At 70.1% G+C, this 111,725-nt stretch carries 109 protein-coding genes (2 of these 109 running past the window's edge); 38 read left to right on the top strand and 71 right to left on the bottom strand.

Features of this window, described 5'->3' with window-relative positions:
* The 3 genes in view from E5671_RS02380 to E5671_RS02370 are tightly spaced (at most 48 nt apart) and all read left to right on the top strand, a layout consistent with a single transcriptional unit that may run on beyond the window.
* Positions 1-516, top strand: the 3' portion of a protein-coding gene (locus E5671_RS02380; RefSeq protein ID WP_237330000.1) for an IS701 family transposase. It extends 690 nt beyond the left edge of the window; the window shows 516 of its 1,206 coding nt (coding positions 691-1,206); its start codon lies off the left edge, out of view; the stop codon is at positions 514-516.
* Between the two features lie 48 nt (positions 517-564).
* Positions 565-1,218, top strand: coding sequence for a sigma-70 family RNA polymerase sigma factor (locus tag E5671_RS02375; protein WP_160502169.1), 654 nt, complete (start codon positions 565-567; stop codon positions 1,216-1,218).
* A gap of 21 nt (positions 1,219-1,239) precedes the next feature.
* Complete coding sequence (locus E5671_RS02370) at positions 1,240-2,112, top strand: polysaccharide deacetylase family protein (protein ID WP_160502168.1); 873 nt, start codon at positions 1,240-1,242, stop codon at positions 2,110-2,112.
* A 148-nt stretch (positions 2,113-2,260) separates the two neighbouring features.
* Here the strand turns inward: E5671_RS02370 and E5671_RS02365 are convergent, their stop codons facing one another.
* Together E5671_RS02365 and E5671_RS02360 are read right to left on the bottom strand one after the other, a co-directional pair.
* A complete protein-coding gene (locus E5671_RS02365) occupies positions 2,261-2,617 on the bottom strand; it encodes a MerR family transcriptional regulator (RefSeq protein ID WP_160502167.1) in 357 nt (118 codons plus the stop codon).
* 131 nt (positions 2,618-2,748) lie between these two features.
* On the bottom strand, positions 2,749-3,978 hold the full coding sequence (locus E5671_RS02360; RefSeq protein WP_160502166.1) for an MFS transporter: 1,230 nt from the start codon (positions 3,976-3,978) through the stop codon (positions 2,749-2,751).
* Positions 3,979-4,043: 65 nt separating this feature from the next.
* Here E5671_RS02360 and E5671_RS02355 point away from each other — a divergent pair, with 65 nt between their 5' ends.
* Complete coding sequence (locus tag E5671_RS02355) at positions 4,044-4,448, top strand: MerR family transcriptional regulator (protein ID WP_160502165.1); 405 nt, start codon at positions 4,044-4,046, stop codon at positions 4,446-4,448.
* A 47-nt stretch (positions 4,449-4,495) separates the two neighbouring features.
* Here E5671_RS02355 and E5671_RS02350 read toward each other — a convergent pair whose 3' ends face one another.
* The 3 genes from E5671_RS02350 to E5671_RS02340 all read right to left on the bottom strand — a co-directional run bounded on the left by E5671_RS02350 (position 4,496) and on the right by E5671_RS02340 (position 6,955).
* A complete protein-coding gene (locus tag E5671_RS02350; RefSeq protein WP_202120939.1) occupies positions 4,496-5,266 on the bottom strand; it encodes an SDR family NAD(P)-dependent oxidoreductase in 771 nt (256 codons plus the stop codon).
* 127 nt (positions 5,267-5,393) lie between these two features.
* On the bottom strand, positions 5,394-6,335 hold the full coding sequence (locus E5671_RS02345; RefSeq protein WP_160502164.1) for an NAD(P)H-binding protein: 942 nt from the start codon (positions 6,333-6,335) through the stop codon (positions 5,394-5,396).
* The gene (locus E5671_RS02340) at positions 6,332-6,955 is read right to left on the bottom strand and encodes a ScbR family autoregulator-binding transcription factor (protein WP_160502163.1); all 624 of its coding nucleotides are present in this window, start codon (positions 6,953-6,955) and stop codon (positions 6,332-6,334) included. The genes E5671_RS02345 and E5671_RS02340 overlap by 4 nt, the downstream gene beginning before the upstream one ends.
* 327 nt (positions 6,956-7,282) lie before the next feature.
* On the opposite strand from E5671_RS02340, the gene E5671_RS02335 reads away from it, so the two are divergent.
* The 4 genes from E5671_RS02335 to E5671_RS02320 all read left to right on the top strand — a co-directional run bounded on the left by E5671_RS02335 (position 7,283) and on the right by E5671_RS02320 (position 11,885).
* Positions 7,283-8,215 carry a ScbA/BarX family gamma-butyrolactone biosynthesis protein gene (locus tag E5671_RS02335; protein WP_160502162.1) on the top strand — a complete coding sequence of 311 codons (933 nt, stop codon included), beginning with the start codon at positions 7,283-7,285 and terminating at the stop codon, positions 8,213-8,215.
* A 225-nt stretch (positions 8,216-8,440) separates the two neighbouring features.
* On the top strand, positions 8,441-9,853 hold the full coding sequence (locus E5671_RS02330; protein WP_336605630.1) for a DNA primase family protein: 1,413 nt from the start codon (positions 8,441-8,443) through the stop codon (positions 9,851-9,853).
* Positions 9,850-10,254 (top strand): DUF6009 family protein, encoded by a 405-nt coding sequence (locus E5671_RS02325; RefSeq protein WP_160502161.1) that lies wholly within the window; start codon positions 9,850-9,852, stop codon positions 10,252-10,254. The genes E5671_RS02330 and E5671_RS02325 overlap by 4 nt, the downstream gene beginning before the upstream one ends.
* A gap of 149 nt (positions 10,255-10,403) precedes the next feature.
* Entirely contained in the window at positions 10,404-11,885 is a 1,482-nt protein-coding gene (locus E5671_RS02320) for an MFS transporter (RefSeq protein WP_160502160.1), read from the top strand.
* Here E5671_RS02320 and E5671_RS02315 read toward each other — a convergent pair.
* The 15 genes from E5671_RS02315 to E5671_RS02245 form a co-directional block, all read right to left on the bottom strand.
* Positions 11,871-12,743: an alpha/beta hydrolase gene (locus tag E5671_RS02315; RefSeq protein ID WP_443032546.1), complete on the bottom strand. Its 873-nt coding sequence runs from the start codon at positions 12,741-12,743 to the stop codon at positions 11,871-11,873. The genes E5671_RS02320 and E5671_RS02315 overlap by 15 nt on opposite strands.
* 8 nt (positions 12,744-12,751) lie before the next feature.
* On the bottom strand, positions 12,752-13,717 hold the full coding sequence (locus E5671_RS02310; protein WP_160502158.1) for a Gfo/Idh/MocA family protein: 966 nt from the start codon (positions 13,715-13,717) through the stop codon (positions 12,752-12,754).
* Positions 13,714-15,120, bottom strand: a complete 1,407-nt coding sequence (locus E5671_RS02305; RefSeq protein ID WP_160502157.1) for an NDP-hexose 2,3-dehydratase family protein — start codon at positions 15,118-15,120, stop codon at positions 13,714-13,716. The genes E5671_RS02310 and E5671_RS02305 overlap by 4 nt, the downstream gene beginning before the upstream one ends.
* On the bottom strand, positions 15,117-16,421 hold the full coding sequence (gene rfbH, locus E5671_RS02300) for a lipopolysaccharide biosynthesis protein RfbH (RefSeq protein WP_160502156.1): 1,305 nt from the start codon (positions 16,419-16,421) through the stop codon (positions 15,117-15,119). Before rfbH ends, E5671_RS02305 begins: the two co-directional genes overlap by 4 nt.
* Positions 16,418-17,428 (bottom strand): dTDP-glucose 4,6-dehydratase, encoded by a 1,011-nt coding sequence (rfbB, locus tag E5671_RS02295; RefSeq protein WP_160502155.1) that lies wholly within the window; start codon positions 17,426-17,428, stop codon positions 16,418-16,420. The genes rfbH and rfbB overlap by 4 nt, the downstream gene beginning before the upstream one ends.
* The gene (locus tag E5671_RS02290; protein WP_160502154.1) at positions 17,425-18,300 is read right to left on the bottom strand and encodes a 4'-phosphopantetheinyl transferase family protein; all 876 of its coding nucleotides are present in this window, start codon (positions 18,298-18,300) and stop codon (positions 17,425-17,427) included. Before E5671_RS02290 ends, rfbB begins: the two co-directional genes overlap by 4 nt.
* Positions 18,297-18,671 (bottom strand): acyl carrier protein, encoded by a 375-nt coding sequence (locus E5671_RS02285; RefSeq protein WP_160502153.1) that lies wholly within the window; start codon positions 18,669-18,671, stop codon positions 18,297-18,299. Before E5671_RS02285 ends, E5671_RS02290 begins: the two co-directional genes overlap by 4 nt.
* Positions 18,672-18,751: 80 nt before the next feature.
* On the bottom strand, positions 18,752-19,021 hold the full coding sequence (locus E5671_RS02280) for an acyl carrier protein (RefSeq protein WP_160502152.1): 270 nt from the start codon (positions 19,019-19,021) through the stop codon (positions 18,752-18,754).
* Between the two features lie 107 nt (positions 19,022-19,128).
* Positions 19,129-20,346: a ketosynthase chain-length factor gene (locus E5671_RS02275; RefSeq protein WP_160502151.1), complete on the bottom strand. Its 1,218-nt coding sequence runs from the start codon at positions 20,344-20,346 to the stop codon at positions 19,129-19,131.
* A complete protein-coding gene (locus E5671_RS02270) occupies positions 20,343-21,611 on the bottom strand; it encodes a beta-ketoacyl-ACP synthase II (RefSeq protein ID WP_160502150.1) in 1,269 nt (422 codons plus the stop codon). The genes E5671_RS02275 and E5671_RS02270 overlap by 4 nt, the downstream gene beginning before the upstream one ends.
* Positions 21,612-21,881: 270 nt before the next feature.
* Positions 21,882-22,799, bottom strand: a complete 918-nt coding sequence (locus E5671_RS02265) for an MBL fold metallo-hydrolase (RefSeq protein ID WP_336605629.1) — start codon at positions 22,797-22,799, stop codon at positions 21,882-21,884.
* A 43-nt stretch (positions 22,800-22,842) separates the two neighbouring features.
* The gene (locus tag E5671_RS02260) at positions 22,843-23,343 is read right to left on the bottom strand and encodes a flavin reductase family protein (protein WP_237329999.1); all 501 of its coding nucleotides are present in this window, start codon (positions 23,341-23,343) and stop codon (positions 22,843-22,845) included.
* A 121-nt stretch (positions 23,344-23,464) separates the two neighbouring features.
* The gene (locus E5671_RS02255) at positions 23,465-24,727 is read right to left on the bottom strand and encodes a ketosynthase chain-length factor (protein ID WP_160502149.1); all 1,263 of its coding nucleotides are present in this window, start codon (positions 24,725-24,727) and stop codon (positions 23,465-23,467) included.
* Positions 24,724-25,995: a beta-ketoacyl-[acyl-carrier-protein] synthase family protein gene (locus E5671_RS02250; protein ID WP_160502148.1), complete on the bottom strand. Its 1,272-nt coding sequence runs from the start codon at positions 25,993-25,995 to the stop codon at positions 24,724-24,726. The genes E5671_RS02255 and E5671_RS02250 overlap by 4 nt, the downstream gene beginning before the upstream one ends.
* A 26-nt stretch (positions 25,996-26,021) precedes the next feature.
* On the bottom strand, positions 26,022-27,188 hold the full coding sequence (locus E5671_RS02245; protein WP_160502147.1) for a DegT/DnrJ/EryC1/StrS family aminotransferase: 1,167 nt from the start codon (positions 27,186-27,188) through the stop codon (positions 26,022-26,024).
* A 218-nt stretch (positions 27,189-27,406) separates the two neighbouring features.
* Here E5671_RS02245 and fabG point away from each other — a divergent pair, with 218 nt between their 5' ends.
* Genes fabG through E5671_RS02230 form a run of 3 tightly spaced genes read left to right on the top strand, consistent with a single transcriptional unit; the run spans position 27,407 to position 30,018 of the window.
* The gene (gene fabG, locus E5671_RS02240) at positions 27,407-28,192 is read left to right on the top strand and encodes a 3-oxoacyl-ACP reductase FabG (protein WP_160502146.1); all 786 of its coding nucleotides are present in this window, start codon (positions 27,407-27,409) and stop codon (positions 28,190-28,192) included.
* A 30-nt stretch (positions 28,193-28,222) separates the two neighbouring features.
* Positions 28,223-29,164, top strand: coding sequence for an aromatase/cyclase (locus tag E5671_RS02235; RefSeq protein WP_160502145.1), 942 nt, complete (start codon positions 28,223-28,225; stop codon positions 29,162-29,164).
* The gene (locus tag E5671_RS02230; RefSeq protein WP_160502144.1) at positions 29,161-30,018 is read left to right on the top strand and encodes an oxidoreductase; all 858 of its coding nucleotides are present in this window, start codon (positions 29,161-29,163) and stop codon (positions 30,016-30,018) included. The genes E5671_RS02235 and E5671_RS02230 overlap by 4 nt, the downstream gene beginning before the upstream one ends.
* An 83-nt stretch (positions 30,019-30,101) precedes the next feature.
* Here E5671_RS02230 and ahcY read toward each other — a convergent pair whose 3' ends face one another.
* The 6 genes from ahcY to rfbA all read right to left on the bottom strand — a co-directional run bounded on the left by ahcY (position 30,102) and on the right by rfbA (position 39,254).
* Positions 30,102-31,511, bottom strand: a complete 1,410-nt coding sequence (gene ahcY / locus E5671_RS02225) for an adenosylhomocysteinase (RefSeq protein ID WP_160502143.1) — start codon at positions 31,509-31,511, stop codon at positions 30,102-30,104.
* Entirely contained in the window at positions 31,489-32,361 is an 873-nt protein-coding gene (gene metF / locus E5671_RS02220; RefSeq protein ID WP_160502142.1) for a methylenetetrahydrofolate reductase [NAD(P)H], read from the bottom strand. Before metF ends, ahcY begins: the two co-directional genes overlap by 23 nt.
* Positions 32,361-35,825, bottom strand: a complete 3,465-nt coding sequence (gene metH / locus E5671_RS02215; RefSeq protein WP_160502141.1) for a methionine synthase — start codon at positions 35,823-35,825, stop codon at positions 32,361-32,363. The genes metF and metH overlap by 1 nt, the downstream gene beginning before the upstream one ends.
* A complete protein-coding gene (locus tag E5671_RS02210) occupies positions 35,822-36,805 on the bottom strand; it encodes a PfkB family carbohydrate kinase (RefSeq protein ID WP_160502140.1) in 984 nt (327 codons plus the stop codon). Before E5671_RS02210 ends, metH begins: the two co-directional genes overlap by 4 nt.
* Positions 36,806-36,952: 147 nt before the next feature.
* The gene (gene metK / locus E5671_RS02205; protein WP_160502139.1) at positions 36,953-38,191 is read right to left on the bottom strand and encodes a methionine adenosyltransferase; all 1,239 of its coding nucleotides are present in this window, start codon (positions 38,189-38,191) and stop codon (positions 36,953-36,955) included.
* Positions 38,192-38,306: 115 nt separating this feature from the next.
* Positions 38,307-39,254 carry a glucose-1-phosphate thymidylyltransferase RfbA gene (gene rfbA / locus E5671_RS02200; RefSeq protein ID WP_160502138.1) on the bottom strand — a complete coding sequence of 316 codons (948 nt, stop codon included), beginning with the start codon at positions 39,252-39,254 and terminating at the stop codon, positions 38,307-38,309.
* Positions 39,255-39,473: 219 nt separating this feature from the next.
* Between rfbA and E5671_RS02195 the strand changes: the two genes are divergently transcribed.
* The 5 genes from E5671_RS02195 to E5671_RS02175 all read left to right on the top strand — a co-directional run bounded on the left by E5671_RS02195 (position 39,474) and on the right by E5671_RS02175 (position 44,204).
* Positions 39,474-40,592 (top strand): acyl-CoA dehydrogenase family protein, encoded by a 1,119-nt coding sequence (locus E5671_RS02195; RefSeq protein ID WP_160502137.1) that lies wholly within the window; start codon positions 39,474-39,476, stop codon positions 40,590-40,592.
* A 64-nt stretch (positions 40,593-40,656) separates the two neighbouring features.
* Positions 40,657-41,127 (top strand): nuclear transport factor 2 family protein, encoded by a 471-nt coding sequence (locus E5671_RS02190; RefSeq protein WP_336605628.1) that lies wholly within the window; start codon positions 40,657-40,659, stop codon positions 41,125-41,127.
* 18 nt (positions 41,128-41,145) lie between these two features.
* Entirely contained in the window at positions 41,146-42,213 is a 1,068-nt protein-coding gene (locus E5671_RS02185) for an LLM class flavin-dependent oxidoreductase (RefSeq protein WP_160502136.1), read from the top strand.
* The gene (locus E5671_RS02180; RefSeq protein ID WP_160502135.1) at positions 42,213-43,157 is read left to right on the top strand and encodes a 3-hydroxyacyl-CoA dehydrogenase NAD-binding domain-containing protein; all 945 of its coding nucleotides are present in this window, start codon (positions 42,213-42,215) and stop codon (positions 43,155-43,157) included. Before E5671_RS02185 ends, E5671_RS02180 begins: the two co-directional genes overlap by 1 nt.
* A gap of 129 nt (positions 43,158-43,286) precedes the next feature.
* Positions 43,287-44,204, top strand: coding sequence for an NADP-dependent oxidoreductase (locus tag E5671_RS02175; RefSeq protein WP_160502134.1), 918 nt, complete (start codon positions 43,287-43,289; stop codon positions 44,202-44,204).
* A 62-nt stretch (positions 44,205-44,266) separates the two neighbouring features.
* Here the strand turns inward: E5671_RS02175 and E5671_RS02170 are convergent, their stop codons facing one another.
* The 11 genes from E5671_RS02170 to E5671_RS02120 form a co-directional block, all read right to left on the bottom strand.
* On the bottom strand, positions 44,267-45,211 hold the full coding sequence (locus E5671_RS02170) for an aromatase/cyclase (protein ID WP_160502133.1): 945 nt from the start codon (positions 45,209-45,211) through the stop codon (positions 44,267-44,269).
* A 195-nt stretch (positions 45,212-45,406) separates the two neighbouring features.
* The gene (locus tag E5671_RS02165) at positions 45,407-46,246 is read right to left on the bottom strand and encodes an NmrA/HSCARG family protein (RefSeq protein ID WP_160502132.1); all 840 of its coding nucleotides are present in this window, start codon (positions 46,244-46,246) and stop codon (positions 45,407-45,409) included.
* A gap of 85 nt (positions 46,247-46,331) precedes the next feature.
* The gene (locus tag E5671_RS47270; RefSeq protein WP_202120937.1) at positions 46,332-47,513 is read right to left on the bottom strand and encodes a nucleotide disphospho-sugar-binding domain-containing protein; all 1,182 of its coding nucleotides are present in this window, start codon (positions 47,511-47,513) and stop codon (positions 46,332-46,334) included.
* A gap of 75 nt (positions 47,514-47,588) precedes the next feature.
* The gene (locus tag E5671_RS02155) at positions 47,589-49,061 is read right to left on the bottom strand and encodes an MDR family MFS transporter (protein WP_160502131.1); all 1,473 of its coding nucleotides are present in this window, start codon (positions 49,059-49,061) and stop codon (positions 47,589-47,591) included.
* A gap of 10 nt (positions 49,062-49,071) precedes the next feature.
* On the bottom strand, positions 49,072-50,142 hold the full coding sequence (locus E5671_RS02150) for a hypothetical protein (RefSeq protein ID WP_160502130.1): 1,071 nt from the start codon (positions 50,140-50,142) through the stop codon (positions 49,072-49,074).
* A gap of 22 nt (positions 50,143-50,164) precedes the next feature.
* Entirely contained in the window at positions 50,165-51,196 is a 1,032-nt protein-coding gene (locus E5671_RS02145; protein ID WP_160502129.1) for a hypothetical protein, read from the bottom strand.
* Between the two features lie 78 nt (positions 51,197-51,274).
* The gene (locus E5671_RS02140) at positions 51,275-52,321 is read right to left on the bottom strand and encodes an LLM class flavin-dependent oxidoreductase (RefSeq protein ID WP_160502128.1); all 1,047 of its coding nucleotides are present in this window, start codon (positions 52,319-52,321) and stop codon (positions 51,275-51,277) included.
* A 13-nt stretch (positions 52,322-52,334) separates the two neighbouring features.
* Positions 52,335-52,778: a PPOX class F420-dependent oxidoreductase gene (locus E5671_RS02135; protein ID WP_160502127.1), complete on the bottom strand. Its 444-nt coding sequence runs from the start codon at positions 52,776-52,778 to the stop codon at positions 52,335-52,337.
* A gap of 22 nt (positions 52,779-52,800) precedes the next feature.
* On the bottom strand, positions 52,801-53,511 hold the full coding sequence (locus tag E5671_RS02130) for a class I SAM-dependent DNA methyltransferase (RefSeq protein WP_160502126.1): 711 nt from the start codon (positions 53,509-53,511) through the stop codon (positions 52,801-52,803).
* 170 nt (positions 53,512-53,681) lie between these two features.
* The gene (locus tag E5671_RS02125) at positions 53,682-54,137 is read right to left on the bottom strand and encodes a nuclear transport factor 2 family protein (protein ID WP_160502125.1); all 456 of its coding nucleotides are present in this window, start codon (positions 54,135-54,137) and stop codon (positions 53,682-53,684) included.
* Positions 54,138-54,209: 72 nt separating this feature from the next.
* Positions 54,210-55,061, bottom strand: coding sequence for an AfsR/SARP family transcriptional regulator (locus E5671_RS02120; protein ID WP_202120936.1), 852 nt, complete (start codon positions 55,059-55,061; stop codon positions 54,210-54,212).
* A 510-nt stretch (positions 55,062-55,571) separates the two neighbouring features.
* On the opposite strand from E5671_RS02120, the gene E5671_RS02115 reads away from it, so the two are divergent.
* Entirely contained in the window at positions 55,572-56,357 is a 786-nt protein-coding gene (locus tag E5671_RS02115) for a response regulator transcription factor (RefSeq protein WP_237329998.1), read from the top strand.
* A gap of 100 nt (positions 56,358-56,457) precedes the next feature.
* Here E5671_RS02115 and E5671_RS02110 read toward each other — a convergent pair whose 3' ends face one another.
* Positions 56,458-57,393: an aromatase/cyclase gene (locus E5671_RS02110; RefSeq protein WP_160502123.1), complete on the bottom strand. Its 936-nt coding sequence runs from the start codon at positions 57,391-57,393 to the stop codon at positions 56,458-56,460.
* Between the two features lie 263 nt (positions 57,394-57,656).
* On the opposite strand from E5671_RS02110, the gene E5671_RS02105 reads away from it, so the two are divergent.
* Both E5671_RS02105 and E5671_RS02100 read left to right on the top strand, forming a co-directional pair.
* Positions 57,657-57,797, top strand: coding sequence for a TetR family transcriptional regulator (locus E5671_RS02105; protein ID WP_160502122.1), 141 nt, complete (start codon positions 57,657-57,659; stop codon positions 57,795-57,797).
* Entirely contained in the window at positions 57,775-58,308 is a 534-nt protein-coding gene (locus tag E5671_RS02100) for a TetR/AcrR family transcriptional regulator (protein ID WP_160502121.1), read from the top strand. The genes E5671_RS02105 and E5671_RS02100 overlap by 23 nt, the downstream gene beginning before the upstream one ends.
* Here the strand turns inward: E5671_RS02100 and E5671_RS02095 are convergent.
* The 3 genes from E5671_RS02095 to E5671_RS02085 all read right to left on the bottom strand — a co-directional run bounded on the left by E5671_RS02095 (position 58,296) and on the right by E5671_RS02085 (position 60,452).
* Positions 58,296-59,117 carry a BTAD domain-containing putative transcriptional regulator gene (locus tag E5671_RS02095; protein WP_160502120.1) on the bottom strand — a complete coding sequence of 274 codons (822 nt, stop codon included), beginning with the start codon at positions 59,115-59,117 and terminating at the stop codon, positions 58,296-58,298. The genes E5671_RS02100 and E5671_RS02095 overlap by 13 nt on opposite strands.
* A 180-nt stretch (positions 59,118-59,297) precedes the next feature.
* The gene (locus E5671_RS02090) at positions 59,298-59,948 is read right to left on the bottom strand and encodes an HAD family hydrolase (RefSeq protein ID WP_336605627.1); all 651 of its coding nucleotides are present in this window, start codon (positions 59,946-59,948) and stop codon (positions 59,298-59,300) included.
* Positions 59,949-60,044: 96 nt separating this feature from the next.
* Positions 60,045-60,452: a nuclear transport factor 2 family protein gene (locus E5671_RS02085; protein ID WP_160502119.1), complete on the bottom strand. Its 408-nt coding sequence runs from the start codon at positions 60,450-60,452 to the stop codon at positions 60,045-60,047.
* Between the two features lie 203 nt (positions 60,453-60,655).
* On the opposite strand from E5671_RS02085, the gene E5671_RS02080 reads away from it, so the two are divergent.
* Entirely contained in the window at positions 60,656-62,119 is a 1,464-nt protein-coding gene (locus E5671_RS02080; RefSeq protein ID WP_160502118.1) for a multicopper oxidase family protein, read from the top strand.
* A 163-nt stretch (positions 62,120-62,282) separates the two neighbouring features.
* Positions 62,283-62,990 (top strand): ScbR family autoregulator-binding transcription factor, encoded by a 708-nt coding sequence (locus tag E5671_RS02075; RefSeq protein WP_237329997.1) that lies wholly within the window; start codon positions 62,283-62,285, stop codon positions 62,988-62,990.
* Between the two features lie 58 nt (positions 62,991-63,048).
* Here the strand turns inward: E5671_RS02075 and E5671_RS02070 are convergent, their stop codons facing one another.
* Both E5671_RS02070 and E5671_RS02065 read right to left on the bottom strand, forming a co-directional pair.
* The gene (locus tag E5671_RS02070; RefSeq protein WP_160502116.1) at positions 63,049-63,822 is read right to left on the bottom strand and encodes an SDR family NAD(P)-dependent oxidoreductase; all 774 of its coding nucleotides are present in this window, start codon (positions 63,820-63,822) and stop codon (positions 63,049-63,051) included.
* Positions 63,823-63,973: 151 nt separating this feature from the next.
* Positions 63,974-64,651, bottom strand: coding sequence for a ScbR family autoregulator-binding transcription factor (locus tag E5671_RS02065; protein WP_160502115.1), 678 nt, complete (start codon positions 64,649-64,651; stop codon positions 63,974-63,976).
* A gap of 805 nt (positions 64,652-65,456) precedes the next feature.
* Here E5671_RS02065 and E5671_RS02060 point away from each other — a divergent pair.
* The 9 genes from E5671_RS02060 to E5671_RS02020 all read left to right on the top strand — a co-directional run bounded on the left by E5671_RS02060 (position 65,457) and on the right by E5671_RS02020 (position 74,907).
* Positions 65,457-66,515, top strand: coding sequence for a ParB/RepB/Spo0J family partition protein (locus E5671_RS02060; RefSeq protein WP_160502114.1), 1,059 nt, complete (start codon positions 65,457-65,459; stop codon positions 66,513-66,515).
* Positions 66,516-66,572: 57 nt separating this feature from the next.
* A complete protein-coding gene (locus E5671_RS02055; RefSeq protein ID WP_160502113.1) occupies positions 66,573-67,727 on the top strand; it encodes an inositol-3-phosphate synthase in 1,155 nt (384 codons plus the stop codon).
* The gene (locus tag E5671_RS02050) at positions 67,724-68,629 is read left to right on the top strand and encodes an SCO3242 family prenyltransferase (protein WP_160502112.1); all 906 of its coding nucleotides are present in this window, start codon (positions 67,724-67,726) and stop codon (positions 68,627-68,629) included. The genes E5671_RS02055 and E5671_RS02050 overlap by 4 nt, the downstream gene beginning before the upstream one ends.
* Positions 68,626-69,522 carry a sugar phosphate isomerase/epimerase family protein gene (locus E5671_RS02045; RefSeq protein WP_160502111.1) on the top strand — a complete coding sequence of 299 codons (897 nt, stop codon included), beginning with the start codon at positions 68,626-68,628 and terminating at the stop codon, positions 69,520-69,522. The genes E5671_RS02050 and E5671_RS02045 overlap by 4 nt, the downstream gene beginning before the upstream one ends.
* Positions 69,523-69,532: 10 nt before the next feature.
* A complete protein-coding gene (locus E5671_RS02040; RefSeq protein ID WP_160502110.1) occupies positions 69,533-70,150 on the top strand; it encodes an EboA domain-containing protein in 618 nt (205 codons plus the stop codon).
* The gene (locus E5671_RS02035) at positions 70,150-70,998 is read left to right on the top strand and encodes a TatD family hydrolase (RefSeq protein WP_160502109.1); all 849 of its coding nucleotides are present in this window, start codon (positions 70,150-70,152) and stop codon (positions 70,996-70,998) included. Before E5671_RS02040 ends, E5671_RS02035 begins: the two co-directional genes overlap by 1 nt.
* A gap of 3 nt (positions 70,999-71,001) precedes the next feature.
* On the top strand, positions 71,002-72,171 hold the full coding sequence (gene eboE, locus E5671_RS02030; protein ID WP_160502108.1) for a metabolite traffic protein EboE: 1,170 nt from the start codon (positions 71,002-71,004) through the stop codon (positions 72,169-72,171).
* Positions 72,168-73,550, top strand: a complete 1,383-nt coding sequence (locus tag E5671_RS02025) for an alkaline phosphatase family protein (protein WP_160502107.1) — start codon at positions 72,168-72,170, stop codon at positions 73,548-73,550. Before eboE ends, E5671_RS02025 begins: the two co-directional genes overlap by 4 nt.
* A 280-nt stretch (positions 73,551-73,830) precedes the next feature.
* The gene (locus E5671_RS02020) at positions 73,831-74,907 is read left to right on the top strand and encodes a ScyD/ScyE family protein (RefSeq protein WP_160502106.1); all 1,077 of its coding nucleotides are present in this window, start codon (positions 73,831-73,833) and stop codon (positions 74,905-74,907) included.
* Positions 74,908-74,977: 70 nt separating this feature from the next.
* On the opposite strand, the gene E5671_RS02015 is transcribed toward E5671_RS02020, so the two are convergent.
* Complete coding sequence (locus E5671_RS02015) at positions 74,978-75,553, bottom strand: carboxymuconolactone decarboxylase family protein (protein ID WP_160502105.1); 576 nt, start codon at positions 75,551-75,553, stop codon at positions 74,978-74,980.
* A 420-nt stretch (positions 75,554-75,973) separates the two neighbouring features.
* On the opposite strand from E5671_RS02015, the gene E5671_RS02010 reads away from it, so the two are divergent.
* The 5 genes from E5671_RS02010 (at position 75,974) to E5671_RS01990 (ending at position 80,852) form a co-directional block, all read left to right on the top strand.
* A complete protein-coding gene (locus E5671_RS02010) occupies positions 75,974-76,888 on the top strand; it encodes an aromatic prenyltransferase (protein ID WP_160502104.1) in 915 nt (304 codons plus the stop codon).
* Positions 76,889-77,004: 116 nt separating this feature from the next.
* The gene (locus E5671_RS02005) at positions 77,005-77,481 is read left to right on the top strand and encodes a carboxymuconolactone decarboxylase family protein (protein WP_160502066.1); all 477 of its coding nucleotides are present in this window, start codon (positions 77,005-77,007) and stop codon (positions 77,479-77,481) included.
* Between the two features lie 142 nt (positions 77,482-77,623).
* Positions 77,624-79,102: an FAD-dependent monooxygenase gene (locus E5671_RS02000; protein WP_160502103.1), complete on the top strand. Its 1,479-nt coding sequence runs from the start codon at positions 77,624-77,626 to the stop codon at positions 79,100-79,102.
* 197 nt (positions 79,103-79,299) lie between these two features.
* Positions 79,300-80,370, top strand: a complete 1,071-nt coding sequence (locus E5671_RS01995; protein WP_237329996.1) for an acetylserotonin O-methyltransferase — start codon at positions 79,300-79,302, stop codon at positions 80,368-80,370.
* A 17-nt stretch (positions 80,371-80,387) separates the two neighbouring features.
* Entirely contained in the window at positions 80,388-80,852 is a 465-nt protein-coding gene (locus E5671_RS01990; RefSeq protein WP_160502102.1) for a TetR/AcrR family transcriptional regulator, read from the top strand.
* A gap of 68 nt (positions 80,853-80,920) precedes the next feature.
* Here E5671_RS01990 and E5671_RS01985 read toward each other — a convergent pair whose 3' ends face one another.
* Positions 80,921-81,409 carry a PhzA/PhzB family protein gene (locus tag E5671_RS01985; RefSeq protein WP_160502101.1) on the bottom strand — a complete coding sequence of 163 codons (489 nt, stop codon included), beginning with the start codon at positions 81,407-81,409 and terminating at the stop codon, positions 80,921-80,923.
* Between the two features lie 241 nt (positions 81,410-81,650).
* On the opposite strand from E5671_RS01985, the gene E5671_RS01980 reads away from it, so the two are divergent.
* Positions 81,651-82,730, top strand: a complete 1,080-nt coding sequence (locus E5671_RS01980) for a methyltransferase (RefSeq protein ID WP_160502100.1) — start codon at positions 81,651-81,653, stop codon at positions 82,728-82,730.
* An 83-nt stretch (positions 82,731-82,813) separates the two neighbouring features.
* Here E5671_RS01980 and phzG read toward each other — a convergent pair whose 3' ends face one another.
* The 7 genes from phzG to E5671_RS01945 form a co-directional block, all read right to left on the bottom strand.
* On the bottom strand, positions 82,814-83,470 hold the full coding sequence (phzG, locus tag E5671_RS01975; RefSeq protein ID WP_160502099.1) for a phenazine biosynthesis FMN-dependent oxidase PhzG: 657 nt from the start codon (positions 83,468-83,470) through the stop codon (positions 82,814-82,816).
* A complete protein-coding gene (locus tag E5671_RS01970) occupies positions 83,463-84,302 on the bottom strand; it encodes a PhzF family phenazine biosynthesis protein (protein WP_160502098.1) in 840 nt (279 codons plus the stop codon). The genes phzG and E5671_RS01970 overlap by 8 nt, the downstream gene beginning before the upstream one ends.
* Before the next feature lie 65 nt (positions 84,303-84,367).
* Complete coding sequence (locus tag E5671_RS01965) at positions 84,368-86,290, bottom strand: chorismate-binding protein (protein ID WP_160502097.1); 1,923 nt, start codon at positions 86,288-86,290, stop codon at positions 84,368-84,370.
* A complete protein-coding gene (locus tag E5671_RS01960) occupies positions 86,287-86,910 on the bottom strand; it encodes an isochorismatase family protein (protein WP_160502096.1) in 624 nt (207 codons plus the stop codon). The genes E5671_RS01965 and E5671_RS01960 overlap by 4 nt, the downstream gene beginning before the upstream one ends.
* Positions 86,911-86,930: 20 nt before the next feature.
* On the bottom strand, positions 86,931-88,094 hold the full coding sequence (locus E5671_RS01955) for a 3-deoxy-7-phosphoheptulonate synthase (RefSeq protein WP_160502095.1): 1,164 nt from the start codon (positions 88,092-88,094) through the stop codon (positions 86,931-86,933).
* Positions 88,095-88,298: 204 nt separating this feature from the next.
* Positions 88,299-88,931 (bottom strand): sigma factor-like helix-turn-helix DNA-binding protein, encoded by a 633-nt coding sequence (locus E5671_RS01950; RefSeq protein WP_160502094.1) that lies wholly within the window; start codon positions 88,929-88,931, stop codon positions 88,299-88,301.
* 23 nt (positions 88,932-88,954) lie between these two features.
* A complete protein-coding gene (locus E5671_RS01945) occupies positions 88,955-89,245 on the bottom strand; it encodes a hypothetical protein (protein WP_160502093.1) in 291 nt (96 codons plus the stop codon).
* Positions 89,246-89,690: 445 nt separating this feature from the next.
* Between E5671_RS01945 and E5671_RS01940 the strand changes: the two genes are divergently transcribed.
* Complete coding sequence (locus tag E5671_RS01940) at positions 89,691-90,281, top strand: hypothetical protein (protein ID WP_202120932.1); 591 nt, start codon at positions 89,691-89,693, stop codon at positions 90,279-90,281.
* Positions 90,278-90,463, top strand: a complete 186-nt coding sequence (locus E5671_RS01935) for a hypothetical protein (RefSeq protein WP_160502091.1) — start codon at positions 90,278-90,280, stop codon at positions 90,461-90,463. Before E5671_RS01940 ends, E5671_RS01935 begins: the two co-directional genes overlap by 4 nt.
* A gap of 8 nt (positions 90,464-90,471) precedes the next feature.
* Here the strand turns inward: E5671_RS01935 and pcaB are convergent, their stop codons facing one another.
* From pcaB to E5671_RS01840, 19 genes are all read right to left on the bottom strand, one after another.
* Positions 90,472-91,908 carry a 3-carboxy-cis,cis-muconate cycloisomerase gene (gene pcaB, locus E5671_RS01930; protein WP_160502090.1) on the bottom strand — a complete coding sequence of 479 codons (1,437 nt, stop codon included), beginning with the start codon at positions 91,906-91,908 and terminating at the stop codon, positions 90,472-90,474.
* Entirely contained in the window at positions 91,898-93,856 is a 1,959-nt protein-coding gene (locus tag E5671_RS01925; protein ID WP_160502089.1) for an FAD/NAD(P)-binding protein, read from the bottom strand. The genes pcaB and E5671_RS01925 overlap by 11 nt, the downstream gene beginning before the upstream one ends.
* A 107-nt stretch (positions 93,857-93,963) precedes the next feature.
* Positions 93,964-94,941 carry a 3-oxoacyl-ACP synthase III family protein gene (locus tag E5671_RS01920; protein ID WP_160502088.1) on the bottom strand — a complete coding sequence of 326 codons (978 nt, stop codon included), beginning with the start codon at positions 94,939-94,941 and terminating at the stop codon, positions 93,964-93,966.
* 55 nt (positions 94,942-94,996) lie between these two features.
* Positions 94,997-96,172, bottom strand: coding sequence for a hydroxymethylglutaryl-CoA synthase (locus E5671_RS01915; protein ID WP_160502087.1), 1,176 nt, complete (start codon positions 96,170-96,172; stop codon positions 94,997-94,999).
* Positions 96,162-97,232: a hydroxymethylglutaryl-CoA reductase gene (locus tag E5671_RS01910; protein WP_160502086.1), complete on the bottom strand. Its 1,071-nt coding sequence runs from the start codon at positions 97,230-97,232 to the stop codon at positions 96,162-96,164. Before E5671_RS01910 ends, E5671_RS01915 begins: the two co-directional genes overlap by 11 nt.
* Positions 97,229-98,320 (bottom strand): type 2 isopentenyl-diphosphate Delta-isomerase, encoded by a 1,092-nt coding sequence (gene fni / locus E5671_RS01905; RefSeq protein ID WP_160502085.1) that lies wholly within the window; start codon positions 98,318-98,320, stop codon positions 97,229-97,231. The genes E5671_RS01910 and fni overlap by 4 nt, the downstream gene beginning before the upstream one ends.
* A complete protein-coding gene (locus E5671_RS01900) occupies positions 98,317-99,447 on the bottom strand; it encodes a phosphomevalonate kinase (RefSeq protein ID WP_160502084.1) in 1,131 nt (376 codons plus the stop codon). Before E5671_RS01900 ends, fni begins: the two co-directional genes overlap by 4 nt.
* Positions 99,444-100,499: a diphosphomevalonate decarboxylase gene (mvaD, locus tag E5671_RS01895; protein WP_160502083.1), complete on the bottom strand. Its 1,056-nt coding sequence runs from the start codon at positions 100,497-100,499 to the stop codon at positions 99,444-99,446. The genes E5671_RS01900 and mvaD overlap by 4 nt, the downstream gene beginning before the upstream one ends.
* The gene (gene mvk / locus E5671_RS01890) at positions 100,489-101,496 is read right to left on the bottom strand and encodes a mevalonate kinase (protein WP_160502082.1); all 1,008 of its coding nucleotides are present in this window, start codon (positions 101,494-101,496) and stop codon (positions 100,489-100,491) included. Before mvk ends, mvaD begins: the two co-directional genes overlap by 11 nt.
* Positions 101,497-101,575: 79 nt before the next feature.
* Positions 101,576-102,802 (bottom strand): acyltransferase family protein, encoded by a 1,227-nt coding sequence (locus E5671_RS01885; protein WP_160502081.1) that lies wholly within the window; start codon positions 102,800-102,802, stop codon positions 101,576-101,578.
* Positions 102,803-103,294: 492 nt separating this feature from the next.
* Positions 103,295-104,506, bottom strand: a complete 1,212-nt coding sequence (metK, locus tag E5671_RS01880; RefSeq protein WP_160502080.1) for a methionine adenosyltransferase — start codon at positions 104,504-104,506, stop codon at positions 103,295-103,297.
* A gap of 3 nt (positions 104,507-104,509) precedes the next feature.
* The gene (locus tag E5671_RS01875; RefSeq protein WP_237329995.1) at positions 104,510-105,580 is read right to left on the bottom strand and encodes an acetylserotonin O-methyltransferase; all 1,071 of its coding nucleotides are present in this window, start codon (positions 105,578-105,580) and stop codon (positions 104,510-104,512) included.
* A gap of 83 nt (positions 105,581-105,663) precedes the next feature.
* On the bottom strand, positions 105,664-107,250 hold the full coding sequence (locus E5671_RS01870; protein WP_160502079.1) for a class I adenylate-forming enzyme family protein: 1,587 nt from the start codon (positions 107,248-107,250) through the stop codon (positions 105,664-105,666).
* A 72-nt stretch (positions 107,251-107,322) separates the two neighbouring features.
* Positions 107,323-107,697, bottom strand: a complete 375-nt coding sequence (locus E5671_RS01865) for a DoxX family protein (protein WP_160502078.1) — start codon at positions 107,695-107,697, stop codon at positions 107,323-107,325.
* A 42-nt stretch (positions 107,698-107,739) separates the two neighbouring features.
* Complete coding sequence (wrbA, locus tag E5671_RS01860; protein ID WP_202120931.1) at positions 107,740-108,363, bottom strand: NAD(P)H:quinone oxidoreductase; 624 nt, start codon at positions 108,361-108,363, stop codon at positions 107,740-107,742.
* Positions 108,364-108,471: 108 nt separating this feature from the next.
* On the bottom strand, positions 108,472-109,467 hold the full coding sequence (locus tag E5671_RS01855) for a methyltransferase (RefSeq protein WP_160502076.1): 996 nt from the start codon (positions 109,465-109,467) through the stop codon (positions 108,472-108,474).
* Positions 109,464-110,630: an aminotransferase class I/II-fold pyridoxal phosphate-dependent enzyme gene (locus tag E5671_RS01850; RefSeq protein ID WP_160502075.1), complete on the bottom strand. Its 1,167-nt coding sequence runs from the start codon at positions 110,628-110,630 to the stop codon at positions 109,464-109,466. The genes E5671_RS01855 and E5671_RS01850 overlap by 4 nt, the downstream gene beginning before the upstream one ends.
* Complete coding sequence (locus E5671_RS01845; protein WP_160502074.1) at positions 110,627-111,187, bottom strand: cupin domain-containing protein; 561 nt, start codon at positions 111,185-111,187, stop codon at positions 110,627-110,629. Before E5671_RS01845 ends, E5671_RS01850 begins: the two co-directional genes overlap by 4 nt.
* Before the next feature lie 63 nt (positions 111,188-111,250).
* Positions 111,251-111,725, bottom strand: the final stretch of a protein-coding gene (locus E5671_RS01840) for a type III polyketide synthase (RefSeq protein ID WP_160502233.1). It continues 596 nt past the right edge of the window; 475 of the gene's 1,071 nt are visible here — the last part of the coding sequence; its start codon lies off the right edge, out of view — the gene reads right to left on this strand; its stop codon occupies positions 111,251-111,253.

Below are 111,725 nucleotides of genomic sequence, written 5' to 3'. Positions count from 1 at the left end.
TTCCTCATCGAGGTCCAGCCCGGACAGCCCGTCCTTCCGGCGCAGCACACCCGCCCGTCGACGGCGGCGCGGCCCCTCCTCCAGCCCGTCAGCGCCCAGCAGTTCATGCGCGAGGGCGGATCCCGCCGTCCCTATGTGGTCGGCGTCGAGCAGAACGGCCGGACGCGCCACCTCCATGTGTACTCGTCACTGGTACGCCTCCCCGGCCTGCGCCCGGCCTCGCCCGGCGCCCAGCGGGTCCACCGGCTCCTGGCCGAGCGATCCGCCACCCCCCAGCGACCGCCCCGTTTCTGGATCACCAACCTCACCGACCGGCGCATGGACGACGTACTCGCCCTGATGCGCCGGCCCGCCCTCACCCACGCCACCGTGCAACAGCTCCAGGACGACTTCGGCCTCCTGGACTTCGAAGGACGCTCGTTCCCCGGCTGGCACCACCACATGACGATGTCATCCGCCGCGTACGTCTACAGCCGGCTGCCGCACGGTGCGCCGCGACGGCCCGCAGCCGTCTGATCCCGGACGAGACGACCACACGCCGCCCCCACGGCAAGAGGACGAGGAATGACCGCACCCCCCGACACACCATCCATGCTCCCGCAGGCCCCGACGGACACAGAGACCGTCGAGGAGCGCACCCAGCGGTTCGAACGCGACGCCCTGGCCTACCGCCGTCGGATGCACTCGGCGGCTCTGCGCCTGACGCGCAACCCCGAGGACGCGGAGGACCTGGTGCAGGAGACGTACGCCAAGGCCTACAAGGCCTTCCACCAGTTCCAGCGCGGAACCAACCTCTGGGGCTGGCTCCACCGCATCATGACCAACGCCTACATCACCTCCTACCGCAAGAGACAGACGGAACTCCCGCACGTCGGCGCCGTCGAGATCGAGGACTGGCAGCTGGCCCGGGCCGCAGGCCACACCTCGAGCGGCCTCACCTCCGCCGAGACCCAGGTGCTCCATCACATCCCCGAGCCCGAACTGCTCGACGCCCTGCGGGACACCCCCAAGGACTTCGTCAAAGTGGTCTACCTCGCCGACGTCGAGGGCCTGCACTACCGCGAGATATCCCAACTGCTCGGCATCCCCCGCGGCACGGTCACCTCCCGCCTGCACCGGGGACGCCGACGGCTGCGCACCCTGCTTGCGGACTACGGCCGCCGCCACGGCCTGGCGCCCGCGCACCACGGCACGCACCCTGATCCTCCGTGTCTGTGACCAACCATGAGGCAGGACACCATGGACAATCAGCTCTTCGACTACAGCCCGATCGTCGACCGCGAGCCGATCCACTGGCCCGGCGGGGCCCGTGTCGCCTGCTACATCGGGCTGAACGTCGAGCACTACCAGGTCGATCGGCCCTCGACGAGCATCTTCGCGGGGACCGCCGGGCTCTGCCCCGATCCGCTGAACTACGGCTGGCGCGACTACGGGCCCCGGGTGGGCATCTGGCGGCTGATCGAGAGCCTCGACCGGCACCGGATGCGCCCGAGCGTGATGCTCAACTCGGCCGTCTGCGACCGCTATCCGCAGATCATCGAAGCAGGCAGGGCCCGTGACTGGGCGTGGATCGCCCACGGCAGGGACAACTCCACCTTCCAGACCGGCATGTCCGCCGAGGAGGAACGGGCCTACCTGGCGGACGTCGTGGAGACCATCGAGAGGGCCACCGGGCGCCGTCCTCGCGGCTGGCTGGGGCCTGCGCTCACCGAGACCTTCGCCACGCCGGAGCTGTTGGCCGAGCTCGGTCTGAGCTACGTCCTCGACTGGTCGAACGACGACCAGCCCTACCGGCTGAACGTGCCGGGGATGCTGAGCGTGCCGTACTCGATCGAGGTGAACGACGTCAGCCTGTTCGTCGGCCGGCACCTCAGCGGGCCGGACTTCGTGACGATCGTCAAGGACCAACTGGCCCAGCTCTACGCCGACTCGGCGGACAGCGGCCGGGTGATGGCGCTGGTCCTGCATCCGTTCATCATCAACCAGCCTTTCCGGCACAAGTACTTGGACCAGGCGCTCGCCCACCTCGCGCATCATCCCGGGGTGTGGCTGACGACCAGCGACGAGATCGCCGAGCACTACGCCCGTGAGACCGGGCCGCGGAAAGCGTAAGCCGGGCCGCGGAAGGCGTAGGAGAAACCTCGAAGGCGGGCTCGTATCCAGTGCCGTTCTGGCACCTCGGGTACGAGCCCGCCGTCCCTGCGCCCGGGGGATTAGCGCAGAGAACTGAACCGCTGCGCGATGTACGTCCGACGCGCCGTCATGGCGGGCCCGCGGCCCCGATGACGGCGTCCAGTGCGTCGCGCGCGGCCAAGAGAGAGGCTGCGGTGTCGCTGATGCGCCGGCGTTCCCGGTGCAGGCTGGGAAGCATGCTGGGGCAGACCGGCGAGCGCCTGTGGCCTGCGGCGAACATGCAGGGCATCAGTTCGGCGATCGTGTGGGTGCTGAGACCGGCGGCCAGCAGCATCCGGATGTGCTGAACCGTGCGGACGTCCTCGTCGCCGTACTCGCGGAACCCGCTGGGCCGCCGCCGGGGTTTGAGCAGGCCCTGTTCCTCGTAGTAGCGCAACAGGCGTTCGCTGACCCCGGTTCGGCGGGACATCGCTCCGATGAGCACGTGCGATCACCGTCCCGGTCCGCGGTGGGTCCCCCGCCTGTCGCACTCAGCGAGGCGGGGACGGGGGCAGGGGGGCGTCCGGCGGGAGCCGGTGCGGCTCCCTGCCGGAGCGCCGTGCCCTGCGGGGGTGTTCATGCGTCGACGCTGGCGCGTTTGGCGGGGAAGCCGTGGGAGCGGGCGGCCAGGACCACGACGAGGACCGGGACCAGGAGCACGAGGATGGTCCAGGGGAAGGAGGTGGAGCCGACGGCGTCCAGGAGGATGCCGCCGAGGATTCCGCCGCCTGCCATGGCCACGTTCCACAGGGTGACGAGCATGGCCTGGGCGGCGTCGGCCTGTTCGCCGCCCGCGTCTCCCGCAGCGGTCTGCAGGAGGGTGGGCGCGCCACCCCAGCCAAGGCCCCACAGCACCACGGCGAGGTAGACCATGGCGGTGCTGTCGGAAAGGACCGCGAGCAGGGCGGCGGCCACCGCGATCAGCAGGGTGGCGCCGATCATCAGGCCCCGCAGCCGCTGGTTGATCTGCGAGCCCACGACCCAGATGCTCACCAGGGAGGCGGCGCCGAAGACGAGCAGCACCACGTCGATGGAGTCGCCCATGCCCAGTTCGTCGAGGAACGTGGCGATGAAGGTGTAGAGGATGGTGTGGGCGAGGACGAACACCAGCGTGACGAACAGGACCGGCGTCACGCCCGGCACCTTCAGGGTGCGCAGCATGGGCGTACGGGCCTCGGCCTTCTGGCCGGGGTAGTCGGGGACGATCGCCGCGATCCAGACGAGCAGCAGCACGGTCAGGCCGGTCATGGTCAGGAAGGCTGCCTGCCAGCTGATCACCTTGCCCAGGAAGGTGCCCGCGGGGACGCCGAGGGAGAGGGCCACCGGGATACCTGCCATCGCGATCGCGATGGCCTTGCCCTGCAGGTGCGGCGGCGCCATGCGCCGGGCGTAGCCCGCGAGGAGCGCCCAGGCCAGGCCGGCCGCGACGCCGGCCACGAAGCGGGCCACCATCGTCACCGAGTAGTTCTCCGAGACGGCCGTGACCGTGTTGGCCACCGCGAATCCCGCCATCGCCACAAGGAGCAGCTGCTTGCGCCGCCAGCCGGCCGTCGCCGCGGTCAGTGGGATCGCCGTCAGCGCGGTGCCGATCGCGTAGATCGTCACCGTCTGCCCGGTGGCGGACTCGCTCACGTTGAGATCGCTGCTCATCGCGGGCAGCAGGCCGGCGGGCAGTGTCTCCGTCAGGCTCGTGATGAAGACGGCTGTGGCCAGGGCCAGCAGCGCCAGCATCGGCAACTTCTGTTCTTTTTGATCCTGGATCCGTGAACCGGGATCAACTGATGGCTTCTTCTCGCTAATTGACATGGTGTGAATGCTCGAACCATCACACATGTGTGAAGGTCAACATGACGAGACATGAGGTAGGTCACATGCGTATCGGAGAGCTGTCGGAGCGCACCGGCACGCCCCGCCGGCTGCTGCGCTACTACGAGGAACAGCGGCTGATCACCGTCGGCCGCTCCGCCAACGGCTACCGTGAGTACGACGAGTGCCTCGTGGACCGGGTCATGCAGATCAGAGGCCTGCTGGACGCCGGTCTTCCGACCCGGATCATCAAGGAGATCCTCCCCTGCCTGGACCAGCCGCGGGCCATCCATGTCTCGGGGGCGACACCCGAGATGATCGCCACCCTGGAATCCGAGCGGGATCAGATGACCGCGCGCATCCAGGGCCTGGTCCGCAACCGGGACGCGGTGGCCGACTACCTCGCCACCGTGCGGGTCAACCACCGCTCACACGCCGCCTCGGCCGCCCCCAGTGCGGAACTCGTCTAGGGAGCGGGCCGGGCGGAGTGGGCGCCGGGCTTCCCCCGGCCGGAGCGCTACGCGGCGGTCCAGCCTCCGTCCACCGGCATCGCCGTGCCGGTGACGAAGGTGGCGCGGTCGCTGCACAGCCAGGCCGCGGCCTGGGCGACCTCGACCGGGTCCGCCATGCGCTTCTGGACGGAGCGGGAGACGAAGCTCTCCTCCAACGCCGGGGTCTGGGCCAGGACTTCTTCCATCAACTCGCTGCGCGTGCTGCCGACCACCAGGGCGTTGACCCTGATCCCCCGCCGGCCGTACTCGGCCGCTGCCGAGCGCGTCAGCCCGAGTACGGCGTGCTTGGCGGCCACGTAGGCAGCACAGGCCCCGGTGGCCTGGACGCCCGCGACGCTGGATGTGTTGACCACGGAGCCGCCGCCCGCCGCGAGCATCGCGGGGATCTGGTGGCGCAGGCAGTTCCACACTCCGCGCAGGTTCACGTCGATCGTGCGGTCGAAGACCGCCGTGTCCGTCTCGTGGATGTCCGTGCCCGCCGAGGCCCAACCCGCGTTGTTGAAGGCACCGTCGAGGGAGCCGAACCGTTCCACCGCGGCGGCGACGGCGCGCTCCACATCGGTTTCGCTGACCACGTCGCCCGGTACCGCGTGCGCTGTCCCCCCGGTGTCGGATATCTCCTGGACGAGCTGGTGCAGGCGGTCCGCGCGGCGGGCCATCAGCACGACGGCCGCCCCCTCGTCCGCGAACAGCCGGGCCGCCGCCTCACCGATGCCGCTGGAAGCTCCCGTGATCAGAACGGTCTTGCCGTCCAGCATGCCCTGCGCGTCGGTCATGTCTTTCCTCCCCCACCGGCCTTCGGCCGGCTCGTGGTGCCGTGGTTCTCCCGGGCGTGCGGCTCAGCCGCCGGGCCATCGGCCTGGCGGCTGAGCTGCGAAGGTCCCGGGACGTTGCCGGGGCAAGTTACACGGCCACCGGCCGCGGTCCGTGGGTGGGGGCGGGGGCGGGCTGTGGGGCGAAGTCCGCCGCGTGACGTGCGGCCCAGGCCGCAAAGGTGCCTGGTTCCCTGCCGGTTGTGCGCCGGACGCCGTTGGCGACCTCGGTCTTGGCGCCGTCGGACTGCCGCCGGGCGCGGATCAGCATCGCCTGAGCCACCGGCTCGGGGAATCGCTTGCGCCAGCGCTGGAGGGCTTGCTCCTCGGTCAGTTCCTCGTAGCGCAGGGGCTGTCGCAGCGTCTGTGCCAGTTGGCGGGTCTGGTCAAGGGCGGAGAGCGCCTGCGGTCCGGTCAGGGTGTGGGCGCGGCCGCTGTGCTCGGGGTGGATGAGGGCCCGGGCGGCCGCTCGGGCCACATCTCGCTGGTCGACGCAGGCGTTGCGCGAGGTGCCGTAGAGGGCGCGCACCACACCGTCCTCGCGGATCGAGGGGGCCCAGCCCAGGCAGTTGGACATGAAGGCACGCGAGCGCAGCAGGGTGTAGGACAGGCCGGTGGCCTCGAGCTGTTGCTCGCACTGCCGCTGCCAGGTGGTGATGAGGTCCTGGGAGCCGGGGTCGTCCACCGCGGACGCGGAGAGCTTGACGATGTGCCGCACCCCGCCCGCCCGGGCCGCGGCCAGGGCGTTGGTGTCATGGGTGCGCCCCACCGGGTCGAAGGTGACAAGCAGCAGGGCGTCCGCTCCCGCCATGGCCTGCTCAAGACCGTGCCGGTCGGCGAGGTCCGCGCCGACGAGCCGGCCGGCCACCCCGGCGCGGGCGGCGCGGGCCGGGTCGCGGGTCAGTGAACGCACGTGGTGGGCGGGGTCGAGCAGGCGCGCCACCCGGCTGCCGATCGTCCCGCTGGCTCCGGTGACGACGACGCGCAGGCCCCGCGGCTTCTCCGCGCGGGCCGGCCAGGCGGGTGCCGTCATCCGTTGACCGCCCTCTTCGGGTCCAGCGAGATACTGCGGGCGACGGTGGGAACGGCGAGACCCGGCAGCAGCAGCTCCCACATCCGCACCGTGCGCTGCTGCAAGTCGGCCCGTCCGTTGACCAGTTGGGCATACAGCTGTACGCCGGTACACGCGCCCACGACGAACTCGGCGACGCTCTCCGGGTCGACTCCGGGCATGAGTTCCCTGTCCTCCTCCGCGTCGCGCAGGCACTCGAGCATGGAGGCCTGCCAGTTGAGGAAGGTCGAGGCGTCACGCATGCCGAAGCTGCCCTGTTCCACGGCGAGCCGCACACCCGCGCGCAGCATGGGGTCGATGGGGAGCTGGTGGGCCCAGACCAGGGTGATGTCGACAAGACGCTGCAGCCCCCGGGAGGTCAGGCGCGGCTCGATCGCCTGGTGCTGTTCGTTCATGACCGCGACGGCGAGGGCTTCCTTGTTCTTGAAGTGGAAGTACATCGCTCCCGCGGTGAGTTCAGCGCGCGTCAGGATGCTGGTGACCAGGGCGCCGGTGTAGCCCTTCTCGTCGAATTCCACTGCTGCCGCACGGAGAAGCACCTCGCGGGTGCGGACCGCCCGGTCCTGCTTGAGTCGCGGCATCGCCACCATCCCTGCCGTGGTACATCGTTCGACAAAAAAAAGAACACCCTTTATGTTATCCGTGATCGGTGCCGTGGTCCAACCAACGGGCGCATGCACCGGCCGTCATATGAAGCCTGGGGGGAGGCCGCATGACACACCTGTCTGCTGATGCCATTTTTGTGCCGCTCGGCGGCCACTCCTCCTGTGCTGACCTGCCTCTGCCTGTCGCTGCCTCAGGCGCCGTCCCGCCGCGCTCGACAGTTGTGGATCTTCCCGACACTGTTTCTGGAGTACGCCATGCTGCTCATGCCTGCTTCTACAGTCCCAGCTCCTCGCACGGCCTGTGTGCCGAGCGAACTCGTCCACAAGAGACGCACCGGTGAGGTGCTCCTGACCCAGTGGCGCCGTACCGCACCCGATGCCTTCACCGTCACGGCCCGCTGGCCCACCGACCACCCCTTCTACGCCGTGCGCCGCACGCTGCACGACCCGCTGCTGCTCAGTGAGACGATCCGGCAGATCTTCCCTCTGCTCTCCCACGCCGAGTACGACGTACCGCTCGGGCACCACCTTCTGTGGGACTACTACGACTACTCGTTGACCCGTGACGCCCTGGATGCCGAGCAGCTGCCGCCTCTTCTCGACCTGCACGTCACCTGCCTGGAAGCCGTCCGCCGCGGCGGGCGTGTCACCGCCCTCACCCTGCGGATCGACGCGGTGCGCGGCGGACTGCCGCTGGCAACGGCCCATACCCGGTTCACAGTTCAGAGCCCCGCGATCTACCGGCGGCTGCGCGGCGACCACGGCACGACCCACGTGGTGCCCGTCCTGCCCGTGCCCTCGCCCGTGCCGCCGTCCCGCATCGGGCGCACCTCCTGCAGCGACGTCGTCCTGTCGCCGTCCGGTGACCCGGACCGCTGGCAGCTGAGGGTCGACAACCGCCACCCCATACTCTTCGACCACCCTTTGGACCACGTCCCGGGCATGCTGCTGCTGGAAGCCGCACGTCAAGCCGCCCAGGACACGCACCACCAGCAGGCCATGGTGGCCGTCGCGATGAACAACCGCTTCTCGCGCTACGTCGAGTTCGACGCCCCCTGCTGGGTCGAGGCGAAGCCGCTGCCCGACGACACGCTGGGGCGCACCCGCATGGACATCGTGATGCGGCAGAACGGCTCGGAGCATTACTCCGCCACCGTCACCCTCGAGCCGGCGCCCACCGCACCCGCCACTCCCCCGCGCCGGGGAAGCCACTCCCGGCGGAGCTCCGACCGCTAGCGACAAGGCGGACGGGCGCCCCGCAGCCCGGGGAGCCCGTCCGCCGCGCGGCGGCCCCGACGGCGACGCCGAGGGGCACATGCCCCGTGCATGTGCGGGCGTCGGTCGCTTCGGTCGCTGAAAGGAACCATCAATGCTCACTGACCTGCGGTTTTCTGGCAGCGTCGCCTTGTGGTGCGCCGCGCGGGGCGGCGGCCGACGGCCCCTCGATCCGGGAGTCCGTACGTGAGCCGTCCCCAGGCCCCCCAGGCCTCCGAGCACGGCCTGGTGCCGGACAGCCTGAGCGACCGCGGCAACGCCAAGATGTTCGTCGCCCTGTACGGACGGGACTTCCGGCATGTGCCGGGTCTCGGCTGGTACCGGTGGTGCGGCTACCGGTGGGTGACCGACGAGGACGACACGGTGCTGTGGGCCGCGGGCGAGATGGCCGAGTCCCTCGCCGAGACCGACCCCCGCGGGCGGCACACCGGCTCCGCACTGCGCCGCCACCGCCGCCGCGCCCTGTCCACGTCGGGCATGAAGGCCATGCTGATCCAGGCCAGGGCCGCCCCCGGCATGGTCCTCAACGCCGCGCTCCTGGACGCCGACCCGTACGCCCTGTGCACCCCGGAAGGGATCGTCGACCTGCACAACGGGACGGTCGCCGCCCCGGATCCCGAGAAGCACCTGCACTCGCGGGCCACCAGCGTGCCCGCCCTGCCCATGGCCACCCCGCGCTGGCACCGCTTCCTCAGCGACACCTTCGGCGACGACACCGAGGGCCGCCAACTCATCGACTTCCTGCACGAGTTGCTCGGCTACTCGATCACGGGTGACGTCGGCGCACAGATCATGCCGTTCCTCTACGGGCAGGGAAAGAACGGCAAGAGCGTCCTGCTGGACGTGATGGTCAAACTGCTCGGGGACTACGCGGACGCGGCCCCGCCCGGCTTCCTCATGGCCCGCCCCTTCGAAGGACACCCCACCGACCTGGCCGAGCTGCACGGACGGCGCATCATCGTCTGCTCCGAACTCAAGCCCGGCGACCGGTTCGACGAGGCCCGCTTCAAGCACCTGACCGGCGGCGACCGGATCAAGGCCCGCCGGATGCGGCAGGACTTCTTCTCCTTCGGCCCCACCCACAAGCTGTGGCTGCTCGGCAACCACCGCCCCGAGGTCGGCACCGGCGGCTACGCCTTCTGGCGCCGGATGAAACTCATTCCCTTCGAGCGGACCGTCGCCGACGACCGAAAGGTCGACAACCTCGCCGACATCCTGGTCAGGGAGGAAGGCCCGGGCATTCTCCACTGGCTCGTCACCGGCGCCCGCCGCTACCTCAACGGCCCCCGCGACCTCACGGGGCCGCAGCGGGTCCAGACGGCCACCACCGCCTACGCCGAGACCGAGGACCACACCGGGCGCTTCCTGAGCGAATGCTGCGTCCTCGGCCCCGCCCTGCGCGCCGAACAGGCCCAGCTCTACAGCGAGTACAAGGACTGGTGCCAGCTCGAGGGCGCCGGCCCCGTCTCCTCCCGCACCTTCGCCGCACGGGTCAGGGACGCCGTCGGCATCGCCACACCCAAAGCGATGATCCTGTCGAACCAGCGCAGGTTCTACCCCGGGATCGGACTGCGGGAGGAAGAGGAAGAGACCTCATGAGCGCCCTCATCGAGCCCCAGCAGCTCAGCGACGAGACCGAGACCGTCTGGCTCGAGGACATCGAACCCCTCGACTACGTCCGCCAGAGTCTCGACCGCCTCGCCACCCGCCGGGGGAAGCCGGCCTACCACCGCGACGGCCGCATGGTCGGCTATGCCGTGCTCGGCCCCGGAGCACGCGCCTCCCCCGCCTCGGGAACCTTCCTCCGCCGGGTGTTCTGGCTCCTCCCGCACGACCGCGACGGCCGGCCCGACGGCCTGTACTCCTGCGGAGCCCCCTCCGAAGCGGTCGACCCCCGCACCATCGCGCCCCGCACCAAGGGCTACAAGACCCAGCGCTCCGAGGGCGGCCCCGAGTCCGACGCCATGCGCGAACTCGGGATCACGCTGCCCAGGACCTGACCACGTCATGGAGCTCTCCAGCCAACCTTGAGCCGGTCCCAAGACGCTCCCCATACGTTGCTCGGCGCGGTCGGCGTGAAAGGTGCTACAGGACTGTCCGGAGCCGCAGGACACAGGGCCGTCCTGACAGAACTCCGGAGGAACCAGCCATGACCGATGCCAAGACTTCCCACGCCGCTCCGGTGGCGGGCACCCCGGCGGTACCTGCCGGAGTCGCGGCCCCCTTCACCGCGCTGCTGGTGGCGGTGCTGTCGTTCTCGCTGATGCAGACGATGGTCGTACCCGTACTCCCGGACCTGCAGCGGGAGTTCGGCGCCAGCACTACGGGCGTCTCCTGGGTGCTCAGCTCGTTCCTGATCACCGCTTCCGTGGCCACCGCCCTGCTCGGCCGGGTCGGTGACATGTTCGGCAAGCGCCGTGTCCTCATCGGCTGCCTCAGCGTGTTCGCCGGCGGCACCCTGCTCTGCGCCGTGTCGAACTCCCTGGGACTGCTGATCGCGGCCCGCGCCGTACAGGGCGTCGGCTCCGCCGCCTTCCCGCTCGCCTTCGGCATCATCCGCGATCAGTTCCCCTCCGAGCGGGTGCCCGTCGCCATCGGCCTGATCAGCTCCACGTTCGGCATCGGCTTCGGCATCGGCCTTGTCCTGCCCGGCCCGATCGTGGACGCGCTGAGCTGGCACTGGGTCTTCTGGCTCGGTCTCGCCGTGATCGCGCTCGGCATCCTCGCGGTCGTCGTGTTCGTCAAGGAGTCCGCCAACCGCTCACCCGGCCGCATCGACTGGGCCGGCGGAGTACTGCTGAGCGGCGCCGTCGTCGCCCTGCTGCTCCCCATCAGCCAGGGCGCGTCCTGGGGCTGGGGCTCGCCGGCTGTCATCGGCCTGTTCGTGGCAGCCGTGGTGCTCGGCGCGGTGTTCGTGGCCGTGGAGCGCCGGGTCCACGAGCCGTTGATCGACATCGAACTGCTGCGCCGCCCCGCCGTCGCGACCTCCCATGTGGCCGCGCTCATCATCGGTTTCGGCATGTACGGGGCGTTCACGCTGGTGCCGCTGCTCGCCCAGACGCCCCCCGAGGTGGGCTTCGGATTCGGTTCCTCGGTCACCGGAGCCGGGCTCTTCATGGTGCCGATGGCCGTCACCATGCTCATCGCCAGCCCGTTGTCCGGCCGGATCGGCGCAGCGGTCGGCTTCAAGCTGCCGCTGGTCCTCTCCTGTCTGATCGGCGTGGTGGGCTTCGCGATCTACGCGGCCGGACACGACCGGGAGTGGGCGATGTACGTCGGCTCCGGCGTGCTCGGCATCGGCGTGGGCCTGGCCTACGCCGCCCTCGCCAACCTCGTGGTGGCAGCCGTCGACCCGCGCCAGACCGGCGAGGCCACCGGCATCAACACCATCATGCGGACCATCGGCAGCTCCCTCGGCGCGCAGATCGCCGCGTCGATCGTGGCCTCCGAAACAGTGCCGGGCACCAAGATCCCGGCCGAGTCCGGGTACACGACGACGTTCGTCATGTCGGCGATCGCCCTCGGTGTCGCCGCTCTCGCGGCGCTCGCCGGGCCCGGGTCCCTGCGCGGGACCGCCGCGTCCCATGCGAGTGCCGCGGCGCCGGAGCCCAGCGGTTCACCCGCCCGCTGAGTTGCTCCGCAGCGGCGGGCGGGTCTCGGCGGCCGCGCGGCATTCCTCCAGGAACGCCAGGGCCCGCAGGTGATAGGTGCGGGCCGCCCAGCCGAGACTGATGTTGTGGCCCGCGTCGGGCTGACGCTCGACCCGCGCCCGGGTTGCCGCCAAGGGCTTCAACAGGGCCTGGATCGCGTCGTCGTCATGGCGCCACCATTGTTCCTGCTCGGCGAAGGTGAAGCGCGTGGGCACGTGTACCCGGCCGGCGAGGCGCGGGTACAGCTCCGGCCACGACAGTGCCTCCCGGGCCTCGATCGCCGGCACGGGAGTGATCAGGGACCGCCCGAGCCCGAAGGCGCCCGGCGGGTACAGACGCAAAGAGCCCCAGTGGCGGCGCCACGCGCCGCGCCCCAGTTCATGGGGAAGGTGCTGCGGATCGACCGCGAGCCTGCTGCCGAGTCCCGAGATGTCGACGCCGAGCAGGGGCAGACCCTGCGGGTCGGCGGCCGTGGCCAGCGCCAGTTTGCCGCCGTTGGAGTGCGCCACGACGAAGAAACCCGCACCGGTGTCGTGCTCCCGTGCGAAGTCCGTGAGCGCCCTGCGCAGGGTCGCGGCCTGCTCGGCGAGGTGCTGGCCGAGCGGCAGATCACGGGCCGATGCCCCGTACCCGGGGCGGTCCACCGCCAGGACGGTGTAGCCGAGTCCGGCGCCGAGCTCCAGCAGGGAGAGTCCGGGCCTGGCCTGGCTGTGGAAGTAACCGGCGCTCATGCCCGCGCCGTGCAGGGCCACCACGACGGCGGACGGGCCGGCTCCCGGTGCCTTGGCGAGCATGCCGGACAGGGTGGTCCTGCCTGCGGTGAGCGTGATGTCGTGCACGGTGCGCCTCACATCCGTACGGCCTGGTGGCGTATGGAGTCCAGCAGGGCCGCCTGGTGCAGTGAGGCGGGGTTCACGGCGCTGTTGGCACGGACGGCGTGCGCGAACGCGGAGAGGGTGCGCGCCACCTGGTCGTCGGCGGCCAGGGCGAGGTTCTCGGTGCCGGTGGACCGTTCCAGACGCACCTGGGGCGGCTGACCGGCCGGTGGGGTGAAGGCCCGGTCGACCGTGATGCGCCCTTCGCTGCCCCACAGTTCGTACGTGCAGCGGTAGGCGTGGTCGAGACCGAAGGCGAGCTGCGCCGTGACGCCCTGCGAGGTGTGCAACAACGCGGTGCCGGCGATGTCCACCCCGTGGTCGGGGTCGAAGGTGAGGGTGGCGCCGGTGACCCGGAGGTCCTCGCCGAGGAAGTGCAGGGCGGCCCGGACGGGGTAGACGCCGGTGTCCCACAGGGCCCCGCCGCCGAGTTCGGTGCGCAGCCGGATGTTGTCGGGGCCAAGGCGCGGGATGGCGAACGCCGCCTGGAACGAGCGCAGTTCACCGATCGCGCCGCTGTCCACCAGTGCGCGGACCTCCCGGTGCTGCGAGTGGTGGACGAACATGACGTTCTCCATCAGCACCAGGCCCTTCTCGTCGGCGAGCCGGGCAAGGGCCCTGGTGCTTTCGGCGTCGGTGGTGAGGGGCTTCTCGGCGAGGACGTGTTTGCCGGCGTGCAGGGCGCGTTCGGCCCATTCGGCGTGCAGGGCCGCGGGCAGCGGGGCGTAGACGGCGTCGATGTCGTCGCGCCTGATGAGGGCGGAGTAGCCGTGGACGGGGCGGCAGCCGAAGCGTTCGGCGGTCTCGCGGGCCATGGCGGGGCTGCGGCTCGCGACCGCGACCGGCCGCACGTCCGGGGCGGCCGCCATCGCCGGCAGCATGCGCCGCCGGGCGATGTCGGCGCAGCCCAGGACACCGATGCGCAGGGGCCGCGTCACAGCCGCGCCGCGTTCGATGTCAGGCAGGAGAGCAGCGTGCGGGCCTGGACGTTGAGGTAGTGGTTGTGCCGCAGGAGCGCGGTGAGCTGACCCGGGGTCGCCCACAGGTAGCCCTCGGGCGCGTAGTCGTCGGCGGCGTCCACGAACAGGTAGCGGCTTTCGGCGTTGAGGAAGCGGCCTCCCTCTTCCGAGTGGATGGCTTCGTACCGGATGCGGGAGGGGTCTGCGGTCAGGATGTCGTCGAGGAAGGGGGGCCGGTCCTCGGCCGGCAGGTGCGCGTAATTGCCGGGTGTGTACTGCACGGTGGGGCCGAGCTCCAGGGTGTCGGCGAAGCCCGCTTCGACCCGGGCGTGTACGAGCAGGTGTGGAACGCCCTCGAACCTCCGGGTCAGGAACGCGGTGACGCCGAGCCCCTGCGGTTCGAACAACGGCTGTGTCCAGTGGGCGACTTCGCGGCTTCCGGCGCGGACGCCGACAGCCACGACGCTGAAGTAGCGGCCGCTCTCATGGACGATGGAGTCGTCCCGGTGCACCCATCCCGGTATCCCGGCCAGCGGGACGCGCTCGGCCCGCAGGTCGAGCCGGGCACGCTCGGCGGTGATCCAGGAGAGCAGTCCGGTGTCGGTGTGCAGGGCGGTGGACGCGGTGTCGGGGGTGGGGGCGCAGGCCAGGACCGTACGCGCGTCCATGTTGACGGCGTTGTCCTGGCGCAGGAGTTCGCCGATCTGGCCGAGGGTGAGCCAGCAGAAGTCGTCGTGCGGCGGCACGTCGCCGATGGCTTCGACGAGCATGTTGCGGTTGCTCTTGCGGTAGAACCACGAGCCGTGCTCGGACTGCAGCGCGTCGGCGAGGATCCGGCCACGGGTGGGGTCGGTGAAGTACTCGAGGTAGCGCACCGGCGCACCGCGGTGCGCCTGGGTGTAGTTGCTGCGTGTGGCCTGCACCGTGGGAGAGAGCTGCAGCAGGTTGCGGTTCCCCGGCTCCATCTTCGCCTGCATCAGGAAGTGCGGGACTCCGTCGAACTCCTTGACGAGGATGCCGAGTATCCCGACTTCCGGCTGCTTGATGATCGGCTGGTACCACTCGCGGAACGGGCCGTGGGACGTGGTGACCCGCAGTCCCTCGACGCTGAAGAAGCGGCCGCTGCGGTGGACGAGATTGCCGGTGCCGTCCTGGAAGCACCAGTTGTCCAGGGCGGCGAAGGGGATCCGGTCGACCTGGAAGGCGTGGGCCCGGCGGCGCGCTTCGAGCCATCCGGGGACGTCGCCGGTGCGCAGTCCCGAGCCGGTGGTGGTGGCCGCCGAACGGGCGATGCGGTGTGCGGTGCCCGCGTCGCCGCGGGGCCCGGGCCGGGCCCGCTCCGTCGTGCCGTACGGCGTGCGGGGGGCCAGGGGCGTCGTCATGCGTGGGCCCCCACGAACTCCTTCACCGACTGGACGACGTAGTCGAGCATCTCGTCGGTCAGCGCCGGGTACACGCCGATCCAGAAGGTCTGTTCGGTGACGATGTCGCTGTTGGCGAGGCCGCCGACCACGCGGTGCGGCCGGCCGATGTAGGCGGGGTGCCGGGTCAGGTTCCCGGCGAACAGGCGCCGGGTGCCGATCTTGCGGTTCTCCAGGAAGTCGACGAGCGCGGCCCGTGAGAAGGGCGCGTCGGGGTCGACGGTCAGGGCGAACCCGAACCAGCTCGGGTCGCTGCGCTCGGTGGCGCGGGGCAGGATCAGGTGCGGCACGCCTTCAAGGCCCTCGCGCAGCCGGCGCCAGTTGTGCCGGCGTGCGGCGCAGAAGTCGTCGAGCTTGTCGAGCTGGGTCAGGCCGAGGGCGGCCTGGATGTCGGTCGCCTTCATGTTGTAACCGACGTGGGAGAAGATGTACTTGTGGTCGTAGCCCTCCGGCAGGGTGCCCATCTGGTACTTGAACCGCTTGAGGCACTTGTTGGTCTCGCCGGGCTCGCACCAGCAGTCGCGGCCCCAGTCGCGCAGTGACTCCACGATCCGGGCGAGCGCGAGGTTCGAGGTCAGGACGCAGCCGCCCTCGCCCATGGTCAGATGGTGGGCGGGGTAGAAGCTGACGGTCGTCAGGTCACCGAAGGTCCCGGTCAGCCGGCCGTCGTACGTCGAGCCGACCGCGTCGCAGTTGTCCTCGATGAGGAACAGGTCGTTGTCCTCGGCGAGTTGGGCGATCTCGGCGACCTCGTACGGGTTGCCGAGTGCGTGCGCGATGATGATGGCGCGGGTGCGGGGGCCGATGGCCTGGGCGACCCGGTCGGCAGTCGTGTTGTACGTCCCCAGCTCGACGTCGACGAAGACCGGGACGAGACCGTTCTGGATGATCGGGTTGACGGTGGTCGGGAAGCCGGCGGCGACGGTGATCACCTCGTCGCCCGGACGCAGCGCGCGGTCCTCCAGCAGGTGCGAGGTGAACGCCGTCATCGCCAGCAGGTTCGCGGACGAGCCGGAGTTGACCAGATGCGCCTTGCGGTGCCCCAGCTTGCGGGCGAACCGCGACTCGAATTTACGTGAGCTGGTGCCGGCGGCGATCCGCATCTCCAGGGCGGCCTCCACCAGGGCCGTCCTGTCGTGTTCGTCCAGAACGGCACCGGCGGGCCATATCTCGGTGGTGCCGGGGACGAAGGGGCGATCGTCCTGGGCCTCCAGGTGGAACTTCAACGTCGCGTCGAGCACGAGGTCCTTGTGGGCGTTCATGAGGTGCTTCCTTCCCAGCGCTGGGCGCCGCCGTCGTCGCTCGGGTGCTTCATGGGCTTCCACCAGGACGGATTGGCCCGGTACCAGTCGACGGTGTCGGCAAGACCTCGGTCGAAGGGGATCCTCGGGGCGTAGCCGAGTTCCTCGCGGATCTTGGTCTCGTCGAGCGAGTAGCGCCGGTCGTGGCCCTTGCGGTCGGCGACGCGGCGGATCAGGGAGCGGCCGGCGCCGCACAGGTCGATGAGGCGCTCGGTGATGTGCGCGTTGGTCCGCTCGTCGCCGCCGCCGACGTTGTAGATCTCGCCCGCGCGACCGCGGGACAGGACCAGTTCGATCGCCCGGCAGTGGTCGTCCACATGCAGCCACTCGCGGATGTTGCTCCCGTCGCCGTACAGCGGAACGGGCACGCCCTCCAGGAGGTTGGTCGTGAACAGCGGGATGAGCTTCTCGGGATGCTGGTAGGGGCCGTAGTTGTTCGAGCAGCGGGTGATCGACAGGTCGAGCCCGTGGGTGCGCCAGTAGGCCCGCGCCATCAGGTCGGAGGACGCCTTCGAGGCCGCGTAGGGGGAGTTGGGCAGCAGCGGCCACTCCTCGGTCCAGGAGCCTTCCTCGATGGAGCCGTACACCTCGTCGGTGGAGACGTGCACGAACCGCTCGACGCCGGCGGCCAGGCAGGCGTCGAGCAGCGTCTGGGTGCCGCCCACGTTCGTCCGGACGAACTCGGCCGCGGAGTCCAGCGACCGGTCGACGTGGGACTCGGCGGCGAAATGGACCACGGCGTCGTGACCGGGCAGCACGTCGTCGAGCAGCGCACGGTCGCAGATGTCGCCGACGACGAAGTGCAGCCGGGGGTGGTGCGCCGGGAGGCTGTCGCGGTTGCCGGCGTAGGTGAGTTTGTCGAGGACGGTGACGTCGGTGTGCTCGTGGCCCGCGTAACCGCCGTCGAGCAGGGTGCGTACGAAGTGGGAGCCGATGAATCCGGCGCCGCCGGTGACCAGCAGTCTCATCGCGTCCCCCGGGGCCTTGTCCGGGCCGGGGCCCCGTGTGACAACAGCAGATCCTGCATGGAGATCTCCTCGTGGTGGTTCGGCGGGGTGTCCGGCCGGGGTCGGCCGCTGTCGGGCGGGCGCAGCCATGCCTCGGGGAACCGGTGGACGTCGATCGTGGCGGGGGCGGGGCCCCACACCGCGGCCGCGGCGGCGTGCCCCGGCCCGCAGGGGATGTCGATCACGGACCAGCCCTGCGGGTGGCGGTCGGTGTCGGCGCCGAGGTAGTCGGCTCCCGGGGAGCGGCTCAGACCGGTTCCCAGCCCTTTGAGGTAGGCCTCCTTGCGGGTCCAGATGCGGCCGAACACGACGCTGCGTGCCGGGCCTTCCTCGCTCGCCGCCAGTTCCCGCTGCTCGTCCTGGTGCAGGGCGCGTGAGCACACCTCGACGGTCTCCGCCCCGGGGAGCTGTTCCACGTCGACACCCAGCGGTACGGCCGCGATCCCGACCAGGGCCACCTCACCGCTGTGCGACAGGGAGAAGTGCAGGGCCGGGGGCAGGGCCGACAGGCTGGGGCGGCCGTGGGGCTCACCGCAGCCGGGGCACGGTTCGCGCCTAAACCGGATGTCCCGGGCGGGAATGCCGGTGTACCGGCTGAGCAGACGGCGCAGGGCGACGTGAGCGGTCGTGTACAGGAGGGCGTCGGGGGGCCTGACGAACGCGGTGGCGCGTTCGCGCTCGTGCTCGTCGAGCTCGGAACCGTCGAGCAGTTCGGCGCCCGGACCGTCCGGCGTGGCCACCAGCCACAGGTCGACCCGGTCCGGCGACACGGTGAATCCGGAGAGGCCGGGCCCGGGCGGTCCCGTCCGGGCCGGCAGTTCGCGCCGATTCATACCGACTCGCCGAACCCACACGGAGAGTTCACCGTATCCGGACCGAGCTGGCGCGTGAGGCAGTCGATCAGTTCAGCGGCGCTGTTGGCGAGCAGCACCCGTTGCAGGTTCAGCTGGACGTGCAGTGCGCTCTCGATCCGGTATTGGAGTTCCATGCCGGCGATGGAGCCGACACCGAGGCTGTTCATGGTCTTGGCCTGCGTGTCGACCTGGTGCGGGTCGATGCCCAGCAACCGCCCCAACTCCTGGCGTACGTACGTGTCCAGGGCCCGGCGGCGCTCGTCGTATCCGAGCGTGGCCAGTGCGGCGCGGTCGGGGACGGTCACGAGCGTGCGCGGGCTTTCGGTGTCCGGCGTCCGTTGGGCTGTCATCAGGGCTTCCCAGATCGAGGAGGGTCCAGGGGCGGTGACGGCCGGCGCGCCGCAGGGGGCGCGGCGGCCGTCGGGAGGAGCTAGGCGCTGGCCAGGCGGGCCAGCTGGGCGTTGACCGCGGCAACGAGTGCGCGAGGGGTGGTGTTGTCCGTGAACACCTCGTCATCGAGCTCGATGCCGAATTCGCGTTCGATGCGGCCGCCGGTCTCGAGGAGCGCGAGGGATTCGTAGCCCAGCACCTCGAAGTCGGTGTCCAGGATGTTGCCGTCGAGATCCACGCTCTCGTCGGCTCCCGCCCCGTCCAGAAGGATGCGGGTGAGGTCCTGGAGGGTGAATTCCTGCTCTGACATGTGGGTCCCTTCATCGGTCTGCCGCATCCGGGGTACGCGGACACGGGGCGCGTGGGGGGCGTCCGCTGCCGGCCGGGGGAAGACGGCAGCGGACGCCGGCAGGTGGCTCAGTCGACGGCTCGCAGGACCATCGCGGAGTTGAATCCGCCGTGCCCGCGGGCGAGGACGAGCGCCGTGCGCACCGAGGCGGTGCGCGGGTGAGTGGTGACCAGGTCGATGTCGTATTCGGGCGATGGCTCCACGTGGGCGGTCGGAGGGATCAGGCCCTCCCGGATGGTCAGGGCGGCGCAGACCACGTCGAGGGGCGCGGCCCCTGCGCAGAGCCGGCCGATGGTGGTCTTCGGCGCGGTCACCGGGACGCCGAACACGCCGAACACCGCGGTCAGCGCGTCGGCCTCCTCGCGGTCGAGTCGCAGGGTGCCCGCGGCGTCGGCGAAGACGACATCGATCTCCGAGGCGGGCAGGGCGGCGTCGGTGAGCGCGAGGTCGATGGCCCGGCGCAGGCCGGGTGCCCGCCCGCTGCCGGGCCGGGGGTCGAAGGTCGATGCGTGGCCCGCGATCTCGCAGTAGACGTTGCCGGCGCCACGCTCGATCGAGTTCCGCTCGGCCTCCAGGATCAGCAGCGCTCCGCCCTCGCCCGGGACGTGGCCGTCGGCGGCACGGTCGAAGGGCAGGTAGGCGCGCTCCGGGCGGTCGCTGCCGCAGACGTGGCCGCCTGCCAGGTGGGTGACCCACCCCCAGGGGCACAGGGACGCGTCGATGCCGCCGCTGACCATCAGCTTGCTGCCGCGGCGGATGTGGCGGCGGGCCTGGGCGAGGGCGTCGAGGCCGCCCGCCTGGTCGCCGACGAGCACTCCGGCGTGACCGCGCAGTTCGTTGTGGACCGATATCTGCCCGCTGTTGGCGGCGTGGAACGAGGCGAAGGACTGGTACGCGCTGACGTATCTGTTGCCCTGGGACCACAGTTTCCTGAGCTCCTGCTGGCCGAACTCGACGCCGCCGAATCCCGCGGCGGTGACGACGCCGACGTCGTACTCGGGAAGCGCGCCGGGGTCCACGCCTGCGTCCTGGAAGGCGTGGGAGGCAGCCGTCAGGGCGAGCTGGGTCGACCGGTCGGTCTGCCGGACGAGCCGGCCGGGCAGATGGTCCTGCGGGGTGAAGTCGGGTATCTCACCGGCGAGTTGGGCCGGGTAGGGCGAGGGATCGAAGCGGGTGATCCGGCCGATGGCGTTCTTGCCCACACGTGTGGCGGCCCAGTAGTCCGCCACACCCATTCCGTGGGGGGTGGCGACGCCGATGCCGGTGACCAGGGTCCGGATCTTCATGCCGCGCTCCTGTCCGGCCGGGCCAGCACCATCGCGCTCTGGAATCCGCCGAATCCGCTGGCGACGGTGAGCACGGTGTCGGTGCGGTGCTCACGCGCGGTCAGGGGGACGTAGTCGAGGTCGCACTGTGGGTCGGCGGTATGGAGGTTCGCGGTCGGCGGCACCACGTGGTGGCGCATCGCCAGTACCGACGCGGCGATCTCCAGGGAGCCGACCGAGCCCAGCGAGTGGCCCACCATGGATTTGATGGAGCTCACCGGTGTGCGGTGGGCGTGTGCGCCGAGCCCGCGTTTGAACGCCGCGGTCTCGTGGCGGTCGTTCTGCTTCGTGCCCGAGCCGTGGGCGTTGACGTAGTCGATGTCCTCGGGGTTGGTCCGCGCCTCGTCGAGCGCGACGGTGATGGCCTCGGCCAGCTCCCGTCCGTCGGGGCGCAGTCCGGTCATGTGGAAGCCGTTGCTGCGCGTGGCGTAGCCGGCGATCTCGGCGTAGATCCGGGCGCCTCTGGCGCGCGCCGCGGTCAGCTCCTCCAGGACGAAGACCGCGGCCCCCTCACCGAGCACGAAACCGTCGCGGTCGGCGTCGAAGGGGCGGGAAGCGGCCTGCGGCTCGTCGTTGTGGGTGCTTGTGGCCTTGATCGCGTCGAAGGAGGCCAGCGTGATCGGCGTGATCGGCGCGTCCGTCGCACCGGTGATCATCACGTCCGCCGAGCCTTCCCTGATGAGATCGGCCGCGTGGGCGACGGCGTCGAGTCCCGATGTGCAGCCGGTGGACACGACGGTGGCGGGTCCCTCGGCGCCGGCGGTCCAGGCCACCTCGGCCGCGAACGAGCTCGGCACGGCGTGCCGGTACAGGTGCCCCGAGGCGTAGCGGACATCGACGAGGTCGAGTCGTCCGTCGTCGCTGACCACGCGGTACTCGGCGTCGAGTCCCCCCGCCGCGCCGACTCCGCTGCCGATGCTGACGCCGGTGCGGTGCGGTGCGGACCCGGCGCCTTCGAGCCCACTGTCGGCGAGGGCCTCGCGGGTGCTGACCACGGCGAACTGGGCGGCGCGGTCCATGCGTCGTATCTCCTGCGGGGTCAGCCCGTGTCGCGCCGGGTCGAAGTCGATCTCGGCCGCCACCCGGGAGCGGAAGGGGCTCGGATCGAAGAGGGTGATGCCCCGGGTCGCGGTGCGGCCGGAGCTCAGCAGGTCCCAGAAACCTTCGATGCCGGTGCCGCCCGGCGCGAGCACGCCCACGCCCGTGATCACTACCCGTCGGTTCACTGGTGGCCTCTCCTCGTGTCGGGGGTTTCACACGGCGGCTCAGGACAGAGCGGCGGATGTTGACTACGAGCTTGTTCGCCCGGCGCATGTGCTTCAAGGCACCGCCGGTCAGGTCCGGGTGATGTTTCTTCAGGCCTTCGCACGAGGCATCACGGCAGGTGAGAGAAACTACAGAGAAGTGCAAGGACGGCTGATACGACCGTTCCGGTGCCGCTCGAACACGAAAGGTCCCCCGGCCCTGTCGGGCCGGGGGACTCAGGTGGTGGCGTGTCAGGCGCAGCAGACCGGCAGCCCGCCGTGGAAGGTGATCATCTCGGAGAAGAGTTCACCGATGTCCAGCTGGTGCCCCGGCAGCGCGCCGGCCGCTTCGGCGTAGGCGCGGTGCAGGTTGGGCACGAGGCGTTCACTGTCCAGGAGCGCCGCGAACTCGCCCAGGTCCGCCTCGTGCGCCGCCTGCAGCGGAGTGAGCCCCGCGGCGATGCCGTCGGATGCCAGGCGTTGGACGTAGCGCAGATAGTTCTCGGTGGCGTCCAGGAGCTCGGGCCCGCCGACCGGGCCGTGCCCGGCGACGACGGTGCCCGGCGCGAGGGCGCGCAGTTTCCCGATCACGGCGAGCGAACCGGCGACCGATCCGGTGAGACAGAACGGGGTGGCGCCGGACATCACGACGTCCCCGGTGAACAGGACCCGCTGCTCGGGCAGCCACACGACGGTGTCGTTGGTGGTGTGGGCGGTCCCCAGATGCATGAGTTCGGCGCGGACATCGCCCAGATGCAGCGTGAGGGGTTCCCGGAAGGTGAGGCTCGGGAGTTCCACCGTGATGTCGCCCCAGCGGACGTCGGGCCACAGGCCGGTCAGATGGAGACCGGCGAGCTCCATCTCGGCCCTGGTGCCCTCGTGCGCGATGATCACCGCGTCGTCGGCGAAGACACTGTTGCCGAAGGTGTGGTCACCGTGCGGATGTGTGTTGACGACGTAACCCGGGCCCCGTGGCGAGACCTTGGCGACCGCGTCCCTGAGGGCAAGCGCGCGGTCCAGGGTCGCGGCGGTGTCGATGAGTGCCGCTCGGCCGCCGGCCGTGATCAGACCGGCGTTGTTCAGGCACCAGCCGCCGTCCGGCTGGACGTACGCGTACACATGCTCGGCGACCTCGTGCAGATGCGCGGCGAGGCGGGGCTCGTGGATCACTGCTGTCTCCAGGCTGCAGGGCTTCCCGGCACGTCGACCGCGGTCAACCGGCCGCGGTGAGGGCGAGGTTCTCGGGCCGGGTGAAGTCACGGTTGTAGTAGACGAGCGGCTCCGAACCGCCGATGAACACCGCGTCGACCCGGCCGACCAGGATGCTGTGATCACCGCCGTCCAGGACCTCGTGCAGGGTGCAGGCGACGCGGGCCGCGGCGGTGCTCAGTCCGGGCAGGCCGTATTCGCAGGGTTCCATGTCGCCGTCGGCGAACTTGTCGTGGCCCGAGCGGGCGAAGTGCCGGGCGACGGCGGACTGGTCCACGGACAGGACGTTGACCAGGAACCGGTCCGCCGCGACGAACGCGCCGTGGCAGGAGGCCGTTCTGGCGGGGCAGACGAGGACGAGTGGCGGGTCGAGGGACAGCGAGCTGAACGAGCTCGCCGTGAATCCCCAGCGACGCCCGGTCCTGTCCAAGGTGGTCACCACGGTGACCGGAGTGGGGACATGCGCCATGGCGCGTGCGAACTCCGAGGGGTCGATGACGGACAACGGTCCTCCCTGGCTCTCAATACTGCGATGTGGCTCCCCTGGTTCACGAACCGTGGCGGGCGCGGACGCGCGGCCACGCGCGGGGAATGCGAGGGGTCTTTGCCCCGCTCCTTGGTGAGGGTCACGGCGACGCACGGACCACCATGGCCGAGTTGAATCCGCCACGGCCCCGGGCGAGGACCAGGGCGGTGCGCAGCCCCGGTGCGGGGCGGGTGCGGGTCACCAGGTCGATCGGGCAGTCAGCGGCCGTGTCCTGGACGTTGATGGTGGGTGGGATCACCTGGTCGCGCAGGGCGAGCAGCGCCGCGGCCAGGTCGAGCGACGCGGCGCCCGCGGCGAGGCGGCCCGTCATGGTCTTGGGTGCGGTGACGGGAACGCCTCGCTCGCCGAACAGGCCGGTGAGGGCCTCGGCCTCCTCGCGGTCCGCGCCGCGCCGCCCGGCGGCGTCGGCGAAGACGACGTCGACGTCCGCGGGGCTCACCCCGGCGTCCCGCAGGGCGAGTTCGGCGGCCGCACCCAGTCGTGCGCCGCCCGCGCCGCCGGGGGCCGCGTCGAAGGTGGCCGCGTATCCGGCGACTGAGCCGTAGCTGCGGGCGCCGCGTTCGGCGGCCCACGCCGCGTCCTCCAGGACGAGCAGGGCGCCGCCCTCGCCGACGACATGGCCGTCGGCGTCGGCGGAGAACGGAAGGTAGGCGCGGGCCGGGTCCGCACTGGTGCTCAGTTCCCCGCCGGCCAGGTGCGCGGCCCAGCCCCAGGGGCAGATCGAGGAGTCGACGCCACCGGTGACCAGGAGCTTCACGCCCTTGCGCAGCTGCCGTCGGGCCTGGGCGACGGCATCGAGTCCGCCTGCCTGGTCGGTGACGAGCACTCCGCTCGGCCCCCGCAGCCCGTTCCTGATGGAGATCTGGCCGGTGTTGACGGCGTAGAACCAGGCGAAGGACTGGTAGGCGCTGACGTACTGGCCGCCCTGGCTCCACAGCGCCTGGAGTTCCCGTTGGCCGAACTCGAAGCCGCCCGCGGAACTGGCGGTGACGACGCCCGCGGCGTAGTCGGGGAGCCGGTCGGTGTCCACTCCGGCATTGACGAGGGCCTCGTCGGCGGCGACCAGTGCGAGCCGTGTCATGGGGTCGGTCTGCGGCAGCAGTCGGCCCGGCAGGTGTTGTGCGGCGTCGAAGTCCGGTACTTCTCCGGCGAGTCGGGCCGGATACGGATCGGCGTCGAAGCGCGTCAGCGGGCGGATGCCGCTCTCACCGCGCAGCACGGCTGCCCACCAGGCCTCGGTGCCCAGGCCGTTCGGCGCGGTGACGCCGATGCCGGTGACGACCGGTGAGGCCGTCGCCGGCGCGGTACCGGTGGAGGGCATGTCCAGGGTCTCGGTGCTCATGCTGCCGCTCCCAGCTGTGGGCGGGTGAGGATCATGGCGCTCTGGAAGCCGCCGAACCCGCTGCCCACGCTGAGCACGGTGTCGGTGGGCTGTTCGCGCGCGGTGAGCGGCGTGTAGTCCAGATCGCAGGCGGGGTCGGGCTGGTGCAGGTTCGCGGTGGGCGGCACCGTGTTGTACTCGATCGCGAGGGCGCAGGCCGCCACTTCCAGGGCGCCGATGGCCCCGAGCGAGTGGCCGATCATCGACTTGATCGAGCTGATGGGGACGTTGCGGGCGTGCTCGCCGAGGCTGCGCTTGAAGGCCGCGGTCTCGTGCCGGTCGTTCTGTTTGGTCCCCGAGCCGTGTGCGTTGATGTAGTCGACGGCGCTCGCGTCGAGCCGGGCCTCGTCGAGGGCGACCCTGATGGCCTCGGCCATCTCGACACCGTCGGGGCGCAGACCTGTCATGTGGTACGCGTTGCAGCGGCTGGCGAAGCCGGATATCTCCGCGTAGACGTGGGCGCCCCGGCGGCGTGCGTGCTCCAGGTCCTCCAGGATGAGGACGGCCGATCCCTCGCCGAGCACGAATCCGTTGCGGGTGGCGTCGAAGGGCCTGGAGGCCGATTCGGGCTCGTCGTTGCGCGGTGACGTGGCCTTGATGGCGTCGAAGCAGGCGACGGTGATGGGCGAGATGGGGGCTTCGGTGGCGCCCGCGATCATCACGTCGGCGCTGCCTTCGCGGATGAGTTCCACGGCGTGGCCGACGGCGTCGAGGCCGGAAGTGCACCCGGTGGAAACCATGGACACCGGGCCTTGCGCGCCTTGGCGCCGGGCGACCTCCGCTGCCATGGAACTGGGCACGAAGTAGTCGAAGAGGTGCGGTACGGCGAGGGTGTGGTCGACGTTCCAGCCGCTGCCCGAGCGGCTGACGACGTCGTACTCGGTGTCGAGCCCCATGGTGCAGCCGACGGCGCTGCCGAGGGTGACGCCGGTGCGCGTCGGCTCAAGCTCCGCCATGCTCAGTCCGCTGTCGCCCATCGCCTCGGCGGCGGTGGTGACGGCGAACTGGGCGGCGCGGTCGAGACGGGCCGCCTCTTCCAGGCTGAAGCCGTGCCGGAGCGGGTCGAAGTCGGCTTCCGCCGCGATGCGGGAGCGGAACTGGGAGGCGTCGAAGAGGCTGATGCCGCGGGTCGCGGTGGTACCGGAGGTGAGCAGGGACCAGTACTCCTTGGTGCCCACTCCTCCGGGCGCGACCACGCCTATTCCGGTGATGACGACGCGACGGGTCATGGGGTGTCCTTCGTCGGGTTCGAGTGTCATGCGGCCGCTGCCTCAGGAGTGACGGCTGCCGTCCTGACGGCGACGGCCGCACGCAGCACGGAGACCACGGTGCGCACGTCGGCGTCGCTCAGGCCCGGGTGCAGTGGCAGGCACAGGGTGCGGTCGGCGGCCCAGTCGGACGCGGGCAGTTCGGCGCCGGCCGCGCCGTAGGCCGGGACCTTGTGGAGCGGGGCGTAGCGGAAGGTGGTGTAGATGTCCGCGCGGTACAGGTCGCCCGCGACCTCGTCCCGGATCCGGGGATCCATCTGGACCCAGTAGAAGTAGTGCGTGGACTCGTGGCCTTCGGGCAGCGGAGGAGGGGTCAACAGGCCCGGCAGGTCGGCGAGTTCACGCTCGTACAGGGCTACGATCTCCTTGCGCCTGCCCACCAGTTCGGGGAGCCTGCGCAGTTGCACGGAGCCGATGGCCGCGGTCAGGTCGTTGCCGATGACGCGCCGGCCCGGTTCCGGGATGTCCAGCTCCCACCAGCGTGCGGAGACCTTCGCATAGCCGAACCCGCTGGCCTGGGCGAGCCCGTGGTAGGCCAGGCGTCGCACCCGGGCGGCCTGTTCCGCGTCCTTGACGTAGATCATGCCTCCGTCACCGGTCACCATGACCTTCATCGCGTCGAAGCTCCACATGGCGAGGTCACCGAAGGTGCCGAGGACCTGTCCGTCCACGCTGGACGCGACGGAGCAGGCGGCGTCCTCGACGAGCGTGATGCCCAGTTCACGGCAGCGCGCGGCGATCCGGACGATGTCACCCGGGTAGCCGCCGTAGTGCAGTACGACGACGGCCTTGGTGCGTTCGGTCAGGACGCGCTCGATGTCCTCGAGGGTGGGGTTGAGGGTGCGCCGGTCGGCGTCGCAGAACACCGGACGGGCCCCGGTGCTGACCACCGCGTTGGCGGCGGCGAGGAAGCTCAGCGAGGGCAGCACTACCTCGTCGCCGGACTTCAGGTCGAGCGACTCCATGGCGAGGAAGAGGCCCGCGGTACCGGAGTTGATGAAGACGACGTGCTCGGGCGCAACGTCGAGGTGTGCCGCGAACGCCGCTTCGAAGGCCTTCGTACGGGGCCCGTGACCGAGCCACCGGTCCTGGAACACCCCGGCAACCGCGTCGAGTTCTTCATCCCCTACCTGGGGCTGGAAGAGATTGATCATAGCCGCCTCTCACGTCGTGATGACCCCCCTGAGCGTGGAAAGACCCGCTCGACCCGGGGTCGAAGGCTGGTGGTGTTCCGGCCGGAACAGCCGCCTCGGCCCGCGGTGCGCTCCGGCGCCGGGGCCCGTCCCGAGGCGGCTTCGAGTGCCTTTCCAGGGCCGGCCCCGAGCCTCCCTCTACGTACGTCACGTGTGCCGAGGTCGAGGAGATTGATGTCATGACGGATCAGGGCAAGCGGGTTGCTGTGGTCTCCGGCGCCACCAGCGGGATCGGTCTGGCGGTGGCCCGTCTTCTGGCCGCTCAGGATCACCGGGTGTTCATCGGCGCGCGCAGCGCCGACGAGGTCGCCGCGACCGTCAAGGAACTGCAGGCCGAGGGCCTGGACGTGGACGGCTCGGTTCTCGACGTGCGTTCCGCGGAACAGGTACGGGCGTGGATCCAGGGTGCCGTGGACCGCTTCGGCGGTGTCGACGTGGTCGTCAACAACGCCGGCCGCTCCGGAGGCGGGGTGACCGCGGACATCGACGACGAGCTGTGGAACGACGTCATCGACACCAACCTCAACAGCGTCTTCCGGGTCACACGCGAGGCGCTCACCACCGGTGGGCTGCGGCACAAGTCGTGGGGCCGGATCATCAACATCGCGTCCACGGCGGGCAAGCAGGGCGTCGTCCTGGGCGCCCCGTACTCCGCTTCCAAGCACGGTGTCGTCGGTTTCACCAAGGCGCTGGGCAACGAGCTCGCCCCGACCGGCATCACCGTCAACGCCGTGTGCCCCGGCTATGTGGAGACCCCCATGGCCCAGCGGGTGCGGGCGGGCTACGCGGCCGCCTACGACACCACCGAGGCGGCGATTCTGGAGAAGTTCCAGGCCAAGATTCCCCTCGGCCGTTACTCCACCCCGGACGAGGTCGCGGGCCTGGTCGGCTATCTGGCCTCCGACACCGCTGCCTCCCTCACCTCGCAGGCCCTGAACGTCTGCGGCGGCCTCGGAAACTTCTGATCCCATCGACTCGTCGGAGGAACACCCATCATGACGACCCGTGAGGTGGAGCACGAGATCACGGTCCAGGCGCCGGCCGCCGCCGTGTACAGCTTGATCGCCGAGGTGCGGAACTGGCCACGGATCTTCCCTCCCACCATCTACGTCGACCATGCCCCCCAGGGTCAGCACGAGGAGCTGATCCGGATCTGGGCCACCGCCAACGGCGAGGCCAAGGCCTGGACGTCGCGCCGCACGCTGGATCCCGAGGCGCTGCGGATCACGTTCCGGCAGGAGGTTTCCGCTCCCCCGGTCGCGTCGATGGGCGGCGCCTGGGTCATCGAACCGGTCTCCGCCGACTCGTCCCGGATACGGCTGCTGCACGACTACCGCGCCGTCGACGACGATCCCGAGAGCCTCGAATGGATCGACCGGGCCGTCGACCGCAACTCGCGCTCCGAGCTGGCGGCCCTGCAGCAGAACGTCGAACTCGCCTACGCCTCCGAGGACTTGACGTTCTCCTTCGAGGACACCGTCCAGATCGCCGGATCGGCGAAGGATGTCTTCGACTTCATCGACCAGGCCGGGCTCTGGTCCGAGCGGCTGCCCCACGTGGCCACCGTCCGCCTTCAGGAGGACACCCCGGGGCTGCAGGAGCTGGAGATGGACACCCGCGCCAAGGACGGGTCGGTCCACACCACGAAGTCGTACCGGGTCACGTTCCCGCACCACAAGATCGCCTACAAGCAGACCACGCTGCCGGCGCTGATGACGCTGCACACGGGGTACTGGACCTTCGCGGAGAACGAGGCCGGAGTCGCCGCCTCCTCGCAGCACACCGTCACCATCAACACCGCCAACATCGCGGCGGTCCTCGGCCCGGACGCCACCGTCGCCGACGCCAAGGAGTACGTGCGCGCCGCGCTGAGCACCAACAGCCGCGCCACGCTGGGCCACGCCAAGGACCACGCCGAGCAGCGGGTGGCACGGTGAACGCCCGCGCCCCGCGGGTCTGGTTCGTCACCGGCGCCTCCCGTGGCCTTGGCCGGGCCATCACCGAGGCCGTGCTGGACGCCGGCGACACCGTCGTGGCCACGGCCCGCAGTGTCGAGGCGCTGGACGGTCTGGTCGAAGCCCATGGCGAGCGGGTCGTCCCGCTGGCCCTCGATGTCACGGACCGCGCGGCGGTGTTCGCCTCGGTGGCCGAGGCCGTCGAACGGACCGGCCGCATCGACGTGGTGCTCAACAACGCGGGCTACGGGCTTTCCGGCGCTGTCGAGGAGGTGACCGAGCAGCAGGTCCGCGACCAGTTCGACGTGAACCTGTTCGGCGCGCTGTGGGTCACCCAGGCCGTACTGCCGGTCATGCGCCAGCAGGGTGCGGGCCATCTGCTGCAGATGTCCAGCATCGCCGGCGTCACCACCTATCCGAATCTCGGCATGTACAGCGCGAGCAAGTGGGCCCTCGAAGCGGTCGGCGAGACGCTGGCGCAGGAAGCCGCGGAGTTCGGTGTCCGGGTCACGCTGGTCGAGGCCGGCGAGTTCCGCACCGAGTGGAGCGCGGGCAGCATGGTGCGCGCCACGCCCATGGCCGAGTACGACGAGGTGCTGGCCAAGCGCCGCCACGGGCTGTCCGGCGCCTATGCGCATCTGCAGCCCGGTGACCCGCGCAGGGCGGGTGAAGCGCTGCTGAAGCTCGTCGATGCCGAAGAGCCGCCGCTGCGGCTGCTGTTGGGCAACAGCGCGGCCGACCTGGCACCCCAGGTGCTGCGCCGGCGGCTGGTCGAGTGGCGTGCATGGGACAGCCTGACCCGCACCACCGACTTTCCCGCGCAGACCGCGCCCTGACCACGGTTCTGGTCTCCCCGTGAAGGAGCCCCCGGCCTCTGGATGAATTCCGGAGGCCGGGGGCTTCGGTGTTGCCGGGTGGCTCAGTAGCGGTAGTGGTCGGGCTTGTACGGGCCCTCTACCTCTACGCCGATGTACGAGGCCTGCTCCGGGCGCAGCGTGGTGAGCTTGACGCCGAGCGCGTCCAGGTGGAGGCGGGCGACCTTCTCGTCCAGGTGCTTGGGGAGGACGTAGACGTCGGTGGGGTACTCCTCCTGCTTGGTGAACAGCTCGATCTGGGCCAGCGTCTGGTCCGCGAAGGAGTTGGACATCACGAAGGACGGGTGGCCGGTCGCGTTGCCCAGGTTCAGCAGGCGGCCCTCGGACAGGACGATCAGGACCTTGCCGTCGGGGAACGTCCAGGTGTGGACCTGCGGCTTGACCTCGTCCTTGACGATCCCGGGGATCTTCGCCAGACCGGCCATGTCGATCTCGTTGTCGAAGTGACCGATGTTCCCCACGATCGCCTGGTGCTTCATCTTGGCCATGTCCGAGGCCATGATGATGTCCTTGTTGCCGGTCGTCGTGACGAAGATGTCGACCTGGTCGACGACGTCGTCGAGCGTCGCGACCTGGTAGCCGTCCATCGCCGCCTGAAGGGCGCAGATCGGGTCGACCTCGGTGATGATCACCCGCGCGCCCTGGCCGCGCAGGGACTCGGCGCAGCCCTTGCCGACGTCGCCGTAGCCGCAGACGAGGGCGGTCTTGCCGCCGATCAGGACGTCCGTGGCGCGGTTGATGCCGTCGATCAGCGAGTGGCGGCAGCCGTACTTGTTGTCGAACTTCGACTTCGTCACCGCGTCGTTCACGTTGATCGCCGGGAACAGCAGGGTGCCGTCGCGGTGCATCTCGTACAGGCGGTGGACGCCCGTCGTGGTCTCCTCCGTCACGCCACGGATCTCAGAAGCGAGCTGGGCCCAGTCGAGGGAGCTGTTCTCCAACAGGGCGCGCACCACGGCGAGTTCTTCGCTGTCCGCGGCGGGTAGCTCCCCCGTCTTCTGGTAGTCGACGCCGTTGTGGACGAGCATGGTGGCGTCGCCGCCGTCGTCCAGGATCATGTTCGGGCCGACCTGCCCGGGCCAGGTCAGGGCCTGCTCCGTGCACCACCAGTACTCCTCCAGGGTCTCGCCCTTCCAGGCGAAGACCGGGATGCCCGCGGCGGCGACGGCCGCGGCCGCGTGGTCCTGGGTGGAGAAGATGTTGCAGGAGACCCAGCGGACCTGGGCACCCAGGGCGATCAGGGTCTCGATGAGGACGGCGGTCTGCACGGTCATGTGCAGCGACCCCGTGATCCGCGCGCCGGCCAGCGGCTGGGAGGCGGCGTACTCCTTGCGGATCGACATCAGGCCGGGCATCTCGTGCTCGGCGAGAGTGATCTCCTTGCGGCCGAACTCGGCGAGCGACAGGTCGGCGACCTTGAAGTCCGTGAAGTCAGCGGTGATCTGCGAGGACATACGGTCCACTCCTTGAGTTCAGTACGTTGCGGTGTATCTCAAGCGCTGCCGTCGAGCGGTTGAGCGTGATGTAGTGCAGTCCGGGGGCCCCTTCGGCCAGCAGCCGCTCGGCCATGACGGTGGCGTACTCGACGCCGATGCGGTGTCCGTCGGCCGGGTTGTCGCGCGCGGCTTCGAGGCGGTGCGCCAGGTCCTCGGGGAACGCGGCGCCACTGAGTTCGGCGAAGCGGCTGATCTGACGCACATCGGTGGCCGGCATGATCTCCGGAATGATCGGGGTGTCACAGCCCGCGGCGACCACCCGCTCGCGCAACCGCAGATAGTCCTCCACCCGGAAGAACATCTGAGTGATGGCGTAGTCGGCACCGGCCCGGCACTTGGCGACGAAATGGCGGATGTCCGAGTCCCAGTCCGGCGAACGCGGATGACGTTCGGGAAAGGCCGCGACACCGACCGTGAAGTCGCCCAACTCCCGGACTAGGGACACGAGTTCGTGGGCGTAGGTCAGGCCGTCCGGGTGCGGGATCCAAGGACCGTTCGGGTCGCCGGGCGGGTCGCCGCGCACGACGAGGACGTCCCGGACACCCGCGTCGGCGTACTGGCCGACGATGCGGCGCAGCTCCGCCACCGAGTGCCCGACCGCGGTCAGATGGGCTACGGGGCTCATGGTCGTCTCGGCCGCGACCCGTTTTGTCAGCTCGACGGTACGGTCCCGGGAGGATCCGCCGGCGCCATAGGTGACGGACACGAAGTCCGGGGCGAGCGGTTCGACGCGGCGGATCGCCTCCCACAGCGTGCGCTCCCCCTTGGGGGTCTTGGGCGGGAAGAACTCGAAGGAGAATGTCGGCATCAGCGGCCTCCGCCGGCGTTGAAGTAGCTCGCCTCGGGGTGGTGGAGCACGATCGCGTCGGTGGACTGCTCGGGGTGGAGCTGGAACTCCTCGGAAAGGACGACGCCGATGCGCTCCGGGCCGAGCAGATCCGCGATCTTGGCGCGGTCCTCCAGGTCGGGGCAGGCCGGGTAGCCCAGGGAGTACCGGCACCCCTGGTACTCGGTACGGAACATGCCCTCCATCGCGGACGGGTCACTTCCGTCGATGCCCAGCTCGGTGCGCACGCGGGAGTGCCAGTACTCGGCCAGGGCTTCGGCCAACTGCACGGACAAACCGTGCAGTTCGAGGTAGTCGCGGTAGGAGTCGGCGGCGAACAGCTCGGCGGCGGCCTCGCCGATCTTCGAGCCGACGGTGACGACCTGAAGGCCGACCACGTCGGTCTCGCCGGACTCCTCCGGGCGGAAGAAGTCCGCGAGGCACAGGTTCCGGCCGCGGCGCTGGCGCGGGAAGGTGAACCGGGTCCGCTCGTTCCCGTCGTCGTCCAGGATGATCAGGTCGTCACCCTTGGAGACACAGGGGAAGTAGCCGTGGACCACGGCCGCTTCGAGCAGATTCTCCGTACGCAGCCGGTCGAGCCACATGCGCAGCCTCGGCCGGCCCTCGCTCTCGATGGTGTCGCCCTTGAGCCCCCACTGGCCCTTGAAAAGGGCGTTCTCGTCGAGCCAGGAGGCGTACTCCTTGAGGTGGATGCCCTTGACGACGCGGGTGCCGCGGAACGGCGGCTCGGGGACGGGGTTGTCGGTCGCGACGTCCGAGCGTCCGATCTCCTGCGGCTCCTCCAGCACCACCTCCCGCTTCGGAACGCGGCGTTGCTTGAGTTCGGGCAGCGTGGCGCCGGGGACGCCGCGCTTGACCGCGATGAGGGCGTCCATCAGGCGCAGGCCTTCGAAGGCGTCGCGGGCGTAGCGGACTTCGCCTTCGTAGATCTCGTGGAGGTCTTGCTCGACGTACGCACGGGTGAGTGCCGCGCCGCCGAGGATCACCGGGAAGTCGGCGGCCATCTTGCGTTGGTTGAGCTCCTCCAGGTTCTCCTTCATGATCACGGTCGACTTCACCAGGAGACCGGACATGCCGATGACGTCGGCGCGGTGCTCGGCGGCGGCGTCCAGGATCGCGGCGACCGGCTGTTTGATGCCGAGGTTGACCACGTTGTAGCCGTTGTTGGACAGGATGATGTCGACGAGGTTCTTGCCGATGTCATGCACGTCACCGCGGACGGTGGCCAGGACGATGGTGCCCTTGCCCTCGGAGTCCGACTTCTCCATGTGCGGCTCCAGGTGCGCCACCGCGGTCTTCATCACCTCGGCGGACTGCAGCACGAAGGGCAGCTGCATCTGGCCCGAACCGAAGAGCTCGCCGACGACCTTCATGCCCTCAAGCAGGGTGTCGTTGACGATGTCGAGCGCCGGGCGGGTCTCCAGGGCCTCGTCGAGGTCGGTCTCCAGGCCCTTCTTCTCGCCGTCGATGATGCGGCGCTTCAGGCGCTCGTCCAGCGGCAGCGCGAGGAGCTCCTCGGCCTTGCCCTCCTTCATCGACTTCATGTTGACGCCCTCGAACAGCTCCATGAGCTTCTGCAGGGGGTCGTAGCCCTCTTCGCGGCGGTCGTAGATCAGGTCGTGGGCCGCCTTCACCTGCTCGTCGTCGAGACGCGCGATGGGCAGGATCTTGGAGGCGTGCACGATCGCCGAGTCCAGGCCCGCCTTGACGCACTCGTCCAGGAACACGGAGTTCAGGACGACGCGGGCGGCGGGGTTGAGACCGAAGGAAATGTTGGACAGGCCCAGCGTGGTCTGCACGTCCGGGTGGCGGCGCTTGAGCTCGCGGATCGCCTCGATGGTGGCGATGCCGTCCTTGCGTGACTCCTCCTGGCCCGTGCAGATGGTGAAGGTCAGGCAGTCGATGAGGATGTCCGACTCGTGAACGCCCCAGGTGCCGGTCAGGTCGTCGATGAGGCGCTCGGCGATGGCCACCTTGTGCTCGACGGTACGGGCCTGACCCTCCTCGTCGATGGTCAGCGCGATCAGCGCCGCACCATGCTCCTTGGCGAGCGCGGTCACCTTCGCGAACCGCGACTCGGGACCATCCCCATCCTCGTAGTTGACCGAGTTGATGACCGCGCGGCCGCCCAGCTTCTCCAACCCCGCCTGAAGAACCGGCAGTTCGGTCGAGTCAAGGACGATGGGCAGGGTGGAGGCGGTGGCGAACCGGCCCGCCAGCTCGGCCATGTCGGCGACCCCGTCGCGGCCCACGTAGTCGACGCACAGGTCGAGCATGTGCGCGCCCTCGCGGATCTGGTCGCGGGCCATCTCCACACAGTCGTCCCAGCGGCCCTCCAGCATCGCCTCACGGAACTTCTTCGAGCCGTTGGCGTTCGTGCGCTCACCGATCGCCATATACGCGGTGTCCTGGCGGAAAGGCACGGTCTGGTAGAGCGAGGCGGCGCCCGGCTCCGGGTGCGGCTCACGGCGCACCGTCTCCACGCCGCGGACGCGTTCGACGACCTGGCGCAGGTGCTCGGGGGTGGTGCCGCAGCAGCCGCCGACCAGGGACAGGCCGTATTCGCGTACGAAGGTCTCCTGGGCGTCGGCGAGCTCCGGGGCCGTCAGCGGGTAGTGCGCGCCGTCCTTGCCCAACACCGGCAGGCCCGCGTTGGGCATGCAGGAGATCGGGACGCGCGAGTGGCGGGCGAGGTAGCGCAGGTGCTCGCTCATCTCCGCCGGGCCCGTCGCGCAGTTCAGGCCGATCATGTCGATGCCCAGCGGCTCCAGGGCGGTCAGCGCGGCGCCGATCTCCGAGCCGAGCAGCATCGTGCCCGTCGTCTCGACCGTCACCGAGCAGATCAGCGGGAGGTTCGCGCCGGTGGCCTCCAGAGCCCGGCGGGCACCCAGAATCGCCGCCTTGGTCTGCAACAGGTCCTGGGTGGTCTCCACCAGCAGCGCGTCCGCACCGCCCGCGATCATGCCCTCGGCGTTGATCTGATAGGCATCGCGCAGCACCGTGTAGGGGGCGTGACCCAGGGTCGGCAGCTTGGTGCCCGGACCCATCGAACCCAGCACCCACCGCTGCTGCCCCGTCGACGCGGTGAACTCATCCGCCACCTCGCGGGCGATACGGGCACCCGCCTCGGACAGCTCGAAGTTGCGCTCGGGGATGTCGTACTCGCTCAACGCGGCGAAGTTCGTGCCGAACGTGTTCGTCTCCACGCAGTCGACACCGACCGCGAAATACTCCTCATGCACCGAGCGGACGATGTCCGGCCGGGTCACGTTCAAGATCTCGTTACAGCCCTCAAGCTGCTGGAAGTCCTCAAGTGTCGGGTCCTGCGCCTGGAGCATCGTGCCCATCGCACCGTCCGCCACCACCACACGCGTGGCGAGGGCTTCGCGGAAGGCATCGACGCGCCGGCGCTCTGCCGTACTCATGACAGACCTGCCAACCGTGGCTCGATGGCACGGGCCACGTCATTGCCGTATGTCTGGTCGATACGGTCGATGAGGTCCGAGGGGACCAGCTTGTGTTCCTGGGTGCCGACCGACTCCAGCACCGTGGTGGCCAGGGCACAGCCGAGCCGGGCGGCCTGTTCCTGGGGCCACTTCCATGCCGTGCCCGCGAGGAACCCCGACCGGAAGGCGTCGCCCGCACCCGTGGGGTCGGCGATCCTGTCCGTGGCCACGGCCGGTATCCGCACCACGGGGTCACCTGACCGGGCCAGCGAGACACCCGCGTCGCCCAGCGTGGTGATCCAGGTGCCGACCCGGCCGAGAAGCTGCTGCTCGCTCCAGCCGGTGCGCTCGAGCAGGAGCGCCGCCTCATACTCGTTGGTGAACAACCACCCGGCCCCGTCGACCAGTTGACGCGCCTGCTCCCGGTCGAGGCGGGCGAGCTGCTGGGAGGGATCGGCGGCGACGGGGACACCGAGGCTGTGCGCCGTGGACGTGTGCCGCAGCATCGCCTCGGGGTCGTCGGCCCCGACCAGGACGAGCTCGGGCTTCCCCGTACGGGCGATGATCGCGGCCAGATCGATCCGGGACGCCTCGGCCATCGCGCCGGCGTAGAAGGTGGCGATCTGATTCTGGTCGTCGTCGGTGGTGCACACGAAGCGCGCGGTGTGCAGACTCTCGCTGACCCGCACCTCCGAGGTGTCGACGCCGTTCGCCCGCAGCCAGCTGTCGTACTCGGCGAAGTCGATTCCCGCCGCACCCACCAGGATCGGCTCGAGACGGAGCTGACCGAGACCGAAGGCGATGTTGGCGGCGACACCGCCCCTGCGCACCTCCAGCCGGTCGGCGAGGAACGACAAGGAGACCCGCTCCAGTTGTTCCTTCATCAATTGCTCGGCAAAGCGTCCGGGGAAGACCATCAGATGGTCGGTCGCGATCGATCCAGTCACGGCGATACGCACGAAAAGCACTCCTTGAACCTGAGGCCGACATCGGGAACGAAACAGCTCCGGTGGCTGACACCACACGGGGAAAGCGGTGCACGGCCCGGGGGGGGAGCCGTGCACCGCTGGCTCCGGCGCCGGGGTGTCCCCGGCGGCGCCGCACCGTCAGGCCGCCGCCTTCACCGCCTTCACCGCCTTGCGCAGGGCGTCGGCGCGGTCGGTGCGCTCCCAGGTGAAGTCCGGCAGCTCACGGCCGAAGTGGCCGTACGCCGCGGTCTGGGAGTAGATGGGACGCAGCAGGTCCAGGTCGTGGATGATCGCGGCCGGGCGCAGGTCGAAGACCTCGGCGATGGCGGCCTCGATCTTCTCGACCGCGACGGTGGCCGTGCCGAAGGTCTCCACGAACAGGCCCACCGGCTCGGCCTTGCCGATCGCGTACGCGACCTGCACCTCGCAGCGGTCGGCGAGGCCGGCGGCGACGACGTTCTTGGCCACCCAGCGCATCGCGTACGCCGCCGAACGGTCCACCTTGGACGGGTCCTTGCCGGAGAACGCGCCGCCGCCGTGGCGAGCCATGCCGCCGTACGTGTCAATAATGATCTTGCGGCCGGTCAGGCCCGCGTCGCCCATCGGGCCGCCGATCTCGAAGCGTCCCGTCGGGTTGACCAGGAGGCGGTAGCCCTCGGTCTCCAGCTTGATGCCGTCATCGGCGAGCTGCGCCAGTACGTGCTCGACCACGTGCTCGCGGATGTCGGGGGTGAGCAGCGAGTCCAGATCGATGTCTGCGGCGTGCTGCGACGAGACCACCACGGTGTCCAGGCGGACCGGCCGGCTGCCCGAGTACTCGATGGTGACCTGGGTCTTGCCGTCGGGGCGCAGGTAGGGGACGGTGCCGTCCTTGCGGACCTCCGTCAGACGACGCGCGAGACGGTGGGACAGCTCGATCGGCAGCGGCATCAAGGCGGGCGTCTCGTTCGTGGCGTACCCGAACATGAGGCCTTGGTCGCCCGCGCCCTGCCGGTCGAGATCGTCGCTCTCCCCGCCCGCCGCGGCGCCCTCGACACGAGACTCGTACGCCGTGTCCACGCCCTGCGCGATGTCGGGAGACTGCGCGCCGATCGACACCGAAACGCCGCAGGAGCCGCCGTCGAAACCCTTCGCCGACGAGTCGTAACCGATGTCGAGGATCTTCTTCCGCACCAGCGCGGCGATGTCGGCGTACGCCGATGTCGTCACCTCACCCGCGATGTGCACCTGACCGGTGGTGACCAGGGTTTCGACCGCGACACGCGAAGCGGGATCCTGGCCCAGCAGCGCGTCGAGAATGACGTCGCTGATCTGGTCAGCGATCTTGTCGGGATGCCCCTCGGTCACAGACTCCGAGGTGAACAGACGACGGGACACGACGGTTCCTCCTGTTGCTTCAGCTGAATAGACAGTCCCCGACCGTTCTGGAGAACTGCTTGAAGAGGCGTGGTTGCCGGGTGGCGCCCGGGATGTGAGCCGAGGCCGTGGTGCCTCACAGCACGGCCGGTTCCGCCTCTCGGATGCCGTGCTCCACACCGATGGACCCGCCGCGTCGCTCGGGTCCCGCGCCGCGCAGCGATGCGGCGACGTCCATGACGTAACGGCCGTAACCTGACTGCCCGAGCTGCTCCCCGAGGCGGTAGCAGTGGTCGGCGCTGATGAATCCCTTGCGCAGGGCCACTTCCTCGACACACGCGATCCGCAGCCCTTGGCGGCGCTCCAGGGCCTGGATGTAGTTCCCCGCGTCGAGGAGCGAATCGTGGGTGCCGGTGTCCAGCCAGGTGAATCCACGGCCGAGGTCCACCAAGTGGGCCTTGCCACGGGCCAGATAGTCCAGGTTGACGTCGGTGATCTCCAGCTCGCCCCGCGGCGAGGGCCGCAGCTGACGGGCGATGGAGACGACGTCGTTGTCGTAGAAGTACAGGCCGGTGATGGCGCGGTTGGAGCGCGGGTTGACGGGCTTCTCCTCCAGCGAGGTGAGCCGCCCCAGCGTGTCCGCCTCGCCGACCCCGTAGCGCTCGGGATCGCGCACCGGGTAGCCGAACAGCAGGGCGCCGTCGGTGTGCGGCACATGCTCCTGAAGCAGAGTTGAGAAGCCGGGCCCGTGGAAGATGTTGTCCCCGAGGACCAGCGCGACGGAATCGTCACCGATGTGGTCGGCGCCGATGGTGAACGCCTGCGCCAGACCCTGCGGTTGGGCCTGCTCGGCGTAGGAGAGGTTGATTCCGAGCGAGCTGCCGTCGCCGAGTACGGTCCGGTACTGCGGCAGGTCCCGCGGCGACGAGATGACGAGGATGTCCCGGATGCCCGCCAGCATCAGCACGGACAGCGGGTAATAGATCATGGGCTTGTCGTAGACGGGCAACAACTGTTTGGACACCCCAAGCGTGATGGGGTGCAGCCGGGTGCCGTTGCCCCCGGCCAGGATGATGCCTTTCACCGGATGTCACCTCGTGTCGTCGTCTGCTCTGGGCCGTCCCCAACTCCTGGCCCACCGAGCATGGGAGGCCTCGGTCGAAGGTGAGTCGTGGCCGCGCGGAGCACCCCCGCCACGACGTTGAGCAGCCTTCCAGCGTGTCTGGATCCCCCACGGCGACAGTCGGTGCACTGCCCGCCCCTGTTGCGGCACCACCACGACGAGCGAGGAAAGTGGTTGCTGATGCCAAGCTGGCCGACTACCGGTACGGAACTGCGCGTTCGGGCGCAGGAGCTCGCCACCGTCGCCGCGCGCCATGCCGACAGGGCCGACGCCGAACGCCTGCTGCCAGGGCCCGTGGCCGAGGGGATCCGCGACGCCGGATTCGCCCGGCACTTCGTTCCCGCCCGCTGGGGCGGCCGGGACGGCTCGGCTGTCGAACTTCTGGAGGCCGTGTCCGCCCTCGCACAGGGCTGCACATCGGCCGGCTGGTGCGCGTCGGTCATCGCCGCCGCCGGCCGGATGGGCGCCTACCTGCCCGAGGAGGCGCAGCAGGAGCTGTGGGCGAAGGGCGCGGACAGCACCGTCGTGGGCGCGCTGATCCCCCGCGGCAGCGCCACCGCGGTCAGGGGCGGTTGGCGGGTCACCGGCGAGTGGAGCTTCACCAGTGCCGTGGACTTCTCCGACTGGGCCCTCGTCTGCGCGCTTGCTCCCGAGGACGGCAAGCAGGTGCCCTGGTTCTTCGCCCTTCCGCGCGAGGACTACCGGGTGGCCGACACCTGGACGTCGCTCGGGATGCGCGGCACGGGCAGCAACACCTTGCTCGCGGACAACGTCTTCGTGCCGGCGCAGCGCGGATTCCTCCGGGAGGACATGCTCGTCGGCCGTAGCGTCGGCTCCGACGCCCGCTGCCACACGGCGCCGTTGCGCCTCCTGAGCGGGCTCGTCTTCGGCGCACCGGCGCTGGGGGCCGCCCGGGCCGCGCTGCGCGCGTGGGAGGACTCGGCCCGCGGCGCGGCCGAGGAAGAGACCGGGCCGCTCTCGGCACTGGCCCGGGCGACGATCGCGGTGGACAGCGCACAACTTCTGCTCGAACGGGCCGCGCGAGTGGCCGACGCGCCTCAGGCCACGCCCCTGGAACTGGTCCGTTCCCCGGCGGACTGCGCGTACGCCGTGGAACAGCTGGTGGACGTGGTCGAGTCGCTGCTGCGTGCGTCGGGCAGCGCGGGCCAGCTCGCCGGTCATCCGGTGCAGCGCGTCTGGCGCGACGTGCACAGCCTGGCCAGCCATGTGGCGCTGCGTTTCGACCCTGCGGCCCGCGCCTACGGGCGCCAACTCCTGGACGGTTCGGGTGCTCTGTGAGCCCCGCGGACCTCGACGACGTACCCGAGCCGGCCAGCCGGCTCACTGACGAAAGGCGGTTCGCGTGAGCGACTCGATCCCCGACACCATCGGCACGGCCCCGGACGCAGCCGTCCCCGCCGAACTGTACGTACAGGTGCAGCAGTTCTACGCCCGCCAGATGGGACTGATCGACGACGGCCGGCCCGACGAATGGGCCGAGACCTTCACCGAGGACGGCGTGTTCCAGGAGGCCAGCCGGCTGTCCGAACCGCTGCGCGGCCGGGACGCCATCCGGGCCTCGTCACGAGCCCGCAAGAAGCGGCTCGACGAGGAGAAGGTCGACTTCAGGCACTGGCTCGGCATGCTCGACGTGACCCGCGAGGACGACGGCTCACTGCGCACCCGTGCGTACGCGCTGGCCATGCGCACTCCACGCGGAGGCGCCCTCGACATCTTCGCCAGTGTGATCTGCCACGACCACCTGGTGAATGTGAACGGCAGCTGGCAGGTCCGCCACCGCGATCTGCACCACGACGGCTCCGGCCGTGACTGACCTCGCTGAGGAGCTTTCGTGAAATTCGGGATTGTCTTCTTCCCCACCGTCGGCCCCGCCGACAAGCCCGCACAGCAGTACTTCGACGAGTCGCTGCGCCTGGTCGACCTCGCCGAGGAACTCGGCTTCGACCACGTGAAGATGGTGGAGCACTACTTCTTCGCCTACGGCGGCTACAGCCCCGACCCGGTGACCTTCCTGGCTGCCGCGGCAGGCCGCACCCGGCGGGTGCGTCTGGGCACGAGCGCCACCATCCCGGCGTTCCAGCACCCGGTGAAGCTCGCGGGCAAGCTGGCCATGCTGGACAACATCTCCAACGGCCGGGTGGACGCCGCCTTCGGACGGGCGTTCCTGCCCGACGAGTTCAAGGCCTTCGGCATCTCCATGGACGAGTCCAAGGACCGCTTCGTCGAGGGTGTCGACGCGATCAAGCGGCTGTGGTCCGAGGAAGACGTCGTCGTCGACGGCCGCTTCCACCAGTTCGGTCCGGTGACGCTGCTGCCGCGGCCGGTTCAGCAGCCGCACCCGCCGGTGTTCGTGACCACGGCGCGCAGCGCCGAGTCCTGCGCGGAGGCGGGCCGCAACGGCCACCACCTGCAGACGGTGCCCAACGTGATGTCGACCGAGGAGCTGCAGTCCCGGCTCGAGCTGTACCGCGCGCAGTGGGCGGCCTCCGGCCGCACCCCGGGCACGGAGCAGATCCACTTCAGCTACCCCTGTGTCGTCGACTCCGACGGCGAGCAGGCCCGCGTCAAGGGACGCCACGACGACGACCGCAACTCGGCCGCGATCCATCAGGCCGTCGCCGCCTGGGGAACCACGCGATCCGACGCCTACCCGGGGTACGAGAAGCTCTTCGAGGCCACCAAGCACTCCCACTTCGAGTCCAAGCTGGAGCAGAACAAGCTGCTCATCGGCGCCCCGGAGCAGGTGCGCGGTCAACTGGAGCAGATCTCCGACTGGTTCGGTGACGACATCACGATCAGCCTCGGCGTGCACTCCGGGCATCTGTCCTTCGAGGACGCGGCGACCACGATGCGGCTGATGGCCGAGCAGGTCATCCCGAAGCTGGGCGAGGGGCGCTGATGGGGACCGCACAGCGGCCCACGGTCGCCGTCATCGGTGCCGGCACGATCGGTCTCGGCTGGATCGCCCTGTTCCTCGGGCACGGTCTGCGGGTGCGGGTCAACAGCCGCAGGCCCGACGCCGAGGCCATCGTGGCCGAGGCACTTGAGCTGTACGCCCCGTACCTCCCCGAGGGCACGGCGGATCCGGCGACGTTCGGCGAGCGGCTTGAGTTCGAGCCCGACATCGAGCGGGCCGTCGCGGACGTGGACGTCGTCGTCGAGAACGCCCCGGAGAACCTGGCCCTGAAGCAGGAGCTCTTCGAACGGATCGGCAAGGCCGTCCCGGCACACGCGCTGATCCTGTCGTCCACCTCCACCCTGAACCCGGATGACATGGGCGCGAGGATGGCGGACTCCAGCCGCCTGGTCGTCGGCCACCCCTTCAACCCGCCGCACGTGGTGCCGCTGGTCGAGGTGGTCGCGGGTGAGCGGACGGCGCCGGACGCCGTGGAGGAGGCAGTCGCGTTCCTGGAGTCGGTCAGCAGGGTTCCGGTGGTGCTGCGCAAGCCGATCCTGGCCTTCGCCGCGAACCGGCTGCAGTCGGCTCTGCTGCGCGAGTCCGTCCACCTGGTGCGCGAAGGCGTGGTCTCCCTCGAAGAGCTGGACCGCGTGGTCACCCACTCCATCGGGCTGCGCTGGGCGACCGTGGGCCCCTTCCTCGCCTTCCATCTCGGCGGCGGCAAGGGCGGTCTGCGCAAGTGGCTGACCACCCTCGGCGCCGGTCTCGAGCAGGGCTGGGAGCTGCTCGGCCGCCCGCCCATGGACGACGCCACCATCCAATCGCTCATCGAGCAGGCGGAAGAGGCGTACGGCGCACGGTCCTTCGAGGAGCTGGTGCGCGAGCGCGACGCCAAGCAGACCGCCGTCCTGCGGACACTCGCCGAGGTGTCCCAGCGGGGCTGAAGGGTGCCGAGGCCGTTTCGGTGACCGCGTATCGAGCGGTTCTCGAAACGGCCTCGACCCGTTCGAGAGATCATGATCCGAATCCCGAATCCCGATTCCCCAACCGACGATGAATGCGCGGTGATCGCCATGAAGGCTGCAGCCCTGACGACGTTCGGCGGACCTGAGGTCCTGACGCTGTCGGACGTGGCCCCTCCTCAGGCCGGTCCAGGTGAGGTGCGGGTGCGGGTGCGGGTCGCGGGTGTCCAGCACTTCGACGCCCGTATCCGCGGCGGCTGGACGCCGCCCTATCTGAAGGCGGTCGAGCCGCCGGTGGTGCCCGGCAACGAGTTCGCCGGCGTCGTCGACCAAGCCGGCGAAGGCGTCACGGAGTTCGAGGTGGGCGCCGAGGTGCTCGGGTTCAGCACCCTGGGCTGCTACGCCGAGTACGTGGTGGCGCCGGTCGCCAAGGTCGTGCACAAGCCGGCGAACATGCCGTGGCAGATCGCCGGCGGGTTCTCCGGCAACGGCCAGGGCGCGCACATGGCTCTGCAGGACATGAAGGTCGGCCCCGGCGACACCGTGCTGATCCACGCTGCCGCGGGGGCGCTCGGCACGTTCTCGGTGCAGCTCGCCAAGGCGTGGGGGGCCACCACGGTCATCGGTACGGCCAGCGAGGCGAATCACGCGTATCTGCGGTCCATCGGTGCCGTGCCGGTGACGTACGGCGAGGGTCTCGCCGACCGAGTGCGGGCCGTGGCACCGCAGGGCGTGGACGCCGCGATGGACAACGTGGGTCCCGAGGCCCTGCGCGCCTCCGTGGAGGTGGTCAAGGACCGCAACCGGATCCGCACCATGGTCGCCGATGAGACGGCCCAGGAACTGGGGGTGCCCCTCCTCGCGCCCGCCCGGTCGACCACGCGTCTGCGCGAGCTGGTCGAGCTGTACGCACAGGGCCGCATCGAGCTGCACATCCGGGGCGCCTATCCCCTGGCGCGGGCCGCGGACGCGCACCGGGCCCTGGAGACCGGGCACGGACACGGCAAGATCGTCCTCACGCTCGACTGAGGTACGCGGTACGCGTGTGGCCCGCCCCAGCTGAGAGGGGCGGGCCACACGCGTACCGGAGCTCACCGCGTCTCCAGGTGCTCCTTCACGCCCCCGAGAAGCAACCGGGCCTTCGCGCTCAGCTCGCGCCGTACGAAGGACGTGGCCTCGGCCGTGCTGTTGCCCTGGCCCAGCATCCGCTCGACGCCGTCCCGGTCGATGACAGCCGTCTGCTCGGACGTCACACGGGCGCCCTTCGGCGTCGGTGCGATGTGCCAGCGGACATGGTGACTGCTGCCGATCGGCGGCAGCACGAGTTGCTTGTACGCGATGGTGTGCGCGGGGCGGCCCACCCGCGCGGTCCGCATGGCGAGCAGCCCGCCGGCCGCCTCCACCGTGTCGATCTCCACGAGTTGCAGCCCTTCGGCATCCTGCAGGGTCTTCGCCCGCGCGACGTGCGTCAGGATCCTGGGCCAGGCACGCACGTCGTACAGGGTGCGGTACACCTCGCCGGCCCGCGCCTCGATGTCGACGGTGTCGGTGACGGTGACGAGCAACTCCGGTGTCTCGTTCGCCAGTTCGGCCGCTGTCCGCACGGCCTCGGTCTCGGCGCCGGCGATCGTGTCGATCACGTGGTCGGTGGCCTCGCGCGCCGCGGGATCGTCCTCGGTGAGGGTGTAGCGGTGCAGCAGCCGGACGGTGCACTCCCGCTCGGACAGCGGCTCGACGACCCACGTGCGCTGCATGGTCGCCAGCGGGGCCTCGGGCGTCTGGGGACGGAAGTCGATGCGCAGCCGGGCCTCGTCCAGGCGCCGCAGGGCGATCCAGTGCCCGACCTCGTCCCCGGTCGTGGTCCACATCCCTACCCGCTCGAAGTCCCCTTCGGTTCCCAGGAGTTCGACGTGGACGAACGGCCGGAACATCCAGGGCCAGTTGTCGAGGTCGGCAAGGAGCCGGTAGACCTGCTGGGCAGGTGCCGCCACCTTGACCTCGTGCGCGGCTCGCGCCGCCTGCTCGTGTACTGCCATGTGTCCTGGTCCTCCCGCTCTCGGGGCTGCTGCCTCTCGGGGCTGCTGCGGTGCACTGCCTCGTCGAGGGTCGCCAGGACCCCTGGAGGAACGGTCGAGGTGTGCCCAAGGCCCGCGCGGCGAACGGCGAACGCCCGTGGGCGCTCGGCGGGGGTCGCCGAGGCTCACGGGCGCGGGGTGCGCGGCCGGGCCGGGTCAGGAGGCGGCGGGCAGCCGCTGGGAGAGGAACTTCTCCAGCGTCAGCAGGCCGGGGTGCTGCTTTCGCAGCGCCGGGATGTCCGCCTGGTAGCCCTCCTCGGCGAACCACACGAACATCCGGTCCTCGATGGGCTGCGGCTCAAGGCGGGTCGGCGTACCGGTGAGCCGCTCGTAGACCGCGGCGACCTCGGAGAAGCTGATCTCGTCACCGCCGAGCGCGACCTGGCGGCCGATGTACTCCTTGGGCTTGTCGAAGGCTTCGGCAGCGAAGAAGCCGATGTCGTCGGAGGCGATGAACTGCATCGGCCGCTCGGGCTTCACCGGCAGCTTCATCACTCGCTCGCCGTCCTCCACGGAGAAGTACAGCAGGTTGTTCATGAAGAACACCGGCCGCAGGATCGTGGTGGGGATGTCGAGCGACAGGACGTGCTTCTCGATCTCGGCCTTGCTCTCGAAGTGGTCGATGCCGCTGCCGCGCTCGGCACCGTCCACGGAGCTGTACACCAGGTGCGCGACGCCGCTCTCCTTGGCCACATCGGCCACCGTCTTGCCCTGGCGCACCTCGTCGGCGAGGGTCTCCGGCTCGTAGGCCAGCGCCTGCACGCTGAACACACCGTGCACGCCTGCCATGGCACGACGCAGCGACTCGACGTCGTCGAGGTCACCCTGGACGAGTACGGCGCCCTGCTCCTCGATCGCCCGCGCCTCCGGCTTGTCGGGGTTACGCACCAGTGCGTGCACGGTCCATCCGCGAGACAGCAGCTCGCGGGCCGTGGCGCCACCCTGGTTCCCGGTGGCGCCGACGACGAGAATGATCTTGTTGTCGCTCAACGTCATACTCCTTGATAGCTGTTGTACTGAGTGTCCGACCTCAAGCAGGCTTGAGGTCAAGGTGGATCGGGATCATCGAAAGTGACCTGGATCACTTTCCGATGAGGTCGAGCAGGCGCGGCACGATCTGGTCGGGGCCCGGCTCCGCGGTCAGCGCACGCGCGCCGTCCCGGACGGACGCGCGCAGCCCCTCGTCGTGCAGCAGTGTCTTGAGCAGCGCCGCGTCCACGTCGCCCGGCTCGCGGTTCAGGCCGAGCCCGCACCGCTCGATCATGGCGGCGTTGAGCCAGTTGTCGGCGCCGTGGGGCATCGCCAGCTGCGGAACCGCGGCGTGGGAGGAGGCCAGAGTGGTCCCCGCACCGCCGTGGTGGATGACCGCGTCACACGTGGTGAGCAGCGTGCTGAGCGGCGTATAGCCGACGAGCCGCACGTTGTCGGGCAGCGTGCCCAGGGTGTCGAGTTCCGGGTCGTCGCCGAGCGCGAGCACGAACTCCGCGTCGACGTCACCGGCCGCGTTCAGCACGCTCTCCAGGCTGCCGACACCACTCACACGGGGCACCGTGGTGCCCAGCGTGACACAGACGCGGGGGCGGCTCTTGGGCTCGGCCATCCAGTCGGGCAGGGTGCCGCCCCCCTGGAAGGGGACGGCCCGCATGGGCCATCCCTCGCCCTCTCCGTGCATCATGTGCTGGGGAGCGAAGTACAAGGACGTGATGGAGGGCAACTCGGCCGGGACGCCCGCCCGTTCGTACAGGGGAGTCAGGTACGGAAGGTAGCGCTCGGGCAGCGCTCCCTCGCGCATGAAGCTGAACCCGTGGTCGACCGCCGGCACGCCCAGAGCCCGCGCGGCGACCAGTGCCGCCCCCTGCAGCCGGGAGTACACGATGAGATCCGGCTGCCAGGCCTCGGCGAAGCGAAGGGTGCCCTCCAGCATCAGATCGCTGACCCGGGAGAACTTCTCCAGGATGGTGTCCGGCGTCCGCGGGTTCTCGGCAACGGCCAGTCCCAGCTCCCGGCTGGCGCGCGCCCGCTCCTGAGCCGATCCCGGCCGCCTGAAGACGGCGGCGAAATCGGCACCGGGCGACACCTCACGCACCGCGAAACCCGCGTGGGCCGCGGCCTCGGTGGAGACACCCGAAGTGGCCACGGCGACATCGTGACCCGCGACGCGGAACGCCCAGGCGAGACCGGACGATGGATAGAGATGGGCCAGTCCCGGAGAGACGGCGAACAGCACGCGCATCGCGTCGACCTCGATTCCATGATGAGACACCGTGAGAGCTGACGGCTACCGGCGCAGAGACTGCCCGGCGCCTCTCGACGTCTCCTCGAGAAGCGCACGAGACGCTCACGAGGCCGGACGGCCCGAGTCCGACCGCTGCCGCGGCGCGGCGTCCGCACCGCCCGCGTCCTGTCGATCCGCCGCCGGTCGCATGCGGGGCAACAGGGCTGCGGGGATCAGGGCCACGAGGGTCAGCCCCGCGGACCACCAGAAGGTGTTGCCGTAGGCGCCCGCTTCGGCGGCCGGCGCGGCGGAGGCGTCCGCCAGCTGGAGCCCCAGGACGAGGGCGATCACCGCGGTGCCGGACGAGGCCCCGACCCGCTGGACGACGCTGATGGTGCCGGTCGCCCGGGAGATCCGCTCCGCGGGCACGTCGCGGTAGGCGGCGGTGACGATGGCTACCCCGAGCAGGCCGACCCCGAATCCGCGCACCACGAGGGCGGCGCTCAGCAGCGACACCGGCGGATCCGCGGAGAGTTGGGTGAAGGGAAGCGTGCCGACGAACGTCAGGACGGTGCTGCCGATCACCAGCGGCCGGGCCCCGTACCGGTCGGCCAGCGACCCTGCCACCGAGATACCGATCAGCGATCCGATGCCCTGCGGCGCGAGCAGCCAGCCGACCTCGCCCGCGTCGTAGCCCCGTACTCGCGCATAGAACAGCGGGAGCAGCAGCAGGGGGCCGTAGACCGCGATGCCGTGCAGGAAGGTCATCACGGAGGAGGCGGTGAACGTCCGGTGGACGAACAGCCGCAGGTCGATCAGGGGAGCCTCCACGCGCAGCGCGTGGACGACGAACGCGACGAGCAGCACGGCACCGACGGCCAGGCACAGCGCGGGCATCGCGCTGGAGGCTTCCCCCGCATCGGCGATGCGGGAGAAGCCGTACACGAGCAGCACCAGGCCGGGCGGCAGCAGCGCCAGACCCACCCGGTCCAGCGGTGCCTTGCCCGGCGGGAGTCCGGCGGGCAGCACCCGCCACGACAGGACCAGCGCCAGCAGGCACAGCGGAATGTTGATGAAGAAGATCCAACGCCATCCGGCGGCCGCGACGATCACACCACCGAGCACCGGCCCCATGATCGGGGCCAGTTGGCCGGGGATGCCGACCATGCTCATGATCCGGCCGAAGCGCTCCGGCCCCGCCGCCTGGGCGAGGATCGCCATGTTCAGCGGGAGCACAAGGCCGCCCCCGATGCCCTGGACGACCCGGAAGGCGACCAGGCTCTCCAGTGACCAGGCCAGGCCGCACAGCACCGACCCGACCAGGAAGACCGTCAGGGCGGACATCCACATGCGTCTGGCGCCGAAGCGGTCGATGGCCCACCCCACCACGGGGGTGACCAGCGCCATGGTCAGCAGATACGCCGTGCTGGCCCAGGCGACCGCGCTTTCCGAGGCGTCGAACTCCCGGGAGGTGGCGTCCAGCGCGACGGTCACGATGGTGGCGTCCAGAAGAGCGGCGAACGAGCCGACCATCTGGACACCGGCCAGGACGATCAACGGCCGGCCCAGGGGCGGCGCTTCGGATTTTGTCGGCATGGTAGGGGGCTCAGTCCTTCCAGAGCGCGGCCAGCGTGGCCCCGTCGTCCGAGGTCGTATAGCCCGCGACGGCTCCATGGGCGTTGATCTGGTAGCCCTCACCGGCACCGGACTCCAGGACGCCGAGCTTGGTCACCGTGCCGTCGGGTGCCCACCGCACGGCGTGCGTCTGACCACCCGGGGCGTAGGTGTAACCGGTGCTGTATCCCTCGTCGTTGATGCCCCAGCTGGAGCCGCCGGTGTCCCCCGGCAGCAGTTCGAGCGCCACCGGGGTGCCGTCGGCCTCCCACCGCAGCGGACGGATCAGCGGATGGGCGCCTGCCACGTACGAATGGCCCACGGCGACACCCGCGTTGTTGATCCAGCTCGCATGGCTGGAGTTGTCCCCCGCCAGGGGTTCGAGCTCGGTGGGCGTCCCGTCGGCGGCCCATCGCAGCGAAGTGAGTACGCCGCCGGGCGTGCCCGAGTAACCGACCGACACGCCGCGGTCGTTGATGCCGCCGACGCCTCCGGCCGGGTCGCCGGGCAGCGTGGTCAGCGCGGTGACCTCGCCCCTCGCACTCCACCTGACCGGCCGGTGCACACCGGTCGGGGTGCTGGAGATGCCGACGGCGGCGCCGTTGTCGTTGATCCCGTAGGCGCGCGTCTCGGTGGCGCCCGGCAGGCCCGGCAGTCGGACCACCGCACCGGACCGGGTCCACTTCACGGCGTCCTCGACCTTGTCCCGGCCGGCCGACATGCCGACGATCGTGCCGTCCTCACGGACGGTGTACGCGATGCTCTCCGTGTCTCCGGGCAAGGTGCCCAGGTCCTTCACGCGGCGGCCGTCCGCGCTCCAGCGCGCCGCGTGGGTGTGTCCCGCGGCGGTCCCGGCGTAGCCCACGACCACGCCGTTGTCGTCGATCCCGTAGGCCGTGCTGAACGTACCGCCGGGCAGCGGGGCCAGGACGGTGCCGGCGGGCGCGGCGTGAGCCGAGGCGAGGGGGGTGGCGGCCAGGGTCACGCCCGCCGCGACGACAGCGAGTACGCGGCGTACGAGAGAGCCCCGGCCCCCTGTGCGGACGGGTGCGGCCTGCTTCACGGGGAGAGGGTGGGACAGCACGTCAGTCCTCCCACAGGGTCGAGCGGTTCTTGCCGTCGGTCGTGCTGGTGAAGCCCGCCGTCGAGCCGAAGTCGTTGATGCCGTACACCGCGGCGTGACCCACACCCCCGGTCAGGTGGGTGGGCGTGCCGCCGGCACTCCAGCGCACCGCCTTGCGCTGGCCGTCGGGCGCGACCGAGAAGCCGATCGCCGTGCCCGAGTCGTTGACGCCGAACGCCTGGGCCGAGGCGTCACCCGGCAGCGGCGCCAGCTCGGTGACCTTGCCGCTGCGGCTCCAGCGCAGCGCGTGCGAGGTCTCTCCGGTGACGGAGTTGCCGACCGTGATACCGGTGTCGCTGGCCGAGATCGCCTGGGCCCCGGTGTGCCCCTTGGGCGCGTTGAGCGCGGTGACGTCGCCGGCACGGTTCCACAGCACCGCGCGGCTGCCGCCCTGCGCGTCCTTGGAGTAACCGGCGGTCGTCCCGGTGTTGGTGATCCAGGCGGCGCCCGAGGCCTGGTCGCCCGGCAGCGGGGGAAGCAGGCTCAGCTTGTTGTCCGCGCTCCATCGCACGGCCTTGTAAAGCCCGTCGCTGCCGGTCGCGAAACCGACCACGGTCCCCGCGTCATTGACGGCATACGCCCTGGCTATGGTCGAACCGGCGGGAGCGGGCAGCTCCGTGATGGTGCCGGTGCGGTTCCACTTCACGGGCCGCTGGGCGCCGTTCGGGACGTAGGACCGGCCCACCAGCGCGGTGCCCTTGTCGTTGACGGTGTAGGCGACGCTGTCGGTGTCCCCGGGCAGCGTGCCGAAGGCGTCGGCGTTGCCCTGCTTGTCCCAGAGGACGGCGCGGTTGGAGCCCTCGCTGTTGTTCGAGTAACCGACGACCAGACCGCCGTTGTTCACGTCGAAGGCGAGGCTGTTGTTTCCACCGGGCAGCACTCCCAGGTCGGTGCCGGCCGTCTGCTCCGCGCCGGAGGCGGCGGTGGCCGTACCTGCCGTCACGACCGCCGCGACGGCCACGGCCGCGATGCGCAGGGCGGATTGGGTCTTCATGTGGGTCCTCTCATAGGGCATGGGTCACAGGCCGTAAGGCCTGCGGGGGGGAGCGAATCGCGCCGAAGCGCGCGGGCGTCAGCGGTGCTGGGCGCGCGGTTTCAGGCCGAAGGCCTCGGCGAGCAGCTCGTAGCAGCGCATCCGCGCCTTGTGGTCGTGGATCGAATTGATCACGGCCACTTCGTCGACGCCGAGGGTGTCCGCCAGTTCGGTGATGCGGGAGTGCACCTGCTCGGGCGTGCCGACGGCGTTGCGCACGTAGGCGTCGTGCCCGTCGTGTCCGGGCCCGGGGTCCGGGGCGAGCGCGGCCTCCTCGCCCAGCTCCTCGATCGCCTGCTGGGGCGAGGGGACCGGCCCGGCGATCCCCGCCTCCATGCGCTTGCGGAACAGCCGGTGGCCGGAGAACAGTGCGCGGGCCTCGGCCTCCGTCTCCGCGCAGTACACCCCGATGCCCAGGATGACGCGCGGCCGGTCGCCCGCGGTGTGCGGCACGAACGCCTCGCGGTACCGGCGCACCGCCTGCTCGGTCTGGTCGGGACCCAGGAAGTGGGCGTAGGCGTAGGGCAGTCCGAGCCGAGCCGTCGCCTCGGCGCTCGACACGCTCGCCCCCAGCACCCAGACGTCGGGGCTGCCGGGCATCTCGGGCGAGGGACGCAGCCCTTCATGGGCGTGCCCCTCGGGGAAGTCCTCACCGCCGACGAAGGTGCGCAGCTCCTGGACCTTGTCGAGGAAGTCGCTGCCGTCGAGGGGATCGGCCGCGTCCCGCCGCAGCGCGCGGACCGCCGGTTCCCTGGACAGGTGGGCACGGCCCACCCCGAGGTCGACCCGGTCCGGATAGAGCGCGTGCAGCACCCGGAAGACCTCGGCGACCTTGAACGGGCTGTAGTACGGCAGCAGTACGCCGCCGGAGCCGACCCGGATGCCGCTGGTCCGCGCCAGGATCTGGCCGGTGAGGATCTCCGGCGCCGCCCCCGCCTGGAACGGGGAGGCGTGGTGCTCGGCGACCCAGTAGCGGTGGTAGCCGAGCTCGTCCGCGAGGGTGGCGAGTTCCAGGCTGTGCTGCAGCGCCTCCGCGGGACTGAACCCGTCGGGTACGGGTGACTGGTCGATGACGGACAGATGCATGCGTGTGTCTCCTTCAGCGCCTGGCGCGGGGCTCTGGCGACGGGGCACCGTCCTGCGCGGGGCCGGCGACGTCACGGGCCTGGGTGGCGGGGTGCTCCGGGTCCAGGCCGAGGGTGAGGATCCTGGTCGGGTGGATCCGGATGATGTCGTTGCTGTATCCGGTGGTGGGGGCACCGGTGATCGCCTCGGCCCACCCCCGGACCTCCACGCAGCGCACCTGCCAGGGGTCCGTCGAGGGAATGTCGTCGACCACCAGGCTGACCAGCGGGTTCGCCGCGATGTTACGGAACTTCTGGGTCTGGCCCATGGTGTAGCCGCCGATGTCCACCGTGCCGGTCTCGGTGTTGACCGAGAACGCGACCGGGCGGGTCTGGGGCTGCCCCTTGGGGCTGACAGTGGCGAGCCGGCCCAGCTGCGCCTCGCGCAGATAGGCCAGTTCCAGGTCAGTGAATGGCATCGCCGTCTCCTCCCCCCCGCGTTCAGGCCGCGGTGCCGACGAAGTAGCCGGGGCGGCCGCCTGCGGCTTCCACGTAGTCGACCTTCAGACCTGCCTGGCTGAAGGCGGCCTCGTAGTCGTCGGGGGTGAACAGCGTGAGCTCGTCGATCTCGCTGCGGTGCTGTACGCCCTCGCGGTCGGCGAGGACGTAGTGGAGCTCCATGCGCGCGATGTTGCCCACGCGCGTCGAGTGGGAGACACGGGTGATGGTGCGGCCCTCGTTGGTGAGGGCGTGGCCGGAGACGTGGTTGTCGAGGAACGTCTCGGGGAAGTACCAGGGCTCGATCACCACCACACCGCCCGCGGACAGGTTCCGGGCGAAGGCGCGCAGTGCCGCGTTCAGGTCCTGCGTGGTCCGCAGATAGCCGATCGAGCTGAACATGCACACGATCGCGTCGAAGGAATTCTCCAGCTCGAATTCCCTCATGTCCTCCTGGTGCAGCGGGGTTCCGGGCAGTCGCTGCGCCGCCACCTTCAGCATGTGTCCGGACAGGTCCACCCCCTCGACCCGTGCGAAGTGCCCGGCGAAGGCCTCCAGATGGACGCCCGTGCCGCAGGCGACGTCGAGCAGACTGTCGGCGTCCTCCTTCTTCTCCCGGATCAGGCCGGCCACTTCTTCGGCCTCGGCCTTGTAGTCCTTCCTGTCCTGGTACAGCAGGTCGTACATCTCGGCGGCGCTGTTGTTCTCGTACATGAGGCATCCCAGATCGTCGCGTTCGGTTCGCCGGGGGCAGGTCTGCGCGCCGGCCGATGCTGAGCGGCATTCATCGTCGGGACGTCGCCTGGAACATGGCTCGACGTCCGATCCACGGGCCGCTCCGGTGTCCGCCGGGCCAGAGGTGGCCGACGGAAGCTGAGGGGAGGTCAGGCGGGTACGCCGTCCGCCTCCAGGTGACGCCGCCGTACCAGCCAGCGGCCTGCGCGGCGCACGAGTTCGTCATGGCAGAGCACGTGCCCGCGGATCCGCAGGGACCCGCCCGGGGGAGTGGCCATCGCAAGGCCGTAGTACCGCGTGCGCACACTGCCGTCCGCCTGCGGCTGTACGTCGAGCATGGCGAGCCAGTGCCGGAAGTCGCCGGTCCCCTGCGCGGCGATGTGGGCGAGTGCCTCACGCATGGACCGCAGAATGGCGGGCTGCCCGGTGTCCGGTGCGTCCTGGAAGTTCGAGCCGAGCACGGCGTCCTCGGTGAACGTCCGCGACCACGCCACCGGATCGGCGGTGCTGCCGTCCAGCAGGTTCATCTGGCGGGCGTAGAACTCCTGTACCTGAGCGTAGAGTTCCACGGAGACGTAGGGGGCGTCGGGTGGAGAGACAGTCATGCGTCCGGCCTTTCCTCGCCCAAGGGCGAATTCTCACAGGGGAATTGGGGCGGGGAGGGGCTGACGTAGCCGTCAGGCACCGCGGACGGCGACCCGGGGCAGCAGACCGCCCGCCGGGCGCACCCGCGCCGGGGCGTCCAGCGCCGTGCGGGGCCGAGAAGGGTCGGTCGACTTCACACCGAGCAGCCGGATGTGCATCTGCTGCAGCTCGTACGAGGGCTCAAGTCCCAGCTCTTTGGCGAGCAGCCGGCGCACGTCCTGGTAGGCCTGCAGCGCCTCGGCGCGCCTGCCGGAGGCGCCGAGGGCGGCGATGAGCTGGGTGTGGAACCACTCGTTGAGCGGATAGTCGTTGATCAGTTTCCGCAGCTCGGGTATGGACTCGCGATGCCGGCCGAGCTGGTCCTCGGCCTGGATCCGCAGCTCGAAGGCGCGGATCCGCAGCTCCTCCAGGTGCACGATGTGCCCCCTGAGGAGGTCTCCGGCGGGCGAGTTGGACAGGGCGGGGCCGCGCCACAGGGCGAGCGCCTGACGTACGGTGCTCAGCGCCGCGCCCGGGTCCTGGTCGTTGAGCTCGCCGCGGGCCCGCGTCACAAGGCGCTCGAAGATCTTGACGTCGACCTCGTCGTCACCGATCTGGATGGCGTATCCGGGAGCGCTCGTGACGATCAGTTCGCGGTCGGCCGGCGCGAGTCCTTCGCCGACGAACATCCGGCGTGCGTGGTAGATGTACGTCTGCAGCGTGGTCACGGCGCTGCGCGGCGGATTGTCCCCCCACAGTTCCTGGATGAGCGACTCCGCGGTGACGATCTCGTTCGCCCTCGTCAACAGCAGCGCGAGAGTCTGACACATCTTCGGAGTTCCCGGCCGATAGGTCCTGCCGTCATCGGCGACGATTTCGAACGGGCCTATCAGATTGAATCGCATGGAATTAACTCCTCATCACATAGAGATGACGGCTTTCCAGAGCTGAAGAGGTTTCATCCGGTGCCTCCAGCGACCACCTGCCGGGATTCCTGACGAGTCTCTGCGGGCGCGAAAGGGAACGTCAAGGAAAAAACTTCAGAACTGAGTGAAGTTACTTCAGACATCTGCCGGGGCCTTAGCGATACCGCACCTGAAAGGCGTCCGTGAATGACGTCGGGACGTCGTCGATCCGCTACCCCCTCCCTCTCCCATGATCAAACCAACGCGCTGGTTTGTTACCCATCGTCGCACACTCCTCGGACACTGCACCCCTCAAGCGTCAACCCAGCCCTCACCGGCCAGAACCGCCCAGGTGAGGGACTCTGAGCACGAACCTCAGGGTCGCTACACAGCAGCTACAGGACGATCTGGAGGCTTTGACAAACCGGTCTGCTGGTTTGTAATGTTCTGGCGAACGTCTACACGTGTCTGGCGGCAGACGGCTGGGGGATACAGATGGACCGGAAGACCATGCGGTTCTCAGAACCGCGGGCATCTCAGCACCATCACGCGGACGCCGCGCATGCACAGCCCTCGTACTACTTCGACCAGGAGATCCCGCCGGGGCCCACCACCGGGCCTGCACAGCGCGGCGCCCTGCGGGTGCTCGTCGTGGAGAGCGAGGCGCGTGCTGCGGAAGCCCTGGTCCAGGGGCTGCGCCGGCACGGACACCGCCCCGAGAGCGTCACCACCGGCGCCAAGGCACTGCAGATGAAGCACAGCGCCGACCTGGTGCTGCTCGACCTCGACCTGCCCGATCTCGACGGCATCGAGGTCTGCCGCTCCATCCGCGCCAGCTGCGACACACCGCTCATCGCCGTCTCGGCGCGCGACTCCGAACTCGACCGGGTACTGGGGCTGCAGGCCGGGGCGGACGACTACATCGTCAAGCCGTACGGCTTCCGCGAGCTCATGGCCCGGATCGAGGCGATCATGCGCAGGGTCCGCCCGCAGCCGCTTCCCGAACAGGTCATCCAGCGCGGCCCGTTGCGCATCGACTCGGGCACCCGGCAGGTGTCTCTCAACGGCGAGCACATCGACGTGACCCGCAAGGAGTTCGACCTCCTGCACCTGCTCTGCGCGCAGCCCGAAACGGTCATATCCCGTCGGCAGGTGATGACACAGGTCTGGGACGACTCCTGGTCCCGCCCCGGACGCACCATCGACACGCACGTCAGCAGCCTGCGCAGCAAACTGGGCGCCAGCACCTGGATCATCACGATCCGCGGCGTCGGATTCCGCCTGGGTCACCCCTGAGTCACGGCGCTCCGGGCGCCCGTGACGCACGTCGGGCGCAGATCCCCGTACTGAATGAAGTACGAGGGTCTGCGCCCGACGCGGGAGAAGGCGACCGTGCTCAGCGCCTGCCTTCGGTGTACGCCTTGGCACGCCCCAGCGTGGCCCGGCTGCTGGAGCTCAGGGCGTCGCGCACGTACTTCCTGGCGTCGGCCACGGTCGCCTGCGGCCCGAGGACCTTGGTGATGCCGGCGGCGTCGAGGACGACCGTGTGCTGCGACGACGCCAGCACGGCGTCGCCGATGTCCTCGAACGTCCAGTAGCCGGTGTGCAGGCTCAGCAGCTCGGGCCTCCTGACCTCCTTGTAGGCGATTCTGTAGTCCGGGAAGCAGACGCGGTACGACTTCGAGGTGTGCAGGCTGCCGTCCTTGGCACGCGTGTCCATCTCCAGCGTCTGCAGGCCCGCCGCGTCCTCCACGAGGCGGACCGCGGCGACGTGCGGCAGCCTCTCCTCCCACAGATGCGCCTCGTTGATGAAGTCGTAGACGTCCTTGGCGGAGCCCTCGACGCGCACGGTGTCCTCGAAGGAGAACGTCAGGTCCCGGTCGGCGTGCGACCGTTCCAGGCTGACCTTCAGTGAGGCGAGCTGCGAGCCGGCGTTCTCGTCGACCGCCTGGTCGATCCATTTCAGCGACTCGGGGTCGTCACCGACGGCCCGGTAGTCGAGCCGCAGGCGGATCCGCGAGCTGTCGTCGCCCAGCGGCTCGATGATGTAGGTGCCGCGCATGGATGCGATGGGCTCGGGGGACACGTCCTGCTCGAAGCCGATGCGCAGGGCCCGCTCGTCGAGAGTGCGGCGGGCCGACCAGCTCGTGGCCTCGCCGTTGGCGGTGGCCCAGACGCGGATGCGCTCCTCGTCGCCGGTGCGTTCCGTCTGCTCCACGAAGATGGTGGGCGGGAATATCTGCGGCAGGTTCTCCACGTCCGCCAGCAGCCGGTACGCATCGGCGGCCGGGGCGGCGACGGTGGTCTCGTGCTCAACCTCACGGGTCGTCATGTCTGGCTGTCTCCTTGAGGGTCTGTGTCGTGATCAAACCGACATCGCTGTTTACCAAAGGGGGCGACACCCGAGTACGGCCACTCCGCGAGGCCCCCGAAACCCGCAGCAAGGCCTGCCATGGCGTCCATAACGGGCGGGCCAGGGCGGTCACCCAGACTCACCCAGACAGGCCTTCCCCCTGACGACTGGTCATTAAACCGACCTTGCGGTTTACTACTGAGATTGCCCTCCGCCCCATGCCGACCTCACCAGGAACCCATATGACCAAGCAGGAGCGAGCCGCCCGCACCCGGTCCCAGCTGATCGCCGCCGCAGCCGACGTCTTCAACCGGAACGGCTTCGTTCGCGCCAGCCTGACAAAAGTCAGCCGGCAGGCAGGTGTCAGTACCGGCGCGCTCTAACTTCCACTTCGAGAACAAGGAGGAGCTCGCGGCGGCGGTCGTGAGCCAGGCCGTGGGCGCCCTGCGGTCAGCGCTCCACACGGTCCATCGCCGCCGCACGTGCGCTCTCCAGCGGCTGATCGACGCGTCGCACGCGATCGCCGCGCTCCTGCGGTCCGACAGCGTGGTCAAGGCAGGCGTCCTGCTGAATCAGGAGGGCCACGGGCGCCGCCCTGATCTGCGGCAGGAGTGGCACGCCCACATCCAGCGGCTTCTCACGGAGGCGGCGCGGGAGAACACGCTCGTCCCTGACCTGTCACGGCAGAGCGCCGCCGGGGCGATCATGTCATCGACCGTGGGGTTCGAGGTGCTCGGGCGCGACGACTTCGCGTGGCTGTCGCGGCACACCATCGCCGCCTTCTGGGGATTTCAGCTGCCCGCTCTCGCCGACCGGACGGCGCTGCACCACCTGGCGGCTGCGGGCACCGACGTGGAAGCGGTGAGCGGCGCTGAGACGTCTCAGGCCGCGTAGAGATCGAAGGTGGAGGTGCGCTGCGGACCGGCGACGACGTCCAGCTTGGGGTCGACGGCCAGCATGGCCTGGTGCAGGCGCCGCACCTGCGGCGAGGGCTCGACGCCCAGCTCCTCTATGAGGCGCGTCCGCAGCCTGCGGTAGATGTCCAGGGCCGCGGCCTGCCGGCCCGACCGGTACAGGGCGACCATGGCCTGCGAGTGCAGCCCCTCGTGCTGCGGGTGCCGGGCCGTCAACTCGGTCAGCTCGGAGATGAGTTCGGAGTGCCGGCCGAGGCGCAGGTCGGCGTCTATGCGCCGCTCGATGGTGCCGAGCCTGCTCTCCTCCAGGCGCAGCACCTCGATCTCGAGGACCGGCCCGACCCGTACGTCGACGAGCGCCGGCCCGCGCCACAGGTCGAGGGCCCGCCGGAAACAGCCCGCCGACACCTCGTCGTCGCCGTCCGCCAAGGCGGCGCGCCCTTCCGCGACCAGCCGTTCGTAGCGGTAGGCGTCCACGGACTCGGGCGGGACCTGCAGCAGATAGCCGCCGTGCCGGGTCACGAGCACGTCCTTGGCGGCGCCGGGGACGTCCGGGCCCATGGCGGTGCCGAGGCGTCGGCGCAGCTGGAGGATGTACGTCTGCAGGGTGGTGCGGGCGCTCTGGGGGGGATCGGCCCCCCAGAGCTCTTCCATCAGCGTGTGGACGGGCACGACCCGTCCCGGGCGGAGCCCGAGCAGGGAGAGGATCTGCCGCGGCTTGGCCGCGTTCGGGACGATCGCTCCCCCGTTGACTTCGGCGCTCAATGATCCCAGCACCTGAATCTCCACGGACACCCCCACGTATCGCGAAATTCGTCCTCGACGGCTCTCATTGCCGCAGCGAGCACAGTAGCGAAAATTGCGGGCGCTCCCGATTTTCTCCAGCCGCCCTCGAGAGGACTTCCATTCCACAGAGATCCGGGGAATTCAGAGGGATCTTAACCCGCTGAAGAAAGGAACCCGATACGGTCAGTCCCAGATGTCTCCGGCGGCCGCCTCGGCGTCGACGGCCCGCAGCAACGCCTCGTCGATCGACCTCAGCGTGCCGACGATGTGCCGCACACCGTTCTTCTCCATCATCTGCCGCTGGTAGCCGTGACCGGATTCGCCGGGGTGTCCGATGAAGGCCGTCCCGAGCTCCCGCGCGGTCTCCGCCACGCGCGCCACGTCGTCGATGAAGAGGACCTGGTCGTAGCGGAGCCCGAAGAGTTCGGTGATCTCCCGGATGCCGGGGCGGAAGTCGTTGGTGCACACATAGCCGGGCTCGTCGAAGTAGTCGGCGAACTCACCGAGATGGCGGGTGAAGTGCGACCGCTCCAGCCCTCCGTAGCAGACCGTGCGCACGTCCAGCGAACGCAGCGTCGCCAGCAGTTCGGCCGCGCCGTCGAGCACGTGCACCGGATGTTCCCGCACGTACTCCTCGCGCTCGGCGAAGTAGTCCTTCAGCAACTGCTCCGCGGTGCCGCCCAGTTCGTCCGCGGCCCGCTGAGCGGCGACGAGTTGCGGCTGCGACAGCAGTTCACGCTCGAAGCCGGCGCTGTAGGTGCCCCCGCGCGACTCCACGAGGCGGCGCATGATCGGGCTGAAACTGTCGTTGAGCAGTACGCCGTCTATGTTCACCGCGACCAGGTTCAGGTGCGAAAACCGTCCAGGCAAGGTGTCCCCCAGATGAGTCGGTGGATAGGCCGCCGACAGTACTCTCACGTGCCGTCACTCTCACGTGCCGTCGACGACGATCCAGCGGTCCTTGACCAGGAGTTCGCGTCCGCCTTTCGTACCCCGCACCAGTGTGTCCGTACAGGTGCAGACCTGGTGCACCCGGGACGCACCGCTCGCCGCGGTGGCGTACACGATGGTGTTCGCGCGCACGTGCAGGAACCCGCCGGGGCGCTCCTCGATCTCGAACATGCCGGTCATGTGGCGCCGCAGCTCCCCGGCCGCCTCGATCGCCGTCGCCGCCGCGCGCGCCCCCGCGATCAGCTCCTCGCGCCCGCGCATCGCTTCCAGGCGGGTGGACAGCCGGCACACCGCGTCCTCGGTGAAGGTGGCCGCCCACCCCTCGGCATCGCCCTCGTCCAGGCGCCGCATCTGGCGGGCGTAGAACCCCGCCACCTCCGCGTACATGGGATCTCCGTTCTGTGGGCCGGAGTTCAGCGTCAGCCGCCGCGCCCGTGCGTGGGTCGAGCGGCTGTCGAGCGCGTCCCGCGACGATCCCGCCCGAGCCGCCGCGTGGAGGCGGCGCGGGCCGTGTGCGAGCGAAGCCCTAGTTCCGCGTGTTGATCTGCTCTCGCACCTCTCGACCCGTACACCCCGCAGGAGGATCCACCATGCCCACCCGTCGCCGAGTGCTCGGTGCAGGACTGTCCGTCGCGGGTGTAGGGCTCACCGGAGCCTCGCTCCTGCCCGTCCTGAACGCGCGGGAAGCGACCGCGGGCCCCGCTCCCGGCGTGCCGGCCGCCGGCGCCGCCGCGGTGCAGCTGTTCGCCGCGGCGATGCCCATCGTCCCGGTCCTCGCACCGGTGTCCACCATCGGCTCCGTGGACAGGTACGAGATGACCATGCGCACCGTGCGCAAGGAGATACTGCCCGGCATCCAGACCGAACTGCGCACCTACAACGGGCAGTTCCCCGGTCCGACCATCAAGGCCCGCAGGAACCGGCCCGTCGTCATCCGTCAGCGCAACCAGCTGGGCGTGGACACCTCCATGCACCTGCACGGTGCTTCGGTGCCGCCGAGCGAGGACGGCTCCCCGATGGACACCATCGCGCCCGGCGCCGCACGCCGCTACACGTACGCCAACAAGCAGTCGCACGCCTCGCTCTGGTACCACGACCACGCCCACCACGTGGAGTCCGAGAACGTGTACCGCGGCATGCACGGCAGCTATCTGCTCACCGACGACGAGGAAGAGGCGCTGCCGCTGCCCAAGGGCGAGTACGACGTACTGATCGCGATCCGCGACGCGAACTTCGACGCCGCCACCGGCGCGCTCGTCTACCGGATGAGCGACCGTGCGCGCACCACGCTCCTCGTGAACGGGGCGCCGCACCCGCGTTTCGAGGTCGCCGCCCGCTCCTATCGGCTGCGCTTCGCGAACCATTCCAACCAGCGCTTCTTCGAACTGTGTCTGGCGGACAACGGCGACATGGTGCAGATCGCGTCCGACGGGGGGCTGCTGCCGCGCCCGCACACCACCAAGGCGATCTACCTGACCTCCGGTGAACGGGCCGACGTGGTCATCGACTTCTCCCGCTACCCGGTCGGCACCAAGCTCGTCCTGAAGAACACCGGGTTCGGGGTGGTCGAGGACGTCAGCCAGGTGATGCGTTTCGACGTGGTGCGCACCGCCGAGGACAACAGCTCGGTACCGGCCGTCCTGCGGACGCTGCCGCGCCTTCCCACGCCCACCGCCGAGCGCACCGTCGTCCTGCGCATGGACGAGGACGGCCGCGCGGACCCGAAGGCGTACATCGACGAGAAGCTGTACGACCCCGCGCGCGTCGACGCGCACATACGCCCCGGCGCCAGCGAGATCTGGACCGTCACCAACGCCAACACGAAGGCGCCGCACAACTTCCATATGCACCTGGTGCAGTTCCAGGTCCTGGAGAGGGGCGGGGCCGCGCCCGGACCCGCGGAGGCGGGCCTGAAGGACACGGTGCGGCTGCTGCCCGGCGAGACGGTCAAGCTGCAGGCCACCTTCGACGCCTACCAGGGCGAGTACGTCTACCACTGCCACATGCTCGACCACTCGGCCATGGGCATGATGGCGACGATGAAGATCGGTTGAGCACGCGGCGACCGCCTGTTTTCAGACCGAAATGCTGGTTTCCACCGCCCGGAAGGCCCTGCCCCGGACGCGGCCGTGACAACGTGAGCATATAAGGTACCCTCTAGACGGTTTCTTTTTCACTGTCCACCGCTCACTGGACGCGGGCGCTGAGCACAAAGGGATGGTCTCGTTGGCGCGACAAGAACGTGCAGTCCGGACCCGCCGCGCCGTGCTGGAGGCCGCAGCAAGGGTATTCGCGGAGTACGGCTACGCGACGGCCACCGTGTCGGACATCCTCAAGGTCGCCGGCGTGACCAAGGGCGCCCTGTACTTCCATTTCGACTCCAAGGAAGCCCTTGCGCGAGGGGTGGTCGAGGCGCAGGTCGAGCTGCCCCTTCCGCCCCAGGAGCTCAAGGTCCAGGAACTGGTGGACCAGGGCTTGCTGCTCGCGTACCTGCTGCCGCGCGATCCGGTGGTGCGCGCGGGCGCCGTGCTCTCGTCCGACCCCCTGGGCAGGGAGCACTACGGCAGCGCCTGGCCCGCCCTGATCGAGCGCTCGGCGCGGACGCTGACGGAGGCCAAGGAGCGCGGCGAGATCCTCGGTCACGTCGTGCCGCAGCAGACCGCCGAGCTCCTGACCAGCACGTTCCACGGCGTCCAGCTCTTCTCCCAGCTGGAGACCGGCCTGGCGGACGTCAACCTCCGGATCTCCGTGCTGTACGAGCACCTGATCCCGACGATCGCCATGCCCGCCGTCCTCGCCCGCCTCGACCTCGCGCCCGACCGCGGCGCTCGCCTGTACGCGCAGACGGAGGCGGCACAGATGGAGACGGCGCAGACGGAGACCGAGGGCGCGGAGCAGCCCACCCCCGTCGGCACGGCCGGCTGAGTTCCGGCCGCCACGTCCGCGGGGGCTCACCGACGCCCCCGCGGACGACCGCGGGCCGTCACCAGGTGGTGCGCCCGCCGTCCACGGGCATCGTGGCTCCGGTGACGAACGAGGCCCGGTCGCTGCACAACCACGCGGCCGCCTCGGCGACTTCCTCCGGTGCGGCCATGCGGTTCTGCGGGGCGGACGCCATGCTCTTCGCCTCACGCCCGGGAACCCGGGCGAACCAGTCCTCGACCATCTCCGACCGGGTCAGGCCCGGGGCTATCGCGTTGACGCGGATCCCGCTCGACGCGTACTCGACCGCGGCCGCTTTGGTCAGGCCGACCACGGCGTGCTTGGCCGCGATGTAGGGCGCGGGCGCGGAGCTGGCCACCAGGCCCGCCACGCTGCTGGTGTTCACGATCGAGCCGCCGCCCCCGTCTTCGGTCATCGCTCTGATCTCGTGACGCAGGCAGTTCCACACGCCGCGCACGTTGGTGTCCATGACCAGGTCGTACGCCTTGTCGTCGAGGAGGTGCAGAGGGGCCACGTCGCCTCCGGCACCCGCGTTGTTGAAGGCCACGTCGAGGCGCCCGTACGTCTGAACCGCGTGGGACACGGCCCGCTCCACGTCGGCGGAGACCTGGACGTCGCCCACGCAGTACGAGGACTGCGCCCCGTCCGAGCGCAGTTCGGCCGAAAGCTCCGCGATGCGGTCCTCGCGCCGGGCGACCAGGACCACCCGTGCCCCCTCGCGTGCGAACACCCGGGCCGCCGCGGCGCCAATGCCGCTGCTCGCACCGGTGATCAGGGCGACCTTCCCCTCGAGCGAACCTTGTCCTTGAGTCATGCTTCCCCATCCCCCTTGCCCCGGCGCCGTGTTGCCACGGCGCAACGCAACTGCGCTCCAGGCGCCGGTGTACCGGCGCCTCAGCGTCCCGAAGCGTAGCGTCCATGTTCGATATCCGAGGATGAATCCTTGACTCCGGAAAACCGCTCCGTCAGCGGGGCCTGGGGACGTAGCCGGGATAAGGGACCGGGCTGCGCAGCGAGCCGTCGTGGGCCGATTCTGTGCCGAACGGATTGAGCCCGGCCGCCGTCCGCGGTTCGGCCACCGAGGGGAGCAGCACCTGCCAGAAGCTGGTGAGCGTCTGGTCGGTCAGCCACTCCTTGTCGGCGCGGCTCAGCACCGCGAGACCGACCGTCGTGGCCACCACCGCGTTCACGACGCCCTCCTGCGACACCCCCGGCGCGAGCGCCTTCTCGTCCGCGGCCCGGGCGACGAACCGGTGCACGTGGGCATGCCACTCCTGGCAGAGGTCGATACGGGTGCGCTGCCCCGCTTCCCAGCTCAACATGAACCCGGCCCGCACGACCACGTCCCAGAGCAGCAGTTGGACCAGGCGGTGCGAGAGGTCCGTCAGCCCCTGCAAGGCGCTCATGTCCCCCGTCGGCACACTCTCCACCGCGCGACGCAGGGCGCGGGCCGCGGCGCTCTCGACGGCGGCGGCCACCTCGGCCTTCGTGTCGAAGTGGAAGTGCAGGGCACCACGGCTGACCCCGGCACCCGAACTGATCTCGTTCAGGCTGGCCTTCTCATAGCCGTGCCGCTCGAACAGCTCGGCCGCCGAGCGAATGAGTGCGTTGTGGGTACGGGCGGCCCGTTCCTGTTGGCTCACTGTTGGCTCTCCCGCTACAGAGGGGGTTACTTGGTAGATATAAAACCAACTCGCCGGTTTCAAAGCCAGCTCTGGGAGAGATCGAGCTCGATCAGTGACAGAGCGCGACTCGTTCGCACTCCCTGGACACACCCCCGAAGAGGGCGGTCACCTCGACAGGTCGCCCGCACGAGGACGGTTGAGCCACCCCGGCCCATTGGCCGGAATTGGAGACTCCGCCCCGCTCGGTCGGCACGACCCGGGTCCCTGATGGTCACGACCCGGCACCCGTAAACAGTCCTACCGGTTTGCTTTTGGGGCTCCCGTGGCGCGAGGTGACGCCTCGACCGAGGGTAGGCGCTGCCCCCGCCCGAGCTCGCCCGGATCCAGCCCGCGCCCTCCCCGCAGCGGGTACGGCATCCCGCGCGGACGAACGGCATCACCCCAGGTGGAGAGCCAACACGGCGTACCACAGGGGGTGTTGAGTCGGCTTGAGCGGCGGCGGTGTTTCCTCTCGAGCCTCGTTCGCATGCCATGGCCCCCGGCTCTGGAGGGGGCGGCGAAGGAGCGCTGTGGCCCACAGAACAGCGAGACAGTGGTTTACAAAAAAACCGGCCGTACGGTACTCTCACGATGGATTCACGGCACGTCGGGCTCCGGCGACGAAGCGCAAGCGTCCAGCCACCACACACCGAACCCCCGGCCCGGTCTTCCCACGCGACGACCGGTGCACGAGGGCTCGCGGTGGCCGACGCCGCTCATGGACTCGTATCCGGAAGACCTTCCACATGTGCGCCAACAGAGGATTGCTGTCAGGAGGGGCAAGTTGTCTCTGGCCGAAGAGTTGACGTACCCGACTGTCGACATCGACATCGACATCGACATCGACGAGGTCGAGCCGTCGGCCATCTGGATCGAATCGCAGCCACCCGTCCGCGTACGGATCGACTCGCTCGTCCTGTCGGACTCCCCCCGCCTGGACGCGGAGGACCCGGACCACGTGCGGATGCTCGCCGAGGCCGGGGACTGTCTGCCCCCCATCACCGTGCACCGGCCCACCCTGCGCGTCATCGACGGCGCGCACCGGGTCCGCGCGGCCCTGCTCAACGGACGGACCGAGATCGCCGCGAGGCTGCTGGACTGCGATCCGGCGGACGCCTTCGTCCTGTCGGTCAAGGCCAACGTCACCCACGGTCTGCCGCTCTCCCGCGCCGACCGTGCCGCGGCGGCGGCACGCATCATCCGGACCCACTCGCAGTGGTCGGACAGCGCGGTCGCCGCCGCCACCGGGATCTCCGACAAGACCGTCTCCCGTATCCGCGCGCAGTCACCGGCCGACGACGCCGTGCACTCCGGCACGCGGATCGGCCGGGACGGCCGGGTGCGCCCCGTGGACAGCGCGCAGCACCGCCGTCGCGCCGCCGCGATCTTCCTCGAACGGCCCGACGCCGGACTGCGCGAGGTCGCCCGGGCCACCGGACTCTCCCCCGCCACGGTGCGGGATGTGCGCCAGCGCATCGACCGCGGCGAGGACCCTGTCCCGGGCCGCTACCGCACCACCCCGGCCGACGAGCGCACCGAGACCGCCCCCTCCGTCGCCCCGCCGGCCCGGCAGCGGCCGCCCGCTCGCGCGGTGGGCGCCACGTCCGTGGTGGACCGGCAGAAGCTGCTCGCCAAGCTCAGCGAGGACCCCTCGCTGCGGCACACCGAAGCCGGCCGGCGCGCCCTGCGCTTTCTGCGCCACTACTCCGTCGACGGCGACAGCATCGAGACCCTCGGGCGCGGGCTGCCCTGCCACTGGGCCCCCGAGGTCGCCGACCTCGCCCGCAGTTGCGCGGAAACGTGGAGCGAGCTGGCCCTGCAGCTCCAACAGCGCGCCGAGTAGAGCCCGCCTGGCCGCGCACCCCGCTTGTCAGCACCCACGTACTTCAGGAGGCCTTCCGTGTCCGAGCATGCCGAGCCGACCGGTCCCCGCACCGGTTCCGAAGGCGGGAGGGGCACGGGGGTGTGGTTCATCGGGGCCCGCGGCTCCGTCGCCACCACCGCCGTCGCCGGGTGCGCCGCGCTCGCCGCCGGTCTTTGCCCGCCGACGGGCATGGTCACCGAGACCGAGCGGTTCGCGGCAGCCGCGCTGCCCGCCCTGTCCTCCTTCGTCTTCGGCGGCCACGACACCGTCGACTGGCCGCTGCCCAAGCGCGCCGAGGCCCTCGCCGAGCAGGGCGTCCTGCCGCACGGCCTCACCCGGGCCGTGCAGAGTGAACTGGCCGCCGCGGACCGGGAGATCCAGGCCGGCGGACCGGCGGCCGGGGACACCCGCTCCGACGAGGAGCTGATAGCCGCCTTCGCCGCCGACATCGAGGACTTCACCCGCCGGACAGGGGTCGCACGGACCGTCGTGGTCAACGTCGCCTCCACCGAGCCCGCCCCGGCCGATGGCGCACTCAGGCTGCCCACCAGTTCGCTGTACGCCGCGGCCGCCCTGCGCGCGGGCTGCGCGTACGTCAACTTCACCCCGTCGACCGGGATACGGCACCCGGCCCTCGCCGAAACGGCCCAGGCCGCCGGGGTGCCCTACGCGGGCCGGGACGGCAAGACCGGGCAGACCCTGCTGCGGGCGGTGCTCGCGCCCATGTTCCGCCAGCGCGCCCTGGACGTTCGGGCCTGGTCCGGCACCAATCTGCTCGGTGGCGGCGACGGGGCGGCGCTCGCCGACTCCGCCGCCGCCGCGGCGAAGAACGCGGGCAAGAACCGGGTCCTGGAGGACAACCTCGGGACGCTGCCCGAGGGCGAGGTGCACATCGACGACGTGCCCGCGCTCGGCGAATGGAAGACCGCCTGGGACCATGTCGCCTTCGAGGGTTTCCTCGGATCCCGGATGATCCTGCAGACCATCTGGCAGGGCTGCGACTCGGCCCTCGCCGCGCCGCTCGTGCTCGACCTCGCCCGGCTCGCCGCCCGCGCCCACCAGGCGGGCATCACCGGGCCGCTGCCCGAACTCGGTTTCTACTTCAAGGACCCGGACGGCGGCTCACCGGCGCTCGCCGAGCAGTACGCCGCCCTCCTCGGCTTCGCCGCACGCCTGGAGGCGGCCCGGTGAGCAGCCCCCGCGACTGGGCCGAACTCCTGCGTGTCTCCGCCCTGTTCACCGTCCCCGGCGACGCGCTCGCCGGGGCCGCGGCGAGCGGGCTGCGCCCGGGGGCCCGCACCGCGCTCGCCGCCGGTGCCTCGCTGTGCCTGTACGAGGCGGGCATGGCGCTCAACGACTGGGCGGACCGCGAGGAGGACGCCGCCGAGCGCCCCCACCGCCCCCTGCCCTCGGGCCGTATCGCCCCCGCGCAGGCGCTGACGGCGGCGGCAGCGCTGACCACGGCCGGGCTCGGCCTCGCGTTCGCCGCGGGCCGCCCCGCCGCCCTCACCGCCACCGCCCTGGCCGGCACCGTCTGGGCGTACGACCTGCGGCTCAAGCACACCGCCGCGGGCCCGGCCGCGATGGCGGCGGCCCGCGGTCTCGACCTGCTGCTCGGAGCGGTGGCGACTGCCAACTCCCGCACCAGTACGGTGAGTTCGGGGCACGCGGTACGCCGCTCGCTGCTGCCCGCCGCCGCGCTCGGCGCCCATACCTACGCCGTCACCGCCGTCTCCCGCACCGAGACCCGGGGCGGCGCGCCGGGCAGGTCGCTCGCCGCGCTCGGAGCGACGGCCGTGATCGGAGCACTGGCCGGTGCCGGACCGGACCGGCCCGGGATCGGGTCCCGGCGCGCGTTCGCCCGCACCGCGCTGGCCGGCGCCTATGCGGCGACGGCCGCCCGGCCGTTCCTGCACGCCGCGCTCAACCCGTCGCCGCCGCTGACCCAGCGGGCCGTCGGCGGCGGCATCCGCGCGATGATCCCGCTGCAGGCCGCTCTCGCGGCGCGCTCCGGCGCGCTCACCTCCGCCGCGCTGCTCACCGGACTCGTCCCCGTGGCCCGCAGGCTGGCCCGGAAGGTGAGTCCCACATGAGCATCCGCCTCGGCTACGGCACGAACGGCCTGACCGATCTGCGGCTCGACGACGCCCTGGAGGTCCTGGCCGAACTCGGTTACGCCGGTGTCGGCCTGACCCTGGACCACATGCACCTCGACCCGCTGGGTCCGGGCCTCGCCGGGCGGGTCGCCCGGGTCGCGGACCGGCTTGACGCGTTCGGCCTCGGCGTCACCGTCGAAACCGGCGCCCGCTACGTCCTCGACCCCCGCCGCAAGCACGGCCCGACCCTGCTCGACCCGGAGCCCGAGGCCCGGGCGGCGCGGTCCGCGCTCCTGGTCACCGCGGTGAAGGTGGCCGCCGATCTGGGCGCCCACGCGGTGCACTGCTTCAGCGGGGTCCGGCCCGCGGGCGTCGACGAGGACACCGCCTGGGAGCTGCTCGCCGACTCCCTCGGCCCCGTCATCGAAGCGGCGCAGACGGCCGGCGTCCCGCTCGCCGTCGAGCCCGAGCCCGGTCATCTCCTCGCCTCGCTCGCCGACTTCCACCGGCTGCGCACGCGGCTCGACGACCACCCGCTGCTCGGTCTCACCCTCGACATCGGCCACTGCCAGTGCCTGGAGCCCCGGCCGCCGGCCGACTGCGTCACCGCCGCGGGACCGTGGCTGCGGCACGTGCAGATCGAGGACATGCGGCGCGGGGTGCACGAGCATCTGCCCTTCGGCGACGGCGAGATCGACTTTCCGCCCGTGCTCGCCGCGCTCGACGCCACCGGCTACCAGGGCCTCACCGTGGTCGAACTGCCGCGCCACTCGCACGCCGGGCCCGAACTCGCCCGGTCCTCCATGGAGTTCCTGCGCGCACAGCTCACCGCGCTCCCCCGCGCCACCGACTCCGCACCCACCGCCGCCCTCGCGGCACCGTACGCGTAGGGAATCGCGCATGCTGTTCGCCCAAGAGAACCTGCCTGCCCGCCCGGGTCCCGAGGGCTCCGCCTGGATCGCGGACGCGCTCGCCGCCGCCGAGGCCGCGCGCTCCGCGCCGAGCGCCCCGACGGGCCGGGGCGCACCGGAGTGGGAGCTGCGGTTCGCGGCGGCAGGCCGGGAGTGCGGATCGCCCGAGGCGACCCAGGCGGTCCGCGTCCTCCTGCTGCATGCGGCCCGCCCCGGCGCGGCCACGGTGGCCCGGATCTACGAGCGGGGAACCGGCGCGGAGCGCCGTGCCGTCCTGCTGGCCCTGCCGCATCTGCCGCTCGCTCCCGACGACGTCGTGCCACTGATCGAGGACGCGCTGCGCGCCAACGACACCGGGCTCGTCGCCGCGGCCGTCGGCAACGGCGCCGCCGCGCACCTGGACGACCACACCTGGCGGCACGCCGTCCTCAAGTGCCTGTTCACCGGGGTGCCGACCGCCGCCGTCGCCGGGCTCACGGACCGGGCCCGCGGCGACGGCGAACTCGCCCGCATGCTCCGTGACTTCGCCGCCGAGCGCACCGCCGCAAGGCGGCCCGTCCCCGACGACCTGAGCCACGTACTCGCCCTGACCGCCAAGGAAGCCTGATGCGCATCTTCGACCCGCACATCCACATGACCTCGCGCACCACCGACGACTACCAGGCGATGTACGAGGCCGGGGTCCGCGCGCTGGTCGAGCCCGCCTTCTGGCTCGGCCAGCCGCGCACCTCGCCGGAGAGCTTCCTCGACTACTTCGACGCGCTGCTGGGCTGGGAGCCGTTCCGGGCGTCGCAGTACGGGATAGCGCACCACTGCACCATCGCCCTCAACCCCAAGGAGGCGAACGACCCGCGCTGCGTGCCGGTGCTCGACGAGCTGCCGCGCTACCTTGTCAAGGACGGCGTGGTGGCCGTCGGCGAGATCGGCTACGACTCGATGACGCCGGCCGAGGACACCGCGCTGGCCGCGCAGCTTGAACTCGCCGCCGAGCACGGGCTGCCCGCTCTGGTGCACACCCCGCACCGCGACAAGCTCGTGGGCCTGCGCCGCACGCTCGACGTGGTGGCCGAGTCGAAGCTGCCCGTCGCGGCGGTCCTGATCGACCACCTCAACGAGAGGACGGTCAAGGAGGCCAAGGACTCAGGGGCCTGGCTCGGCTTCTCCGTCTACCCGGACACCAAGATGGACGAGCACCGCATGGTCGCCGTGCTGAAGGAGTTCGGCCCCGAACAGGTCCTGGTCAACTCGGCCGCGGACTGGGGGAAGAGCGATCCGCTCAAGACCCGCAGGGTCGCCGACGCGATGCTCGACGCGGGTTTCGGCGAGGACGACGTGGACCGGGTGCTGTGGCGCAACCCCGTCGCGTTCTACGGGCAGAGCGGCCGGCTCGTCCTCGATCCCGCCGAGCCCGAGGCGCTGCACGAGGGCAACTCCCTGCTGCGCGGAGGCGAATGAGCCATGCGCTTCACCCACCCCGACGGCTCGACCGTGCATCTCGCGTACTGCACCAACGTCCACCCGGCCGAGACCCTCGACGGTGTCATCGCCCAGCTCGCCGCCCACTGCGAACCGGTCCGGCGGCGCCTGGGCGTCGAACGTCTGGGCATCGGACTGTGGCTGGCCCGCGACGCGGTGCGCGCGCTGAACGCCGACCCCGCAGCCCTGCGCCGGCTGCGCACCGAACTGGACCGGCGCGGCCTCGAAGTGGTCACCCTCAACGGCTTCCCCTACCAGGGCTTCGGGGCCGAGGAGGTCAAGTACCGGGTCTACCGGCCCGACTGGACCGACCCGCTGCGTCTTGAGCACACCTCCGATCTGGCCCGGCTGCTCACCCGGCTGCTGCCGCCCGACGTCACCGAGGGCACCATCTCCACCCTGCCGCTGGCCTGGCGCACCGGCTACGACGAAGCCGCGGCCGCCTCGGCGCACACGGCCCTGCTCGAACTGGCCCGCCGTCTGGACCACTTGGAGCAGGAGACGGGCCGCTCCATCCGGCTGGCCCTGGAGCCGGAGCCCGGCTGCGCGGTGGAGACGACCACGGACGCGCTGGCCCCGCTGGCCGCCCTGCCCGGCCACCGGATCGGCCTGTGTCTGGACACCTGCCACCTCGCGACAAGTTTCGAGGAGCCCGCGGCGGCACTCGCCGGTCTGGCCCGCGCGGGCGTCCCGGTGCCCAAGGTGCAGCTCTCCGCGGCCCTGCACGCCGAAGACCCGCGCGACCCGGCGGTCCGCGCGGCGCTCGCCGCCTTCGACGAGCCGCGTTTCCTGCACCAGACCCGCGCGAAGGCGGGCGCGGTCCTGCACGGCACCGACGACCTCGGCGAGGCACTGGCCAAAGGCACGCTGCCGGACACCGTGCCGTGGCGCTCCCATTTTCACGTACCGCTGCACGCCCCGCCCGCCCCGCCGCTGGCCTCCACCCTCGGCGTGCTGCGCGAGACGCTCACCGCTCTGGTCGGCGGGCCCACGGCGCGCAGCCACCACTTCGAGGTCGAGACCTACACCTGGCAGGCCCTGCCCGCCGAGGCGCGGCCGACCACGGATGCCCGGCTCGCCGAAGGAATCGCCGCCGAACTCGACCTCGCCCGCGGCCTGTTGACCGATCTCGGACTCAAGGAGCAGCAGTGACGAAGACCCCCACACCCTTGCTCGTTCTGGACGTGGTGGGCCTGACCCCCGTGCTCCTCGACCACATGCCCCGGCTGAGGGAGCTCGCCGGCCGCGGCTCACGCGCCGGCCTCGACACCGTCCTGCCCGCCGTCACCTGCGCCGCCCAGTCGACGTTCCTCACCGGCACGCTGCCCGCCGAGCACGGCATCGTCGGTAACGGCTGGTACTTCCGCGAACTCGGCGACGTACTGCTGTGGCGTCAGCACAACGGGCTCGTCGAGGGCGACAAGCTCTGGGACGCGGCCCGCCGCCTGCACCCCGGCTACACGGTCGCCAACGTCTGCTGGTGGTACGCGATGGGTGCGGACACCGACATCACGGTCACGCCGCGCCCCGTCTACTACGCCGACGGCCGCAAGGAGCCCGACTGCTACACCCGGCCCCCCGAGCTGCACGACGAACTCCACGCCCGCCTCGGGACGTTCCCGCTGTTCAACTTCTGGGGGCCGACCGCCGATCTGGTCTCCAGCAAGTGGATCATCGACGCGACCCGGCACCTCAACCGCACCCGGCACCCCGATCTGACGCTGGCCTACGTGCCGCACCTCGACTACGACCTGCAGCGCTTCGGCCCGAAGGACCCCCGGTCGCTGAAGTCCGCCGCCGACCTCGACGCGGCGCTCACCCCGCTCCTCGACGAGGCCGAAGCCGAGGGACGCACCGTGGTCGTCCTCTCGGAGTACGGCATCACCGAGGTCAGCAGGCCCGTCGACATCAACCGGGCGCTGCGCCGGGCCGGTTACCTCGAAGTGCACACCCAGGACGGCATGGAGTACCTGGACACCATGGCATCGCGCGCCTTCGCGGTCGCCGACCACCAGCTCGCGCACGTGTATGTGCGCAGGGCCGAGGACCTGGCCGGTGTGCGGGAGGTGCTCGAGGGCCTCGCCGGGGTCGGTGAACTCCTCGACGACGAGGGCAAGAAGGCCCACGGCCTGGACCACCCGCGCTCCGGCGAGCTCGTCGCCGTCGCCGAGCCGGACGCCTGGTTCACGTACTACTACTGGCTCGACGACGACCGCGCGCCCGACTTCGCGCAGCTCGTCGAGATCCACCGCAAACCCGGCTACGACCCCGCCGAGCTGTTCATGGACCCGCTCGACCCGTATGTGAAGGTCAAGGCAGCCAAGGCGCTGGCCCGCAAGAAGCTCGGCATGCGCTACCGCATGGCGGTCGTGCCCCTTGACCCGTCACCTGTTCGCGGCAGCCACGGCAGGCTTCCCGAGCGACCGGAGGACGGCCCGGTGCTGCTCTGCTCACGGCCTGGCGAGGTCGAGGGCACGCTCGCCGCCACCGAGGTGAAGTCGCTGCTGCTGCGCCTCGCGGGGATCAGCTGACAGAACACTTCGAGCTGACAGAGCACATCGAAGCGTATCCGCTCCCTCGTTATCAAGTACTTGAGGAGTTCTTCCGGAGAGGGCCAACTTCCTTTGCGTGTAAGGGAACTGGTGATTCCTCGGCGCGGGTGAGCGATGAATTGCGCGGCTTCCCGGAGAGCTGGTGCACAACTGCGGAATTTCCGATGTTGCACACTCCATTCCGGCCAATTCCTGTGTCTACGGTGTTGCCGGTTTGATTCGCTCCTGACTGCGGGGGCGTGCCAAGTTGAGGAGAGACATGTTCAGAGCAAGCAAGTCTTGGGCGGGGGCCTTCCTGGCAACGGCAGTCGTGGGCGGCCTCACGACGATGGTGATTCCGAGCCAGAGCCAGGCCGCGGGCGCGGACGAGGCGGCGGCCACCGTCATAGCCGGCGGCCTGAAGAACCCGCGTGACGTCTCGGTCCAGGCCGACGGCTCGGTCCTGGTCGCGGAGGCCGGCAGCGGCCCGGCGACGGCCTGCACGACGCCGGGGTCCCAGTGCATGGGCCTGACCGGCTCCATCTACCGGGTGAAGGGCTCCGTCAAGGGCCGCGTCGTCACCGGTCTGCCCTCCAAGATGATCGTCCGCGCCGACGGCAGCAACGTGATCGCCGGGGCGAACCACGCCGACTCCGCCGGCAGCGGCACCTACCGGGTGACCTACAGCCTGAGCGGCACCGCCGACTCACGCACCGCGCTCGGTACGGGCGCCAAGCCGCTCGGCACGCTGGCCATCGCCAAGGGGAAGGTGCTCGGCGACCTGACCACGCACGAGAGCAGCCAGAACCCCGACGGCGGCGAGGTCCTCGCCAACCCGCAGCGGTCGGTCAAGGTCGGTACCGACTTCCTGGCCACCGACGCCGCGGGCAACACCCTGCTGCGGGTCACCCCGGACGGCACCGTCAAGACGGAGTTCGTCTTCCCGAAGAACGGGGACGCCGAATCGGTGCCGACCGGCCTCGTGAAGGGCGCGGACGGCGCGTACTACATCGCCGACATGAGCGGCATCCGCAAGGGCCAGGGCCGCATCTGGCGCTGGGTGCCGGGCAGCGACCCCAAGGTCTTCACCACCGGCCTGACGGGCGCCATCGACCTCGCCGTGCGTCCCGACGGCGACCTGGTCGCCCTGTCGTACGCGACGGGTGACACGACGAGCCAGCCGAACACCGGAGCCCTGACCCGGATCAACAAGACGACGGGCGCCCTCACGCCGATCAGCACCGGCACCACGCTGAACCTGCCCACGGGCCTGGACATCGACTCGGCCGGTGCCATGTACGTCACCAACAACTCGCTGACCACCAACGGTCAGCTCCTGAAGTTCCCGGCTTCCTGACCCGGCCGGACCGCACCGCCTGCACCACGGAAACCCCCGCAACCGTGGTGCAGGCACGCTGCGTTCGTGGTCACGCGGACGGCGCCGCGGCACTCCCCGGACGCTTGGCCAGCGGGATCTCGCACGCTTCCGAGAAGCCCTGCGAGTCGATGCCGAGGGCGTTGTTGTTCCGGGTCGCGAGGTTGGCGAAAGCGATGAACGCGGTGAGCTCGACCAACGCGGCCTCACCGAGCTCGCCCAGCAGTCGCCCGGACAGTTCGTCGGTGACGGTCGGCGGCGTGTTCGTCATGGCCTCGCTGTACTCGAGGACGTCCCGCTCCAGCGCGGTGAACACCTCGGAGTCCCGCCAGTTCGGCACCTGGCTCGCCTTGGTCACGTCCAGGTTCTGGTTCAGCGCCTGGAAGTAGTTGATGTCGAGGCACCAGTTGCAGCCGACCTGCGCCGCGACGGCCATGTGCGCGAACGTCTTGAGGCCCTCGTCGACGGCGTCCCACTCGTTCGCCCTGCCCCCGAACTCCAGGGTGGATTCGGCCACCTTGGGGTTGTGCCATGCCACCGCGACGGGCTCGGGCACGACGCCGAACGTCTTGATCAGGTTCTCCGTGAGCTCGTCGGAGAGCTCCGCCTTGGAAACGCGCAGTGCCATGGTGTTCTCCCTATGCGTTGTGCGTGATTCAGCCGCGGACATCGGCAACGGCTCGATTGTTGCTCGAGACCTCTTGAGGCTCGGTCGAGACAGGGACGACCTCACCGAGTGACCCACCTCACTTTGCGGCACGCTTGGCGGAGCGGCGTCATCCATGTCACTCTTCCAGCACGCCAACCCTGCCCAAATTCTCTTGTGGGCAGCCGAGTTGAGAGCCGCGGCCGCGGCCCCTGGCGGCCCGCCCTTTGGCCGTCACGACCCTTCCGTCGCCACGACGAGGGCCGGCTTCGAAGACGTCTCGTTCCCTTCGAGAACCGCCCGCCCCTGCCCGCGCCGCGTCCGAAGCGTCCTGCCTCATGCGTCCCAGCTGAGCCGAAGCCTGCCGCAAACAGGAAATGTCAGGCACTTGGAGGAGGAGAAATGTCTGGAGCCATCGCGGTCGAAGAGGTGTACTCGACCATCGAGGAGTCGGCTCGACTGCTGGGGGTGCCCTGCTCGCGCGAGAAGATCTGGCCGATCCTGACCGCGTACGGGAACGGTCTCGCGGATGCCGGAATGGTGCTGAGCGTGGCGACCGGCAGGGGCCCCACGGACGACCTCGACTACACCATCACGGTGCCGGTCGGGGGCCCCGACCCCTACGCCGTCGCACTGTCCGAGGGCTTCGTCACGGCATCGGACCACCCCGTGGCCGACCTGCTCGATGACCTCAAGTCGCGCGTCCCCGTCAGCGAATACTTCATCGACGGCGGCATCGTCAGCGGCTTCAGCAAGGTGTACGCGCACTTCCCGGGCGACATGCTGACCGTGGCGCAGCTCGCGGCCATCCCCTCCATGCCGCCTTCGGTCGCCGACAACGCGGACCTGTTCGCGCGTCACCACATGGACAAGGTCGCGATGATGGGGATCAACTACCGGAGCAGGACGGTCAATCTGTACTTCGCCCATCTGCCCGACGCCTTCCGTGAGAAGGGGAACATCCAGTCGCTCAACCGCGAACTGGGCCTGGCGGAACCGGAAGGGCAGTCACTGGAGTTCGCGCAGAGGTCGTTCAGGTCCTATGTCACCCTCGGCTGGCAGTCCCCGCGGATCGAGAAGATCTGCTACGCGCCCGCACCGGTCCGCGACTGGGATCCGTCCGTGCTTCCCGTGTCCCTCGATCCGCGGATCGAGAAGTTCGTGCGGAACACGCGGTGCACGTACTCCGACCGTCCGTTCATCATCGCGGCCCTGAAATGGTCCCCGTCCGGGCAGCACCTGAATCTCGGGCCGTATATCCGCCTCTCCCCCCTGCTGCGGAATCTGCTGCACGAAGTCACCGGCGAAAGCGTGTGACTTCAGCCGCCCGCCAAAGGGCGTGACCGGCGTCACATCGGACCGACCTCACACTTCGGGGGGCTGTGTCGTCGGAAGGGTGTAGCGGTAACCACCACACATTAAAGGAGTTCGTTATGAGTGTTCGTCTGAATCTTTTCGGCAGTGAGATCGCCGGCAAGGCCATGAAGGGGATCAACACGGCGAGCATGGCCGTCATCAACAGTGGGCTGCTGCCGAAGGCGACGATCGACCTGGTGCTGCTGCGGGCGAGTCAGATCAATGGCTGTGGCTTTTGCACGGACATCCACAGCAAGGACCTGGCGCACGCCGGTGAGGATGCCGCACGGGTCAACCTGGTCGCGGTGTGGCGTGAGGCAACGGTGTTCACCGAGGCCGAGCGGGCCGCGCTGGAGGTGGCCGAGCAGGGCACCCGCATCGCCGATGCTGCCGGTGGTGTCCCCGACGATGTGTGGACCAATGCCGCCAAGCACTACGACGAGGAGCAGCTGGCCGCGCTGACCTGCCTCATCTCCCTGATCAACGCCAGCAACCGGCTCGGCGTCATCACCGGCCAGCCCGGCGGCAACTACCAGCCCGGCCAGTTCGGCTGACCCACACCGCACCCCACCCGCTGGTGACGTCGGCGGACACCAGCACCACCGATGCCCTGGGCACCACACACCGGAGCCCAGGGCATCGCTGCGTTCCGCCACGCCCCACCAAGTACCTGACAGACATGAGGAAAGGAATGACATGGCCAGGAAGCTGGATGCCGACGTCATCGTCGTCGGAGGCGGCCCCACCGGCCTGATGGTGGCCGGGGAGCTGCGTCTGGGCGGGGCGAGCGTCATCGTGGCCGAGGAGCTGGAGAAGCCCAGCGGTCAGTCGCGCGCACTCGGGTTCACCACCCGCGCCCTGGAATCGTTCGACCAGCGGGGGCTGGTCGAACGATTCCCCGGCCTGGAGACAAGCCCGATGGGGCACTTCGGCGGCATTCCGTTCGACTACACCGTGCTCGAGGACGCGAACTTCGGGGCCCGGGGCATCCCGCAGTCCCAGACCGAGGCGGTCCTGGAGGAATGGGCCGGCTCACTCGGCGCCGTCCTGCGCCGCGGCCGGAAGTTCCTCGCCCTGGAGCAGGACGAGGACGGCGTCACGGTGACCGTGGCCACCCCCGACGGCGGCCAGGAGGAACTGCGCGGCCGGTACCTGGTGGGCGCCGACGGCGCGCGCAGCGCGGTGCGCAAGGCCGCGGGCATCGACTTCCCGGGCACGTCGGGGAGCCAGGTCATGCACCTCGCCGACGTGGTCGGCTGCGGCGTGCGTCCGCGCCCGCACGGCGAGCGGCTGCCCGGCGGCCTGGTGCAGGTCTTCCCGCTGCCCGGCGGCGTGGAGCGCATCATCCTGACCGAGTACGACACCTCGCTGCTCGGGGCCGGTGAGAATCCTCAGTTCGCCGAGATCGCGGCGGCGTGGGAGCGGGTGACGGGCGAAGACATCTCGGGCGGCGCCGCCCAGTGGGTGAGCTCCTTCACCGACGCCACCCGTCAGGCAGCCGAGTACCAGAAGGGCCGTGTCCTGCTGGCCGGGGACGCCGCGCACATCCACCTGCCGGTGGGCGGTCAGGGCATGAGCGCCGGTGTCCAGGACGCGGTCAACCTGGGCTGGAAACTCGCCGCCACCGTCCAGGGCTGGGCCCCCGAGGGCCTCCTTGACACCTACCACGCCGAGCGCCACCCGGTGGGCGCGCGGCTGCTGTCGAACACCCGCGCCCAGGGGCAGGCCATCTTCGGCGGTGACGAGTCCCAGGCGCTGCGTGAGCTGTACGCCGAGCTGATCGCCCTCGACGAGGTGAAGAAGCAACTCGCGGGCGCGGTCAGCCACATCGACATCCGCTACGACATCGACCCCGACGGCCATCCGCTCGTCGGCCGGCGGCTGCCCCCGCGCACGCTGGACACCGCCGGCGGCCAGGTCCGCACCCCGGAGCTGCTGCACGCGGCGCAGGGCGTCCTGCTCGACCTCGCCGACGACGCCGGGCTGCGGGCGGCCGTGGACGGCTGGAAGGACCGGGTCACCACCGTCACCGGGACGCCGCCCACCCCGGAGACCTTCGGCGGCGCCACGGCCCTGCTGGTCCGCCCGGACGGATACGTCGCCTGGGCGGGTTCCGACCCGGCAGGCCTCTCCGAGGCCCTGCACCGCTGGTTCGGCGCCGCCGACCCGGCGTGAGCTGAACACAGTTCCACCTTGCCGGCAGGTCCAACGCCGGAAGGGACCGGGCAGCCCGTGTACCGCGGGCTGCCCGGTCCTTTGCGTTGGCCGGACCCGCCGCGCCGCGAACGGCGCGGCGGTACACGCCGTCGACCACGTGCTCCTCGTCGAGGTGCGCATCGGGATCGAAACCGGGATCGAAAGGGATCACTGCAATGACGTCAGATGCCACACTCGCGCGGTTCCGTGAATACATGGTGGGCCCCTCGCGGTTCATGAGCCTGCTGTCCTGCTTCGAGCTCGGCATCATCGACCGGCTCCGGGAGAGCCCCGGTCTGACCGCGGACGAGCTGGGCAAGGCCGTCGGCGCCAAGCCGGACGCCGTGGAACAGCTCCTTCTCCTGCTGGTCAAGGAGAGCTTCATCGCGTACGACGAGGACTCAGGCGCCTACACCCTCGACGCACTCGCGGACCTCGGCGAGAACGACACGCGGCTCGTGCTCGCCGATATGGACATGATCAAGATGGTCACGCTCCGGCAGCTCTTCTACCTCACCGAGAGCGTGCGCAGCGGCACCACAGTCGGTCTGCGCGAGATCTACGGCTCCGAGGGCGACCTCTACAACGCGCTGGCCGAGCACGACGAACTGCGCGCGTCCTGGGCGCGGTTGATGAACACCGCCACCGCGCACATCGACCCCTGGTTCTTCGGCAACGTCGACATACCCTCCGGCGCCCAGGTCCTCGACCTCGCGGGCAACACGGGCCTCGGAGCGATCCACACCTACCGGCACAAGGCCTCCCCCGGACTGAAGGTCACCACCTTCGACCTGCCGGCGAAGGAGAAGGAGTGCCTGGAGAACTTCCGGACCCATGGCGTCGAGGAGCACTGCTCGTTCATCGGCGGTGACGTCTTCAAGGAAGTGCCGAAGGGTTTCGACACCGTACTGATCAAGCACTTCCTGCCCATGTTCGACAAGAGCGACGTGTTCAGGATCCTCGAAGGCGTCCACCGGTCGCTGGAGGCCGGCGGGACGATCAATGTCCTGGTCCCGGTGTTCCCCGAGAACCTCAAGGACCCCGACAACTACACCGTCGACTTCTACCCCAGCTTCTTCATCGGCTGCGCCATGGGCCAGGGCGGGCCGCAGAAGCTGTCGACGTGGCAGCGCTGGATCGAGGAGTGCGGGTTCAAGGTCACCAAGGCGCTGGCCGAGGACCCCGCCGAGATGCCGAAGAACGCCCTCCCTGTGGAGGCGATTCTCTGCGCGACGAAGGTCGCGTGACGACTAGAGAGGTTTACATGTCCGAGACCACGAAGACCGAGAGCACTGCCGCCCTGAACGAGCTCGGGGACGCGCTCGCCAAGGCCAGTGCTCAGTCGCTCAGCGGCCCGCGCGAACGGCTGGGCGAGAGCCTCCTGCAGTCGGCTCTCGCCCGGTGGGAGAACCCCGAGATGCGGCCCAAGCTCCTGGCGAACCTGGCGCACGCGACCAACACCAAGGAAGGCGCGGAGGCGCTCCGCACGTTCCTGTACTCGTTCCTCTTCGCGCAGGTGGGCATCGCGCTCGAGGACCGGCCGATGGACATCGACCAGGTGGCCGAGACGCTCGGCGTGCCGGTGATCAACATCAACGCGGCGGCGGCGCAGGTCTGGGGCGTGGTCATGTACCGCTACGTCCTGGAGCTCGAGCCGATCGCGTCGGCGTCGCCCGAGGAGCTGATCGAGCTCCTCTCCCCGACGATCCAGAACTATCTGATCGGCTGACGTCTCGTCAGCCGGCCGGACCTGGTGGCGGCGCCTGCGCGTGCATCGCCGCCGGGTCCGGTCGCCGGTCAGGTGGGGATTCCCTCGCGCTTGATCGTCGGGACGGGAATGCCGAGCGCCCGCAACTGCTCGAAGGGGTTCATGAACTCACGGTTCTGCACGATCTTTCCGTCGTCGAGCGCGAAGGAGTGCAGGAAGTGGTTCTCGTAGTAGCCCTCGGGATAGCCGGGGAAGCGGATCTTTCCGTGTCCGTCGCACTCGACCCAGAAGAAGTCGGGGTCCTGCGTCTCGAAGACCTGGATGTTGTACCACTCCCAGTCCGGGAACATCTCCAGCGACCACACCCCGTGCTCGGCGAGCCGGTCACGGCCGCTGATGACGATGGGCTTGCCTGTGTCGTTGGTCCACAGACCGCCGCTGCCGTGCTCGACGAACAGCTCGTGCCGGTTCAGACGGGCCTGCCCCTTCGTGTCCGCCAGATACCTCTCGACGGTGGCACGGTTCTTGCGCCGCAGGTCGGCGGCGTCGGTGAAGCCGTGCGGTGCGTCCTGAGCCATGGATCCCCCAAGCGACGTGTTTTCTGCCGAACACGCGGAATCATCGTTCCCGCGCCTCGGGGCCAGGTCGAGCGGTGTTCGAGCGCCCACGGCCGGGAGAGGCCCGCGCTCACGCGCCGCTCAAGCGGAACGCGATGGGCCGGGGGGAGGCTTGGACGCGCACGCCGGGCCTCGTGCACGACCTGTGCACCCCTGGACTTCGCACGGCACAATTCGCTCGGCACAAGAGGGGATCTCACCGATGGCAGGCGCTCGCCCCGGGACCACAGAAGTCCCGAAGACGTCCAGCACCCCGCACGGCACCGGTCAGGCCACCGACGCGGAGCAGGTGACGAGCGAGCTGCTCGAACTCGCCCTGGGCTACGTGTACTCGGCGGCCCTGCACACCGCCGCGCGCTTCGGCATCGCCGACCACCTGGCCGACGGCCCGCGCACCGCCGCCGAGCTCGCCGAGGCGACGGACGTCAACGGCCCGCACCTGTACCGGCTCCTGCGGTTCCTCGCCACCAAGCGCGTCTTCCGCGAGGACGAGGAGGGCCGCTTCCACCTCACCCCGCTCGCCGAGCCGCTGCGCACGCACACGGAGCGGTCGCTGCGCGACTACATCATGGTGCGCGGCGAGGCGCCCTTCTGGCAGTCGGCCGGCCACCTGCACGACGCCGTACGCACCGGCACCACCGCCTTCGAGGATCTCTACGGCACCCCCTTCTACGACTACGTCGCCACTGACCGGGATTTCGGCGCGGCCTTCAACTCCAGCATGGCGGCGTTCTCCGAGGCGCTGAGCAACGGCATCGCCGAGGCCTGCGACTTCTCCGCGGCGCGCAGCGTCGTCGACGTGGGCGGCGGGCGCGGAGGTCTGCTGCGCGCGGTCCTGCGGCGCAACCCGCATCTGACGGGCACCCTGTTCGACCTGGAGACCGTGGTGGCCGGGCACGTCCTCGACACCCCGGAACTGGCCGGACGCTGGAAGGCCGAGCCTGGTGACTTCTTCACCTCCGTGCCGGCCGGCGCCGACGTCTATCTCCTCAAGCACGTGCTGGCCAGCTGGCCGGACGAGCGGTGCGTGAGCATCCTGCGGTCCTGCCGCCGTGCCATGCCCGCGCACGGACGGCTGCTGGCCGTCAACGCCATGATCCCGGCCGGCAACGAGCCCCACCCGGGGAAGACCATCGACATGCTGATGATGACGGTCCTGAACGGCAGGGGCCGCACGCGAGCGGAGTACGAGGCGCTGCTCACGGCGGCCGGATTCTCGGTCACCCGCTTCCTGGAGCCCTCGCCGCACGCGTCCGTGGCCGAGGCGGTCGTAGCCGGCTGAGCACCACGGGAGAACGACGAAAAGGCCCCCGCCGTCCAGCCTTTCGGCCGGACGGCGCGGGCCTTTTCGCGTGGTCGCCGCTGTCAGGGCTGGAGCCGGCTGATCTCCCAGCCGATGTCGGTGCGGTCGTAGCGCAGCCGTTCGTGCAGCCGGTCGGTGCCGTTGGCCCAGAACTCCACGCAGGCGGGGGCCAGTCGGTAGGCCGCGTACGTCGGGGGGCGCGGCAGCGGTCGCTGCGGCTCGCCGAGTTCCAGGGCCGCGGCCCGCAGTTCGGCGAGGTGGTCGAGGCCGGCCACCGGCCGGCTCTGCCGCGATGCGGTGGTCATGGCGTGGGTGAAGACGGGGCGCGCGGACCACAGGGCCTCCGCATCGGCGTCGGGCAGCCGGTGCACGGGGCCGGCGAACGTGATCTGCCGGCTGGTCTCCCGCCAGTACAGGACGCCGGACGCCCAGGGATTCTGGGCCAGTTCGCGGCCCTTCTGGCTGTCTGCGTGGGTCGTGAAGACGATGCCGGCGCCCGTGACCGAGGAGACCACCACGGTGCGCGACGAGGTGCGGCCGCGGGCGTCGGCGGTGGCCAGGGCCAGGGCGCGCGGCTCCCGCACCCCCTGCGCGGCGCTGTCGTCCAGCCACGCGGCCAGCAGCTCCATCGGCCGGGCGGGCGGCGCGAGGAACTCGGGGAAGCCGGCCTCGACCGTGCCGGTGAGCGACTCGGATCGCGTGGACGTCAGGTCAGACATGGAGCACCCCTTCGATCGCTACGACCCCGTGGCCGAAGACCTCGACGGAGTCGACCCGGTCGCCCTCGCCGTGCACGAGCGCACCCATGGGTGAGGGCCGGCCGATCTCGACGCCCTGAGTGATCTCGATGCGCTGCCCGTAGGCACCGAGGCCGTGCCGGGCGAGATGAATGGCGATGGGCCCGGCGGCGGAACCGGTGGCGGCGTCCTCCACGACCCCGTATGCGGGCGAGAACATGCGGTTGCGCCAGGAACTCCCCTCTCCCGCATAGCAGTTGACCGCCATGTCGAGGAATCGGGACAGGGCGCGGTGGTCGGGGTCCAGCTTCGCCAGTGCCTCGGTGCTTTCGAGGCCGACGAGGACGTGCCGCGGGCCGTTGCGGTAGATGTCCACCGGGAGCGCCGACTCGCTGATGCCCAGCGCCTCGAGAAGTTCCTCGACGCGGTCGAAGGGCTCCCACACGGGCACCGGCTGGCGCATGCTCGCGGCGACGGCCTTCCCGTCCGCGCGTTCCAGCTCGAACGGGATCACGCCCATGGCGGTCTCGATCCGCAGCCGGTCGGCGTCGGTGCGCTGCCCCAGGGCGATGGCGGTGCCGAGCAACGGGTGGCCGGCGAAAGGGAGTTCGTTGACGGGGGTGAAGATCCGCACGTGCGCGTCGTCGCCGTGCTGCCGGGGGCTGAGCACGAACGTCGTCTCCGAGAGGTTCATCTCCCGTGCGATGTGCTGCATCTGCTCGGCGGTCAGGTCGTCGCTCCCGAAGAACACAGCCACCGGGTTGCCGGTCAGGGGCCGGCGCGCGAACGCGTCGACGACTACGTACGTGTGCATCACTTCTCCCACTCGTCGTAAGGGTGCGGGCGGCCTGTGCGGCCGCCGGCGACTGCTGAGCCGGATCAGGCCGCGCGAGGGACCCTCGCCTGTGTGAGCAGACCGGTCAGGGCCGTGCCGATGATGCGCGGCCCCCCTCTGGTGAGCACGGACTCGGCATGGAACTGCAGGGAGGCGAAGTCCGGTCCGCGCAGCGCGTGCACTTCCCCGGTGGCCGCGTCCCGGCTCACCCGGACCGGGCCCACGCCGTCCGCGACGAACTCGTCGTGGTCGCCGACCAGCGAGAAGGTGTTGTAGAAGCCGACCTGCTCGGCAGCGCCGAAGAGGTCGATCCGCTTCTGCACACCCTGGTTGGGCACCTCCCTGCGGCGCAGCGGCAGGCCGAGCCGGAGGCCGAGGACCTGATGGCTGAGGCACACGGCGAAGAACGGCCGGCGTTCGCGCAGCAATGTGCCGACCGCCGCGTGCAGGTGCCTCATCTTGGGATGCGCGGCCTCCTGCGGATCCCCGGGACCCGGCCCCATCACGACCAGGTCGTGGCCGTCGAAGGCGTACTCCTCGTCATGGCGTCGCACTGTCACGCGCAGCCCCAGGGAACGCAGCTGCTGGTCGATCATCGAGGTGAAGGTGTCCTCGGCGTCCACGACGAGCACACTGCGCCCGGCCAGTTGGCTCGGCGGCGGCGTACGTGTCCCGGTGCCGGAGAGCCAGAAGTCGGCGATGGGTTCGTTGCGCAGCCGCAGTGCCCTGCGCACGCTGGGATGGTCGGCGAAGCGCTCCTTGCCGCCGCCGTTCAGCGCGGCGACGAGCCCTGCCGCCTTGGCGCGGGTCTCCTCGGCCTCGGATGCGGGGTCGGAGTGCCGCACGATGGTGGCGCCCGCTCCGATGCCGATGCGCCCTTCCCGGCTGATGTCCGCGGTGCGGATGAGGATCGCGGAGTCCATGACGCGCTGTCCGTCGGCGTCCCGCCCGATCAGCGCGGCGGCGCCGCTGTAGTAGCCGCGGCCGCCCGGCTCGTACTGGTGGATGGTCCGGCAGGCGCTCTCCAGTGGGCTGCCGGTGACCGTGGGCGCGAACATCGTCTCGCGCAGGATGTCGCGCACGTCGCGGTCGGTGCGGCCCTCGATGAAGTACTCGGTGTGCGCGACCCTGGCCATTTCCTTGAGGTAGGGGCCCACGGCCCGGCCGCCCGCCGTACAGATCCGGGCCATCATCTTGAGTTCCTCGTCGAGCACCATGTACAGCTCGTCGGTCTCCTTCCGGTCGCCGAGGAACTCCAGCACCCCCGACAGCGTGGGGCCCGAGGGCGGGTAGCGGTAGGTGCCGCTGATGGGGTTCATCACTGCCGTGCCGCCCTGGAGGCTCACGTGCCGTTCGGGGGAGGCGCCGACCAGGGTCCGGGTGCCGGTGTGGATCAGGAACGTCCAGTGGACACCGGATTCGCGTTCGAGGAGCCGGCGGAACAGCGCGGGGGCGCTGCGTGGCCCGTAGTCCGTGATGTCGGCGACGAACGTGCGCTTGATGACGAAGTTCGCGCCCTCCCCTGTCCCGATCATCTCCTTGACCACGCGGCGCACCACGTCCTCGTATGCCTGGTCGTCGACGTCGAACTCGCCACCGGCCAGCGGGGTCGGCACATCGGGAAGGCGGGCCAGCGCCTCGCCCAACGGGAGGTGCTGCTGGCCGGTCACGGTCATCGCCACCAGGGGCGTCCCGTCGTCGGCACAGGCGAAGCCGCGCTCGGCCAGCTGCCGGTAGGGCAGGACGACCAGGACCTCATGGTGTGCGCCGGGGCCCTGGGCCGGGGGCAGCGGGATGTCGGCGAGCGTGGCGGGCAGGGTCACCGAGCCCGTCAGGACCTCCACGACGCCGGGCCCGGTGCCGGGCCTGTGCAGCAGGGCGAAGGCCTCCGGCTGCCCGTTCAGCGCCTGGTCGAGCAGGTCGCCTGCTGTCTCGTGCCCGGGGGGTGCGGGCTGACCGTACGTCACGCGAACACTCCCTTGACCGTGGTGACGAGGGCGCAGCGCTCGGCGGCGTAGTGGAGTGCCGAACGGTGATGGCTCTGAGAGAAGTCGGCCGTGGCGTCCGCGACGAAGAACGGCTGTATGTCGTTCGTGAAGGCCTCGACGGCGGTGGCGAGCACACCCACGTGGGCGTAGACGCCGCACAGGATGAGCTGGTCGCGGCCCTCGGCGCGCATCCGCTGGAGCAGGTCGGTCCGGAAGAACGCGCTGTAGCGCCACTTGGTGAGCAGCCAGTCGTCCTCGGCCGGCGCGAGGGCGTCGACCACTTGGCGGTCCTCGGGTTCGGGTCGCATGCCGGGGCCCCAGAAGTCCTTGAGCAGACCGCGTTGCTCGTCGGTCATGCCGCCCGGCTGTGCGGTGTAGGCGACCGGGACGTCAAGGGCGGCGCAGCGGTCGCGCAACAGAGCCGCGTTACTGACCAGTTGACGGCGCAGCGTGTCGGGGAACGGCTTGAGGAAGTACCGCTGCATGTCGTGTACGAGGAGGACCGACCGGTGGGGTTCGGCGGTCCACCGCACGACGGGTGGGGGCACGTCGCCCTCGGCGGGCAGCGGGTACGGGCTGATGGAGGGTATGCCGGTCATGGCTCCACTTCCTGGGTGGCTCAGGCGGTCCAGGACGAGACCACGGTTCTGGCCTGCCACCCGTTGAGGCGGGGGTCGCAGTGCGAGGTGTAGCGCTCGCCCACGAAGTCGAGGTCGGCCTGGGTGGTGGCGCATTCGGTGATGTCGTCGGGTGTGGTCTCCAGGTGCAGTCCCCCGGGGACGCCGCCGGCGCCGCGCACGGCCTCGACGAAGCGGGAGACCTCGAGCGAAACGGTCCGCACGAGCCGCGTCTTGTGGCCGCCCGGCGCCGTGACGGTATTGCCGTGCATGGGGTCGCTGAGCCAGATGACGGGATGGCCCGCGCCGCGTACGGCTTCGACGAGGCGCGGCAGCCGGTCGGTGACGGCGTCGGCTCCCATCCGCGCGATGAGGGTGAGCCGCCCGGGTTCGTGCCAGGGGTCGAGCCGCTCGCACAGCGCGAGCAGTTCGTCGGGCTCCGTGGCGGGACCGACCTTGCACGCCACCGGGTTGCTCACCTCGGCGAGCAGGGCGACGTGGGCGCCCTCGACCTGGCGGGTGCGTTCACCGATCCACGGCCAGTGGGCGGAGCCGAGGAACAGCCGCCCCGACTCGTCGGTGCGGAGCATGGGGATCTCGTAGTCGAGGAGAAGCGCCTCGTGGCTGGTCCACACCGGGTGGTCCCCCAGGGCGGGTTCGCGCCAGCCGAGATGTTCGACGATGTCGCCCGCGGCCATGTAACCGGTGAGGATGCGCAGGGGATCGGGCCGGCGCTGTTCGGGGTCCGGATCCGGGCCGTTGACCATGTGGCCCCGGAAGACGGGGAGTTCGACGCCGTCGATGACCTCCGTGGGCTTGGACCGGGGCTTGGCGAACTGGCCCCCGATGCGTCCCGCACGCACGACGGGCTTCTGGGTGATCAGGCCGAGTGTCTCGGCGAGCAGGCCGAGCAGTGCGGCCTTGCGTGCGACGTGCTCGCGTGTGCATTCCGCCGGGTCCTCGGCGCAGTCCCCGGACTGCAGCACCATGGCCCGGCCGAGCGCCACTTCACCCAGGAGCGTCCGCAGCGTGGAGACGTCGTGGGCGCGTACGAGTGGGGGGCGTGCGGCAAGTGCCTCGCCCACCGCGCGTACTTGGAGAAGGTCGCTCCAATCGGGCTGCTGCAATGCCCCGCGCGTACGAATCCCCCGCATGACGTCTTCCATGACGCTCCGATCCAGCGGTGACGGCCCTTGGCGTTGCCGCCGTTGCCGCCTCGTCGGCGAATACATGAGATGTGACAGGCAATTCCCTTGCCCCGCTTGACGCCGTCACCAATCTTGCGCCGCCCGGAAAGCGTCCGCAATAGATATCAAGGACCGCCCGACGAACACTCCAGGGGAATTCGACCGGGGCTCTTGCCGGACAATTTATTGACCGATTACGTCGGGGCTCGGCACCAGCCGGATGGTGTGGATACGGCCGTCGACGATGTCGAGTGCCATGGCGCTGTCGAGGATCTTTCCGTTCCGGTCGCGGAAGATCGCACCCGGCCGGCCCCGGACGCGGTGCTGCTCCACGGTGATGCCGATCTGCACGAGCGGTGGGATGGTCGCCGCAAGCAGTCGGGCCACGTTCTCGGCCCCGGCGACGCGCCGGGGCCAGGCCGGAACCCGGCCGCTGCCGTCACCGGCCGCGGGCAGGGTGGCGGCGAGCCTGCGGCACGCTGCCTCCGAACACCCCACGGCCGATGCGATGTCCGGGAGGCTGCAGGCGAAGACCTCCCGCAGTACACAGACCGCGCGCTCCAGGGGGGACAGCCGCTCGAGCGTCAACAAGGTGGCCGCAGACGACGATTCGGCCGACCGCAGGGCCTCGGCCGAGACACGGGCGACCTCCGCCGGCAGGTAGGCCCCGGCCGATGCCGGGGGCACCCCGGATGCCTCCCAGCGGGAGCGGGTTTCGCGAACCGCGTCGCGTGCCTGGCTCTCACTGCCCAGGATGCGGTGGGCGATCGCGAACAGCACAGGCCGCTGCTCCTCGAAGTCGTCGGCCCTCGTCACGCGGTCCTCCTCCGTGGGCGCCCTCAGCGGTGCACGCGCACAAGCTGCCGCTCCTGCTCCTCCCGCTCGGTGGCGTACACCGTGAGGAAGACCGCGAGTCCACGCATGCCGTCGGCGCCCAACCCGAGCCCGGTGAACGGGACATGCTGTCCGGTCCCGGCCGAGAGCGCGCCGTACGCCTTGAGAGCGGCGGCCGTCAACTCGCCACAGGCGCCGCGGATGTGGACCGGGGCCGTGCCCGTCATGGCGCGGGCCTCGTCCCAGGCCCGGGATGCGATCTCGGCCTTGTGCGCGTGCGGCTGCGGGGTCGGCATGGCGGCACTCCTCCACTGTCCGTGCTGTCCTCGACGGACTCGCTGGTGACGGGGGGGCTACGGCAGCGAGATCGGGGCCGCGCCTTGGAGCGTCTGGAACGGTATCCGTGCCTCGCAGAGCCGGACAACAGCGCGCCTTGAATAGACCTAGGATTTGCCTTTGACGGCGATCGAATGGGCTCTTTACGCCGCTAGATTCTCGCTCTCGCCGCTCGGGACGCTCATTGACACCCACGATCGCTCGTGGAACGCTCAAATTCCCTCATAGAAATGCATGAGGAGCGCCAAGTGGAGGTGCACGACATCGGGGTAACGGAACGCGCCACCGGAATCTGGTGACCAGAATCACCCGGTCGCAATCGCAACGACTTTCCGTTTTTCTCGCTCGCCTCATGAAGGAGCCCCAGTGGAGTCTCAGGCATGCCCCAGGAGCCATACTCAGGAAATGCGCACCGTCATCGGGTCGACCCTCTGTGCCCGTTGCACCAAGCAGCTTGAACGCAGCCTGCGGGCACTTCCCGGCCTCCACCAGGAATGTCTGCATCACATGTCGTCCTCGGCCAGGCGGACGAGCAACCCGACGAAGGTGTCCGGGAGCCGGCAGCGCGATCACCTGAACGTGTCCGCGCTCGACACACGGCACAACATCCTCGCCGTGCTGAGCTCCTGGTCGGAGATCATCGTGGAAGAGGTCGGAATCGACGCGCCGGACCGTTCGGTCTCGCACCTGGTCCGCTTCCTGACGGACAACCTTCAGTGGCTGACGGCTCAGCCCCTGGCCAAGGACTTCGCGGAAGAGACCGAGACGCTCCGTGCTGACCTGCTGCGCATCATCGACCCGGGCCACGGCAGCCACCGGGCGTTCGTCGCCGAGTGCGTCGTGGACTACTGCACGGGAAAGATCAGCGCCTCACCGCAGAATTACGCGAACTCGACGAAGAGCAGCATCACATGCTCCTCCGGACATTCATGGGAGATGCGTGAATGGCTCACACTGCGGCAACTGATGAACCGGAAACGCGAGGACGCCGCATGAACGCGCCGCCACGTCACCGGCTCATTCCGACGAATGTCGCGGCCCTCGCGGCGGGCGTGTCCGAAGCCACCATCCGAAAGTGGGTGAGCCGGGGGAAGCTGACTCGCTACGGCACCCCCGGCCGCTCGGAGTTCGACATCGAGGAGCTCACGGCGATCGCCCTGCGGGGCGGCCGGCGCTGACCTCCCCGCTACGAGTGCCTCGGCGGCAGCGACCGGGACAGCGCCCGCTTCGCCAGCGGACCCGCGGCCCCGGTGTACGCCTCGGGCGCGAACAGGTCGGTGAGCCGGGCCTCCGCGAGGACGGCCGAAGCCCGGTCGTCCTGCCTCAGTACGTCGGCCAGACACTCGCCGGTGCGCGCCGACCGCACGGACGCTTCGTTCAGCAACTCCCGCGCCTGCGCCTTGCCCAGCAGTGGGGCCAGTACGGCGGCGATCCTCTCGGAGACGATCTGCCCCCCGGTGATCTCGGTATTGGCACGCATGCGTTCGGTGTCCACCGACAGCTGCGAAGTGAGCTCCACCGCCTGGTGCGCCGCGCCGCCGGCCAGCCGCAGGAGGGCGCGCAGCGACTCCCACTCCGCGTGCCAGGCACCGGCGGACCGCTCGTCCTCGCTCAGCATGCAGCCCAGCACGGTCGCCGCGAGCTGCGGAGTCTGCAGAGCGGCGGATCTGATGGCCGTGGCGAGGACCGGGTTGCGCTTGTGCGGCATCGCCGAGGACGCACCACGGCCCGCGGGCGCCGGCTCGTGCACCTCCCCGACCTCGGTCCGGGTCAGTGACAGCACGTCGACCGCGATCTTGCCCAGGGCGCCACAGGTGAACGCGGCGGCCGTGGCCACATCCACCACAGGGGTACGCAGGACATGCCACGGCAGCAGCGGGGCGGACAGCCCCAGTTCCGCCGCGAACGACTCCGTGAGGTCCTCGACGTAGGCGGCGGGTTCGGCGCCCCGCGCGTGTTCGAGGTATCCGGCCAAGGTCCCGGCTGCTCCGCCGAGTTGGACGGGCAGCCCATCGGCCCTGATCCGGTCGAGCTTCTCCACGGCGTCCAGGACGAGGTGGCGCCAGCCCGCGGCCTTGCAGCCGAAGGTCGTGGGCACCGCGTGGAGGGCCAGGGTGCGGCCCGCCATCAGGGTGTCCCGGTGTGTACCGACGAGGGCGGCCAGTGCTTCCTCGACGCGTTCGAGATCGGCGCGGATCAGTCGCAGGGCCCGCTCGGCCACCAGTACGGTCGCCGTGTCGAGGATGTCCTGGCTGGTCGACCCGCGGTGCACGTACACGGCCGCGTCCGGGTCGTGCGTCGCGACCAGGGCGGTGAACTCTCGTACCAGTGCCACGACGGGGTTGGCGGACTGGCGCGCCTGTGCGGCCAGGGCCGGCAGATCGAGACGGTCGGCCTGCGCCAACTCCGTGATCACATGTGCGGCCGCTTCGGGCACCGTGCCGAGCCGGGCCTGCGCCCGGCTCAGCGCCGCCTCCGCGTCCAGCATGGCCTGGAGCCACGCCCTGTCGGACACCGCGGCCACGATGGGCGCATCCGCCCAGACCGGCGAGAGCAGACCGGAGTCCAGCTGCGCCGCAGCCGCGCCGGCCGCGCCCGCGGCGAGGTAGGTGTCACTTGGCATGAATGAGTCCCCGTCCTGTGTGAACGTCCTGTCCGTGTGCGCTACCGCGGGCAAGTGCCGCGCGGGCGATGGCGTCGGCGTCCGTGAGCGTCACCGAGTTGACCCCGGGCCGGATGCCCGCGGCCGTCACCCAGTGCACCGACTCCGTGGGCACCCCGAAGGCGAAGCGGCGCGGATGCGGATGCCCCGCCGCGTCGATCAGGCGGAACGGCCGCTCGGTGACGGCCATGCCGTCGGCTTCGTACATCTGTCCGGACCGCTTGCGGATGCGGTAGGTGGTGCACTGTCCGGTGTCCCGCAGATGGCGCAGGAGCGTGTCGTCCGTGCGGGTCAGCGTGATCACGGGCAGGCGCGCTTCCACGAGCGCGTCCACCCGGACCGCCGAATCGGGCACGAGCGGTGAACTGACGGTGTATCCGGTGCGGTCGGCCTGAACCCGCATGCCCGGCCCGACGATCCGCAGGACGTCGGACTCGATCAGCGCGATCATCTCCTCGACGCGCCGGGCCGGCGGGCCGATCGACAGGTGCGCGTTGAGCGGGGTGTACCAGCCGTCCAGGTGGGCGCGGTACGAATCACCGTGCAGACCACCGTGGTCGACCGCGAGACGGATCTCGTTGCGCAGGTCCCGCAGCACGTCGAGTGCCGCCTTGAGCGGGCCGCTGACGTTCCCGGACCTGGCTTCGGTGACATCTTGGCGCAAGTGGTCGAGGAGCCAGCCGGTGAAGTCCCGCGGTCCTGCGAACTCCCGGTTCAGGTAAGGACGGGCGAGCAGCTCCCAGTCCCAGCGGTCCTTGTCACCGATGCCGTAGGCCTCGAGGACGGCGTCGGTCCGCCGCTCCGCCCCGCGGGCTTCGAGGTAGTCGGCCTTCAACCGCTGTGCCTGGTGGGTGTCTCCACGCGACCTGAGCAGCGTCGCGTAGTAGACGGCCTCGACCTCCCTGGAGATCAGCGGCCACAGATCGTCCTTGAAGTCCAGACCGGAGCGGCCCCCGGCCCTGCGCAACCGCGCGACGTGCTCGGCGGTGAGCAGGAGCGGCTCGTGACGGCCGTGAGCACCCTTCTCGTTCTCGCCCCTGGCCTGATAGGGGACGCCGCGCCGCGACCCCGCGTAGAGCCGGGGCTCCTGACCGGACGAGTGGTAGACGAGCCGTCCGCCGATCCGGGTGAAGGAGCCGCCGCGGCCGACGGTGAGCTGGGCCATGTAGTCGAAGAAGTTCAGCCCGAGTCCGCGCAGCAGCACCTTCATGCCCGGCGCGAGGACGTCCAGGTCGACGTCCGCCGGGTTGGCCGGCGGGAGGTGGGTGAGATTCCACTGCGCGGCCCGGGCGGCGAACTCCCGCTCGGCGGCGTCGGGTCCTGCCGGCAGATGCCCCTGACAGAGGATGACGGCGTCGAGACCGGTCAGCCGGGCTCCGTCACTCAGCACCACGGTCTGGCGCGTCCCGTCCCCGGCCTCCGGATCGTCGTCCAGGGCTACGGCGCGGGAACGGTGCACGGTGACCGTGAGGTTCGTGGGTGCGCAGTCGACGATGCGCTGAAAGGCCCACCGCAGGTACCAGCCGTAGAACGAGCGCGTCGGGTAGGTGTCGGGACCCAGCTCGCGGGCTTCTTGCAGTACGTGCGCCGGGTGGTCGCCGCCCAGCTCGCCCGACACGAGCGTCACGGCCCACTCGTGCAGGCTCGGTCCCGGCTCCAGCGGGCCCCTCATGTCCACGGTGGCGTCGGTGAACACGGATATCTGTCCGGCCACGGTGTTCATGAGCAGGTGACGGGACTGGTCGGTCCGCCACACCTTGCCGGGCCCCGGCGGGTAGGGGTCGACCACGTGGACGTGGACGGTGCCGTCCTGGGGCTCCGAACGGGCGTTGGCGCACAGTCGCTCGAGCACGGAGAGTCCGCGCGGTCCGACACCTATGACGCACACCGTGTGATGTCTCGCTGTCATGACTAACCGTTTCTGCCGATATCGGGCACGGGGACGAAGGCCCTGCTCCGCACGGAGACGCACGGAGACGCACGGAGACGTCAGGCGCGCCGGGGCCTACCGCCCTTTCACCACTCGACCAGTGCGAATCCCGCCGCCATGCCGCCGCCGAAGCCGGCCAGGAGGATGAGGTCGCCCGGGCGGAAGGCGCCCGCGCGGGCGGCCCCGTCCAAGGTGATCGGGATGGATGCGGCGCCCGTGTTGCCGTAGCGCGCCAGAGTCCGGTGCATGGTGGCCTTGGGCAGGGCGAGCTCCGCGAAGACCGTGTCGAGCAGGACGCCGTTGGCCTGGTGCGGGACGAAGTGGCTGATGTCGTCGGGGACGACACCGGCGTCGTGCAGGAACTGCTTGGTCAGGTACGGCAGCCGGTCCTCGACGAAGCGCCGCACCCCCCGCCCGTCCATCGCGAAGTACTGCAACCCCGCGTCGAGGGCGGCCTGGTCGCAGGGCAGCCGGCTGCCGCCGGCGGGCACCTGGATCAGATCCGTCAGTTCGCCGAACGTGTGCAGCGTGAGGTGCCGGATGCGCGCGCCCCGGCCGCCCGGGCCAAGGACCATCGCACCGGCACCGTCGCCGAACAGCACGACCGTCCTGCGGTCGGCGGGGTTCAGGATGCGCGAGTAGAGGTCGGCGCCGATGACCAGCGCGTGGCCGCCGTGCCTCGCGAGCACGCCCTCGGCCGCGGAGAGCGCGAACACCTCACCGGAGCAGACGGCGTTGACATCGAAGGCCGCCGCTCCCGTCGCACCGAGGTTGTGCTGCACGTAGGCCGCGGTGGGCGGCTGCGGCCGGTCGGGGGTGGAGGTGGCGACCACGATGACCGACAACTGGTCGGCGCTGATGCCGGCCGACTCCAGCGCGGCACGCCCGGCTGCCGTGGCCAGATCCGATGTGGCCTGGTCGCGGGCGGCCCAGCGCCGTTCGCGGATGTCGGTCTTGCGGACGATCCAGGCGTCGTCGACTCCTGCTGCCGCACTGACTTCGTCGTTGGAGACGATTCGGTCCGGCACATAGGCCCCTGTACCGAGAATCCCGATGTCGGTCATGCGCCTGTCCTCTTTTCAGGGGGACTTGAGTGGGCTGGAACCTCTGGAATCTCGCTCAGTGCCGTTCGTAGATGCGCTTGTGGCCGCGCAGCGCCGCCAGCCGGAACGTCCCGCTGGTCTGCTCCTGGGTGGGGTGGTCACCGCCGTCGGCCGGGAACGACCGCTGGTGCAGCCAGCGGTAGGCGGCGTAGTCGAGGGGCCGGCGCCGGTCGATCGCCTCACGGTGTGCCTCGGTCCGCAGGTGCTGCCGGTATCCGGGGACGACGCTCCCGGCGAAGAACTCGGCGACGCTGCCGGATCCGTAGCTGAGGAAGCCGATGGACTTGCCGGTCAGGTCGTCCGCCTGGTCGAGCAGCGCGGCGAGGCCGAGGTAGACCGATGCGGTGTAGCTGTTGCCGATGACCGCGTTGTAGGCCGTGGTCTGTCCGATGGCGCGCTTGATCTCGGCGTCATCCGTGTCGTATCCGCAGGTGTTCAGGAGGTGGCGGTGCGCCTTGTAGGCCATCTTCGTGAAGGGCTGGTGGTAGCAGAACGCGCTGAACTCCTCGAGCGCGTGACCGCCCCGCTCCGTGTAGTCCTTCCACGTGCCCTCCACCGCCTGGAGGTACGCGGTGATGGACTCCTGCCCGTCGACCAGGGCGGCTTCCCGGTAGTTGGGCCGCCAGAAGTCCATGACGTCGGCGGTGAACAGGCCCGACGGTCCCTCGATGCGCACCAGAGCGGGGTCCGGACCCACCAGCATGGCCACCGCCGCCGCGCCCTGGGTCGCCTCGCCCGGGCTGTCGAGCTCGTACTTGGAGATGTCGCTCGCGATCACGAGCACCCGCTGCGTGGGGTCGCGGTGCACGAGTCCGATGGCGAACTGCAGGGCTGCCGTCGCTCCGTAGCAGGCCTGTTTGAGTTCGACGACCCTGGTGGCCGTCGGCAGCCCGAGCAGTGAATGGACGTACACACCGGCCGACTTGGCCTGGTCGATGGACGACTCCGTCGCGAACACGACGGTGCGTATCTCGTCGGTGCCGTGGCGGGCGATGATGGGCGCGGCGGCGGCCGCGCCCAGGGTCACGATGTCCTCGTCCTCGGCGGCCACGCTCATCGACCGCTGGCCGATGCCCACATGGTATTTGCCGACCTCGGTGCCGTTGTGTTCGGCGAGCGCCGTGTGCGGCAGGACGAACTCGGATGTCGCGAACGACAGATCGTGGATTCCTATGGCGGCGTCACTGGCCATGTCCTGCACCGACCTTCATCTTGTTGTCGCGTTCCAGTTGGACGTGTGCGCGCATGAGTTCACCCGGGTTCGTCTGCGCCGCCAGGAGCGAGAGTTCGCCGCACAGCACGGTCGCCGCCGCGATGACCGCGAGGCGGCGCGCGTTCTCCCCGGGGACGCGGTCGGCCTTGCAGCCGAGCCGGGTCAGGTTGGTCTCCACGAATCCGAGACCCTTGCCGTTCCCCACGGTGCCCACGATCAGGTTCGGCAGCGTGCAGGAGAAATAGAGGTCGCCGTCGCGGTCCTCGGCCATGGTGACGCCCTGGGATCCTTCGACGATGTTGGCCGCGTCCTGGCCCGTGGCCAGATAGAAGCCGAGCAGCATGTTCGCGAAGTGGGCGTTCGCCGAGCGGATACCACCGGCGAGCAGGGTGCCGAGCAGGTTCTTGCGTATGTTCAGCTCGACCACCTTCGCGGCCGACGTGTGCAGCACTGCCTCGACCACGTCGCGCGGCACGAGGAGCTCCGTGACCACGTTCTTGCCGCGTCCGAGGATGCCGTTGACCGCGGTCGCCTTCTTGTCCGTGCAGTAGTTTCCCGAGATCGATCCGTAGGAGATTCCCGGTACGGTCTGCAGCAGGTGCTTCAGGAGCGCGTCGGAGGCGAGTGTCGCCATGTTGTGCCCGGACGCGTCGCCGGTGGAGAACTCGAACCGGATGAACAGCAGGTTGGCCGTGATCTCGTGCCGGATGCCGATCAGTTCGGCGAATCTGCTGCAGGTGCGCACGACGTCGCGCAGCTCCTCGATCCGCGCCTCGATGGTCCGCGCGGCGGTGTACGCCGTCTGCGCGTCCACCGCTTCGACGAGCACCGACCGGGTCATCCGTTCGTCGACGAGGGTGGCGACGATGCCGTTCTCGGCCAGCATGGAGACCTTCGCCCCGCGACCGACGGAGGGCCACAGCGGCGTCTCGTAGGTGGCGAGCGGGACGTGGGTCTCGGTGGTGGCGACGTTCCCCGAAATGCGCAGGGGCCCCACCCACTTCATCGGGACCCCTGCTGTCGCGTGTGCGTCAGTCATCGTGTACTTCCCATCAGTTCGTCGGGGGCCCCGACAGAGCGGGAACGCCGGGCGAGCGACCTCGTGTCGATGCCTCGGTCGATGCAGAAGGTGCGGAGGTCTCCGTGGACCGTCAGATCGCAGCGCGTCAGATCGGCGGGGGTAGGCGCGCCGAGCATCGTCTGCAGCGCGGCCAGTTGGTCGAGCCAGGTCGTGATCTGCGCGATCAGCGCCGTCACGCCGTCGTCCAGGAGCGTGCGGAGGAATCCCCCGGACACGCCGACTCCGCTGGCGCCGAGCGCCAGTGCGCGCACGACGTCCAGGGGGTTACGGACGCCGCCGGACGCGAGTACGGGGATGCCGGCGTCCCGCGTGTCCAGGAGGCTGGCGGGTGTGGAGAGTCCCCAGCCGTGGAGGTGCGCGTAGTCGGCGAACTCCCGCCGGCCGTTCTCGATGCGGGCGAAGTCCGTACCGCCCCTGCCGCCGAGGTCCGCCACCCGTACGCCCAGGTCCCGCAGTGTCAGGACGGTCTCACGGCTCAGTCCGAAGCCGACCTCTTTGACGATCACGGGGACGTCGACGGCCGCCGCGATCTTCTCGATCTGCGGGACCCAGGACGAGAACGACCGGTCGCCCTCCGGCATCACCGTTTCCTGCACCGTGTTGATGTGGATCTGCAGGGCGTCGGCCCGCAGCAGGTCGACGGCCCGCTGTGCCTTCTCGACCGAGGCCGTCGCGTTGACGTTCGCCAGGACGAACCCGTCCGGGTTCTGCGTGCGCAGCACGCTGAACGTGCCGGCGCACGAGGGGTCCTTGAAGTACGCGCTCATGGATCCCGACGCGAGGGGCACGCCGGTCTCACGGGCGGCGATGGCCAGGTCCCGGTTGATGATCCCGGTCTTCGTGCTGCCGCCGGTCATCGCGTTGATGTAGAGGGGCACCTGCCAGGAGATGCCGGCGAAGGCCGTGGACAGCGAGACGTCCGGCCGGTCGATGCCCGCCAGGGCGTGGTGGACGAACGACACCTCGTCGAACTGGTTGCTTCCGCTGTGCGCACGCTGCTGCTCGGCAGCGAGGCGGACGTGGTCATCCTTGCGTTGGCCGATCATTCCTCGTTCCTTTCCATCGCGGGACGGATCGGCAGGGGCCGCACCCCGGCCTCGGTCCACCGTTCGCGCAGGCGAGCGGTGTCCGACGACGCCTCGGTGTCCAGCAGGGCGATGCCGCAGTCACCGCCGCCGGCTCCCGAGGGTTTGGCGGCGCCGCCCTCGGCCTCGGCGACGTCGCACAGCGCCGTCAGCTCGGTGGTGAAGATGCCGAGGCCGACTTCGTCGTCGAGGCGCGCCAACTCCTGCCGGGCGCGCCGGATCCGATGCAGCAGGTCGTGGCGGTCACCGCGCCGGAGCGCGGCGATCGCGGTGTCCACGCAGTCGGTGGTGGTCTCCAGGAACCTCTGGTGGGACGTGCTGCCCCGCCAGGCCCTGCGCCGGTCCAGGCCGGACACGAGGGACGTGGTGGAAGCCGGTTTTCCGGTCCAGCCGACCTCCAGTGAGAGCCCCTGGGGCGGTGGCAGCCGGCGTACGGCGAAACCGGGCCAGGGCGCGCGCAGCGTCTCCTCCACTCCCCGGCGCCGGGCGAGGTCGAGGACGGCGGCCCGGTCGGGCGAGCGGTACTCGATCCAGCCGCCCCACGTGCTCGCGGCGAGATCACCGCAGGAGGCTCTGGCGTCGATGCCCGCCGTCGCGAGCACGGCCAGGCGGAACCGGTCCTCGGCTGTCAGCGCGAGGCCGCAGAAGGACGCCACGGCTTCGACGGTCGCCACGGTCACCGCGCCGCTCGAACCGAGCCCGAACTTCGTACCGCCCTCGTGCAGAGCGCTGCTGACCGAGATGCTCAACGCGGGTACGGACAAGCCGCGTTCGGTCAGCAGGCGTCCCACTGTCTCGGTCGCGGACACCACATGGGACCTGGCACCGTGCGGGCTCCATCCGTCGCCCGCGCCGTGCCTGCCGAGCCGGCCCTCCCGCCACTGAAAGTGCGTCCGGTACGGGCCGAGGTCGGAGGAGATGACGACGTCACCGTCACCGTCACCGTTTCCGGATCCGGAGACGGTGACGGTGACGTACCGGTCGACGGCGACCAGGATCGCCGGGGTGCCGGGCTCGACCACCGCGTACTCGCCCGCGACGAACAACTTGCCCGGCGCGTGCCGGACGACGCTCGGCGGGCGGGTCATGGGCCGTCCTCGTGCAGCAGGCGGGCCGCGGGCCCCGGCCCGGCGATGAGAACCGTGCCGTCGGGGACCGCGCCGCGCACGGCCTCGGCCACCCGCCCTGCGTCCTGCCGATGGCAGAGCACCTTGACGTTGGGTCCGGCGTCCATGGTCGCGTAGGCCGGTGTCCCCTCCCGTCTGAGCTGCTGCACCCTGTCGAGCACGGTGAGCGTGGCCGGGGCGAAGTAGCGCACCGCCGGACGCGCCGCGAGCATGGTGGCGTGCATTCCAAGGGCGTTGCGTTCCGCGATCTCTCCCACCGCGTCGAGATCGACCCGGTGCAGCGCGGCGCGCATCTCGTTCAGGTCGTCCTTGCTGGACACGGCCCACGCCTCGTACAGCGGCGACGTGTCCACGGTCCGCCGCATGGCCTCGCGGCTGGACACGGACTTGGGGCCCGCGTTGACGACGGCGATGACCAGCGCGGGGTCGATGTCTCCCACGGGCACCGGCTCGGCATAGGAGCCCAGGTCCGCTTCCGCGGCCGTGGCGGTGGCGCTGCCCGCGTGCCACAGGGCGAAGCCACCGAAGACCGACCGCGAGGCGGACCCGGATCCGCGCCGGGCAAGACGCGACAGCGCGGTGGCGTCGAGGTCGAGTCCGTACGCGGCCGAGGCGGCGACGGCCAGAGCGGCGAACCCGCTCGCGGACGACGCGAGGCCCGCCCCGGTGGGGACGGTGTTCTCCGTGTCCACGACGGCGCGTTGGAGCGATCCCGCCCGCTCACGAACCAGCTCGAGGAACGCGATGACGCGCCGTTGCGCCTCTCCTCGTAGGGGTACTCCGTCGAGCGTCACCGCGTCGTGCTGCGCCTCGGGAGCGAGCTGGACGCGGGTGGTCGTCGGGAAGATGTCCAGGGTCAGCGAGAGACTGTCGGTCCGTGGAATCACGAGCCGCTCGTCGTGTTTGCCCCAGTACTTGATCAGCGCGATGTTCGGGTGCGCGACGGCAGTGGCACTCGCGGCGGTGCCCCGCTCCTGGGAGCGGACCGAAGTGACCCTGTGTTCAGAGCGCATGGTGGCCAGACCCTCTCAGCGGTACGACCCATGTCTGCACGGCGCCGGCCTCGTGCAGCCGCCGGGTGACCTCCCTCGCCTGTTCCATCTGGGTCAGCGCGATCACGCAGCCCCCCAGGCCGCCTCCGGTGATCTTGGCTCCGAGGCTGCCCGCACCGAGCGCGGCCTCGACCAGGGCGTCGATCCGGGCGGTGCTGAGGCCGGCCGCGCGCAGGAGTTCGTGGTTGTCCGTGAGGCACCTGCCGAGCTTCTTCGGCGTGCCGTCGGCGAGGGCTCCTCTGGCCTCCTCGACCAGGTCCGAGGCCCCGCGCACGAACTTCTCCCGCGCTCCGGCATGCCGCTGGAATCCCTCACGCAGCAGCTCGACCGCGTCCTTGGTCCTGCCCACGTCGCCGCTGTCGGCGATGATGAACAATCCGTCGCAGCCGATGGGCAGTTCCTGCACTTCCCCGGCCTGGAACAGCAGGGGGGCGGACGCGCCGACGGCCCGGGCGTCGACGCCGCTCGCCCGGCCGTGCGCGACGCGCTCGGCGGTCTGCACCAGGTCGAACGTCGTGCTCTCCGACACCTCACGGCCGAAGAGATCGGCGAGAGCGAGAACGATGGCGCGGGCGCATGCCGCACTCGACCCGAGGCCCCGGCCCGGCGGAATCGCACAGTCGACGATCACGTCGAGATTCGGTGTTTCGGGCGCTCCTACGAAGGCCTTGAACTCGGCGGCCAGTCGGCCCAGGCTGCCGGAGGCCTCCGTCATCATCGGTCGCGATGCGGAACCGGTCATCGTGAAGAGGACGTCGTACTGGTCGTCGGCGGGGGCCGGGGACCAGCCGGCGCTTGCCATGACCCTCAGTTGCGGAACCGGCAGCGCGAGCGCCGGAGCGCCGTACACCACCGCGTGTTCCCCGAGCAGAATGGCCTTGGCGTGGGCGCTGCCGGTGCCGATGGAACGCACCCAGTAGTTCTCTGATACCCCCTCCGCCGAAGTCGGTAGAGTCAACGCGCTCAGCTCCCTTGTCGCTTCTGCATGGGGATCGCAGATCCGGAGTTCTGGAGGTCGTGGGGGCCGCCGGCGCGGCTCAGACGGCTTTGCCGGTCGGCACGTACTCCGTGGTTCGCGGCACGCTCTGCGCCGCCCTTTCCGGCTCACCCTGCTCGGGCGGCTTCCTGCTGCGGCTCCAGCGGCGCATCACCGGCCGTTCCACCAGGCTGTAGAGCAGCCAGGCGGCCAGCAGGTTCGCGGCGAACAGCGCGATCAGCAGCCCGAGGGCCGTGGCGGTGCCGAAGGTACGGCCCTCCAGCAACTCCGGCCTGCCGTAGAAGATCACCAGGACCTGGACGAGATAGAAGGCGAAGGAGACGTTGCCCAGCCACACCATGGTCCGGCCGGCGAGCCAGCCGCTCCCGCCCCGCAGATCGGACGAGGCCGCGGCGCAGATGATCATGCCGATCGGAACGATGGTGGCGAGGCTGAAGCTGTACGGGGCCGGGGCGGCGATGGCCGCGTAGTACCCCCCGGCGAAGACGACCGCCGAGGGCAGCATTCCGATGCGCGGCCACAGGCCCGCGACGACGATGCGGGCCAGGATCATGCCCAGGACGAACTCGAACAGCCGCGGCGGGGGGAACGCGTAGCTGAACCACTGCTGGTTCACCGTCAGTTCGAGCCCCGGCAGTGTGGCGTCGCCGGGGATGAACCGCGTCACCAGCGTCACGCTCGCCACACCGGCGACCATGCCGCCGGCGTACAGCCACAGCCTGCGCTCCGCGATCCGTCGCACCAGAACGATGAACAGAGGGAAGAGCGCGTAGAAGAGCAGCTCCGAACAGAGCGACCAGGAGGGGAAGTTGACGCTCTGCACGGTGTCGACCTTGTTGCTGAAGGTGTGCACCAGGAACAGGTTCGGCAGCCAGGCGTGCAGCGGGGTGGCGGAGGCGAAGAGCCACATGGCCAGCGCCCAGGTCACGATGTGGTTGGGATAGACCTTCAGCGCACGGCGCCGCCAGAAACTCGTGACCCGCTCGCCGGGTTTCGAGGACCATGCAAGGACGAAGCCGCTGAGCACGAAGAAGAAGGACACGCCGATGTTTCCGGCGGAATCGAAGAAGTCGGCCAGCGGTTTCGCGACGTCCTGGTCGGCGAAGAAGGTGAAGGGCGCGGTCGGCTGCAGCGGGTTGAAGAGCATGGTGCTGTGTGCAAGGAACACGAGCAGGGCCGCGAGGAACCTGATGCCGGTCAGTGAGGGAAGCGTGGCCGGGCGCTGCGGTGCACCGTTGATGTCGGCCACGGGTGTGTGTTCTGCCATGTGCGCACTGCCTTTCGGTCAGAGATGCGGCCTGCTGGGAGTGCGCGCTGAACTCGCGAGGGGGCACGCGACATGGCCGAGGCCGACGAGGCCGATCGATGGCTCGATGACGCGGCGGAGTCGAACTCCGGCTCGCGCGAGGGGAGTTGCCGGGCGACGTCACCGTGCGGTGCTCGCACAGTGGGCCCGGCGGTCTGATCAGAAGTGCCCGTGCTCCGGCTCGTCGCGAGAAGGCTTTGCGGGAATTCAGCGGCGCCGGGGCGGACTTGGTCCGTCGGCATGCACGCGGAGCACTTTTCGGGCAGGGGTGATGTAGGGGAATAGTGACACGGGTGCCTTCTCACGCATAGAGCCACTTGAGGTGATGCAGGTCACTCAAAGCGGCGGCTTCGTCGAGGCCCGCATCGGGCGGGAAAAGCGGTGCGCGGCCGGGGGAGGACCACGCACCGCCGGCTGTGGCGCCGGGAAGGACCGGCAGCACTTCCTGCTCCCTCAGACCGCCTTCGCCGCCCTGCGCAGGGCGTCGGCACGGTCGGTGGACTCCCAGGTGAACTCCGGGAGCTCACGGCCGAAATGACCATAGGCAGCCGTCGCGGAATAGATCGGCCGCAGCAGATCCAGATCACGGATGATCGCGGCCGGACGCAGGTCGAAGACCTTGCCGATGGCCGCCTCGATCCTCTCGACCGCGACGGTGGCCGTCCCGAACGTCTCCACGAACAGGCCCACCGGCTCGGCCTTGCCGATCGCGTACGCGACCTGCACCTCACACCGGTCGGCCAGACCCGCCGCGACCACGTTCTTGGCCACCCAGCGCATCGCGTACGCCGCCGAACGGTCCACCTTGGAGGGATCCTTGCCGGAGAAGGCACCCCCGCCGTGGCGGGCCATGCCCCCGTACGTATCAATAATGATCTTGCGGCCGGTCAGGCCCGCGTCACCCATCGGACCACCGACCTCGAAGCGGCCCGTCGGATTCACCAGCAGACGGTAGCCCTCCGTCTCCAGCTGGATACCGTCCTGCGCCAGCTCCGCCAGCACATGCTCGACGACATGCACCCGGACGTCGGGCGTGAGCAGCGAGTCCAGGTCGATGTCGCTCGCATGCTGCGAGGACACCACCACCGTGTCCAGACGGACCGGCCGGCTGCCCGAGTACTCGATGGTGACCTGCGTCTTGCCGTCAGGACGCAGATACGGCACGGTGCCGTCCTTGCGGACCTCCGTCAGACGACGCGCGAGACGGTGGGACAACTCGATCGGCAGCGGCATCAGCGTCGGCGTCTCGTTCGTCGCGTACCCGAACATCAGACCCTGATCACCGGCGCCCTGCCGGTCCAGCTCATCCCCGACACCCTCGACCCGGGACTCGTACGCCGTGTCGACGCCCTGCGCGATGTCCGGGGACTGCGCACCGATCGACACCGAAACGCCGCAGGAGGCGCCGTCGAATCCCTTGACCGACGAGTCGTAGCCGATCTCGAGGATCTTCTCCCGCACCAGCGCGGCGATGTCGGCGTACGCGGAGGTCGTGACCTCACCCGCGATGTGCACCTGGCCAGTGGTGATCAGCGTCTCCACCGCGACGCGCGACGCCGGGTCCTGACGCAACAGCGCGTCGAGGATCACATCACTGATCTGATCGGCGATCTTGTCGGGATGCCCCTCGGTCACCGACTCCGAGGTGAACAGACGACGGGACATGGTTCACGCAACCTTCGTCGCGCTCAGGATGGCCTGAACGGGGATGACGTCCCGTGGAATGTCGGCGGCGTCCTTGGTGATCGCCTTCGTCACCTTGAACCCGCTCTCCTCCAGCCACTTCTGATAGGTCGACAGCTTCTGCGGGCCGCCTTGTCCCATCGCCGCGCCGATGAAGAAGGCGGGGAAGAAGTCGACGTTGTAGTTGTCGGTGTCCTTGATGTTCTCGGGGTACACCGGCACCAGGATGTTGACCTGCCCGCCCACCTCAAGCGCCTTGTTGACGCCTCCGAGGATCTTGAGTACGTCGTCCTTGTCGAACATGTCCAGGAAGTGCTTGATCAGTACGGTGTCGAAGCCCTTGGGGATCTCGTCGAAGACGTTGCCGCCGATGAAGGAGCAGTGCTCCCCCACGCCGTGAGTCCTGAAGTTCTCCAGCGCCTCGTTCTCCTTCTCCGGCAGGTCGAAGGTGGTGACCTTCAGACCCTCAGAGGCCTTGTGCCGGTAGGTGTGGATCGCTCCGAGGCCGGTGTTGCCGGCCAGGTCGAGGACCTGGGCGCCGGAGGGTATGTCGACGTTGCCGAAGAACCAGGGGTCGATGTTGGCGGTGACGGTGTCCATCAGCTTGGACCAGGCGTCCCGCAGATCCCTGTGGTCCGCCACGGCGTCGTACAAGGTGCCTTCGGCCCCGTAGAGCTCCTTGAGACCGACGATCGTGCCGCTGCGCACGCTCTCGGTGAGGTAGAACAGCTGCCGGAGCGCCGTGACCTTGATGAGGTTCATGTACGCGAGTGCTCGCCGCAGGTCGCTCTCGGCGACGTCGGCGAGTGCGTCGAGGGTGTAGGCGCCTGAGTCCTCGTCGTACGCGATGAAGCTCTCCTTGACCAGCAGGAGAAGGAGCTGTTCCACGGCGTCCGGCTTGGCGCCGACGGCCTTGCCCAGCTCGTCCGCGGTCAGACCGGGGCTCTCCCGGAGCCGGTCGACGATGCCCAGTTCGAAGCAGGACAGCAGGCTCATGAACCGCGAGGGGCCCACCATGTATTCACGGAACCGCGCGAGTGTGGCATCTGACGTCATTGCAGTGATCCCTTTCGATGTGGTTGCCCGGCCGAGCCGTTCGAGAACGTGGTCAGGGCCATGGCCAGATGTGCATGAGCTCGTCAGGTCCTGTCTTCGAGCTGCTTCTGGAACCGGCTGGACAGCTCGGTTCGCTGCACCTTCAAGGTGGCGGTCCGGGGCAGTTCGGCCTGCGGAATCTGGACGGGGTCGGCCAGCTGGGGGAAGTCGGCGACGGCCGCGCGCCAGCGGGCGCGGTCCAGTGGTGCGTCGTCGACGGTGCAGATCACGGGGATGGGTTCGGAGCCCGGGCCCTGCACCACGACCAGCTCGCTGAGCTCGTCGAGCTTGCTCAGTACGACGTCCTCGACCTCCAGGGAGCTGCGCACCCCGGGGATCATGTCGATCTCCCGGTCGAGCATGTGCAGACATCCGAGCTTGGTGCGGTAGCCGACGTCCCCGGTCCGCCACCAGTCGCCGTTGCGGTTGCTGTCGTAGCGGTCCTGCTCGGCGAAGTAGGTCTTCGCCAGGCCGTCCCACGCGACCTCGATGAAGCCGGGGCTCTTCTCGCTCGGGGGCTGCCCGCCCCGGCTCACCACCCGGATCCTCGCGGCGCCCTTCGGCATGGCCCAGCCGACGCAGCGGCCGTTCGCCTTGTGGGCGAAGTTGCGGAAGTAGGCGCGGCCGACGGCCGGGCCGACCTCGCTCTGGCCGTAGATCTGGAAGAACAGGGCCCTACGCCGGTTGGACGCCTTGAGCAGCTTGCTCATCGTCCCGGGGTGGATCGCGTCGAACGTACTGCTGAAGACCTTCACCGACCCGAACGGGGCGCGCGGGTCGTCAGCCAGTCCCTCCCACTCCATCAGGGAGTTGGGAAGCGCCTCGACGAGTGCCGGACGGTGCTTGATGAGCTGCTCGGCGACCTCGGCCGGATCCGACTCCCGCAGGAGCAGGACCGGCGACTCCCGCAGGAGCGCCAGAGATGTCGCCGCGACCATCCGCGAGTGCACGAAGGGGACGTGGATCGCGACGGTGTCCTTCTTCCGCATCAGGGAGAGGAGTCGCCACTGCGGGATGAGGCGCAGGCCCTGGGTGCGCGGAGTGTGCACCACGAGCTTGGGTATGCCGGTGGTGCCGGAGGTGTGGGTGATCACGGCGGCCTCGTCGATCGGCCGGATCACCGGCCTGACCCGCGGGGCGCCGGCGAGTTCGGCGAGCGATACGGCGCCCGGCCGCTCTCCGTTCGCGGTGATGACTCGCTGGGTGAGGTCCGCGAGCGGTATGCCGGCCAGCAGGTCGAGCTTGTGTCCGTCGGTGAGCAGGTTCGGCTGGTCCACCCGCTTGAGCAGGGCCGCGACGGTCTCGGGGTTCAGGGCGGGCGACAGCATCACGAGGACCGCGCCGATGCGGGCCGCGGCTGCGGCGAGCATCCAGATGTCGGCGTTGGCGCTCTTGTAGAGCGCGACGTGCTCGTCGGGCCGGACACCGGCCGCCCACAGCCGGGCCGCCAGGTCGTCGACGTGCTCGGCGTACTGAGTGACCGTCAGGCGCCGTCCCGCCTTGGGCAGGACGTCGAGGTCGTGATCCAGCGTGATCGGCGTCGACGCGTTCACGGCCGCTGCCATCTCGGGCAGGAGGCCGATGTGAAGCCCGCGTTTCTGTATCGATTTGTAGGCGATGGAGCCCTTCATGGGGACTTCTCCTTAGCGGTGAGCGAGGGACGCGAAGCGCCGATCAGGTGGCGCCGCAGGAACCGCGCCGGGTCAGAAGGAGTGGGGGCCGAAGCGGCCCCATGCCACAAAGCCCGCCACCAGGAGCAGGACGACGTTGACCACGATCGCCTGGGCCTCCTGCCGACGGGAGTGCGTGATGGCCGCGCCGACCATCAGCAGCACCATGCCCGCGGCGGCCGACGGCACCAGAACCGGCGCGACGTCGAGCACGGCGGGCAGGATCAGGCCCACTCCGGCCAGCACTTCGAGGGCGCCGATGGCCTTGACGCCGCGGGGGTCGAAGTCCTCGACCCAGCCGAAGCCGGCCGCGGCCAGCTTCTCCGTGGGCTGGAGCAGCTTCATGGCGCCTCCGGCCAGGCTGGCTGCGCCCAGCACGACCGCGACGATCCACAGTGCGATGTTCACGAGAGTTGTCTCCTTGTATGGACGTGCACGGCGTGAAGGTCCTCAGGCGGTGGTGGCGCGGCCGGCTTTGAGTGCTGCCGCGGTGTCCACGACGCGCCGAGCCTGGTGACGGGCTGCCGCCAAGGTCTCGTCGCTTGGCGCGCCCCGCCCCGCTACGTGTGAAGTGCCGTAGGGATTACCGGACTTGAACTGGATAGGGTCGGTGTAGCCGGGCGGCACGATGATGCCGCCCCAGTGGTAGAACGTGTTCGACAGCGCCAGGATGGTGGACTCCTGGCCGCCGTGCGGGGTGTTGCTCGCGGTGAAGGCGGAGCACACCTTGTCGGCGAGCTTCCCCTGGGCCCACAGGGGGCCGGTCGTCTCGAGGAACGCCCTCAGCTGGCTTGCCGGGTTGCCGAAACGGGTGGGGGTGCCGAGCAGCAGGGCGTCGGCCCAGCCCAGGTCGTCGAGAACGGCCTCGGCGGTGTCGGCGCTGTCCTGTATGTGCTGGGCCCAGGCCGGGTTGGCGTTGATCGCCTCCGGCGGGGCCAGTTCGCGGACCTTGCGCAGGCGCACGGTCGCGCCGGCCTTCTCCGCCCCCTCGGCGGCGGCCTTGGCCAGGGCATGAACACTGCCCGTCGCGCTGTAGTAGACGATGGCGACGTTCACGGGTTCCACGGCTGGCATCCCTTCCTTGATGGAGTTCCATGTGCGCTGCGACCGGACTCCGGGTCGACCAGGGGGACGCCGCCGGCCTGCGGGGCGCCCTCCGGTCGATGCCCGGCCCGCGCGCTGCTACCGGGCGACGACCAGCGTGGCGGGCGGTGCGGAGTGGAACGAGACGTCCTCGAAGCCGGCCTTGACGAGCCAGTCGCGGTAGTCGCTCTGCCGCCAGGTGCCGCCCTGCTTGCTCTTGAGCAGCATTTCCGAGGCGAAGATCAGCGGGAAGGCCGGACCGCTGCGGTCGTCGTCGACGACGTAGTCGCAGATCACGACGGCGCCGCCGGGCTTGAGGGCGTTGCGGAGCCTGGTGAAGACCTCCACGTTCCCCTCGGGCCCTTCCTGGTGAGCGATGTGGGAGTACAGGGCGATGTCGTACTTCGCCGTGCCGAAGTCGGTGGTGTGGAAGTCACCGTCGATGCAGGTGAACCGGTCGGCCACCCCGCGCTCGGCCAGCAGCCGGCGGGCGATCGCGTTGATCGGCTCCCAGTCGAGCTGGGTCGAGCGGGCCGCCGGGTTGGCCTCCAGCCAGATGGCCGAGTAGATCCCCGAACCGCCGCCCACGTCGAGGATGGAGACCTCGCCCGCGTCGGCGAGCCCGAGCACCTCGGCGGCGATCGTCGCGGCGGGCACCGACTGCGCGGCGATCGCCGGGACGACCTCCTCCCAGTGCGGGTTGTCGGCCACCTCGGTCGTCGGGTCCGTCACCGGGCCACCGGCGCGGACCACGTCCGGCAGGGCGACCAGGGCGCCCATGTGCTTCAGCTTGAGCTTGGCGAAACTGCTCAGGGAGGCGGGCTTGCCCTCGACGAGGTACGCGGAGGCCTCCGGTGTGTTGCGGTACCGGCCCGCGTGCAGCGCGACCAGACCCAGGCTGACGAGTCCGTCGAGGAGGGTCTGCGCGCCGCGCTCGGCGATGTCGGCGCGGGTGGCCAGCTCATCGGCCGTCTCCGCGCCGTTCTCGAGGTGGGTGAAGAGCGAGTGCGTGGCCGCGGCGCCGAGTACGCCGGTGGCCCAGTAGCCGTTGATCAGGCGCAGTACGCCGTCCGGTGCCGGCTGATTGTCCGTCATGCGACCCCTCCTGGGATCAGGGTGGACGCCGAGTGGGCCCGCAGCGAGGCGCGCAGGGCGTCCACGACCCGCTCGACCTGGTTCTCGCTGAGTTCCGCGTGCATGGGTATGGCGAGGTTGCGCTGGAAGAGATCAGCCGACACCGGGCACTTGTGCTCCGACGCGAACACGGGCTGGACGTGCGTCGCCCACGTGCCGTGACCGCAGCCGATGCCCTGAGCGCGCAGATCAGCGGCGACCGCGGCGCGGTCCACGCTCGCGTCCAGCGTGACGACGTAGGACTGCCAGGCGTGGGTACGGTCCTCGGGAACATGAGGCACCGTCAGCAGGCTTTCGTCGGCAAGGAGTTGGCCGTACTGCCCGGCGATGGTGTTGCGGCGTGCCAGCAGCTCGCCGATCCGGCCGATCTGCACCTGGAGGATGGCCGCGGCGATGTCGGAGAGCTTGAAGTTGTACCCGACTTCGGTGAACTCCGGGATCGGCAGGCCGACGACCTGGGACTGGTCGAAGATGCTCCCGATGCCGAAGGACGACCGCAGTCGCGCGTCCGCCCCGATGGCCGGGTCGGCGGCCAGCAGGGCACCGCCCTCGCCACTCGTGGCGCCCTTGCGTCCGTGGAAGGACAGACAGGCCACCTCGGCCAGCGCACCGGCCTCACGTCCCTGGTACGTGGCGCCCACCGCACAGGCGGCGTCCTCGACCAGGAACAGGCCGTGGCGATCCGCGATCGCCTGCAGCTGCGCGTAGTCCGCGGGGAGGCCGACGGTGTCCACGGCGATCACACCCACGGTCCGCGGACCGACCAAATCCGCCACCGCCTGCGGGTCCACGGTGCCGGTGTCGGGGCGCACGTCGGCGAAGACCGGGACCGCGTCGAGGTACCGCACCGCGTGGGCAGGTGCCGGGAACGTGTAGTCAGCGACGATCACTTCGTCACCGGCTTTGACGCCGAGCGCCATCAGGGCCAGGTGGAGCGCGGCCCCGCAGTTGCTCACCGCGACCGCGTCGCCCACGCCGTAGCGCTCGGCGAGCTGAGCCTCAAGCGCCTTGCCCTTCGGCCCCTGACCGGCCGGCCACCCCGAGGCGAACACCTCGGCCACTGCCGCCAGTTCGCGCTCACCGAGGCTCGCGTGCACCAGGGGGATTGCGTCCGTCGCGTTCACCGGGCCTGCCCTCCAGGCTCGGCTGTCCGGGCAGCGTGGAGAGCGGGGGGCTCGTAGCGCAGCGGCGTGATCTGACTGACGTCGTAACGCCGACGCATCTCCTCGACGGCCTCGGGATCCACCGTCGGGGCCGAGAAGATCTCCACGATCTCCTCGAAGTAGTGCTCGTGATCGGGCGAGGGGTAGCTCTGGAACAGCATGCGTGCCGGTTTGTCCGTGCCGTTCCTGAACGCGTGCGGCGTCCCCGGGGGAACGAACATGCAGCTGCCCTCGCCCGCGCGGACGACGTGGTCCCCGCCGGAGGACTCCCAGTCCTGCCAGCTCTCCTCGGTACGTTTGGTCGGCTCGAACGCCAGGAGGTCCAGCTCGCCCTCCAGAACGTAGAAGAACTCCTGGGAATGGTTGTGCACATGAGCCCCGACATCGAATCCGGGCGGTACAACCACCTCGAATATCGATATCGACGAGCCGTGCGCCTCAGTAGCCTTGAAGGTCACCTCTTGCGCCGGCGTGATCAGCTTTCGTCCCTGACCCGGCGGGACGATGAGGCCAGTCATTCGGTCACTTCCTTTTCCGTTCGAGATTCCGCTCGGAGGTGGGCGACGGTCGCTTCGCCGGCCTCAATCGATGATTCGCGACGCGTCGCCGCTGTTCCATGTGCCCAATGCCATCTCGGCAGTGATGCCGGGACCGAAGCCCGCGATCAGGCCCCTGGCTTCGAGCATCGGGGTGTCCTCTTCGAACAGCCTGAGAGCGGCGTCTAGTACGACCGCGCTCGCGATGTTCCCGTATTCGGTCAGGGTCGCCCGGCTGTGCCGGAAGACCTTGCGGTCGACGTCGAGGAACTTGGCGAGGTCGTTCAGAATGCGGGGGCCCCCGGCGTGAACGATGTAGAAGTCGAGGTTGCCCGCATCCCACTGGTGGCTCGCGGCGAACTCTCGCAGCACGGGGGCCAGCGGCTCCATGGTGCCGGGCACCCGGCGGTCGAGCTGGAAGTGGAAGCCGGTGTCCCGCACGGCGTAGGAGATCCAGTCCTCGGTGTTCGGGATGAGGTAGGCGGCGTTGCGCTCCAGCTCGATGCCGGTTCCACCGCTG

Origin of the sequence: Streptomyces sp. BA2 (assembly GCF_009769735.1) — a bacterium.
In the GTDB taxonomy this organism is placed as follows: domain Bacteria; phylum Actinomycetota; class Actinomycetes; order Streptomycetales; family Streptomycetaceae; genus Streptomyces.
Note: the sequence above shows the minus strand (reverse complement) of the source record. Positions and strands in the feature narration are given on the sequence as shown.

What these genes read in the sequence shown, in the direction of transcription:
- E5671_RS02130 (WP_160502126.1), bottom strand. Translation starts at nt 53,511, where the DNA reads ATGTACGAGAACAACAGCGCCGCCGAGATGTACGACCTGCTGTACCAG.
- E5671_RS02320 (WP_160502160.1), top strand. Translation starts at nt 10,404, where the DNA reads ATGACCGATGCCAAGACTTCCCACGCCGCTCCGGTGGCGGGCACCCCG.
- metK (WP_160502080.1), bottom strand. Translation starts at nt 104,506, where the DNA reads ATGTCCCGTCGTCTGTTCACCTCGGAGTCGGTGACCGAGGGGCATCCC.
- E5671_RS02170 (WP_160502133.1), bottom strand. Translation starts at nt 45,211, where the DNA reads ATGGCAGTACACGAGCAGGCGGCGCGAGCCGCGCACGAGGTCAAGGTG.
- E5671_RS02155 (WP_160502131.1), bottom strand. Translation starts at nt 49,061, where the DNA reads ATGCCGACAAAATCCGAAGCGCCGCCCCTGGGCCGGCCGTTGATCGTC.
- E5671_RS02355 (WP_160502165.1), top strand. Translation starts at nt 4,044, where the DNA reads ATGCGTATCGGAGAGCTGTCGGAGCGCACCGGCACGCCCCGCCGGCTG.
- E5671_RS02125 (WP_160502125.1), bottom strand. Translation starts at nt 54,137, where the DNA reads ATGACTGTCTCTCCACCCGACGCCCCCTACGTCTCCGTGGAACTCTAC.
- E5671_RS02285 (WP_160502153.1), bottom strand. Translation starts at nt 18,671, where the DNA reads ATGACAGCCCAACGGACGCCGGACACCGAAAGCCCGCGCACGCTCGTG.
- eboE (WP_160502108.1), top strand. Translation starts at nt 71,002, where the DNA reads ATGCGCTTCACCCACCCCGACGGCTCGACCGTGCATCTCGCGTACTGC.
- E5671_RS02245 (WP_160502147.1), bottom strand. Translation starts at nt 27,188, where the DNA reads ATGATCAATCTCTTCCAGCCCCAGGTAGGGGATGAAGAACTCGACGCG.
- E5671_RS02275 (WP_160502151.1), bottom strand. Translation starts at nt 20,346, where the DNA reads ATGAAGATCCGGACCCTGGTCACCGGCATCGGCGTCGCCACCCCCCAC.
- E5671_RS01915 (WP_160502087.1), bottom strand. Translation starts at nt 96,172, where the DNA reads ATGGCCAGTGACGCCGCCATAGGAATCCACGATCTGTCGTTCGCGACA.
- E5671_RS01870 (WP_160502079.1), bottom strand. Translation starts at nt 107,250, where the DNA reads ATGAAGGGCTCCATCGCCTACAAATCGATACAGAAACGCGGGCTTCAC.
- E5671_RS02290 (WP_160502154.1), bottom strand. Translation starts at nt 18,300, where the DNA reads ATGAATCGGCGCGAACTGCCGGCCCGGACGGGACCGCCCGGGCCCGGC.
- E5671_RS02045 (WP_160502111.1), top strand. Translation starts at nt 68,626, where the DNA reads ATGAGCATCCGCCTCGGCTACGGCACGAACGGCCTGACCGATCTGCGG.
- E5671_RS01900 (WP_160502084.1), bottom strand. Translation starts at nt 99,447, where the DNA reads ATGACCCGCCCGCCGAGCGTCGTCCGGCACGCGCCGGGCAAGTTGTTC.
- ahcY (WP_160502143.1), bottom strand. Translation starts at nt 31,511, where the DNA reads ATGTCCTCGCAGATCACCGCTGACTTCACGGACTTCAAGGTCGCCGAC.
- E5671_RS02375 (WP_160502169.1), top strand. Translation starts at nt 565, where the DNA reads ATGACCGCACCCCCCGACACACCATCCATGCTCCCGCAGGCCCCGACG.
- E5671_RS01935 (WP_160502091.1), top strand. Translation starts at nt 90,278, where the DNA reads ATGAACGCGCCGCCACGTCACCGGCTCATTCCGACGAATGTCGCGGCC.
- fni (WP_160502085.1), bottom strand. Translation starts at nt 98,320, where the DNA reads ATGATCGGCCAACGCAAGGATGACCACGTCCGCCTCGCTGCCGAGCAG.
- E5671_RS02015 (WP_160502105.1), bottom strand. Translation starts at nt 75,553, where the DNA reads ATGGCACTGCGCGTTTCCAAGGCGGAGCTCTCCGACGAGCTCACGGAG.
- E5671_RS02115 (WP_237329998.1), top strand. Translation starts at nt 55,572, where the DNA reads ATGCGGTTCTCAGAACCGCGGGCATCTCAGCACCATCACGCGGACGCC.
- E5671_RS02165 (WP_160502132.1), bottom strand. Translation starts at nt 46,246, where the DNA reads ATGACGTTGAGCGACAACAAGATCATTCTCGTCGTCGGCGCCACCGGG.
- E5671_RS01955 (WP_160502095.1), bottom strand. Translation starts at nt 88,094, where the DNA reads ATGGAAGACGTCATGCGGGGGATTCGTACGCGCGGGGCATTGCAGCAG.
- E5671_RS02085 (WP_160502119.1), bottom strand. Translation starts at nt 60,452, where the DNA reads ATGTACGCGGAGGTGGCGGGGTTCTACGCCCGCCAGATGCGGCGCCTG.
- E5671_RS01920 (WP_160502088.1), bottom strand. Translation starts at nt 94,941, where the DNA reads ATGACCGACATCGGGATTCTCGGTACAGGGGCCTATGTGCCGGACCGA.
- E5671_RS02105 (WP_160502122.1), top strand. Translation starts at nt 57,657, where the DNA reads ATGACCAAGCAGGAGCGAGCCGCCCGCACCCGGTCCCAGCTGATCGCC.
- phzG (WP_160502099.1), bottom strand. Translation starts at nt 83,470, where the DNA reads ATGTCTGACCTGACGTCCACGCGATCCGAGTCGCTCACCGGCACGGTC.
- E5671_RS02020 (WP_160502106.1), top strand. Translation starts at nt 73,831, where the DNA reads ATGTTCAGAGCAAGCAAGTCTTGGGCGGGGGCCTTCCTGGCAACGGCA.
- E5671_RS02350 (WP_202120939.1), bottom strand. Translation starts at nt 5,266, where the DNA reads ATGACCGACGCGCAGGGCATGCTGGACGGCAAGACCGTTCTGATCACG.
- E5671_RS02110 (WP_160502123.1), bottom strand. Translation starts at nt 57,393, where the DNA reads ATGACGACCCGTGAGGTTGAGCACGAGACCACCGTCGCCGCCCCGGCC.
- E5671_RS02070 (WP_160502116.1), bottom strand. Translation starts at nt 63,822, where the DNA reads ATGACTCAAGGACAAGGTTCGCTCGAGGGGAAGGTCGCCCTGATCACC.
- E5671_RS01875 (WP_237329995.1), bottom strand. Translation starts at nt 105,580, where the DNA reads ATGACGTCAGATGCCACACTCGCGCGGTTCCGTGAATACATGGTGGGC.
- E5671_RS02360 (WP_160502166.1), bottom strand. Translation starts at nt 3,978, where the DNA reads ATGTCAATTAGCGAGAAGAAGCCATCAGTTGATCCCGGTTCACGGATC.
- E5671_RS02005 (WP_160502066.1), top strand. Translation starts at nt 77,005, where the DNA reads ATGAGTGTTCGTCTGAATCTTTTCGGCAGTGAGATCGCCGGCAAGGCC.
- metH (WP_160502141.1), bottom strand. Translation starts at nt 35,825, where the DNA reads ATGAGTACGGCAGAGCGCCGGCGCGTCGATGCCTTCCGCGAAGCCCTC.
- E5671_RS01970 (WP_160502098.1), bottom strand. Translation starts at nt 84,302, where the DNA reads ATGCACACGTACGTAGTCGTCGACGCGTTCGCGCGCCGGCCCCTGACC.
- E5671_RS01945 (WP_160502093.1), bottom strand. Translation starts at nt 89,245, where the DNA reads ATGCCGACCCCGCAGCCGCACGCGCACAAGGCCGAGATCGCATCCCGG.
- mvaD (WP_160502083.1), bottom strand. Translation starts at nt 100,499, where the DNA reads ATGCGCTCTGAACACAGGGTCACTTCGGTCCGCTCCCAGGAGCGGGGC.
- E5671_RS01985 (WP_160502101.1), bottom strand. Translation starts at nt 81,409, where the DNA reads ATGGCTCAGGACGCACCGCACGGCTTCACCGACGCCGCCGACCTGCGG.
- E5671_RS02175 (WP_160502134.1), top strand. Translation starts at nt 43,287, where the DNA reads ATGAAGGCTGCAGCCCTGACGACGTTCGGCGGACCTGAGGTCCTGACG.
- E5671_RS02035 (WP_160502109.1), top strand. Translation starts at nt 70,150, where the DNA reads ATGCGCATCTTCGACCCGCACATCCACATGACCTCGCGCACCACCGAC.
- E5671_RS02135 (WP_160502127.1), bottom strand. Translation starts at nt 52,778, where the DNA reads ATGCCATTCACTGACCTGGAACTGGCCTATCTGCGCGAGGCGCAGCTG.
- E5671_RS02195 (WP_160502137.1), top strand. Translation starts at nt 39,474, where the DNA reads ATGCCAAGCTGGCCGACTACCGGTACGGAACTGCGCGTTCGGGCGCAG.
- E5671_RS02080 (WP_160502118.1), top strand. Translation starts at nt 60,656, where the DNA reads ATGCCCACCCGTCGCCGAGTGCTCGGTGCAGGACTGTCCGTCGCGGGT.
- E5671_RS01995 (WP_237329996.1), top strand. Translation starts at nt 79,300, where the DNA reads ATGACGTCAGATGCCACACTCGCGCGGTTCCGTGAATACATGGTGGGC.
- E5671_RS02180 (WP_160502135.1), top strand. Translation starts at nt 42,213, where the DNA reads ATGGGGACCGCACAGCGGCCCACGGTCGCCGTCATCGGTGCCGGCACG.
- E5671_RS01925 (WP_160502089.1), bottom strand. Translation starts at nt 93,856, where the DNA reads ATGACAGCGAGACATCACACGGTGTGCGTCATAGGTGTCGGACCGCGC.
- E5671_RS02140 (WP_160502128.1), bottom strand. Translation starts at nt 52,321, where the DNA reads ATGCATCTGTCCGTCATCGACCAGTCACCCGTACCCGACGGGTTCAGT.
- E5671_RS02280 (WP_160502152.1), bottom strand. Translation starts at nt 19,021, where the DNA reads ATGTCAGAGCAGGAATTCACCCTCCAGGACCTCACCCGCATCCTTCTG.
- E5671_RS02000 (WP_160502103.1), top strand. Translation starts at nt 77,624, where the DNA reads ATGGCCAGGAAGCTGGATGCCGACGTCATCGTCGTCGGAGGCGGCCCC.
- E5671_RS02120 (WP_202120936.1), bottom strand. Translation starts at nt 55,061, where the DNA reads ATGCGATTCAATCTGATAGGCCCGTTCGAAATCGTCGCCGATGACGGC.
- metF (WP_160502142.1), bottom strand. Translation starts at nt 32,361, where the DNA reads ATGCCGACATTCTCCTTCGAGTTCTTCCCGCCCAAGACCCCCAAGGGG.
- pcaB (WP_160502090.1), bottom strand. Translation starts at nt 91,908, where the DNA reads ATGCCAAGTGACACCTACCTCGCCGCGGGCGCGGCCGGCGCGGCTGCG.
- E5671_RS01855 (WP_160502076.1), bottom strand. Translation starts at nt 109,467, where the DNA reads ATGACGGACAATCAGCCGGCACCGGACGGCGTACTGCGCCTGATCAAC.
- E5671_RS01980 (WP_160502100.1), top strand. Translation starts at nt 81,651, where the DNA reads ATGGCAGGCGCTCGCCCCGGGACCACAGAAGTCCCGAAGACGTCCAGC.
- E5671_RS02340 (WP_160502163.1), bottom strand. Translation starts at nt 6,955, where the DNA reads ATGCCGCGACTCAAGCAGGACCGGGCGGTCCGCACCCGCGAGGTGCTT.
- E5671_RS01990 (WP_160502102.1), top strand. Translation starts at nt 80,388, where the DNA reads ATGTCCGAGACCACGAAGACCGAGAGCACTGCCGCCCTGAACGAGCTC.
- E5671_RS02345 (WP_160502164.1), bottom strand. Translation starts at nt 6,335, where the DNA reads ATGACGGCACCCGCCTGGCCGGCCCGCGCGGAGAAGCCGCGGGGCCTG.
- wrbA (WP_202120931.1), bottom strand. Translation starts at nt 108,363, where the DNA reads ATGCCAGCCGTGGAACCCGTGAACGTCGCCATCGTCTACTACAGCGCG.
- E5671_RS01885 (WP_160502081.1), bottom strand. Translation starts at nt 102,802, where the DNA reads ATGGCAGAACACACACCCGTGGCCGACATCAACGGTGCACCGCAGCGC.
- E5671_RS01940 (WP_202120932.1), top strand. Translation starts at nt 89,691, where the DNA reads ATGCGCACCGTCATCGGGTCGACCCTCTGTGCCCGTTGCACCAAGCAG.
- E5671_RS02370 (WP_160502168.1), top strand. Translation starts at nt 1,240, where the DNA reads ATGGACAATCAGCTCTTCGACTACAGCCCGATCGTCGACCGCGAGCCG.
- E5671_RS02305 (WP_160502157.1), bottom strand. Translation starts at nt 15,120, where the DNA reads ATGACGACGCCCCTGGCCCCCCGCACGCCGTACGGCACGACGGAGCGG.
- E5671_RS01960 (WP_160502096.1), bottom strand. Translation starts at nt 86,910, where the DNA reads ATGACCGGCATACCCTCCATCAGCCCGTACCCGCTGCCCGCCGAGGGC.
- E5671_RS02255 (WP_160502149.1), bottom strand. Translation starts at nt 24,727, where the DNA reads ATGAGCACCGAGACCCTGGACATGCCCTCCACCGGTACCGCGCCGGCG.
- E5671_RS02010 (WP_160502104.1), top strand. Translation starts at nt 75,974, where the DNA reads ATGTCTGGAGCCATCGCGGTCGAAGAGGTGTACTCGACCATCGAGGAG.
- fabG (WP_160502146.1), top strand. Translation starts at nt 27,407, where the DNA reads ATGACGGATCAGGGCAAGCGGGTTGCTGTGGTCTCCGGCGCCACCAGC.
- E5671_RS01845 (WP_160502074.1), bottom strand. Translation starts at nt 111,187, where the DNA reads ATGACTGGCCTCATCGTCCCGCCGGGTCAGGGACGAAAGCTGATCACG.
- E5671_RS02145 (WP_160502129.1), bottom strand. Translation starts at nt 51,196, where the DNA reads ATGAAGACCCAATCCGCCCTGCGCATCGCGGCCGTGGCCGTCGCGGCG.
- E5671_RS02250 (WP_160502148.1), bottom strand. Translation starts at nt 25,995, where the DNA reads ATGACCCGTCGCGTCGTCATCACCGGAATAGGCGTGGTCGCGCCCGGA.
- E5671_RS02325 (WP_160502161.1), top strand. Translation starts at nt 9,850, where the DNA reads ATGAGCGCCCTCATCGAGCCCCAGCAGCTCAGCGACGAGACCGAGACC.
- E5671_RS01910 (WP_160502086.1), bottom strand. Translation starts at nt 97,232, where the DNA reads ATGACTGACGCACACGCGACAGCAGGGGTCCCGATGAAGTGGGTGGGG.
- E5671_RS02235 (WP_160502145.1), top strand. Translation starts at nt 28,223, where the DNA reads ATGACGACCCGTGAGGTGGAGCACGAGATCACGGTCCAGGCGCCGGCC.
- rfbB (WP_160502155.1), bottom strand. Translation starts at nt 17,428, where the DNA reads ATGAGACTGCTGGTCACCGGCGGCGCCGGATTCATCGGCTCCCACTTC.
- rfbH (WP_160502156.1), bottom strand. Translation starts at nt 16,421, where the DNA reads ATGAACGCCCACAAGGACCTCGTGCTCGACGCGACGTTGAAGTTCCAC.
- E5671_RS02075 (WP_237329997.1), top strand. Translation starts at nt 62,283, where the DNA reads ATGGTCTCGTTGGCGCGACAAGAACGTGCAGTCCGGACCCGCCGCGCC.
- E5671_RS02040 (WP_160502110.1), top strand. Translation starts at nt 69,533, where the DNA reads ATGCTGTTCGCCCAAGAGAACCTGCCTGCCCGCCCGGGTCCCGAGGGC.